The sequence below is a fragment of the Variovorax sp. OK212 genome, assembly GCF_900112425.1.
Classification (GTDB): Bacteria; Pseudomonadota; Gammaproteobacteria; order Burkholderiales; family Burkholderiaceae_C; genus Variovorax.
Genome location: NZ_FOLP01000003.1, coordinates 333,839 through 446,323, shown reverse-complemented (window position 1 = coordinate 446,323; position 112,485 = coordinate 333,839). Strand labels below are relative to the sequence as shown.

Sequence of the window (112,485 nt, the reverse complement as noted above, 5' to 3'; positions counted from 1 at the left end):
CCCCGCTGAAGGGCACCGTCGGCGTGCCGCTGGACGCGGCCGTGCCCGGCGGCACCCTGCACCTGCTGGTGGGCTCGTTCGACGCCGCGCCCGGCGGCGCCTTCGAGCTGGTGCGCTACTCCAAGCAGCTCACCCTGCTGGGCCTGCAGAAGGACCTGCGCGTGGTCGAGAAAGGCAAGCAGTCGGGCGTGATCGACGTCAGCCTGCAGGCCGAGAACCGCGGCCAGCTGGCCGACATGCTCAACGAGATCTCGCGCCTGTACGTGCGCCAGAACATCGACCAGAAGACGGTACAGGCCGAGCGCGCGCTGGCCTTCCTGGGCACCGAGCTGCCCAAGTTCAAGGCGCAGCTGGAGCAGTCGGAAGACAGCTACAACCAGTACCGCAACCAGAACGGCACCATCAGCCTGGACGACGAGGCCCGCAACGCCCTCTCGCAGAACGTCGACCTGCAGGCCAAGCTGCTCGACGCCAAGCAGAAGCGCCTGGACCTGGTGGGCCGCTTCACCGCGGCGCACCCGATGGTGCAGACGCTGGACACGCAGATTGCCTCGCTCAAGAAGGAGCTGGGCTCGGTCGACGGGCGCATCCGCCGCATGCCCATGCTGCAGCAGAACTCGCTGCGCATGCAGCGCGACATCAAGGTCAACACCGACCTGTATGCGACGCTCCTGAACAGCTCGCTGCAGATGCGCCTGGCCAAGGAAGGCAAGGTGGCCAACGTGCGCGTGCTCGACCAGGCCCTGGTGGCCGAGAAGCCCGTGCGGCCCAAGCCGCTGATCGTGGTCGCGCTGGCGCTGGCCGGCGGCCTGTTCCTCGGCGGCGCCGCGGCAATGGCGCGCAAGAACCTCAAGCGCTCCATCGGCAACCCCGACGACATCGAGGCCGTCACCGGCATGAGCGTGTACAGCACCATTCCGCTGAGCACCCAGCAGCGCGTGCTCGACCGCGCCGTGCGCAACGGCAAGCCCGGCGTCAAGGTGCTGGCGGCGCTGCACGTGGAAGACCCCGCGCTCGAAGGCCTGCGCCGCCTGCGCACCGCGCTGAAGTTCGTCATGCTGGGCGCGCCCAACAACCGCGTGATGATCTCCAGCGCCACCGCCGGCGCGGGCAAGACCTTCGTCTCGTCGAACTTCGCCACGCTGCTCGCCACCTCGGGCAAGCGCGTGCTGCTGATCGACGCCGACCTGCGCCGCGGCAGCCTCACCGAGGAGTTCGGCCTGCAGCGCAAGGACGGGCTGTCGGACGTCATTGCCGGCGGCGTGCCGCTGGAGCAAGGCATCCACCACAACGTGCTGCTGAACCTGGACGTGATGAGCGCCGGCACGCTGCACCCCGACCCCGGCGGCCTGATGACCAGCGACGCCTTCGCCCACACGCTGGCCACGCTGTCCGCGCGCTACGACGTGGTGGTGGTCGACGCGCCGCCCACCCTGCTGGCCTCGGAGACCGCCGCCATGGCGCCGTGCATGGGCACGCTGCTGCTGGTGGCCCGCGCCGACACCAGCGAGATGGGCGAGCTGGTGGAAAGCGCCAAGCGCATGGCCCACGTGGGCACCGCCTTCCACGGCGTGGTGTTCAACGCGGTCGACACCTCTCAGCGCCACAACCGCAGCTACAGCTACGGCTACTACGGCTACGGCGGCGCGGCCCCCGCGCGCCGCGACCCGGCCTACACGCTGGACACCACCCACGCCGACACCGTGATGCCCAAGCGCATCGAACCGGAGCACGCCGGATCATGAGCACCCTTCAATCGACCTCCTCCACGCAGCGCAACGCCGGCGCCGCGGGCGTCGGCAACGCCGCCAACACGCCCGTGTACGGGCCGCTGGGCGGCGCGCTCTGGCTGCGCTGCGCCAAGCGCGCGGCCGACATCCTGATGGCCGGCTCGTTCTTCCTGTTCTTCGGCTGGGCCTATGCGCTCATCTGGTTCGGCGTGCTCTACACCTCGGGCGGGCCGGCCATCTACATGCAGCCGCGCTACGGCAAGGACGGCAAGGTCTTCAAGTTCTACAAGTTCCGCTCGATGGTGGCCGACTCCGAGGCGGTGCTGGCGCGCCACCTGCGCGAGAACGAGGCCGCGCGGCGCGAGTGGGCGATCTACCAGAAGCTGGAGCACGACCCGCGCATCACCCGCTTCGGCGCCATCCTGCGCAAGTACAGCATCGACGAGTTCCCGCAGTTCTGGAACGTGCTCAAGGGCGACATGAGCATGGTCGGCCCGCGCCCCTGCATGTTCACGCAGAAGGACCTGTACGGCGACTACTGGGACCACTACTGCGCGGTGCGCCCGGGCATCACGGGCCTGTGGCAGATCAGCGGGCGCAACGAGATCAGCTACCGCCGCCGCGCCGCCATGGACGCCGAGTACGTGGCGCACCTGTCGCTGTGGCGCGACCTCGGGATCCTGCTGAAGACCTTCGGCGTGGTGACCGGGGCGCGCGGGTCGCGCTAGGCATCGCCAAGCAGCGGCACCCGGACCTTGCAACCCACCTCCCACGAAAGAACTTATGCGCATCTTTGTCGCGGGTCATCACGGAATGGTCGGCCAGGCGCTCACCAGGCGCCTGGGCGAAATGGGGCACGAGGTCGTCACCCGGCGCCGCGCCGAGCTCGACCTGCTCGACCAGCCCGCCGTTGCGCGCTTCTTCGCCGCGCAGGCCATCGACCAGGTCTACCTGGCCGCGGCCAAGGTCGGCGGCATCCATGCCAACGCGACCTACCCGGCCCAGTTCATCTACGAGAACCTGATGGTGGCGGCCAACGTGACGCACCAGGCCTTCCTGGCCGGCGTGAAGCGGATGCTGTTCCTCGGTTCGAGCTGCATCTATCCCCGGCTGGCCGACCAGCCCATGCGCGAGGAAGCCCTGCTCGGCGGTGCGCTGGAGCCCACCAACGAGCCCTACGCCGTTGCGAAGATCGCCGGCCTCAAGCTGTGCGAAAGCTACAACCGGCAGTACGGCGAGAGCCACGGCATCGACTACCGCAGCGTGATGCCGACCAACCTGTACGGCCCCGGGGACAACTACCACCCCGAGAACAGCCACGTCGTGCCGGCGCTGATCCAGCGCTTCCACCAGGCCCGGACGGCCGGCGCGCCCGGCGTGTCGATCTGGGGCAGCGGCCACGCGCGCCGCGAGTTCCTGTACGTCGACGACATGGCCCAGGGCTGCATCGACGTCATGAGCCTGCCGCAGGCCGGCTACGCCGCGCAGACCGACCCGATGCGCGGCCACATCAACCTCGGCACGGGCGAAGACGTCGCCATCGCCGAACTGGCGTCGTTGATCCGCGGCGTGGTCGGCTACACGGGCGAGATCCGCTACGACACCACCAAGCCCGACGGCACGCCGCGCAAGTTGCTGGACGTGTCGCGCGCCAACGCCATCGGCTGGCGGGCTCGCGTCTCTCTGGCCGAAGGCCTGCGCCGCACCTACGCCGCCTACCTCGCCGCCCACGGCCACACACCCACCCACACCCAAGAGGTCGAACATGTCTAAGCGCGCACTGATCACCGGCATCACTGGCCAGGATGGCTCCTACCTGGCCGAACTGCTGATCGAGAAGGGCTACGAGGTGCACGGCATCAAGCGCCGCACCTCGCAGTTCAACACCGGCCGCATCGACCACCTCTACTCCGACGTGCACTCCAAGGAGCAGCGCCACCTGCACCTGCACCACGGCGACCTGGCGGACGGCAGCGCGCTCACGCGGATCATGCAGGAGGTGCAGCCCGACGAGGTCTACAACCTGGGCGCGCAAAGCCACGTGGCCGTCAGCTTCGACAGCCCCGAGTACACCGCCGACATCAATGCCCTAGGCACGCTGCGGCTGCTCGAAGCCATCAGGCTGCTGGGCCTGCAGTCGAAGACGCGCTTCTACCAGGCCAGTACCAGCGAGCTCTACGGCCAGGTGCAGGAGCCGCGCCAGAGCGAGACGACGCCTTTCTATCCGCGCAGCCCCTACGGCGTGGCCAAGCTCTACGCGTACTGGATCACCAAGAACTACCGCGAGGCCTACGGCTTCTACGCCTGCAACGGCATCCTGTTCAACCACGAGAGCCCCCGCCGCGGCGAGACCTTCGTCACCCGCAAGGTCACGCGCGGCCTGGCCAACGTGGCGCAGGGCCTGGAGCAATGCCTGTTCCTGGGCAACATGAACGCGTTGCGCGACTGGGGCCATGCCAAGGACTACGTGCGCATGCAATGGCTCATGCTGCAGCAACCCACGGCCGTCGACTACGTGATTGCCACCGGCGTGCAATACAGCATCCGCGATTTCGTCGTGCGCGCGGCCCGGCAGCTCGGCATCTCGCTGGTCTTCGAGGGCAGCGGCGTCGACGAAGTGGCGATCGTCACCGAAGTCACCGGCGACGACGCGCCCGCCGTCTGCCGGGGCGACGTGCTGGTTCGCGTGGATCCGCGCTACTTCCGCCCTTCCGAGGTCGAGACGCTGTGCGGCAACCCCGCGAAGGCGGCCGACAACCTGGGCTGGGTGCCCGAGATCACCCTCGACCAGATGGTTGCCGAGATGGTTGCGGGCGACCTCGAGCTCGCCAAGCGCTGCGCGCTGCTGCAGCGCCACGGCTACCACACCCCGCAAAGCATCGAGGCCTGAACGCGGGCCGCGCAGCACCAAGACCCACCGGTTCCACCCACCCCACAGGCCCACCATGCGAACCCTTTCCTTCTGGTCCGGCATCGTCTGCGCGCTGCTGTGCGGCCTGGTCGACCCGGTGTGGGGCTATGTGGCGGTGTTCGCGCTGTCGCTGGTCCAGCTCTCGCTGCTGGGCTCGTCCGGCGGCAGCGTGTTCCTGCTGATCCACTACGCGACCATCCTCACCTACTTCTCGCTGGCACCGGCCATGCAGATCTCGCACGAGGTCGACTTCTGGGAAGCAGGCCTCATGAGCACGTCGGCGCACACGCAGGCGCTGGTGCTGCTGATCCTGTACATGGCCGGCGTGGAGGCCGCGCGGCTGGGCGTGCCCGACGCGCCCGCGCACCAGCCGGGGCGCCACGACCAGCGGCTGCTCGGCGTGGCCCATCCGCTGCTGCTGCTGCTGAGCTGCTCGCTGGCCGCCTTCGCCGCGCTGTTCATCCGGCCCGACCTCAACTTCGTGGCGCGCGGCCTCTCGGGCGACGAAGAAAGCGTGCCGCTGGACTTCATCTTCTATTCCACGCTGCCCAAGCTGGTGGTGCTGCTGTGCTTCGTGGCGCTCGCCATCCATGCGGTGCGCCGGCGCACGTTGTGGTCCTGGTGCGCGGCGGCGCTGGCCTTCGCGCTGGCGATGGTCGCGGCCAACCCCGTCAACACCGCGCGCCAGGTGCTGCTGACCGGCCTGCTGCCGCTGCTCATCCACGCGCTGGGGCGCGGGCGCCGCAGGCTGCTGGGCGCCGTGATCTTCGGTGCCATCGCCGGCCTGGGCCCGGTGCTCAACCTCATCTCGCGCGGCAGCATGTGGGGCGAGGAACTCACGACCTTTCCCTTCAGCCCCGACTTCGACGCGATGTTCGTGGTGGCCGGCATCCTGGAGCGCGCGCCCATTCCCGACCTGGGCTGGGGCCGCTACCTGCTCTCGGCCTTCTCGTTCTTCCTGCCGCGCGACCTGAAGATGTTCCCGGACTTCGACCCGCTCGGCTGGTCGGCCATCCTGGGCAACTTCTCGCAGAGCAACCTGTCGCTGCCGCCCTTCACCACGGCGTACTTCGACTTCGGCCTGGCCGGGCCGGCGCTGCTGGGCATCGCGATCTCGGCGGGATTTCGCATCGTCGACCGCGCCATCGACCCGAACCGCGCGCTGTCGGGCGCCTACCTGTCGGCGCTGGTGCTGCTGGCCGCCTACGTGCCGTTCATGCGCGGCCCGATCCTGGGCTGGGGACCGTTCGCGGCCTCCGGCGTGATCGCCGCGCTGATCGCCGGCGCCCTGAGTTCCCGCGCCCGCCGCCCGCAGCCGCGGACCGTGCGGCGCAGCCTTCCGAGTGCGTGAGGACCGCCATGGCCACCTACCTCTACTACGACACCATCCGCCTCAACAAGGGGACGGGCGGCGTGCTCAACATGTCCGAAGTGCTGCTGCGCCACATGCAGCTGTCGCGCGACGACCGGGTCGAGGCGGTCAGCGAACGCCATCCGAAGCTCTACGCGCTGGCCGAGCGCCTGAAGATCAGCCGCTTCATCTTCGACACCCTGCTCTACAACTTCCACCGCCTGCGCATGCTGCTCACGGGCGAGCAGCTGTTCTCGGTGTTCCCCAACTACTTCCTGCCGTTCACGCTGCTGGGCCGGCACCGCGACGCCATCGTGGTGGTGCACGACCTGCAGTACAAGACCTTTCCCCAGTACTTCAAGCGCAGCAAGCGCCTCTTCCTGAGCTGGAACCTGTGGCGCGCGGCGCGCAGCGAGGCCGACGTGGTCTTCATCAGCCGCAGCAGCCAGCAGGACTTCGAGCGCCACTTCGGCCGCTGCGAGCATTCGGCGGTCATCTTCAATCCGGTGGACGCGCCGCGGCCTGCCGCCATGGCGCAGGCAACGCCCGGCGCGGCACAGCATGAGCGCTACCTGATCGCGGCCTACCACTACTACCCGCACAAGAACTTCGGCGGCATCCTCGCGTTGTTCGAACGCATGCGGCGCGCGGGCCTGGTCGACTTTCTCGACATCACCGGCAACGGCGCGGCCGAGGTCGAGCGCATGGTCTCGGCGCTGGCGCCCGAGGTGCGCGGCTTCGTGCGGCACCGGGGGCTGGTGCCGCGCGCGGAACTGCTGCGGCTGTACGTGGGCGCCACCGCGTTCATTTCGCTGTCGACTTCCGAGGGTTTCAACCTCTCGGCGGCCGAGGCGGCCACGCTGGGCGTGCCGCTGCTGCTGTCCGACATTCCGGTGCACCGCGAGCTGTTCGCGGGCTACGGCTTCTTCGTGGGCAGCGCAGGCAGCGACCCCTACCGGCTCGCCAGGTACCTCGCGCGGCATGAACGCACGCCGCCGGTGTGGGTGCATGCCGCCGCCTGCACACCCGCTGCGATCGCCGGGCGCTACCTGATGCTCAAGCGCGGCGCACTGTCATTCACACAGGTGACGCCATGAAAAGACAGCCCATGCGATTGCTCTCGGCGCTGCTGCTCGCGGCGGTGTCGCTGGCCGCCCGCGCGCAGCCGGCGGACGTGCCGCCGATGCCCGGCTTCGGCGTGATGGTGCATTACCTGCCCGACAAGCAGACCATCAACGAGATCAAGCGCTTCGACGTCGAGTCCTTCGCCGCGTCGCTGGCCGAGATGCGCGCGTCGCACCTGATCCTCACGCTCGGGCAGAACAACGGCCAGTACATCGCGCCCAATTCCGCGCTCGAGGTGCTGTGCCCCGGCAGCGCGAAGAACCGCCCGCCGCGCGACCTGCCGCTGGAAATCGGCCAGGCGCTGCGCAGCCGCGGCATCGCGCTGATCCTGTACCTGCCGTTCCGCGCGCCGCAGGAAGACCCCGCGCTCATGACCTGCCTGGGCGACGTGAACGAGCAGCAACCGCCGCCCGCGCGCTTCATCGCGGCCTGGTCGAGCGTGGTGCGCGACTGGTCGGAGCGCTACGGCTCGCTCGTGAGCGGCTGGTGGTTCGACGGCACCTACAACACCAAGGGCATGACGCCCGCCGGCTGGGACATGCTGTGCAGCGCCTCGCGCGCCGGCGGCGGCAACCGCTGGCTGGCCTTCAACGCGGGCGAAGGCCCGCAGCGCTTCAGCCTCAAGTCGGCGCCCTGCCAGAACCTGATGGCCGGCGAGTACATGGACCCGCCCGCGCACCTGAGCGCCGCGCCATCGGACCTGACGCTGCACGTGCTCACGCCGCTGGCCGCCTCCTGGGGCAGCCCGACGCCGGCGCGTTTCTCGGCCTCGCAGCTGCGCACCTGGTTCTCCGAAGCGGCCACCGCGCGCGGCCTCTTCACGCTGGACATGCCCATCGATGCCGCCGGCCGCTTCGTTCCCGCGCATGTGGCGCTGGTGAAGAGCGTCACCGCGCGCAAGCCCTGAGCAAGCCCACTGCCGCCACATTTCTTCAACCCTAGCCAAACGTCATGAACCCCACCCTGCCCTTCATCGTCGTGGAAGATCGCCAGAACAAGACCCTCGCGTCGTGCCGCGAATCGGCGGCACTGGCGCAAGAGCCGCTCTTCGTGCTGGCCGAGACCGACGCCGGTCCGGCCTACGAAAGGTTCTGCCGCTCGTACGTGCACCTGTCGAGCAACACCCCGGAGTTCGAGAAGATCTGCTTTCGGCGCTACTTTCTCCTGGCGCAGTTTCTGGAATCCAACCCCGATGTCGGCGCTTTCGTGCTGATCGACAGCGACGTGCTGCTGTTCGACGGCGCCGGGCCGCACATCGGCAGGCTCGTGGGCAAGGCGGACTTCTCGGGCTCGTGCATGCAGAGCGCCGACGGCTGGAACCCCTGCCAGATCTCGCCGCACGTGAGCTACTGGACCGCCAACGGCCTGCGCCGCTTCGTGGCCTACGTGCTCGACAGCTACGCCACGCCGTCGGGCCGGCGCAAGCTGCGCGAGATCGCCGCGCGCTTTGCCGCGCGCGGCGTGCGCGGCGGCGTGTCCGACATGACGCTGCTGTACCTGTGGGCGCGCACCACCGGCAACGACGCGCCCATCAACCGCGTGTTCGACGGCATGGTCATCGACCACAACATCAACGGCACGCACAACAACCAGCTGCGCGAGTTCAAGGTGCTCGGCGGCGCCAAGCGCGTCACCTACCGCGACGGCAAGGCCTGGCTCAGCAACACCGCCGACGACGGCATGACCCGCGTGGTGGCGCTGCACTTCCAGGGCAGCGCCAAGATGGCCATGCCCTACGCGCTGCGCGGCCACATGCGCACCGTGGCGGCCGTGACCTACGGGCTGCAGATGGCGCGCCGCGCCAAGAACAACGCGTTTCGCGCCGGCAACTTCGTGCGCCGCCTGTTCGACGCGCGCCGCGTGCCGCACGCGTCGGCAAGCAAGTAAGCGCCAGACAGCAGAACAGCCATACAGCCGCCGACGCCATGAAACCCTTCAGCCCGTCCCTCACCCTGCCCGGCGCGCGCATGGCCTGGCTCTCCGGCCTGGGTGCGCTCGCGTCGCGGCTGTACGTGTACCTGTCGGGTTTCCTGGCCATCTTCCTGATGGCGGCGAGCATCTCGCCGGCGCGCTTCGGCGAGTACTCCATCTACCAGTCGGTGATGGAGGTGGCGCTGGTGGTGGGCACGCTGGGCAGCTCGCTGCTGTTCTCGCGCAACGCCGCCGCCGCGCAACCGGGCATGCCGCCCGGCGTGACGCGCGGCGACGTGGTGCGCACGCTGTCCATCGGGCTGCCGCTGGCCACCGTGCTGGTGACCGTGATCCTCGCGGTGCAGCGCCTGCCGGTGGGCGACGCGCCCTTCCTGCTGGTGGTGGCCACGCTGGCGGTGTTCGCCTTCAACAGCCTGCGCCTGTCGTTCAGCCGCGGCCTCGGGCACGCGGGGCTGCTCAACCTCGAAGCGGGCATCCGCTCGACCATCCTGGTGGTGGGCGTGGGCCTGTGCGCGGTGCTGCACTTCGAGCTGGGCGTGGCGCACCTGCTGCTCATCAACCTGTTCGCGGTGGTGGTGGTGTGCGCGGCCATCGGCCTGCCGGGCAACGGCGCGGCACCGCCCGCCGGCCCGCATGCGCTGGGCCTGGCGTCGCAGGCCAGCGCCACGGTGTATTCGCTGCTCACGTTCCTGCTGCGCAAGTCGGACCTGCTCATCGTCGCTTACTTCATGCCGCTGAGCTACGTGGGCGCCTTCAAGCTGGCCTTCCTGCTGGCCGAGGCGCCTTCGCAGTTCGTGCAGGCCTACCTCGTCACCAAGACGCCGGCCATGCTGGAGACCACCCCGGAGAACTTCACCGCGGCCAGGCTGCGGCTGGCCAGGCAGTCGTTCCTGCTGGGCTGCGGGCTCTTCGTGGGCCTGGGCGCCGTCATCTCGGTGGCCGCGCCGCTGCTCAAGCTGGGCAACGAGGCGCGTGCCATCTTCCTGTGCATTGCGCCGTACTTCCTGCTGCGCACCTACACGATCCACCACGAGATGGTGCTGTCGCTGAAGACCTCCATGGGCTCGCTCGGCCGCTGGGCGCTGCTGGAGGTGGCGCTGCGGCTCGCGTCGTACGGCGCCGTGGTGGCGGTGTTCCCCGACAAGCCGCACTACGTGTTCTTCCTTGCCTGCCTGAGCGACTTCGTGCTGTACGAGACGCGCATGCGGCTGCACTTCGGCTTCTTCCCCATCGTGCGCCTGCTCTCGCGCAAGGCCGCGCCATGAAGATCCTCGTCTACTCGATGAATTTCATGCCCGAGCTCACGGGCATCGGCAAGTACTCGGGCGAAATGGCCGAGTGGCTGCACGCGCGCGGCCACGAGGTGCGGGTGATCGCATCACCGCCCTTCTTTCCGCAGTGGTCGGTCTACAAGGGCCATTCGGCCTGGGCCTACCGCAAGACCGACTGGAACGGCGTGACCATCTACCGCGCGCCCACCTGGGTTCCCGCCAAGCCGCGCGCGCTCGGCCGCATCGGGCACCTGCTGTCGTTCACGCTGTCGAGCATTCCGGTGCTGCTGGCGCAGCTGCGCTGGAAGCCCGACGTGGTGTTCGTGGTGGAGCCGCCCGTTTCCTGCGCGCCGGCCGCGCTGTGCTTCGCGAAGCTGCTGGGCGCGCGCTCGTGGCTGCACATCCAGGACTACGAGGTCGACGCCGCTTTCGACCTGGGCTGGCTGCGCGGCGAACGCGTGCGGCGCTTCGCCCAGGCCACCGAGCGCTGGCTCATGCGCCAGTTCGACCGGGTGTCGACCATCTCCTCGACCATGTGCGCCAAGGCGCGCGACAAGGGCGTGGACGACGCGCGCATGGTGCTGTTCCCGAACTGGGTGGACATCGACAGCATCCGGCCCGTGGTGCGCCCGCCCGTGGCCGAAGGCGTGGCGGCACCGGGTTATCGGGCCGAGCTGAACATTCCCGCCAACGCGGTGGTGGTGCTCTATTCGGGCAGCCTCGGCACCAAGCAGGGCATCGAACTGCTGGCCGAGGCAGCGCGCCTGCTGGTGTGCTCGCACGACATCCACTTCGTGTTCTGCGGCAACGGCCCGAGCCGCGCCGCGCTCATGAATGCCTGCGAGCGGCTGGACAACGTGCACTTTCTCGACCTGCAGCCCGCCGAGCGGCTCAACGAACTGCTGGGCATGGCCGACATCCACGTGCTGCCGCAGCGCGCCGACGCGGCGGACCTGGTCATGCCCTCCAAGCTGGGCGGCATGCTGGCCAGCGGCCGCTGCGTGGTCGTCACGGCCCATGCCGGCACCGCGCTCGGCGAGGCCGTGTCGGGCCGCGGCGTGCTGGTCGAGCCCGGTGACGCGGCCGCGCTGGCCGATGCCATCGAACAGCTCTCGGTGTCGCCCACCACGCGCGAGCTGCTGGGCGCGGCCGGCCGCCGCTTCGCCGAGGCCGAACTGGACCGCAACGTGATCCTGCAGCGCCTCGAAGAGGAACTGCAGCGCTGCATCGCCCGCACGCCGCAACCCCAACGGAGCCGCACATGAAGCCGAACGCCAGGACCGCCGCCCTGCCCGCACCGCGGATTCTCGTGACCGGCGGCGCGGGCTTCATCGGCAGCCACACCTGCGTGGCGCTGATCGCGGCGGGCTACCAGCCGGTGGTGCTCGACACGCTCGTCAACAGCGACGCGCGCTCGCTGCACCGCGTGGCGTGCATCACGGGCGTGGAGCCCGTGCTGGTTCGCGGCGACGTGCGCGACGCCGCCGCGCTCGACCGCGTGTTCGCCGAGCACGCCATCGGCGCGGTGGTTCACCTCGCGGGCCTGAAGGCCGTGGGCGAGTCGGTGGCCGACCCGGTGAGCTACTACGACGTCAACCTCGCCGGCACGCTGGCGCTGGTGCAGGCGATGGCGCGCGCCGGCGTGCGCGCGCTGGTCTTCTCGTCGTCGGCCACGGTGTACGGCGACGCGCAGCTTTCCCCCATTCCAGAGAGCGCGCCTTGCGCTGCCGTCAATCCGTACGGGCGCACCAAGTCGATGGTCGAGACCGTGCTGGCGGACCTGGCCCATGCCGATCCGCGCTGGGGCATCGCCTGCCTGCGCTACTTCAACCCGGTGGGCGCGCACGAGAGCGGCCTGCTCGGCGAGCGCCCGCACGGCCCGCCCAACAACCTGATGCCCTACATCTCGCAGGTGGCCGTGGGCGAGCGCGACCACCTCGTGGTGCACGGCACCGACTACGACACCGTCGACGGCACCGGCGTGCGCGACTACGTGCACGTGATGGACGTGGCCGAGGGCCACGTGGCCGCGCTGCGCCACGCCGCGCGCAGCCCCGGCATCCTGATGACCAACCTGGGCACCGGCCGCGGCGCGTCGGTGCTGGAAGTCGTTGCCGCGTTCGAGCGCGCGAGCGGCCGCCACATTGCGGTGCACGTGGGCCCGCGCCGCCCCGGCGACGTGCCCGCGTACTGGGCCGACGCCCGTGGCGCGCGCGACGTGCTCGGATGGCGCGCGCGGCGCGACCTCGACCAGATGTGCGCCGACAGCTGGCGCTGGCAGTCGACCAACCCGCACGGCTTCGACGACCCGGTGCCCCCGCACCTCGACCCCGCATGGTCTCCCGACGCAGGAGCGCTTCCGGTTTTCGCCGCGGACATGCCGCGTTTTCACACATCCAACCTGGGACACACCAATGGCTGACAACGCACCCCGCTCCTTCGGCGACCAGGCCGACAGCCGCTCGGGCTATCCGCCGGGCATCCTGCCGCCGACCGCGCCGCTGTGGCCCGGCTTCCTGACCGGGCAGGAAGACGCACCCGTTCGCGTGCTGCTGGTGGACGACGACGAGTTCATGCGCCGCGTGATCGCGCAGGAGCTGCTGTCGGACATGCGCATCCAGCTCGAGGGCCAGGCCGGCAGCCTGCGCGACGGGCGCCGGCTGGTGGCCACGCAGCCCTTCGACGTGCTCATGGTCGACCTGCGCCTGGGCGACGGCAACGGCTTCGACCTGATCCGCGAGGCACGCAAGATGAACACGGCCTGCGAAATCATCGTCATCACCGCGCTGGAGGACGAAGCCCACGTGCTGCAGGCCTTCGAGCTCGGCGCCACCGGCTACCTGCTGAAAGACGCCTGGCTGCAGAGCTTTGCGCAGGCGGTGCTGCAGGTGGTGAACGGCGGCGCGGCCATCACGCCGCGGCTCGCGCGCCGGCTACTGGCGCGGCTGAGCCACCGCCCCGCCGGTGCGCCGCCCTCGGTGGAGCCGCCGCAGCGCGAGGCCACGCTGACCGCGCGCGAATGCGAAATTTTGCGCTTCGTGGCGAACGGCCATGTCACCGAGGAAATTGGCGTGAAGCTGGGCATCTCGGGGCAGACCGTCAACGCCCACATCAAGAACATCTACAAGAAATTGCACGTGCATTCGCGCGCGCAGGCCGTGAGCTACGCGGCGTATTCCGGCCTGATCTGAGAGAACCCTCCACCCCGCGTCACACACCACACCCTTCAACGCTAGGCAGGCGATCATGAACACCACCCCCATCCATCCCGTGATTCTTTGCGGCGGCAGCGGCACCCGCCTGTGGCCGCTCTCGCGCAAGGCGCTGCCCAAGCAGTTCGCGCCGCTGGTCGGCGGCAAGAGCCTGCTGCACCTCACGCTGGAGCGGCTGTCGGGGCTGAACCGCAACATCACCTGCATCGCGTCGGAAGACCACCGCTTCCTGGTGAAGGAAACGACCGATGCCGCAAAGACCACTGGCCGCCAGATCCTGGAGCCGGTGCCGCGCAACACCGCCGCCGCCATGGCCGCGGCCGCGCTGCTGGCCGAGCCCGACGACCTGCTGCTGTTCGCGCCGTCGGACCACCACATTCCCGATGCGGCGCTGTTCGAGCGCACCGTGCGCAGCGGCGTCGACGCGGCGCTGGCCGGCAAGATCGTCACCTTCGGCGTGGTGCCGAGCTTTCCGAGTACGGCCTACGGCTACATCGAGGCCGGCGAGCCGTCGGCCGATGGGCGCAGCCAGGCCGTGGTTCGCTTCGTGGAGAAGCCGACCGCCGCCGTGGCCGAGACGCTGCTGCTGCACGGCGGCTACAGCTGGAACGCCGGCATCTTCCTGGTGCGCGCGCGCACGCTCATCGCGGCGCTGCGCGGGCATGCGCCCGACATCCTGCTGGCCTGCGAGCGCGCCACCGCGGCGGCCACGGCCGACGGCAGCTTCCTGCGGCTGGACCAGGCCGCCTTCAGCGCCTGCCGCAGCGACAGCGTCGACTACGCCGTGCTCGAGAAGCACAAGGACATCGCGGTGGTGAAGTTCGAGGGCATGTGGAGCGACGTCGGCAGCTGGAACGCCGTGGCCACCCTGCACCCCGCCGACGACGCCGGCAACCGCCTGAGCGGCAAGGCCAGCGCGCTGAACGCGCGCAACACCTTCATCCACGCGCCGCACCGCCAGGTGGTGGCGCTGGGCACCGACGGCCTGATCATCGTGGACACGCCCGACGCCGTGCTGGTGGCCGGCGCGGGCTGTGCCGAGCAGGTGGCCGACGTGGTGCGCAAGCTCTCGCTGCAGGGCTGCGCCGAGGCCACCGAACACCGCCGCGTGGTGCGGCCCTGGGGTGCGTACGACAGCGTGGACAACGGCGAGCGCTTCCAGGTCAAGCGCCTGACCGTCAAGCCCGGCGCCAAGCTCTCGCTGCAGATGCACCACCACCGCGCCGAACACTGGATCGTGGTGAAGGGCATCGCCAAGGCCACTTGCGACGGCGTGGTGACGCTGGTGCGGGAGAACGAGTCGATCTACCTGCCTTCGGGCGCGATCCACCGGCTGGAGAACCCGGGCAAGACCGAGCTCGAGGTCATCGAGGTGCAGACCGGCAGCTACCTGGGCGAGGACGACATCGTGCGCTTCGACGACACGTATGGGCGGTGTGCGCCGATGGCGCCTGCGCTGGCGGACGGCGTCGCGCCGCAGCCGGCGACATCTGCGGGGTCGGGGTCGACGGCGGTGTTGCATGCGCCTGTGGCGCATTGAATGCGAGCCATGTGAATAGAACCTTCAGCGCACGATCGAGTGCCCCATGCCAAAACCTGCAGAGCAAGCCGCCCGGCTTTACAACGGTCTTGTGAAGATCCTGTCGACTTGGTTTGTATGGATTGGATGGACGAAAGCCAGAGAAACAATCATCGAGTTGATCGCCGACTTCTTCGTGTCGGTTGGCCTTTGGGCGTTGTACAAGGCGTTCTCCTTGATTGCTCACCATTTGATTGAGACCCCCGTCATTCTCCAACTCGCGGAGCGCATTCATTCAGCCTCTGCCATCGCGAGCTTCTCCTTGTTGGCAGGCTTCGGCCTCCTTCGGATCCTGCGGCAATTCTTGGCGGAATAAAAACGCAAGCGCGGAGCTACCAATGAGCGTCATAGAGGTCAAAGTGCCGCAACTCTCGGAGTCGGTTGCCGAGGCCACCATGCTCAGGTGGAAGAAAAAGGCCGGGGAAGCCGTCGCGGTCGACGAAATACTCATTGAGATCGAGACGGACAAAGTTGTGCTCGAAGTGCCAGCTCCTTCGGCTGGAGTCTTGTCAGAGATTCTCCAGGCCGATGGCGCATCCGTGATCTCGAATCAGGTTATCGCGCGCATCGACACCGACGCTGTTGAGGCGCTGGGGAGTGGAACCGCGGGCACTGAACCTGAGCTTTCCGCAGCAGCGAGGATCCTGGCCGGCATCTCCAGCAGATCCGTCGACACGACAAAGCCGTCAGGGATCACGGCTGCAGATACGCCGCGAAGCGATCCACCAGCGACCGAGGACACGCCAGGACTCGCAGCGGCGCAGACGACCTCGGACGGAGCCAGCGCTCTTTCCTCGGCGGCCGCCTCTGGCCATACCAGAGGCGGTGAACCCTCCGACGACGAGTTGTACGAGGGCGCGGCCGCCCCGGTGCAGGATCAGAACTATGAGGAGGGGTTTGCAAGCTATGCCGCTGCTGTGAATCAGCCAGAAGTGCCTGGGGCCTCGCCCGATGCCCAAGCGGAAAACCACAAGTCCGCCAAATCTGTGCATTCCACTTCGCCGACAGATGCAGCATTGGCTGGTCGAGATGTTCGACTCTTGGGCGTATCCGCTGCGACAGTCGCGACGGTGGTCGCTGGGGTCCTGGCTGGTGTGGGCAACTTCAGCATCGAAAGTGCGACACCTTATCTCGCCGCCTTCTGTCTCATTGCGCCGAGCCTTCTCTACGTGATGAAGATCGCTTGGAAGTACCTGCGAGAGCGGCGCAGGCGATTGGACGCATCGAAGTGAACGCCGTGTGCCTGGCAACGGGGCCGACATCGACACACCAGCGGCCTATTGGATCGGGGTCGAATGCCGTGCTGCACGGGCCTGTGGCGCATTCAGCGGCGCCTGTCGTTCCTGTCGGGCCGCGTCGTTTAAGCTGCGGCGCTCCCTCCGCGCGCCCTGATGACAGCATGTGACGCGCAGCCACTTCCTGTTGACGGACCGATGAACAAGATAGACGAGAGCCGCGCGCTGGTCGAAGAGATATGGGCCCGGCCCGAGGCCTGGGACGCGAACCTGCGTTCGGCCGAGGCATTGCTGGCCAGCGCCCTTGCCGCGCATCCCGACGACATTCGGGCGCTGACCTGCATGGGCGCGGTTCTGAGCGACCAGGCGCGGCACGAAGAGGCGGTGCCCATGCTCCAGCGCGCCGCAAGCCTGGGTTCGACGGACCGCAACACCTACTTCAACCTGGGCGTTGCGCTGCTCGGCTGCGCGACCAAGGCCGAGGCGATGGCCGCCTTCGACACCGCGCGCAAGTTCGATGCAACCGACGGTTCGTGGGAGGCCTACTTCGACCCGCAGGCGCAGTAGCATTCGCCCCCGCCAACGACGGCCATGGCCTCCGCGCGCAAAATAGACCCCTTTTTCGCGATCTTGACGGCGGCTCCATGAACATCCAGCAGCGCAACAACATCCAGGTCCTCGGCGGCGGGGACCGGACGATGGTCTTCGCACACGGCTTCGGCTGCGACCAGAACATGTGGCGCTTCATGGCGCCCCGGTTTGCCGAACGCCACCGCGTGGTCACCTTCGACCTCGTCGGCTCGGGCCAGTCCGACCTGGGCGCCTACGACAAGACGAAGTACGCGAGCCTCCAGGGCTACGCCGACGACCTGCTGGAGATTGCCCACGCGTTCGGCCGCGGCCCCGTGCTGTTCGTCGGCCACTCGGTGAGCGCGATGATCGGCATGCTCGCCGACCTCAAGGCCCCGGGCACCTTTGCGGCGCACATGATGATCGGCCCGTCGCCCTGCTACATCAACGACGGCGACTACACCGGCGGCTTCACGCGCGAGGACATCGACTCGCTGCTCGACACGCTCGAAAGCAACTACCTCGGCTGGGCCAGCAGCATGGCGCCCGCGATCATGGGCGTGCCGGAGCGGCCCGAGCTCGGCGCCGAGCTCACGGCCAGCTTCTGCCGCACCGACCCCGAGATTGCCAAGCAGTTCGCCAAGGCGACCTTTCTTTCGGACAACCGCGAGGATGTGGCCAAGCTGCAGACGCCCACGCTGGTGATCCAGTCGTCGGAGGACCTGATCGCGCCCGTGGCCGTGGGCGAGTACATGCAGCGCACGCTGCCGCGCGGCACCCTGCGCGTGGTGGCGAACACCGGCCATTGCCCGCACCTGAGTGCGCCGGGCGCGAGCTGCGACGCGATCGAGGAGTTTCTCGACGCGCTCGACCTGCCGGTCGGCGGCGCCCTCGAACCCACCCGGGGCCAATGACCGGCGCCCTGCCCGAGCCCGGCGACCTCCTGGACGAGGCGCCCTGCGGTCTGCTGGTGACCGCGCTGGACGGCACCATCCTCAAGGTCAACGCGACCTTCTGCGAGTGGATCGGCGTGGCGCGCGAAGCGCTCGTCGGCCAGAAGCGCATTCAAGACCTGTTCACCATGGGCGGGCGCATCTTCCACCAGACACACTGGGCGCCGGCCCTGCAGATGCAGGGCTCGCTGGCCGAGGTGAAGTTCGACGTGCGCCACCGCGACGGCAAGAACATTCCGATGATCCTGAACGCGCGCCGGCGCAAGCGCGCGGAAGGCGAGTTCGACGAGATCGCCGCCTTCGTGGCCGAAGACCGCAACCGCTACGAGCGCGAGCTCATGAGCGCGCGCAAGAAGGCCGACGCGCTGCTGGAGGCCGAGCGCGAAGCGCAGCGCCTGCTGATGGACCGCGCGCTGTTCGCCGAGCAGATGGTGGGCATCGTGAGCCACGACCTGCGCAACCCGCTGTCCGCCATCCTCATGGGGCTGCAGCTGCTCGGGCGCACCGAGAACGAGCGGCGCGTGCGCGTGCTGGGCCACGTGCGCAACTCGGCCGAGCGCGCGCAGCGCCTCATCGAGGAACTGCTGGACTTCACGCAGGCGCGCGTGGGCAAGGGCCTGAACGTGAAGCTGGGCGCCGTCGACCTGCACGAGGTCACGGCGCATGCGATCGACGAGCTGATGCTGGCCTTTCCGGACCGGGAGATCACGCACCTTTCGCACGGGCCGGGCGAGTGCGTGGCCGACACGGACCGGCTGGCGCAGCTCATCGGCAACCTCGTGAGCAATGCGGCCGCTTATGGCCGCGGCGGCACGCCCATCGTCGTGCGCTCGGAAATCGACGGGCCGGCCGCGATGGTGTCGGTGCGCAACGAGGGCGAACCGATTCCGCCCCATATGCTGGCCACGGTGTTCGAGCCGATGGTGCGCGGGGCGGCCGAAGGCAGCTCGGCGCGCAGCGTGGGGCTGGGTCTTTTCATCGTGAACGAGATTGCGAAGGCGCACGGCGGAACGATGGAAGTGACCTCGGCTTCGGACACCGGGACGGTGTTCACGCTGCGGTTTCCTGCGCACGGCGTTTCGGTGTAGCGGCGTCTTCGTCGCACGGGCTGTTGCCTGGCGAAGGCGCGGTGCTGGGGAAGGACTGGCGCAACGTGTTGCGCCAGTCCTTCGATCAAGCTCTTTCCAACGGGGTTTCAGCGCGGCTTCAGTTCGGCTTCAGTGCCTCCAGGCGCGCCTGCCATTCGGCCGTGCACTGCTGGAACAGCGCCTCGATCTCATCGGCCATCTGCCACGAGAGCCAGAAGACGCGGTCGATGTACCGCAGTGCTTCGGTCTCGCCCCATCGGGTGCCGTCGCCGTGGCTGGACCACAGCAGCGCGGTGAGCTGGGTGATCTTGTCCTCCAGGCGATCGGAGAGGTCGGAAACGCCATCGGCGTTGGTGTGGGAGGGGCCCCCTGCGTTCGGGGGTACCGGCGTGCGACGCCGGGCTATAGTCTTGGCAGCCATGCGGTGTGCTCTCTTCCAAGGTTTGGCACGTCAAGTGGTTAGACGGCTGGGGTGTTCTTGCGCCCCGGCCGTCGCCTTTTGTGCCTGCGTTCGCACCGGTGCACGTGGGCACGTGGCACCGGCGACCCGCCGCAAGCGAAGCGGGATCGGTCGTTCAGGGGGTGCTTGGGTGCGATGCCTTCCTTGCCCGCTGGGTGGGGCTTTGGGTGTCAGGGGCATCCACTTTAGAGAAGAGAGCGCGCGGCGCGTGAACTGAAAACGCAAGAAAGTCGCGGTTCGCGCGACTAACTTCGGTTCACGGCAGAAGAAAAAAAGGCGGTGTGTTACCAACCGTGAAAACGGGCCCAGGTCTGCACCTCGCCCGCTTCGGACACGGCGTGGTACTCCGGAAATTGCGCGCCCGTGGCACACGCATGGTTCGGCAGGATGCGCAGGCGCGTGCCGATCGGGAAGCGCGCCGCAATGCCGGTGTCGTCCTCGCCCCTGCCCTCACCCTCATCCTCATCCTGGCCCTCGCGCGACACGATGCCGTGCTCCTGGTTCGCGCCGCTCAGCACATAGCCGTCGAGCACGGTGCCGTCCACCGTGCAGACCTGCCCGTAGCCGAAGTCGCGCTTCTGCTTCTGGGTGCCGCGGTCGCGGCTCATCGCCATCCAGCCCGCATCGACGATGGCCCAGCCCTTCTCGGCCTGGTGGCCGATCACGGTGGTGAGCACGCTCAGGGCAATGTCGCCCTCGGTGCACACCCCCACGTTGCGTATCACCAGGTCGAAGAACACGTACACGCCGGCGCGCACCTCGGTCACGCCGTCGAGTGCCTCGGCCATCAGCGCGGTGGGCGTGGAGCCCACGCTGACCACCTCGCACGGCAAGCCCGCGTCGCGCAAGCGCTGCGCGGCCAGCACGCAACCCGACCGTTCCTGCTCGGCCATGGCGCGCAGGGCTTCGGGCGTGTCGAGCTCGTAGCTGGAGCCCGCGTGCGTCATCACGCCGCGCAGGTGCATGCCGCCTTCATGCAGCACGCGCGCCACGTCGAGCAGCGCGCCCTCCTCCGGGCGAATGCCGGAGCGGTGGCCGTCGGTGTCGACCTCGATCAGCACGTCGAACGCCTCGCCGTTGGCCTTGCCGAACGCCGCGATGGCGCGCGCCGACTCGACACCGTCGGTGATGATGCCCAGCGCACAGCCGCGCCGGCGCAGTTCCAGCGCGTGCTGCAGCCGGTGCGGCGCCATGCCGACGGCGTACAGGATGTCGGTGAAGCCCTGCGCGAAGAACTGCTCGGCCTCCTTCAGCGTGGACACGGTGATGCCTTGCGCGCCGGCGTCGCGCTGCGCCCTGGCGACGTCGATGCACTTGGTGGTCTTCACATGCGGGCGAAAGCGCACGCCCAATGCGTTCATGTGCTGCTGCATGCGCGCGATGTTGTGCTGCATGCGCGAGCGGTCGATCAGGGCCGCCGGGGTGTCAAGGGTATGGAGAGCGTCCAGGTTTTGGTTGTTCATGTCGTGGTCGTTCAATCGAGGTACTCGCCCTTGGCCTTGAGCGCGGGCACATCGTCGCGCAAGCCGCGGGCGATGAGTGCGGACACGGCCGCGGGCTGCAGCGCATCGGCGGCGGGCAGGTCGACGCCCACGGCCTGCATCTGCCTGCGGAATTCGGGGTCGGCCGCGGCGTCGGCCAGCGCGGCGCGCAGGCGCGCCATGGCGGGCTCGGGCGTGCCGCGCGGCGCGAAGATGGCGTTCCAGGCGCGCACGTCGAGCGCCAGGCCCGCCTCGGCGGCCGTGCCTGTGTTCGGCAGCTGCGGCAGCCGCGTGGAAGACAGCACGGCCAGCGCCTTGATCTTGCCGCCCGCCACCTGCGGCAGCGCGGTGGTGGTCTGGTCGCACATGAAGTCGGTCTGCCCGCCCATCAGGTCGTTCATGGCCGGCGCCACGCCCTTGTAGGGAATGTGCGCCACGTTCTGCTTCAGCGCCGACAGCAGCAGCACGCAGCCGTAGTGCGAGATCGACCCCACGCCCGCGCTGCCGAAGGAGGCCTTGGCCTTGGCCTTGTTCGTGCCCAGCCATGCGACGAACTCCTTGAGGTTGCTGGCCGGCAGGTCGGCGCGCGCCAGCAGCAGCATGGGCGCGGACCCCGCGAGGCCCACGGGCAGGAAGTCTTTCTCGGGGTCGTAGGGCAGCTTCTTGTACAGCGCCACGTTGGCCACGTGCGTGCCGATGGTGCCGAAGCCGAGCGTGTAGCCGTCGGGCGCGGCCTTCGCGACCTTGGTGAGGCCGATGGTGCCGCCCGCCCCCGCCACGTTCTCGATGATCACGCTCTGGCCCAGCTTTTTGCCCATGTGCAGCGCGAAGCCGCGCGCCAGCGCGTCGCTGGGGCCGCCGGGCGGGAACGGCACGATCAGCGTCACGGGGCGTTGCGGAAAGGCGTTCGCCGTTTGCGACATGGCCGGCGCATGCAGCGCGAATGCCGCCGCCAGTGCGAACACGCCGCGCAAAAGCACGGCCCGCTTCATGCCTTGCTCCCGAAGGCCTGCAGCCACTGCAGCGCCGGCGCGAGCGTGGCACCTTGCAGCTCGGGCGACGGCGCGCCCTGCGGCAACGACAGGCCCACGCGGTTGTGCCAATAGGTGCGCAGGCCCACTGCCGACGTGCCGAACATGTCGTAGCCCGAGCCGGCCACGAAGGCGGCGTCTTGCGCCTGCACGCCCAGGCGCTGGAGCGCCAGCTGGTACGGGCGCGGGTCGGGCTTGTAGAAGCCGGCCTCTTCCGAGGTGACGACCACGTCCCAGTCGATGCCCAGCCGCGCCGCCGCGCGGTGACCGAGCCGGGCCGAACAGTTGGTGACCACGGCCAGCCTGCAGTGCGGCTTGAGCGCCAGCAGCAGCTCGCGCGCGCCGTCCCACACGGGCAGCGTGTCCCACTGCGCGTCGAGCGCGTCTGGGGCCGATGCGGCCATGCCGGTGTTGCGCGCGGCGTCTTTCACCAGTTGCTCGTAGGGCACGTACGCGCCGCAGCCGTAGGTGAGCCGCAGGTACTCGGCGCGCCAGGTGCGGCCCTTGTCCTCGGAGCCGGCGGCGGCGTTCCAGACGGTCCAGGAATCGAGCAGCGCGGTGAGCAGGTCGAACAGCACGGCGCGCGGGTAGCTCGGCGGGCCGCTCGGCATCTGGCTCGGCGGTTGGCTCGGCAAGTGGGGCATGGCGGTGGGTGTGTGCATGGCCGTGGACTCTACGTTCGCAGACCCTGTTTGTGCTTCAATGCGCGCTCATCAATCGTTAAGCGCAAGTTAATGATCCAGATCGAAGACATGCAGCTCGCCGCCGCCCTTCTGCGCGAGCCCTCGCTGAGCGCCGCGGCCCGCGCGCTGGACGTGACGCCGCCCGCGCTGTCGATGCGCCTGCGCAAGCTGGAGGCCGCGCTGGGCCTCTCGCTGGCCACCCGCACCGCGCGGCGCCTGAGCCTCACGCCCGAGGGCGAACGCTTCGCGCGCGAGGCCGCCGCGCTGCTCGGCCAGATCGAAGGCCTGCGCGAATCGATGCAGCGCGACGACCAGCGGCTCACGGGCACGCTGCGCATCGCGGCGCCGTTCGGCTACGGGAGGCAATACATCGCGCCGATGCTGGTGCGCTTCGCGCGGCTGCACCCGGGCCTGCACATGCAGCTCGACCTGCGCGAAACGCCCTGGCCCGACCGGCACGACGCCGACGCGGTGATCCACATCGGCGCGGTGCGCGACTCTTCGTGGGTGGCGCGCACGCTGAGCGCCAACGAGCGCTGGCTGTGCGCCAGCCCCGACTACCTGCGGCAGCGCGGCACGCCCCGCGTGCCGCGCGACGTGATGGCGCACGACTGCATCTGCATCCGCGAGAACGACGAAGACGTGACGCTGTGGCACCTGCGCCCCGCGAAGGCCGGTGCCGGCAAGCGCGCCGCCGCCCGCGAAACCCTGCGCATCTCGCCCGCCTACGTGACCAACGACGGCGCCGTGGCGCGCCAGTGGGCCGAGCAGGGCATGGGGCTGGTGCTGCGCTCCGAGTGGGACGCGGCCGAGGCCGTGGCGCGCGGCACGCTGGTGCGGGTGCTGGCCGACTGGCAGTTCGACAGCGCCCCGGTCACGCTGCTGGTGCCCAACCGCAAGGGTCGCACGGCGCGCGTGCAGGCCATCGTCGGGTTCCTGGTGGAGAGCTTCGGCGCGGCAAGAAAGTAGCTGCGCGCATATCCATAGCCGCATTCATTCGTTGGCCGCGCGTGCAGCGCGCGCCAACACTCGGTGCTTCCAATATTCCGGTGGAGAAGCCCCGATGACCGTTCCCTTCGATCACTTGCCACCCTCGCGCCGCAGCGTGCTGCAGGCCGGCGCCGCCGCCGCGGTGGTCGGCTCGGCCGCGCTGCTGGGCGCGTCGGCCTGGTCGCAGCCGCGCAAGCTCACCTTCGCCTGGAGCCAGGCGGGCTTCTGCCTGGCGCCCGTGCCGGTGGCGCTGGAGCGCGGCTTCTTCGAGAAGAACGGGCTCGACGTGGAGCTGCTGAACTGGGCCGGCTCGTCCGACCAGTTGCTGGAGGCGCTGGCCACCGGCAAGGCCGACGTGGGCGTGGGGCTCATCCACCGCTGGGTGAAGCCGCTGGAGGCGGGTTTCGACGTGAAGGTGGTGGGCAGCGTGCACGGCGGCTGCCTGCGCCTGATCGGCGCCAAGGCCGCGGGCGTGACCACCGACGTGGCCAGCCTCAAGGGCAAGACCATCGGCGTGGCCGACCTGAACAGCCCGGCCCGGCAGTTCTATGCCATTCACCTTGCGAAGCGCGGCATCGACATCGACAAGGACGTCGACTGGCGCGTGTACCCCGCCGACCTGCTCGACGTGGCCGTGAAGAAGGGCGAGGTCCACGCCATTGCCGACGGCGACCCGAACGTGTTCCTCATCGAGAAGCGCAACCCGGGCGTGTTCACCGAGCTGGCCAACAGCGCCAAGGGCGAGTACGCCGAGCGGCTGTGCTGCATCGTCGGCGCGCGCGGCGAACTGGCGCGCAACGACAAGCCGCGCGCCGCCGCCGTGGTGCGCGCGCTGGCGCAGGCGTCGGACTACGTGTCGGAAAACCCGAACGAGGCCGCGAAGATCTATTCGAAGTACGCGCCCAAGGTGCCGCTCGACGACCTGCAGAAGCTGCTGGCCGAGCTCACCTACAAGCACCACCCGGCTGGCAAGGCGCTGCGCAACGAGGTCGAGGCCTTCGCCACCGACTTCCGCAACGCGGGCATCCTGAAGAAGAGCACCGACGTGGCCCGCTTCGCCAACCACGTGTCGCTGGACGTGCTGGCATGACGACCGCAGAACAAGTGCTCGACGCGCCCCTGGGGCGCCACGGTGACGCGCCCTTGGGGCGCCATAACGAAGCGCCCGCGCCCCGGCCGCGTGCGCCTGCGAAGGTCTCCGGGACCGTCACGCTGCGGCCCGCAGCGCCCTCCGGCGTCACGGGCATCTGGCCCACGGGCCTGCTCGCGTCCGCCGCGTGGCTGGCGCTGGGCCTGCTCACGCTGCTGTGGCCGAACAAGGCGGTCGGCTTCAGCGACTGGGCCTTCACCGAAGAATTCGGCATTGCCACGCTGGTGGTCGCCGCCCTGCTGCTGGCCGTTGCGCTGCTCGGCGCGCGCGCCGGCAAGGTGTCGCACACGCTGCGGCCCGCCGGGCAATGGCTGGTGGCGCTGGCCGCCGTGTTCGCGGTGTGGGAAGTCGCGACCGCCAAGCTCGGCGTGCTGCCCTCGCCCTTCTTCGCGCCGCCGCAAAGCCTGATCGACGTGCTTCACGAAGACTGGCGGCGCCTGGGCCTGTCGACCGCGTACTCGCTGCGGCTGCTGGCCAACGGCTTCGTGCTGGGCGCGCTGGTGGGTTTCTTCACGGGCGTGTCGATCGGCTGGTCGCGCATCGCGGGGTACTGGGTGCATCCGCTGCTGCGCTTTCTCGGGCCGGTGCCCGCGTCGGCGCTGCTGCCGCTGGCCTTCTTCTTCGCGCCTTCGAGCTACGTGGCGGCGGTGTTCCTCGTGGGGCTGGCCACCTTCTTTCCGGTGGCGGTGCTGACGTGGTCGGGCGTGGCCTCGGTCCACAAGAGCTACTACGACGTGGCGCGCACGCTGGGGGCGTCGGAGCGCTTCCTGGTGCTGCGCGTGGCGATTCCGGCGGCCTTGCCGCAGGTGTTCGTCGGCCTGTTCATGGGCCTGGGTGCGTCGTTCTCGGTGCTGATCACGGCCGAGATGATGGGCGTGAAGGCCGGGCTGGGCTGGTACCTGCAGTGGGCGCAGGGCTGGGCCGCCTACGCCAACATGTACGCGGCGCTGTTCGTCATGGCGGCGCTGTGCTCGGGCCTCATCACGCTGCTGTTCAAGGTGCGCGACCGCGTGCTGTCGTGGCAGAAGGGAACCGTGAAATGGTGAACGCCGTGCATTCTTCTTCGCCTGCACCCGAGGTCACGCGCGGCGCGCAGATCGACATCAAGGGTGTCAGCCACTGGTTCGAGGTGTCCGGCGGCGTGCTGCAGGTGCTCGACGGCATCGACCTGCAGGTGCGCCCCGGCGAGTTCGTCGCGCTGCTGGGGCCCAGCGGCTGCGGCAAGTCGACGCTGCTGCGCCTGGTGGCCGGGCTGGAGCCCGCCACCACCGGCACGATCACGCAGAACGGCGAGCCCATCACGCGGCCCGACCCGTCGCGCATCGTCGTCTTCCAGGACCCGACGCTCTACCCCTGGCGCAGCGTGTGGGACAACGTGGCGCTGGGCCTGCAGGCGCGCGGCGTGCTCAAGGAACAACGTGCCCGCGTCGACGAGGCGCTCAAGCTCGTGGGCCTGAGCGACTTCGCCAAGGCTTTTCCGCATCACCTCTCGGGCGGCATGGCGCAGCGCGTGGCGCTGGCGCGCGCGCTGGTGAACGACCCGCAGCTGCTGGTGCTCGACGAACCGCTGGGCAAGCTCGACTCGCTCACGCGCATCGCCATGCAGAGCGAGCTGGTCAACCTGTGGCAGCGCGCGGGCTTCTCGGCGCTGCTGGTCACGCACGACGTGGAAGAAGCGCTGTTCCTCGCCAACCGCGTGATCGTGCTGAGCGACCGGCCGGCGCGCATTGCGGCGGAGATCGTGGTCGACCTGCCCTACCCGCGCCACCGCGGCGACGCGCGGCTGGCCGCGCTGCGGCATGAAGCGTTGAAGCACCTGGGACTCGACGCCACGTGGTGACGATGGCGCAGCGCACGGCGCGGACGGCGCGGACGCCATGAACGGCGCCCCCGAGGCCGATTGGCTCAACCTGCTGATCGGCCTGCTGCAAGGCGCCCAGCTGCAACTGCTTCGCCTGCTCGACGCGCTGAGGCTGGTTGCGCACGCGCATGGCCAGCCCGCCTGGCCGTGGGCGCAGCGCCTGTCGGGCGAGAACCTGCTGATCGACCTCGGCCAGGCGCGCCGGCTCGGGCTCACGGTGCTGCTGGTCGCGGCGGCGGTGCTGGTGTTGCTGCTTGCGCTGGCGTGGCGCCGCGGCCGCATCGGGCTGGTGGGGCTGGTGGGGCTGGCCACCTTGCTGGCCGTGGCCGCGCCCTGGCCCGAGGCCCACGTGGTGCTGGTGCCCGCGTACCCCACGAGCTTCCAGAAGTCGCCCACGGGCTTCACCGCCGACAGCATCGAGCGCGGGCGCGTGCTCTACGCCGCACAGTGCGTGGCCTGCCACGGCACCGACGGGCGCGGCCAGGGCCCGCTGGCCGCGTCGCAACCCGTGTGGCCGCCCAATCTCTCGGGGCCGCTGCTGTGGCGGCGCGCCGATGGCGACGTGCTCTGGCACGTGCTGAACGGCATGCGCGACCGGCGCGGCGCGCCCACCATGCCGGGCTTCGGCGCCGCGCTGCGCGACGAAGACGCCTGGGCGCTGATCGATTTCATGAAGGCCCAAGGCGCCGGCGAAAGTCTGCGCGCGGCCGGCCTGTGGACCCAGCCCATCGCGCCGCCCGACGTGACGGTGCAATGCAAGGGCCGGCCGCCGCGCCTGCTGAGCAGCTGGCGCGGGCAGCGCCTGCGCATCGTCGCGGCCGGCGGCGAGCGCCCGCTCGAAGACCCGCGCATGGTCACCGTGTTCCTGCAGGCGGCAACCGCACCGGCCGCGGGCGACTGCGTGGCCGGCTCCGCCGCGGCCTGGTCTGCGTTCTCGCTCATCGCCGCGACCGACCGGCTCGCGGGCACGCAGCTGATCGTCGACCGCGACGGCTGGCTGCGCGCGCGCGGCGAGCCCGGCAAGGGTGCGTGGAGCGACGACGACCTGCTGTGCCGCACCGACCCGCCCGCCCGGGCCGATGCCCGCGCCCTGCCGGCGGACGGCCTGGGCGCGCTCATCGCCCGCATGGACGCCGAACCCGTGCGTTTCGTCAAAGGCGGCTTCGTGCATTGAGCCAACAGGACTACGATGTTTTCCGGGGCCCCGGCCCCTTTCGTCCATCCATGCCAAGGAGACCCACCCCATGTCCAACCACGTCTACAAATCGCTGGAGCTGACGGGCTCCTCCCCCACCAGCATCGAGGACGCCGTGCAGACCGCCATCGCCAAGGCGCACGAGACGGTGCGCAACATCCAGTGGTTCACGGTGACCGAAACGCGCGGGCACGTGGTCGACGGCAAGATCGCGCACTGGCAGGTGTCGCTGAAGATCGGGTTCACGCTGGAGTGAGCCCCACGCCGCTGCGGCAGCGACGCGAAGTCACAGCGCGCACACGCGCCGCGTGATGTCGGCGCAGACCTTCGCATTGCCCGGCATGAGCCGATGCAGCCACGCGCGCGCATCGAGGCTGCCGGCCCCGAGCCGCCAGTTGCTGCTTGCGGCCGGCACGATGGTGACGTCCAGCGAAGTCCAGTACACGAAGAGCTCCAGGCCGTCCAGACGGTCTTCTGTGCGCTTCAGGTTCTCGAGCAACGAGCTCCCCGGCCGCATGTCCCGCGCGCCCTGGCCGGGGTAGGCGTAGGCCAGCACGGTGCCGTCGTGCGGCCCGGCAATGGCGAAGAGCGCGGCCGTGCGCGCCATGCCGCCCAGCACCTGGATGTACTGGCGCGCAACGATGCAGCCCATGCTGAAGCCGACGATCGCCACCGGTACGTCGGGCGCCAGATGCGCGTCGATGTACGCCTTCAGCTTGCAGGCCAGGTCATGGATGCCGGTGCGGCCGTCGGCCGGCCGCAGCGACGGCGTCCAGCATCGATGTCCGGCCGCTTCGAGCGCCCGCACCATGCGCTTGAAGACCGAGCCGTTGTTGAAGATGCCGTGTACGAGGACCACGTTCATGGGGTTGGCCTGTGTGGATTTTTCGGGAATGTCGGGAACGTCGGGAGTGTCGGAATTCTCGGGAGACGCCCGAGCATCCTTCATTTCCGCGGCATGCCGGTGGCCGAAGACGGGCGGTATCGGCATGCGCTACCGCAGGTCGCACCGCCAGCCCGTTACTGGCCAACGGCGCCGGCCTGCGGCTCGCCCAGCGACAGCATCAAGCGGTTGGCCCAGTTGAAGAAGGCCGCGCCGTGGATCACGTCCGCAATGGCGAGGTCGTCGAGTCCCTGCGCGCGCAGGCTGTCGATGTGCGACACGCCGAAGGCCGGCGGCGTGGCCGACAGCGCGACCGACGCGGCAACGATGGCGTTCCAGCGCTCGCCCAGGTCGGCGCTCACGCCCTCGTCGAGCAGGCGCTGCACGTCTTGCGTGCGGTGAGAGAAGTGCGAGGCGAAACGCGCATGCACCGACGCGCAATAGATGCAACCGTTGAAACGCGAAGCCGCCGCGGCCGACAGTTCGCGCTCGGCGCGCGGCAGGCCGGCCTCGGGGTTGTAGAAGATGTCCTTGTCGGTGAGCGTGCGTGTGCGCAGGATGTCGGGGTCGCGCGCCAGCAGGCGGAAGTACGGCGACTTGGCACGCGATGCGTCCACCAGCCCGGCGAGATGGCGTTCGGTCAGTTCGGCCTCGGGCAGCGGCGCCAGCCAGGGCAGCCATTCGAGCTGGGCTTGCGTGAAGGCGTTCGGGTGCGCGTTGTCGGGGTGCGTCAGGGTCGATTCGGTCGTCATGGCGTTCAGGCGATGGAGGTTGCGGGGCGTTGCGCCAGTGCCTTCAGGCCGGTGACGACACGGATCTGGAAGGCCAGGAAAGACACGAGCTGCGACAGCGTCACGACTTCGGTGCTCGTCCAGCCCGCGGCCAGCAGCGCCTGCAGCGCGGCCGGGCTCGCATCGCGCGGGTGAAACACGAGCAGGTGCGCATGCGCCAGGGCGGCGGCAAGCCGGCCTCCCAACGCTTCGCGTTGCGCGTCGCCCACCGCATACGAAGGGCCCGCGGTGTCCTCGGCGCTCAGCGGGCCCGACGGATAGCGCCCGTACGGGCCTTGCGTGATGCCGCGCTTCACCTCGGCCGCAATGGCATCGGCCACGCTGGCGCGTGCGCCCTGCCCGGCCAGCCGCTCTGCATGGCGCTCTGCATAGAAGTGCGCCACGTCGGCCTGGCCGTGCAGCCCGGCGACGAACACGGCCAGGGCGAACCGGTCGGCGATCTCGAAATGTCCGAACACCGGTGGCGCGGGCGCGAAGAGCGACAGGTAGCTGTGCTGCGCATTCGTGCGTGCCTGCCCGCGCTGGGCGCGAATGGCGTCGAGGGAATCGCCGGGCGCGATGCCGACCAGCTGGTCGATCATGTCCGGAACAGGAGAAGAAGCAACGGCGTTCATGCGGCCTTGAGAAGTGGTGGAGGTGAAAGGTCGGCCGCCGCGTCGCGCACCCAGCCCAGGGCCGGCGCAACGACGGTGGCAGTCAGTTCGATGGAGCGCAGGATCGCCTCGTGCGGCGGGTCGACCGAGTGCACCTGGCACACCAGGTCGGTCACGCGCGCGAGCGTGCTGTCGGCGCGCAGCGAGGCAATGACGTCGTCGGGCGCGCCGACGTGCACGTCGTACGCGGCAATGAGCTGTTCGAGCGAGGCGTGCGGCCCCGCGCGGTCGGCGAGGCCGGCCTGCCCCGATGCGGCGAAGCGCGCGGCCGAGCGGCGCAGGCCGATGTCCGCCAGGCGCAGTGCCTCCTGGCGGGTGTCGGCCACGAACACGCTGCGCGAGCCCACGATGCGCGGCGCGCGGCCGGGCGGCAACGCGGCCAGGTAGGCATCGACGATCGGGTTCTGGATGTCCGCGAGCGTGGCGCCGAGCGCATCGACGGGGCGCGGCTGCGTGCGCGACAGCATCAGCCCGTCGCCCGCCTGCCCTGCCCGCGTACCGCCGCTCACCGAGAACGTGGCTTGCCAGATGCGGCCGAGCAACTGCGAAGCCGCCGGGTACAGCGTGTCGCCGCCGGCCAGCGGCTGGCCGGCCCATGCGGCGCGCACCGCGTCGAGCTGCCGCGCGAACAGTGCCGGGCGGTCGTTGCCGTCGAGCCCGAAGGCCGCGAACGATTCGGGCGTGCCGCCCGTGCCCACGCCCACCTCGAGCCGGCCGCCCGAGAGCAGGTCGAGCACGGCGGCGTCTTCGGCCGCGCGCACCGCGTTCTCCAGCGGCAAGGTGACGATGCCCGTGCCCAGGCGGATGCGCCGCGTGCGCGAGGCCACGTAGGCCAGGAAGACGAAGGGCGACGGCAGGCCGCCCTCGTGTTCATGGAAATGATGCTGCGCGACCCACGCGGAATCGAAGCCGTGTGCTTCGGCATGGGCGATCTGCTCGGCCACGAGGCGGTAGCGTTCGCCGGCGGTGGTGTCGTCGAGCAGGCGGCTGAAGAAGCCGAGGCGCTTGGGGGAGATAGGGGCGGACAAGGTGCGGCGCGGGAAGCAAGGGAACCCGTGATTGGGCCCGCAACACCGCGCGCGCGGAACGCCGGATTTCGCGTTTGCTTATCCGTTTTTCGTCGATGCGTTCTTCCGGTGTCAGCGCAGCGTGTAGCCGCCGTCGACATAGATCGTCGAGCCGTTCATGTTGGCGTTGTCCAGCAGGAACAGCGCCGCGCCCGCGGCCTCGTGCACGGTACCCAGGCGGCGGTTGAGCGTGAGCTTCTCCCAGGTCTTGCCCACCGCGTCGTACACCTCGGCGGGCTTGTGGCGCCACAGCTCGCTGTCGATGGTGCCGGGCGACACGCAGTTCACGCGAATGGGGGCGAGCTCCAGCGCCAGCGCGCGGGCCAGGCCTTCGACGGCGGCGTTGCAGGCCGCATAGGCCGGCGCGCCGATGGGCCTCACCGAGGCCGCGCCAGACATCAGCACCACCGCCGCATCGGGCGCCAGGTGCGGCAACGCGGCATGCACCGCCCAGTACTGGCCCCAGAACTTGGCCTGGAACACGGCCTCGGCCTGCGCCTGCGTGTCTTCGCGGAACGACACCGAGTGATTGACCGAGCCCGGTGTGAAGAGACCGGCGAGCGGGCCGGCACCCTCGAAGAACGCGGCGATGGAGGCGCGCTCCCTGGCGTCCACCGTGCGCGCCGTGGCGAGCGGGCCGAGCGGGCCGAGCTTTTGCACGGCCGCGTCGGCCTTCTCGCGCGACCGCCCGCCAAGCAGCACGCGGTCGCCGCGCGCGACCAGTTGCTGCGCAAGTGCGAATCCCATGCCCGATGTGCCGCCGATGATGGCGTAGCTTCTGTTGCCGACGGTGGTGCCCACGAGGTGCCTTCTGTGTGTGTTATGGATGAAGGCTTCGATGCTAGGAACGCGTGGCGCACAGGTAAAACGATAAGATTTCCGGACACCCGCGCGCCGGGTTCCGCAATCGCGCCTCCCCGCCTCTCCTCTTTCCCGCATGTCCCATCTCGAGCCGAACGGCCCCATCCGCGTCTTCCTGGCCGTCTGCGAGGCGGGCAGCTTCGCGAAGGCGGCCGGCGCGGTGGCGCTGTCGGCCTCGGCCATCGCCAAGACGGTGGCGCGGCTCGAGGCGCGGCTGAAGGTGCGGCTGTTCGACCGCACCACGCGCAGCCTGTCGCTCACGCCCGAAGGCCGCATCTACGCAGACGCCTGCCGCCGCGCGATGGGCGACATCGCCCGTGTCGAGGCCTCGCTGGCGCAGGCCGCTGCCACGCCCAGCGGCACGCTGCGCGTGAGCCTGCCGCCGCTGTTCGGCACCGAGGTCATCGCACCGGCGCTGCACGCGCTGTGCGACAGCCATCCGGCACTGGGCATCGACATCTCGCTGGACACCGAGCGCGTCGACCTGCTGGCGCGCGGCATCGACCTGGCGGTGCGCATCGGCGAGCTGCCCGACGTGTCGGGCCTCACGGCGCGCCGCCTCGGCACGCAGGAGGTGGTGCTGTGCGGCGCGCCGGCATACATCGAGCGGCATGGCGAGCCGCTCGGCCCGCAAGACCTGGCCGCCCACGCGCTGATCGCGACCACGCACCGCGGCCAGCCGGTGCCCTGGCCCTTGACGGACGAAGACGGGCGCGTGATGCACCTGGCGCCGGCTTCGCGCATCGGCACCGACAGCACCCTGCTCACCCTGGCGTCGGTGCGCGCGGGCCGCGGGCTCGGGCTGCTGCCGCGCTGGCTGGTGGCCGACGACCTGGCCGCGGGCCGCCTGCGGGTGCTGCTGGCGGGCCGGGTCGCCGCGGACATGCCGATCCATGCGCTGTGGCTCACCGCGCCGTTGATGCTGCCGCGGCTGCGCGTGGCGATCGATGCGGTGGTGGTGGCTGTGGCCGCGGCCACGGCCGTGGCTGCGGTGCAGCGCTGAGGCTGGTACATTTCCCCGGCCTCGCAAACCAAAGGGATATCGGTGTCACTCGCAGCGGCCATGGCCGGTCTTTCCATCCTCGTCATCGGGGACAGCCACCTCGCACAGTCCAATTACCTGATCTCGTCGTTGCACGACGACCTGACGCGCCAGGGCGCGCAGGTGCACTCGATCGGCGTGTGCGGCGTGCTGCCGTACGACTGGACGGTGTCGAAGGTCGGCAGCTGCGGCGGCGCCGAACGCGTCGGCACCCGCCCCACGGTGGAGAGCAGCACCGGCAAGACCACGGCCGTGGCCCAGCTCATCCAGGCGGAGCGCCCCGACCTCGTGCTGGTGGTGCTCGGCGACACCATGGCCGCCTACAAGCAGCCCGATTTCCCGATGAACTGGGTGTGGCAGCAGGTGGGCGCGCTCACCGGCGCCATTGCGGCGACCGGCACGCGCTGCGCCTGGGTCGGCCCGGCCTGGGGACAGGAAGGCGGCAAGTACGGCAAGACCTATGCGCGCGTCGAGCTCGTGAGCCGCTTCCTGGCCACCAACGTGGAGCCCTGCACCTATATAGATTCGCTGGAGATGTCCCGGCGCGGCCAGTGGCCGACCATCGACGGGCAGCATTTCAGCTCGAACGGCTACCGCGCCTGGGGCGACGGCATTGCCAAGGCAGTGATGCGGCTGCCCCTGCCCCGCGCGGGCGCGGCCGGCCCGGCCGGCGCCGCACGCCAATGAACCGCGTGAGCCGCGTGAATCGCGTGAACCGCGCGAACCGCGCCAGCTGTGCGAGCCGCCTGCCCCTGCTGGCGGCGCTGTGCGCGCTCGGGCCCTTCTCTTCCACCGGCGCGGCGCCCCGCCTGTACGACACGGGCCCCGCGCAAGACCTGGCGCTGGTGCGTTTCGTCAATGCCGGTGCGCAGCCGCTGGTCGTCCAAAGCGCTGGCGGCAGCGCCAGCCTCACGGTGCCGCCCACCGCACCGGTCACCGACTACCAGGCCGCGCGCTCCGACGCGCCCGTCACCGGCCAGTGGCAGCTCGCCAACCAGAAGCTGGCGATTTCGCTGCGCGTGAAGGCCGGCGGCTCGGCTTCCACGGTGGCGTGGACCGACGAAAGCGGCAAGCTCGCCGGCACCAGCTTCACCGAGGCGCCCGCCACCTTCGACCCGGTGCGCGCCTCGCTCGCGTTCTACAACGCCGACCCTCGCTGCACCGCCGCGGCGCTCGCGTCCAGCCCGGCCAACGTGCCCATCTTCGACCACCAGGCCGCATCGGCCAGCGCGCGCCGCGCCGTCAACCCGGTGAAGCTGGTGGTGCAGGCCTCGTGCAACGGCCAGCCGGTCGACGCCACGGTGGACCTCGGTTCGCTGCAGGCCGGCCAGCGCTACAGCGTCTTCCTCGTACCCGCCGGCAAGAACGCCAGCCGGCTCATCGGCCTGCAGGACCGCGTCGCACGCTGACGGCCCGTGGTCTTCGCCTCGCTCGAATTCCTCGCGGTCTTTCTGCCGGCGTTCCTGCTGCTGTACGCGCTGACGCCCGCGCGCGCGAAGAACACGCTGCTGCTGCTGTCGAGCTGGCTGTTCTACGGCTGGTGGAGCCCGCTGTTCCTGCTGCTGTTCATTGCGCTCACGGCGCTGGCCTGGGTCGGCGGGCTGCTGGTGGAGCGTGCGCAGCAGCGGCGCAAGGCCGTGCTGGTGGCGCTGATTGCGCTGAACCTCGGCGTGCTCGCGTGGTTCAAGTACGCCAACATCGTGGTCGAAACCTTCAGCGCGGCCATCGTGCATGCGGGCGCGATGCCGCTCGCGTGGCAGCGCATCGCCTTGCCCATCGGCCTGTCGTTCACGGTGCTGCAGGCGATCTCGTATTTCGTCGACATCTACCGCGGCCGGTTTCCGGCGGAGCGCCGCCCGATCGACTTCGCGACCTACCTCGCGATGTTCGGCCACCTGGTGGCGGGGCCGATCATTCGCTACGACTGGATCCGCCAGCGCCTGGCGCACCGGTCGATGCGGTGGTCGGGCTTTGCGCGGGGCGCGCGGCGCTTCATGATCGGCATGGCCATGAAGGTGCTGGTGGCCGACACGCTCGCTCCGGTGGTCGACCAGGTGTTTGCCTCGGCCGAGCCGAGCTTCATCGACGCGTGGCTCGGTTGCCTGGCCTACACGCTGCAGCTGTTCTTCGACTTCGCGGGCTACAGCGCGATGGCGATCGGCATCGGCGCGATGCTGGGCTTTCGCTTTCCCGAGAACTTCAATGCGCCCTACCTGGCGCGCAACGTGGCGGAGTTCTGGCGGCGCTGGCACATCTCGCTGTCGTCGTGGCTGCGTGACTACCTCTATGTGCCGCTGGGCGGCAGCCGGCAAGGCAACGGCCGCACGGTGACGAACCTGATGCTGACCATGGGCATCGGCGGGCTCTGGCACGGCGCGGACAGCTGGAACTTCCTGTACTGGGGGCTGGCGCACGGCGCGGCGCTGAGCGTGGTGCACCTGTGGCGCCAGCGCGGCCCTTATTTGCCTTCGCTGCCTTCGCCGGTCGCCCACGCCGCCACGCTGCTGTTCGTGATGCTCGGCTGGACGCTGTTCCGCTCGCCCGACCTCGCGACGGCGGGCCGCATGCTGGGCGGGCAGTTCGGCCTTCAAGGGCTGGGCCTGGGCGCGGCGCTGTCGAACATGCTGCGCGTGCCGGTGCTGCTGGCGTATGCGCTGGGCATTGCCTGGGTGATCGCGCCGGCCGTGGTGGCCCGCCGGCGGCATGCCGGTGCCGCATTCGCCCTGGCGGCCAGCCTGCTGCCCATTGCCGGCTTCGTGCTGGCAATGGCGCTGGTGGCGAGCCGCGGCACGGTGCCGTTCCTCTACTTCCAGTTCTGACGATGCCGCGCGCCACCCGCCGCCTTCGAGCACGCCTGCGCTGGGTCACCACGGCCGTGTTGCTGGCCGCCATCGGCAGCGCCTTCGTCGCGACGTTCGCGAACATGGGCGAAGTGCTGCACCGTGCGGACGCCTCGCTGCTGCACGACGCGCAAGCACGGCGCGAGTTGACGAAATCGCTTGTCACCACGCCAGTCACCGAGGCCCTGGCACGCTGGCAGCGCGAGGCCAGCTGGCTGGCGCTGCGCGACCTGGGGCCGGAGGTGAAACGCGGCGACGGCAACTGGCTCTTTCTCGACGAAGAGCTTCGCGTGCCTGCGGAGCGCAACGCGCATGCGGCGGCACGCGCCGCGGCGGTCGAACAGATCGCGCACGGGCTCGCGGCAAGGCACATCGCGCTGCTCGTGGTCGTCGTGCCGGACAAGAGCCGCATCGAAAGCGCGCACCTCGGCCACCTGCAACGCCCGCCGGCGCTCGAACCGCGGGCGCGCGACTGGGCCGCGAGGCTCGAAGCGGCCGGCGTTTCCGTGCTCGACCTGGCGCCGGTGCTGGCCGGGGCCTCGCCCTCACCCACGCCCGCGCCCTCGCCTTTCCTTCGCACCGACACCCACTGGAGCGAGCACGGCAGCTGGCTCGCCGCGCAGGCCGTTGCCCGCCGCCTCAAAGACATGCATGCGTTCGACGGCGAGCCGGTGCCTTCGGTCGTCGTCTCGCGCAAGGACCATGTGGCCTGGGGCGACCTCGTGCGCCTGGCCGGCATCGACGGCCTGCCACCGTCGCTCAAGCCCGCGCCCGACACCGACACGCAATCGGTGGTCGAAACACGCAGCGAGAGCACCGACCTGTTCGGCAACACGGCCCTGCCTTCGACCGTGCTGCTCGGCACCTCGTTTTCGCGGCGCAGTAATTTCCAGCCCTTCCTGCAACTGGCGAGCAGCGCATCGGTGGCCGATTTCGCGCTGGACGGCGGCGACTTCTGGGGCGCCGCGCGCAGCTATTTCGCGGGTGATTCGTTCGCGAAGAACCCGCCGCGCACCATCGTGTGGGAAGTGCCTGAACGTGCCCTGACGCTGCCCGTGGGCGAGGCCGAACAGGCCTGGCTGCGCGCGCCGCTGCCGGCCCGCTGAACCTGCTGAATCCGGGCTAACGCAGGTACCCGAGGTCCCGCACGTCGGAGCGCACCGCGGCGCGGTCCACGCCCTGCAGCGGCAGGCTCACCAGCAGTTCCAGCCGGCGCCGCAGCGAGAACAGCAGCTGGATCGCGTCGTGCGCGACCTTTTCGGCATCGTCGCCGCCGGCCACGTCGGGGTAGGCCCACAGCGCCGCATCGGGCTGCCCGGGCCATGACGGCTGGCGCGATTCGGTGGCCGCGTCGAGCGTGATGACGAACTCGGCCGGCGTGCCGGGCGAGCGCGCCACGTCGTCCCAGCTGCGGGGCGCGTGGGTCGGCACGGGAATGCTCGCGCTCATCAGGGCGCCGATGGCGGCGGGATGGAATTCGCGGTCGACCTGTCCAGGTTGACCGCAGGAAGAGGCCGCGAACCGCTTGGGGTCCAGGTGCGCGAGGCACGCTTCGGCAAGGATGCTGCGCAATGAATTTCGCCGGGAGACGAAGATCACGCCGATACGTTTTTGCATGAAGCTTGCACTATAGCCATGCGCGCTGAATCCGTCATGACACACGCGACAGCACCCGACCCCACAAGATGCGCGCCACCCTGCACAGCGGCCCGCGATCAGGGCAGACTTGGGGGATGATGGACAAGCACTTCCTCAATCCGCTCTTCGCGCCCTCTTCCGTGGTGGCTTTCGTCGGCCACGCGGACGACCCGGGCGGCCAGCCGCCGGCAGGCCGCACGCTGCGCGAAGCCTTTCGCGCCGACCGCTTCGACGGCACGCTGCGCTTTCTGGACGTTCGCACCAAGGGCACGCTCGAAGAACTCTCGCAGACCCATGCCGACCTCGCGCTGATTGCCCTGGCGCCGCGCGACGTGGCCGCGGCGCTGGAGATTGCGGGGCGCATCGGCTGCACGGCGGCGGTGGTCATCTCCAGCGGCATCGGTGCCGACCAGGCCGCGCAGTGGCGCAAGATCGCCAGGCGCGAAGGCGTGCACCTGCTCGGGCCGAATTCACTGGGCTTCCAGCGTCCGCTGCTGCACCTGAACGCCAGCGTGGCCGGCCCGCTGGCCAAGGCCGGGCCGCTGGCGCTGGTGTCGCAGTCGGGTGCGCTCACAGCCTCGATGCTCGACTGGGCGCGCCAGAACGGCGTGGGCTTTTCGAGCGTGGTGTCGCTCGGCCCGCACACCTCGGTCGACATTCCGCAGGTGCTCGACTTCCTGGCCAACGACCAGGCCACGCACAGCATCATCGTGTACCTCGAAGGCATCGACGACGCGCGCCGCTTCATGAGCGCGCTGCGTTCGGCCTCGCATGCCAAGCCGGTGGTGGTGCTCAAGGCCGGGCGCAAGCCGGCGGGCAACGAGGCCGCGCAGACGCACAGCGCCGCCATCGTGGGCAGCGACGACGTGTTCGACTCGGCCCTGCGCCGCGCGGGCGCGGTGCGCGTGCGCTCCTTCGTCGAGCTGTTCTCGGCCGCCAAGTGCCTGGCCTCGCGCTACCGGCCGGTGGGCAAGCGGCTGGCCGTGGTCACCAACGGCGGCGGGCCCGGCGTGCTGGCGGCCGACTGGATCAACGAGATCGGGCTCGACCTGGGCAAGCTCTCCGCGCCGTCGCAGAAGCTGCTGCTGCCCACGCTGCCGCCACTGGCCTCGCTCACCGACCTGATCGACCTGTCGGAAGAGGCCCTGCCCGCGCACTACCGCGCGGCCATCGACGCCGCCTCGGCCGACAGCCAGGTCGACGGCGTGCTGGCCATCTTCTCGCCCAAGCCCGGCGCCGACGCGGCGGCCACCGCCAAGGCGCTGGCCGACATTCCGCGCCCCATGAACAAGCCGCTGCTGGCCTGCTGGATGGGCGATTCGTCGGTAGGCAAGGCGCGCGCCGTGCTGGCCGACGCCACCATCCCGAGCTTTCGCACGCCCGAGGCGGCCGTGGGCGCCTTCGGCAACATCGCGGCCTTCTACCAGAACCAGCAGCTGCTGCAGCAGACGCCGCCGCCGCTCTCGGCATTGGCCAAGCCCGACATCGAGGGCGCGCGCCTGCTGATCGAAAGCGTGCTGGCCGAGCGGCGCAAGGTGCTGACGGAAATGGAGTCGAAGACGCTGCTGTCGTCGTTCCACATTCCCATCACGCGCACGCTGCTGGCGCGCAGCGCCAACGAGGCCATGATGATCGCCACGCAGCTGGGTTTTCCGGTGGCGCTGAAGATCGATTCGCCCGACATCCCGCACAAGTCCGACGTGGAAGGCGTGGCGCTCAACGTGTTGAACGGCACCGGCGCGCGCGACACCTACGTCGAGATGATGGAGCGCGTGGCGCGGCTGGCGCCCGAGGCGCGCATCAACGGCATCACGGTGCAGAAGATGGTGCGCGCGCGGCGCGGGCGCGAGATCTACGTGGGCATGGTGACCGACGAGCCCTTCGGCCCGGTCATCGTGTTCGGCGCGGGCGGCACCATGATCGAGCTGCTGAACGACCGCGCCATGGAGCTGCCGCCGCTCAACCAATTCCTGGCGCGCCGGCTCATCGAGCGCTCGCGCGTGGCCGAGACGCTGGGCGAATGGCGCGGCGCCAACGCGGTGGACATGGAGGCGCTGGAAGACGTGCTGCTGCGCGTGTCGGAAATGGTGTGCGAGCTGCCCGAACTGCGCGAGATGGACATCAACCCCATCATCGTGGACGAGTCGGGTGCGATCTCGGTCGATGCGCGCATCGTGGTGGAGAGCAGCTCGCAGGGCGCCGCCGGCAGCTCGGGCCACGCGGGCAACGGCTATTCGCACCTGGCCATCATGCCGTACCCCGCGCGCTACCGGCGCGAGTGGCCTTTGCCGGGCACCGGTGGCGGCACGTACATCGTGCGGCCGGTGCATCCGAACGACGCGCAAATGCTGCAGGCGCTGGTGCAGGGGCTGTCGCCCGAGAGCCGGTGGTTTCGCTTCGTCTCGCGCTTCCACGAGCTGCCGCCGTCGATGCTGTCGCGCTTCACGCTGATCGACTACGACCGCGAGATGGCGCTGGTGGCCGTGATGCTGGAGCGCAGCGTGTCGCCCGACGGCACCATCCTGGAGAGCGAGCGCATCGTGGGCGTGTCGCGCTACATCACCAACCCCGACCAGACCAGCTGCGAGTTCTCGCTGGTGGTGGCCGACGAGTTCAGCGGCAAGGGCATCGGCTCGCGGCTGATGGAAAGCATCATCGACGTGGCGCGCGACAAGGGCCTGGCCGAGATGGACGGGCTGGTGCTCGCCAACAACCCCGACATGCTGAAGCTGGTGCGCCGGCTCGGGTTCACGGTGAAGTCGTTCCCCGAGGACCACGACTTCAAGCTCGTGACCTACATGCTTTAGCTGCGGCAGCTTCAGTTGAAAGAGGCACCCGTCGTAAGCTCGGCGGGTTCCAGCTTCCAGTTTCTTTTTCCCATGATCCGAACGCTCCTGCGTCACCTCGGCCGCTTCCTGCTGTCGCTCGCCGTGCTGCTGACCTCGCTGTGGGCCTGCCTGGCGCTCTGGTACCAGCTGCCCGGCCCCGCCGCGGTGAAGATCGGCGCCGGCGTGCTGTGGGCCGGCTTCGGCCTGGCGGCCCTCGTGTTGCTGTGGCGCGGCCGGGCCGGGCGCGCCCTGCTCTCCTACGCGGCCGGCTTCGCGCTGCTGCTGGGCTGGTGGGGCACCATTCTTCCGGCACAGGACCGCGTGTGGGCCGACGACGTGGCCCGGCAGGTCAGGTCGCGCGTCGAGGGCAGCGTGGTCACCATGGACAACGTGCGCAACTTCGACTGGCGCAGCGACACCGACTACACCCCGCGCTGGGAAACCCGGCGCTACGACCTCGACCGCCTGCGCACGGTGGACGTGGCGCTGTCGTACTGGACCGGCCCCGCCATCGCGCACACGCTGGTGTCCTTCGGCTTCGACGACGGCCGCTTCCTGACCTTCTCGATCGAGATCCGCAAGGAGCGCGGCGAGAGCTTCTCGTCCGTCGGCGGCTTCTTCAAGCAGTTCGAGACCAGCCTCATTGCGGCCGACGAGCACGACATCGTTCGCGTACGCACCAACGTGCGCGGCGAAGACGTCTACATGTACCGCGTGCAGCTGCCGCAGGCCGAGATGCGCTCGCTGTTCCTCGCCTACCTGGGCGAAGGCGACTCGCTGGTGCGCGAGGCCAGCTTCTACAACACGCTGACCGCCAACTGCACCACCATCGTGTACGCCCTGGCCAAGCGCATCGTGCCGGGGCTGCCGATGGACTACCGGCTGCTGGCCTCGGGCTACCTGCCCGACTACCTCTTCGACGTGGGCGGGCTCGTGCCGGGCTACAGCATGGAGGCGCTGCGCGCGGCCGGCCGCATCACCGACCGGGCCATTGCGACCGACAGCACGCCGGGCGCCGGCTTCTCGCAGGCGATCCGCCAGGGCATGCCCGGCGTTGCGGGCATTGTGGGCGCGAAGGCGACGCCGTGATGCGCGCGCGCCTCGCCTCGCTGCCTGTGCTGCTGTGCGCGGCCCTGCTGCTCGCGGGCTGCGCCGGCGTGAAGGTCGGCTCCATCTCGCCGGCCGACTACCTCGCGCAGCGCCGCGGCGACGTGCTCACCACCGGCAAGCTCAGCACCTCCGCGCAGGAGGTGCTGCGCGTGATCGGCTCCGACGCCGACCTGTGCCGCAAGAACGGCCCGGCCTGCCGCAATGCGTTGGCCGACTCGCCGGGCCTGAGCGACGAGCAGCGCCTGTCGGCGCTGTCGGAGGTCTGGCTGCAGGTGGCGCTCGCCGCGGACAAGGGCGGCAGCGCCGCCGAGCCCGCGTCGGCCGCCACCGCCATCGACGCCTGGCTCGAAACCGCGCGCCATGCCTACGCCTACCTGTTCTTCACGGCCCGCAAGCCGCGCGACCGCGCCTTCGAAGACCGGCAGACGCAGGTGCGCGACTACTACAACTACGCCGTGCAGCAGGCGCTCACCGGGCTGTACCGCACCTACCAGCGCGCCGGCGCGGCCGACCGGGCGCAGCCGCAGGAGTCGCAGGCAGCGCCAGCGCCTCAGGTTCCGCAAGTCCCTCAGGTCCCTCAGGTCCCTCAAGTCCCGCAGATTGGCGACTGGCACATCGGCTCCGACGTGACGGCCCTGCGCCTGCCCGCCAACGCGGCGCTGCCCGACGAGCTGATTCCCGCCGCCTCGCTCACCTTCTCGGGCCTGCGCAACACCTACCGGCGCGACGGCTTCGGCGCCGAGCTGGTCGCCTCGGCGAGCAAGCGGGCCTACGACGCGTCGCAAGAGCCCACGCTGGCGTACCGCGAGACGCCGTTCCCCGCCATCACCGCGCTGCTGCTGTTCGACGGCCAGACGCTCGACGAGATCCTGAAGACCCGGTCGCTGCGCATCGCCGCCTACGATCCGTACCGCACCGCCACCGTGCAACTGGCCGGGCAGGAGGTGCCGCTGGCCGCCAACTTCACCTCCGGCTACGGCCTGTGGCTCGCGCGTTCCGACTTCGCGCTGCAGGCGCTGCGCAGCCTGTTCGGCAGCCCCGACGGCCTCACGCAGCCACGCATCTACCTGATGCAGCCCTACGACCCCGACCGCCGCACCATCGTCATGCTGCACGGCCTGGCCAGCAGCCCCGAGGCGTGGATCAACGTGGCCAACGAAGTGCTGGGCGACGAGACGCTGCGCCGCCGCTACCAGATCTGGCAGGTCTACTACCCGACCAACGCGCCGCTGCCGCTGAACAACCAGGCCATTCGCCAGGCGCTCGGCCAGACGCTGGCGCACTTCGATCCCACGGGCAAGGCCACGGCCTCGAACAACATCACGCTGATCGGCCACAGCATGGGCGGCGTGCTCGCGCGGCTCATGGTGTCGTCGTCGGAAGACAAGCTCTGGGAAGCCTTGCTGGACAGCTACCCGATGCAGGGCGCGCAGCAGCAGCGCGTGGAGGCGCAGCTGTCGCCATACCTGCGCTTCGAGCCGCTGCCGCAGGTGAGCGACGCCATCTTCATCGCCTCGCCGCACCGGGGCACCTCGTTCGCCAACAACCGCGTCTCGCGCTGGGTGGCCAACCTGATCACGCTGCCGGTGACCATGCTGGGGCAGTTGAACGACATCTCGCGCGAGCTCATTCGCGTTGCACCGGGCAAGCAGGACCTGGGCGCCTTCCGCATTCCCAACAGCATCGACAACCTGAGCGACCGCGACCCCTTCGTGCGGCTGTCTTCCGGCCTGCCGATGAACCCGCGCGTGCACTTTCACTCGATCATCGGCAACGACACGCCGGGCGTGGCGCAGGCGCTGTCGAGCGACGGCATCGTGCCCTATGCCAGCGCGCACCTGGACGGCGCGGCGTCGGAGCTGGTGATTCCGTCGGCGCACAGCGTGCAGGAGAACCCGCTGGCGATCCTGGAGATCCGGCGCATCCTCAAGGAACAACTGGGGGCGCCGGCGAAGCGCTGATGCGCCGGCGGCTGCAGGCTCAGTCCGCAACCACCGTATTGCGCGTCGCCTTGGCGGCGTAGAGCCGGCGGTCGGCGCGCGCCAGCAGCGCATCGATGTCGGTGGCCGCGCCGTCGGTCGTGCTGGCAATGCCGACGCTGAAGGTCACGCCACCCGAGGCTTGCGCTTCCACCGCCATGCGCCCCTGCATGCGCTCGAGCGCCGCCTTCGCGTGCGCGGCGTCCGTGTCGGGCAGCACCAGCAGGAACTCCTCGCCGCCCCAGCGCGCCACCAGGTCGCTCGCGCGCACGTGGCGCAGCAGCGCACCGGAGAACGCCCGCAGCGCGCTGTCGCCGGCCGCGTGGCCCTGCGTGTCGTTGATGTTCTTGAAGTGGTCGATGTCGCACAGCGCCACCGACAACGGCGTGCCCTGCCGCGCCGTGCGCGCCAGCTCGCGGCGCAGCTGCGGCAGCACGCCGTAGCGGTTGAGCACGCCGGTCAGCAGGTCGGTGTGCGCGGCGCGGCGCAGGGTTTCGCGCAGCTCTTCCTGCAGCCACAACACGAAGGCCGAGGTGGTCAGCATGGTCATCACCATGTTGATCAGCAGGCCCGGCATGGCGCCCTTGAGCACATCCCCGGGCCGCACCGCCGCGCCGATCAGCAGCAGCACATTGGCAACCACCGCGAAGCCCATCGCCGCCATGAGGATGCGCACGCCGAAGAAGCGGCGCACCGGCACCAGCTCGCGCGCGATCGTCACCACCAGCATCGCGACCAGCACCACGTGCAGCAGCATGACCCGGTACGCCGGCTCGGCCGTCAGCAGGCTGCCGACCGCGACGAACAGGCCCAGCCCGAAGGCGACGGCGTAAGGCAGCACGCGCCTGAGCGCGGAGCCCGCGGGCCGCACGTGCCGGTGGATGCCCACCAGGTGCAGCGCAATGCCCGCCGTGACCAGCCCGCTCGACAGCGTGAGCGGCGGAATGGCCAGCAGCCGCCCGAAGTCGACCGCGTCGATCGCGATCACCGCCTGCCCCGTCAGCAGCACCACGTCGCCCGCCAGCCAGGAGCGCATGCCGCGCGCCCCGCTGCCCAGGCCCACGCGGGTGCTCATGACGACCAGCACAAGGGTCAGGCCGACCAGCAGGTTGGCGAGCAGCAGTGTCGGGGGATCGAGTTGGAGCATGCGGTCGGTGTCGGGGAGTTCGCTGAACGCTGTTGCGTGGGTAGCGGCAATTGATGCGTTTCCGGGCGTGATTTTGCGACAGCGCCGGGGGTGCCCGCGGGCCGTGCGTCGACCCGGGTTTGTCCCAGTCTCAAAAACTTTACCAGTATTAAAAAAGATACTAATATCGAAACTTGAACAGATCCCAAGGTTGCGCGGCCTCTTCGTTTTCGCGCACCTTCCCAGCCAGAGATCCCGCGCGGCAGGCCGCGCAAAGCCAGGAGTCGACGACGTGGAAGCAAGAGTCAATTCATCCGCCGCACCCGGGGCCGGCGCCCCGGCGGCCGGTCACGACAAGGTGAGCGGCTACGGCTGGAAAGCCCTCGCGGGCTCGGCCATCGGTTACGCCATGGACGGCTTCGACCTGCTGATCCTGGGCTTCATGCTCACGGCCATCTCGGCCGACCTGCACCTCACGCCGGGCCAGGCCGGCTCGCTCGTCACCTGGACGCTGGTGGGCGCCGTGGCCGGCGGCATCGTGTTCGGCTCGCTGTCCGATCACTACGGCCGCATCCGCGTGTTGACCTGGACCATCGTGATGTTCGCGCTGTTCACCGGCCTGTGCGCCTTCGCCCAGGGCTACTGGGACCTGCTGGCCTACCGCACGCTCGCGGGCATCGGCCTGGGCGGCGAGTTCGGCATCGGCATGGCGCTGGCCGCCGAGGCCTGGCCCGCGAAGCACCGGGCGCGCGTGTCGTCGTACGTGGCGCTGGGCTGGCAGACGGGCGTGCTCGGCGCCGCGCTGCTCACGCCGCTGCTGCTGCCGCACATCGGCTGGCGCGGCATGTTCCTCATCGGCGTGATCCCGGCCGTGGTGGCCTGGGTCATCCGCAACAAGCTGCACGAGCCCGAGGTGTTCGTGCGCCGCCCGGCGCAAAAAGGCTCGAAGACCAAGGCGTTCCGCCTGCTCGTGAAAGACGGCCGCACGGCGCGCACCAGCCTGGGCATCGTCACGCTGTGCGCGGTCCAGAACTTCGGCTACTACGGCATCATGATCTGGATGCCCAGCTTCCTGGCGAACAAGCTGGGCTTCAACCTCACCAAGTCCGCGCTGTGGACCTCGGTGACCATCCTCGGAATGATGGCCGGCATCTTCGTCTTCGGCCAGCTCGCGGACCGCATCGGCCGCAAGCCCAGCTTCCTGCTGTTCCAGACCGGCGCCGTGGCCATGGTGCTCACCTACTCGCAGCTGTCCGACCCGGTGTCGATGCTGTGGGCCGGCGCGCTCATGGGCATGTTCGTGAACGGCATGCTCGGCGGCTACGGCGCGCTGATGTCCGAGGCCTACCCGACCGAGGCGCGCGCCACCGCGCAGAACGTGCTGTTCAACATCGGCCGCGGCGTGGGCGGCTTCGGCCCGGTGGTGGTCGGCGCGCTGGCCACGGCGTACTCGTTCCAGGTGGCGATCGCCCTGCTGGCGGCCATCTACCTGCTGGACATGCTCGCCACGCTGTTCCTGATTCCCGAGCTCAAGGGCAAGGAGCTCGAATGAACGCCGCCGCAACTGCGAATGCGACCGCAGCCCCGGCCGTTGCCCCTCCCATGGACCGCACCGCCTGCTTCCAGCGCAACGCGCAGGCCGTGGCCTCGCACCGCTGCGAGGTGGTCGAGCACCGCTGGGTGAACGACCGCTACCGCTACCTGCGCCTCTGGGCCGATGCCGACCTGGCCGGCAGCACCCGGCCCGGCCAGTTCTACCAGCTCAAGTGCCCGCCGGCCGCCGGGCTGCAGCCCTTCCTGCTTCGCCCCATGAGCGTGTACGGCGTGGGCCCCGAGGCCGGCACCATCGAGTTTCTCTACAACGTCACCGGCACGGGCACCCGCGCGCTCGCGAGCCTGGAAGCCGGCGGCCACATGGACATCGTCGGTCCGCTGGGCAACACCTTCGGGCTCGCACCCGACGCCCGGCGCATCCTGGTGGTGGCGCGCGGCGTGGGCCTGGCCACCATGGCGCCGCTGGTGCAGCAAGCCGCACGCGCGGGCGTGAAGGTCGGTGCCGTGATGTCGGCGCGCGCGCCCAAGGACCTGATGCGCGACGAGTTCCTGCGCGGCGCGGACGCCGACGTGCACTGCGTGTACGACAGCGACGGCTCCTCGTCGGTCGAGGCCATGGAGACGCTCGTGCGCCGCCTGCTCGGCGAGGCGCACCACGACGTGGTCTACACCTGCGGCTCGCACCGCATCCTGATGCTGCTGCAGCGCGTGCTCCAAGACCATCCGCTCACCCGCGGCGAGGTCGCCATGGAACAGCGCATGGCCTGCGGCATGGGCGTGTGCCTGTCGTGCGTGCGCCTGTTCGACCGTGACGGCGACAAGCAATTCCTTCGCGTGTGCCGCGAAGGCCCCGTGTTTCCCATTCGCGACGTCGTCGGGGAGGTGGAGTTTGGCTGATCTCACTGTGCGCATCGGCGAGCTCGAGCTGCGCAACCCGGTGATGCCCGCCTCGGGCTGCTTCGCCATCGAGTACAGCGAGGCGCTCGACCTGGGCCGCCTGGGCGCGCTGGTCGTCAAGAGCGTGTCGCCCGCCTGCCGCGCCGGCAACCCCACGCCGCGCGTGAGCGAGGCCCACGGCGGCATGCTGAATTCCATCGGCATTCCCAGCAAGGGCCTGGACCACTACCGGCGCGAAGTGCTGCCCGCCTACACGCACCACGGCACGCCGGTGATCGTCTCGATCTCGGCCGACACCGTCGACGAATTCGCCGACGCCGTGGCCGCGATGTCGCTGCCCGAGGTGGCCGCCATCGAGGCCAACATCTCCTGCCCGAACCTCGAGGCCGACGGCATGGCCTTCGCGATGACGCCCGAGACCACCTACAAGGTGGTGAGCGCCATTCGCCGCAAGACCCGCCATCCGTTCTGGGCCAAGCTCACGCCCAATGCCTCGCACATCGCCGCGGTGGCCAAGGCCGCCGAGGAAGCCGGCGCCGACGCGCTGGTCATGGGCAACACCGTGCTGGGCATGTCGATCGACGTGCGCACCCGCAAGCCCAGCCTGGGCAACGTGATGGGCGGCCTGTCGGGCCCGGCCATCAAGCCGATCGCGCTGCGCATGGTGCACCAGTGCTACCGCAGCGTGCGCATTCCCATCATCGGCTGCGGCGGCATCGCCAGCGCCGAGGACGCGGCCGAGTTCATGCTGGCGGGCGCCAGCGCCGTGCAGGTCGGCACCGCGTCGTTCCTCGACCCGGGCGTGATGCAGAAGATCATCGACGGGCTGGACGCGCACTGTCGCGAGACCGGGGTGGCGCATGTGCGCGACCTCACCGGACAGGTCAGGCTCGACCGGCAGCTGTCCGACCGCTGGCTGCGCTTCGCGCAGCAGTCGGGCTGAGGACGCGGCCATGGACCTGATGACACTGCGCCCGCTGGCCGAGAAGCTGTTCGACGACGTGCGCGCCCTGTCGTTCGACGGCGTGGGCGTCACCCGCGAAAGCTATGGCCGGGGCGAGTCGGCCACGGCCGAGTACCTGCGCGACTTCGCGCGCGCCGAGGGCCTGGAGGCCGCGCCCGACAAGGCGGCCAACCTCGTGTTCAGGCTGCAGGACGATCTGCCCCGTGCGCCTGACGCGCCCGCGGCCTGGACCGGCTCGCACATCGACTCGGTGCCGCAGGGCGGCAACTTCGACGGGCTGGCAGGCGTGGTGGCGGGGCTGTTGTGCCTGGTGGCGCGCCAGCGCGAGGGCCATGCCACGGGCCTGCCGCTCGAAGTGCTCGCCTTCCGCGGCGAGGAAAGCGCCTGGTTCGGCAAGGCCTACATGGGTTCGGGCGCGCTCTTCGGCAAGATCGGCGAGGCCGACCTGGCGCTGCGCCAGCGCACGACGGGCGAGACCATGGCCGAATGCATGCGCAAGGCCGGCGCCGACGTCGAGGCGATCCGCGCGCAGCAACCGCTTTTCGACGCATCGCGCGTCAAGGCCTACATCGAGCTGCACATCGAGCAAGGCCCGGTGATGGTCGCACGCGAGCTGCCGCTGGCCGTGGTCTCGGGCATCCGCGGCAACGTGCGGCACAACCGCATCGTGTGCACCGGCGACGCCCAGCATTCGGGCGTGGTGCCGCGCTGGCTGCGCCACGACGCGATGTTCGCGGTGGCCGACCTGGTGATGCGCATCGACGAGCACTGGCGCGTGCTGCTGGAGCGCGGCACCGACCTGGTCGTGACCACCGGCATCGTGCAGACCGACGCCGCCGAGCATGCGATCTCGCGCATTCCGGGCCGCGTGAGCTTCAGCCTCGAGGCGCGCAGCAAGAGCACCGACACGCTGGAGGCCTTCTACCAGCTGGTGCGCGCCGAATGCGCGGCCATCGGCCGCGAGCGGGGCGTGGGCTTCGAGTTCGACCGGCGCCTGCTGAGCGAGCCGGCCACCATGGACGCGCGCCTGTGCGGCGTGCTCGCCACCGCCTGCGGCAAGCTCGACGTGCCGTTCGATGTCATTCCCAGCGGCGCGGGCCACGACGCCTCGCTGTTCGCCAACGCCGGCATTCCGAGCGGCATGCTGTTCGTGCGCAACCAGAACGGCTCGCACAACCCGCACGAGGCGATGGACATGGCCGACTTCATGCTCGGCGCGCAAGCCCTGAGCGACGCCTTCGAGCAACTGGAATGACCCGGACCGCCATGAGCCAGCGCCCCGCACAGACCCTCACGATCCGGCGCCCGGACGACTGGCACCTGCACCTGCGCGACGGCGACATGCTGCGCGCCGTGCTCGGCCACACCACCGCCTCGTTCGCGCGCGCCATCGTCATGCCGAACCTCAGGCCCCCGGTGACGACCACCGCGCAGGCGCGCGCCTACCGCGGGCGCATCCTCGCGGCCCTGCCGGGCGGTGCGCGCTTCACGCCGCTCATGACGGCCTACCTCTGCGACAGCACGCCGCCCGCCGAATTGAGGCAAGGCTTCGAAGAAGGCGTGTTCACCGCCGCCAAGCTGTACCCCGCGGGCGCGACCACGCATTCGGAGTTCGGCGTGACGTCCATCGCCAAGATCGCACGGGCGCTGGAAACCATGCAGGCCCTGGGCATGCCGCTGCTGGTGCACGGCGAAAGCACCGACCCGGGCGTCGACATCTTCGACCGCGAGGCGGTGTTCATCGACGCCACGCTGCGCCCGCTGCTCGCGGACTTCCCGGCACTGAAGGTGGTGATGGAGCACATCACCACCGAGCACGCGGTCGACTTCGTGCAGGCCGACCGCAGCCAGCGCCTGGGCGCCACGCTCACGCCGCAGCACCTCATGTTCAACCGCAACGCGCTCTTCACCGGCGGCATCCGGCCGCACCACTACTGCCTGCCGGTGCTCAAGCGCGAGCACCATCGGCTGGCGCTGCGCCGTGCCGCCACCTCGGGCGATGCGCGCTTCTTCCTGGGCACCGATTCCGCGCCGCACCTGCGCACGCTGAAGGAAGCCGCCTGCGGCTGCGCCGGCATCTTCAATGCGCCGACCGCGCTGCAGGGCTACCTCCAGGTGTTCGAGGAGGAAGGCGCCCTCGCCCGCTTCGAGGCCTTCGCCAGCGAGAACGGCGCGCGCTTCTACGGCCTGCCGCTCAACGAAGGCACGCTCACGCTGCGCCGGCAGCCGGTGCAGGTGCCCGACGACATCGCGCTGCCCGATGGCACGGCCCTGCATCCTTTCCTGGGCGGCGGCACGCTGGCGTGGTCGCTGCCGCAGCAACCCCACGAGCTGGAGTCCCTATAGTGACTTTTTCGATCCCCGAGCAGGAAAAAGAGATGGCAGCAGCACCTTCACCCGCATTCAAGTCCTCGATCGACTACGCGGCGCTCGGCGACCGCCTGCGGGCCTACCGCGTCGGCGCGTCGCTGCTGGCGGAGGACGTGGCCGAGCAGCTCGGCATTTCGCGCGCCGTGGTCTACCGCATGGAGAAAGGCGAGATCGTCAAGATCGAGACGCTGGAGCGGCTGGCCGCCCTGCTGGACACCTCGCTCGCCTCGCTGCTGGGCGTGGAGGTGGAGTACTACGCCACCGCGCTCGGCCTGTTCGAGCGCATGCGCCAGCTCGAGGAAGGCGCCGACCGCATCCTGGCGCACTTCGAGCCCATTTCGCTGCTGCTGACCTCCGACGACTACCTGCCGCACCTGCGCGAGATGCTGCTGGAAGCCTCGCCGCGCTCGCCCGGCAAGGGCCCCAAGGTGTCGGACATCGACAAGATGCTGGAGATCATGGCCGAGCGCAAGGCCTTCTTCGAGAAGCGCAAGCCGCAGATCGTGAGCCTGATCGGACTGCGCGAGCTCGAGCGTTTCGTGCACACCGGCCTGGTCGGGCGCGTCGACCTGCCGGCCAAGATGCGTGCCGAGCGCGTGCTGGCCGCGCGCCGCGAAGTGACCCGCATCGCCGAGCTGATGGAAAGCGAGCCGTACCACGTGCAGATCGGCCTGATCGACGACGCCATGCCGGCCTCCACCTTCCAGCTGTTCACCAGCGCCAGGCACGCGGTGCTGGCGGTCAGCCCGTTCCGGCTCGGCGAGCTGCCCAACGTGCGCAACGGCATCGCCACCGTCACGGCCTCGCCCGAGGCGGTGCGCATGCACGAGGACATGATCGAGCGGCTCTGGAAGAGCGCCTACAAGGGCCGCACCGGCGCGCAGCACCTGCGCAAGCTGTTGGAGCGCATTCAATGACACGCGCCGACGCCACCGGGACCGCTCACGCTCCCTCCGCCTCCCCCGACGCCATGGCCGTGGCCGCCGGCCTGATCGACGCCGGCTGCGTCTCGGTGCGCACCGACGAGCCCTACCGCCTGCCCTCTGGCTGGGCCAGCCCGGTCTACATGGACTGCAGGCGGCTCATCTCGTTTCCGGCGCTGCGGCGCGACCTGGTGGCGCGCGGCATCGCGCTGCTGCACGCGCGCGGCTGCACCGAGGGCCTGGCGGGCGTGGCGGGCGGCGAAGCCAGCGGCATCGCGCTGGCCGCGTGGATGGCCGAGGCACTCGGCCTGCCGCTGCAGTACGTGCGCAAGCGCGCGGCGGGGCAAAGCCAGGTCGAGGGCGTGGTGCAGGCCGGCGGCCGCGTGCTGCTGGTCGACGACCTGATGGCCGCGGGCCACTCCAAGGAGCGCTTCTGCCGCGCGCTGGCCGACGCCGGCGCGCGGGTGGCCGACCTGTTCGTGGTGTTCGACTACGCCACCTTTCCCACCGCCCGGCTGCTGGCCCCGCTCGGCCTGCGCGTGCATGCGCTGGCCACCTGGCACGACGTGCTGGCCGTCGCGCGGCAGCGCGGCGACTTCACCCCCGCCGCCCGCGCCGAGTGGGCCGACTTCCTGGCCGACCCCGCGGCCTGGTCGCAGGCGCACGGCGGACTCGGGCCCACCGCCCATTCATAGAGGAGATCGAGAAAGATGGAATTCCAGGACATCGCCCAACGCTTCGACAGCGCCACCTCGGGCACCGACGCCTTCAAGTCGTTCTACAAGGACGCCTTCGAGCTCATGAAGGCCGACCCCGGCAACGCCAGCCTGTACTTCGTGGTCGGCATCGCGGCGCAGTCGTATGTGCGCACCTACGAAGACCAGGGCATCAGCGGCGAATTCGCCGACAGCGCCAAGGCCACGCTCGTGGGCTTCAACACGAAGCTGGTCGCGGCACTGGCCGCCGCGCCGCAGGAGCGGCTGCGCCTGCTGGGCGAGGTGGCCATCGACTACGAGTGGAACGTGCACAGCTTCTGAGCCGGGCTTCGACCAAAGCGCTGCGCTAAGATCCGGGCCGCGGTTGCAAGCCGCGCCCGGGCCCGCGGGAAGGGTTGAACCCACTTGCCTTCATTTGCCGCTGGTCGAACAGCCTTTTGTGCAGCCGGAGTTGCGGGTCGTCGGCGTTCGATGCACGGAGGTTTTCATGAAGCGCATTCCCGCCCGGCCCGATCTCGGCCACCTGAAGAAGCAAGCCAAGGAGCTGCTCGCTCTCTACCGGCGCAACGATCCCGAAGCCACCACCCGGTTCCGCGAGGCCCTGCCGGCCGCCGCGGGCAAGACCGATACCGCCATCGCGGCCCTGGGCCTGCGCCTGCACGACGCGCAGTCGTGCGTGGCGCGCGAATACGGCTTCGCGTCGTGGGCCGACCTGCAGGGTTTCGTGCTCGCGCGCAGGGCGCAGGTGGACGACCCGGCCAAGGCCTTGCTCCACTGGCTGCGGCTCGTGTACGCGGGCGACATCGCCGGCGGGACGAACGGCGCGCGGCCCACGGTGGCCGCCCGCCTGCTCGACGACAACCCCGCCCTGCCCGGCAACGACCCCTGGCTGGCCTGCGCCATCGGCAACGAGGCCGCGCTGCGCCAGGCCATCGCGCAAGACCCGGCCTGGGTGCACCGGTCCGGTGGCCCGCTGGCCTTGCCGCCGCTCGTGGCCGTCACGCACTCCGGGCTGATGCGCCTGCCGGCCTTTCGCCAAGGCCTGCGCGCCTGCGCGAAGTTGCTGCTCGACGCCGGCGCCTCGCCCGGCCAGTCGGCCGGCAACCGCTGGCCGCCGGCCTCGCTCGAAGCGCCCTCCGAAACCGAACGCCTCTCCGCGCTCTACGGCGCCGCCGGCCAGAACCACGACGCGCCGCTCACGCAAATGCTGCTCGACGCAGGCGCAGACCCGAACGACGGCGAGTCGCTCTATCACGCGCTGGACAACCCGCCATGCACCCGGCTGCTGCTGGAAGCCGGCGCGCGCATCGCCGGCTCGAACGCGCTGTACCGCGTGCTCGACCTCGACGCCGTCGACACGCTGCGGCTCCTGCTCGCGCACGGCGGCGACGCGAACGAAAAACCGCGGGGCGAGCCCACGGCCGAATGGGGTTCGCTGCTGCTGTGGGCCATTCGCCGCCGCCGCTCGCCCGCGCACATCGAGGCGCTGCTGGCCGCGGGCGCCGACCCGAAGGCCACCACGCGCGACGGCACGCCCGCGCACACCGTCGCGCTGCGCTTCGGGCTGAGCGAGGTCGCGCGGCTGCTGCAAGCCGCGGGCGGCGGCGATGCGCCGCTTCCGGCCGACGAAGCCTTCATCGCCGCCTGCGCGCGCGGCGACGAAGCGGCGGCGCGGCAGGTGCTGGCGCAGCACCCCGGCCTCATCGGCACCTTGAGCGACACACAGCTGCGCCTGCTGCCCGAACTCGCGGCCCAGGGCTGCAACGACGCGGTGCAAGCCATGGTCACGCTCGGCTGGCCCATCGAGGTGCGCGGCGGCGACTGGGACGGCTCGGCACTGAACCAGGCCGTGTTCAACGGCAACGCCGCGCTCACCCGCTTTCTGCTGGCGCACGGCGCCGACTGGCGCGCGATGCACGGCTTCGGCGACAACGTGATCGGCACGCTGTCATGGGCATCGCTCAACGAGCCGGTCGCGGGCGGCGACTGGGTCGGCTGCGCGCAGGCCCTGTTCGCCCATGACATGCCCACCGTGCGCCCCGATCCGGAGAACGCCGACGGCGTGCTCGTCGGCGCGCACCACGGCAGGTTCTCCGACGAGGTGACGGACTGCCTGCTCGGCGCGTTCGCTCAGCGGTAAACGCTCTTGATCAGCGCCTGGTCCTTCGGCGCCTCGTCGCCGTGCGCGGCCCTGTTGCGGGCCAGGTGTTCGGCCAGCCCGCCGGGCAGCGGCCCCTCCACGATCAGCCGGCCAAGCTGCCGGCTGCGCAACGCGGCCTCGGCCAGCACCGCCATGCCGCCGGCGGTGATGCCGGTGCGCGCGAGGTCGAGCATGCGCAAGGGCGGCGAGGCATCGAGCAGTTGCGCCGCGCAGGCCGCGCCCTGGTCGCCCATGTCGTTGCCTCGCGTACCGAGGGCCTTGGTCGACGGCGCGTAGCCCAGGTTGAGGGTGTGCAGGCCGGAATGCCGCACGGCCTCCAGCAGCACCTTCGCGCCTGCGGGCCCGATGCCGTTGCTCGCGAGTTCCAGCGTGCGCAACGTGCGGTTGGCCGCCAGGGCTTCCGCCAGCACGGCCGCGCCTTCGTCGCCGAGATGGTTCACGCTGGCGTACAGGCTCTCGACGTGCGGCGCTTCGCGCAGCAGCCGGGCCAGGTCGCCGGCGGCGGCGGGCCCCAGGCCGTTGCCGCTCAGGTAGAGGGACTGCAGGCTGCGGTTGTCCGTGCACAGCGCATCGACCACCGCGCGCACGCCCGCGCTGCGCAGCTCGGTGTTGACCAGGTCGAGCACGCGCAGATGCCGGTTGCCGCGCAGCATGCGCGCAATGCTCCCGGCGCCCGCCGGCCCCAGCGGGTTCCGCTTGAGCCAGAGCCCGCTGACATGCGGGGCCTGCACCAGCGCGGCGCCCAATTCGCGCGCGCCCTCGGGGCCGATGTTGTTGCAGCCCAGGTAGAGCACCTCGAGGTGCGCGTTGCGCGTTGCCAGCCGGGCCACCGCGCCCGCGCCGGCGTCGCCGATGGCGTCGGTGCCCAGCATCAGGCTGCGCACCTGGGTGTTGTGCTGCAGCGCCTCGGCGAGCCGCACGCAGTTGTCGGTGCCCAGGCTCTGCTTGCACAGGTCCAGCCGCCCGTCTTCCACCAGGGTGCCGCGCGGGAAGCGCTGGCTGCCCTGCACGGGCCGGTCGGCGCACAGGTGGTCGAGCAGCGGCGCGAGTTCGTCCGCGGCGCAGGGCGTGATGCTCACGCGGTGGACCGGGCAGTGCACCGTGCTGTCGCCGGCCGCGGCATCCATCGGCGGATCGGTGCGCTCACCAGGCATAGGGTTCGTAGTCCTTGAGGAAATGGCCGAACAGCGGCGTGCCGGGCTCGTTGATGCCGCGCGCGATCGGGTCGATCAGCCGGGCCATGCCGTCGACCACGTCCAGCGGCGTGTAGAAGTTCTGTGCTTCGCGCGCGTGCATGGCGCGGGGGTACGGCTTCTCGTCGGTCACCCAGCCCGTGTCGACCGCGTTCATGTAGATGCCGTCGCGCGCCCACTCCTGCGCGCTGGTGCGCACCATCATGTTGAGCGCGGCCTTGGCCATGTTGGTGTGCGGATGGAACTCGGTCTTGGCGTCGCGGTTGAACTGCCCTTCCATGGCCGAGGCCTGCACCACGAAGCGGCGCGCATGCGGCGAGCGCAGCATCGCGGGCTTGAGCCGGGCCGTGAGCAGGAACGGGCTCATGGCGTTCACGAGCTGCACCTCGAGCAGCTCCAGCGCCGACACCTCGTGCAGCCGCTGCGACCATGAGTTGTCGGGGCGCCTGTCGAGTGCCTGGCCGTAGAGGTCGACTTCGTTCGGCACGAAGTAGTCCTCGCAGCCCGGCACGCTCGGCAGTCGGCCCTGGTATTCGCTCCTGGCTTCCAGCAGCCACGGCGTCGGCTCGGCGGCCATCAGCGCGGCATAGAACTCGCGCGGACGCTTGATGGTCTGCGCCGCGTTGTTGATGAGGATGTCCAGGTGCGGCAGCTTGCGCGACAGGTTCTCGGCAAACGCTTCCACCGAGGGCACGTTGCGCAGGTCCAGCGCCTCGAGCGTCAGGCGCTCGCACCACGACGCGGCGTCGGGCATGGCAAGGAAGCGATGTTCGGCGTCTTTCGGAAAACGGGTGGTCACGATGACCTCGGCACCGTCGCGCAGCAGCCGCAGCGCGGTCTCGAACCCGATCTTGATGCGCCCGCCCGTCACCAGCGCCACGTAGCCGCGCAGGTCGGTACGCTGCTCGCGCCGGGCCCAGTTCTTCTGCGCGCAGGCGGGACACAGCAGGTGATAGAAATGGTGCAGTTCCTGGTAGGACTGCTTGCAGACATAGCAGCGCTGGGGCCGCAGCGGCGCATCGGACGGCGCGGCAAGCCCGGTCATCGACGGCAACACAGGCAACACAGGCAACCCGGGCAGCGGCTGCTGCGCGCGAACCAGGCCGGTCTGCATCACGGCGCTGTGCAATTGCGCGGTGGCTTCGGCGTGGCGCGCCAGGCGGTGGCCGCGCTTGGCCTCCTTCTGGATCTTCGCCACCAGCGACTTGAAGCGCGGATGGTCGTCCATGCTGGAGGGGTCGTCCGAGATGGCTTGGAGCACCCGCAAGGCGGTGCCCAACTCTTCGTCCGTGAAGCTCAACGCAGGCACCCCGTCGATCAAGAAAAAACACGCATGTGGGGGAGAACGGGCTGGACTCGAACCAGCGCTGCGCCCCTGGGAGGGGAACGTGCTTCCACTACACCACCGTTCTCCGGCGGGGATTCTAGTAGGGGAAATTCTGGTCCGAGGAACCCATCGACAGGCACTTCGCCGATCGAGCGAGCATGCGTATTCGAGGGAGAACGAGCTGGACTCGAACCAGCGCTGCTCCCCTGGCAGGGGGACGTGCTTCCACTACACCACCGTTCTCCGGCGGGGATTCTAGAAGGCGAAAAAAAGCGGGCCCGAAGGCCCGCTGAAGGTCGCCCTCGGCGTTGCGCAGGCGCAACCCGATTCCGACTCACCTCGAACTCAACCTCAGGTCCCCTCTTTCCTCTCTTCTTCCTCCAGATCAGTTCGCACGCCATCCCAGTTCCGGCGCAATGCGCCCGGCCAGGTCGGTCAATATCTGTTCGTACTCGTCGGTGCTGAAGTTGTAGGGCAGCTCCACGCGCAGTTCCTCCACCTGCGGCAGCACCGGGTCTTGCCGCAGCCTTTCGAGAATCTCGTCGGACGTGCCCACCAGGTCGTTCGCGAACAGCGTGCGCCGCTCGCCCTGCGGCGCCAGCGTGCGTTCGACGCGGCCGGCCGCGAACGCGCGGTAGCGCTTGCGCGTGGCGGCGTCGGCACTGTCGAGCGGCACGATCACGCGGCCCAGCGCGATGCGGCCGCGGCGCACGTCGGTCTCGCTCAGCCGGTAGCGCTCGACCAGGCCCAGTTGCGCGTTCAGGAAATCGTCGGTGGTCTCGCCCGACAGCACGTTGCCCAGCAGCAGGTTGAAGCCGTTGCGCCCCGCCCATTCGGCCGAACGCAGCGAGCCGCCGCCGTACCAGAGCCGCTCGACCAGCCCCGGCGCATGCGGCTGCACGCGCGCACGCACGCGCCCGCCGGCCGACTCGACAAAGGTCTGCGCGTCGCCGAGCAGCGTGTCCTCCAGGTTGGCCTTGAGCCGCCCCACCCGCTTGTGCGTGTAGTCGACGGTGTGGGGCGCCGCGTCGTGAAAGCGGTTGCCCAGCAACGCGCCATGCAGCGGCGCACCCGCGCTCAGGCCCACCTGCAGCCGGCCGCGCGAGAGCACGTCGACCGTGGCCAGGTCTTCGGCGAGCCTGAACGGGTTTTCGTAGCCCATCTGGATCACCGCCGCACCCAGCTCGATGCGCCGCGTGCGCTGCGTGGCCGCGGCCAGGAAGGTGGCGGCCGACGACACACCGCGCTCCAGGTGGCGCTGGCGCACCCATGCGCCGTCGAAGCCGAGCTTCTCGCCGAACGCGAAGAGCTTCAGCGCCGCCTCGAGGCCGGCCAGCGGGTCTTCTTCGGCGTAGTTGCCGGGCGTGAGGAACGCGAGACGACGGATGCTCACGGCGCGAACTTCGGCAGGCCGGGCGGGTTGGTTTCCGACTTCGGCAGCGCCTCTTCGGCCAGGCTCCAGCGTGCGAGCGCCCTGGCATAGGTGCCGTTGCGAATCAGGCCGTTGGCCGCGGTGGTGAGCGCCACGGCCAGGCCGCTGCCCTTGCGCGTGGCAATGGCCACGTCGGACTTCAGCGGCCAGCCCGCGTTCACGGTGCCGGCCAGCCGGATCTGCCCGTTCTTCGCGGCCTCGTAGGCCTGCGGCGCGTTGGGATTGAAGTTGGCGTCGACGCGCCTGGTGACCACCGCCAGCGTGCGCGTCACATCGTCGTCGTAGTACTGCAGGGTGGCGGGCTTCAGGCCGGCCGCGGCGTTCTGGCGGTTCCACTCGAGCAGGATGCGCTCCTGGTTCGTGCCCGCGCCGGTCGTGAGCTTCAGGCCCGCGATGTCCTTCGGCTCCCTGATCGATCGGATCGGGCTGTCGGCCTTCACGTAGAAGCCGTGCAGGCCCAGGCGGTAGGTCGAGAAGTCGAACTTCTCCTTGCGCTGCTCGGTCACGCCCACGTTGGAGATCACCGCGTCGTACTTGCCCGAGCTCAGGCCCAGCGGCCAGTCGGCCCAGGCGATGGGCTGCAGCTCGAGCTTCAGCCCCAGCGCATCGGCCACCAGCAGCGCAAAGTCGGCGTCGAAACCGACCACGGTCTTCGCGTCGGTGGCGTAGGTCGAGATCGGCGGCGCGAACGGTGCGACGGCAATGGTCAGCACGCCTTGCTTCACGAACTTGAAGCTCGGCGCAATGGCGTTCACCGCCTCGGCGTCCTTGCCGGCGCGCTGGCGGCCCTGCTGCCCGGGCGTGAAGTCGAACTTGTCGGCGGCCTGCGCCGCACCCGCAAGGAGCGTCAGCGCGACAAGGCCGCGGGCCATCCACGCGCCCGGTGTGTGCTTGAAAAGAGCCATGGTCATCAGTTCTTCGGCAGGCCGGGCGGGTTGGTGCGCGAGCTTTGAATGGCTTCGGACTCCAGGTTCCAGCGCGACAGCGCCTTGGCGTAGTTGCCGTTCCTGATCTGCGCGTTGAGCGCCAGCGTGACCGCGTCGGCAACGCCCGAGCCCTTGCGCGAGGTGACCGCAATCTCGGCATCGAGCGGCCAGCCGCCGGAGAACACGCCCGCGAGCTTCGTCTTGCCGTCGCGTGCCTCGTAGGCCGCAATGGCGTTCGGGCCCACGTACACATCGGCGCGGCCCGACTGGATGGCCAGGCGCTGCACCACGTCATCGTCGTAGTACTGGAACTCGACCGGCTTCAGCCCGGCGGCCAGGTTCTGCTTGTTCCAGCGCAGCACGATCTGCTCCTGGTTGGTGCTGGCCTGCACGATGAGCTTGAGCCCCGCGATGTCCTTCGGCTCCTTGATGGCGCCGAGCTTGCTGCCGGTCTTCACGTAGATGCCGATCTGGTCGTTGCGGTAGGTGGAAAAGTCGAACTTCTCCTTGCGCTCTTCCGTCACCGTCACGTTGGAAACCACCACGTCGAACTTGCCCGACTGCAGGCCCAGCGGCCAGTCGGCCCAGCTGGTGGACACCAGCTCCAGCTTGCGCCCGAGGCTGTCGGCCACCAGCTGCGCGATGTCCGGTGCGTTGCCCACGGGCGTCCTGGTGTCGGTGGCGTAGGCCGCGAACGGCAGGCGGCCGGTGGTCGTGCCGACGACCAGCACGCCCTCCTTCTGGAACTTGAAGTCCTTGGCGAGGCGGATGGCCTCGTCGATCTTCTGCGCGCGCGGGCGGCCGGCCTGCTCGGGGCTCAGGTCGGGCGCGGGCTGGGCCGAAGCCGCCAGCGGCACCAGCAACGCGGCAAGCAGGACGCACAGGATGTTTCGTCGATGGTTCATGAAGGACAGTGCAGTAAGGAAATGGGAGTCAAAGAACCTTGGCCAGGAACTCGGCCGTGCGCGGGTGCGCCGGCGCGTTGAACACCTTGTCGGGCGAGCCGGTCTCCAGGATGCGGCCGCGCTCCATGAAGACGACGGTGTCGGCCACCTCGCGGGCAAAGCCGATTTCGTGCGTCACGATGACCAGCGTGGTGCCCGAGCGCGCCAGCTGCTTGATGACGGCCAGCACCTCGCCCACCAGTTCGGGGTCGAGCGCGGAGGTGGGCTCGTCGAACAGCAGCACCTTGGGCTTGAGCGCCAGCGCACGCGCAATGGCCACGCGCTGCTGCTGGCCGCCGGAGAGCTGCCGCGGGTAGGCATGCGTCTTGTCGCCCAGGCCCACGCGCGCCAGCAGCTCCGAAGCCAGCGCCTCGGCCTCCGTGCGCGGCAGGCCGCGCACCGAGACCGGCGCCTCGACGATGTTCTCGAGCACCGTGAGGTGCGGGAACAGGTTGAAGTTCTGGAACACCATGCCCACGTCGACGCGGCGCTTGAGAATCTCCTTCTCGTGCAGCTCGTAGAGCGTGTCGGCGTCGCGCCGGTAGCCGACGAGTTCACCGTCGATGGCAATGAAGCCGTCGTCCACGCGCTCCAGGTGGTTGATGGTGCGCAGCAGTGTCGACTTGCCCGAGCCCGATTGCCCCAGGATCACCGTCACGCTGCCCTGCGCCACGGTGAGCGTCACGTCGTCGAGCACCTTGAGCGCGCCGAAGCTCTTCGACACGCCGTGGATGGTGACCTCGCCGCCCTGCGTGAGCGGATCGGTCCAGCGCGGCACCTGCGCGGGTGCATCGGCAGAGGCGTCGGCAGCGGGCAACCCGGCCACCGGCGCCACCGCCGGCACCTTCGAACGCCACAACCTGTGCACCATGCCGCCAACCCAGGAATTCGGCGGATTGCGCAGCGCACCGCGCGAGAAGCGCCGCTCCACATGGTGCTGCACCACCGACAGCACCGTGAGGATGACGAGGTACCACACGGTCGCCACCATCAGCAGCGGAATCACTTCCAGGTTGCGCCGGTAGATGATCTGGATCGTGTAGAACAGCTCGGGCAGCGCCAGGATGTAGAGGTTCGACGTGCCCTTGGCCAGCCCGATGATGTCGTTGAACGCGGTCGGCAGGATGGTGCGCATGGCCTGCGGCAACACGATGCGAAACGACTGCCGCCTGCGCGACAGGCCCAGTGCGGCCGCGGCTTCGAGCTGCCCCTGCTCCACCGACAGGATGCCGCCACGCACGATCTCCGAGGCAAAGGCCGCCTGGTTCAGCGTGAGGCCCAGCAGCGCCGCCACGAACGGGCTGATCAGCTGCGTGGTCGGGTACGAGAAGAAGGTGACGTCGGTGCCCGGAATGCCCAGCGACACCGTCTCGTACAGGTAGCCCAGGTTGTTGATGATCAGCAGCAGCACGATCACCGGGATCGAACGGAAGATCCAGGTGAACACCCACGACAGCCGCGCCAGCAGCGGCGAGCGCGACACCCGCGCCAAGGCCAGCCCGGTGCCGAAGAAGAAGCCCAGCACCGCGCCCAGCGCCGTCAGCAGCAGCGTGCGGCCCAGGCCTTCGAGCACGGGCTCGGCGAAGAACCATTCGGCGAACACGCCCCAGCCCCAGCGCGGGTTGGTCAGCGTCGAATACAGCACCAGCGCAATGACCAGCACCGCGAAGACGGTGCCCGCCGTGCGTGCCGGGTACCTGGCGGGGACGATGCGCAAGTGCGAGTAGTCGCCTTTCACCGGTGCGCCAGGTGCCGTGGGCGTCGGGCGCTGCGGTGCTGGCATGTGAACCGGCGCGGGGTCGCGCGACTCGGCGCCAGCGTCGAGCACGGCCGTGTTCATCGCTGCACCGCCTCGGCCAAGCTGGCCGTGTGGGCGACTTCCTCGCCCTGCTGCCGCGTCACGCGCAGCGCCTTCTCGAACGGCAGCTTGCGCGGCGTTTCCGGGTCGGCGGCGGGCCCGAACAGCGCCGTGTAGCCATGGCCCAGGTACAGGCCCACGGCCTCGGGCTGGCGAAAGCCGGTGGTCAGGCAGATGCGCTCGTAGCCCTGGCGCAGCACCTGCGCCTCGAGTTCGAGCAGCACCTTGCTCGCCAGGCCCTGGCGCCGCAGGTCGGCGTGCGTCCACACGCGCTTGAGCTCCGCGGTGCGCTCGTCGCGGCGCATGAACGCGCCGCCGCCCACCGCCACGCCGTCGCGCAGCAGCAGCACGAAGTTGCCGTGCGGCGGGGCGAACAGGTGCGCCGGATAGCGGTCGATTTCCTTCGGCTCGCCGGGCTCGCGCAGCACGTCGCCGTAGCGGGTGGCGTATTCCAGGGCCAGCCCTTCGAGCAGCGGCTGGGCGCGCGGGTCGAGCGGCGTGGTGTAGACGAACCGGTCGCTCATCAGGCAGCCCTCCGTGGCTGGACGAGGCCGGCTGGGTCGGCCGCCGTTTCATACCGGCTCGCCTTGCGCGGCAGGCCCAGGTGGTCGCGCAGCGTCTGGCCCGGCAGCTCGCGGCTGTAGCGCCCGCGCGCCTCCAGCACCGGAATGACGAACTCGATGAAGTCGTCCAGCCCCTGCCCCAACACTGGAAAACCCAGGATGAAACCGTCGGCGGCGCCCTCGTCCACCCAGCGGATGATCTCGTCGGCAATGCGCTCGCCCGTGCCCACGAACTGCGTGCGCGGCGTGGCCACCTCGAGCGCCACTTCGCGCAGCGTCAGGCCCTTGGCCTTCGCGTTCGCCTTGATGCGGTCGGTGGTCGAGCGGAAGCTGTTGCGGCCCAGCTCGCCCAGCTCGGGGAACGGCGCGTCCAGCGCGTACTGGCCGAAGTCGTGGTGGTCGAAGAAGCGGCCCAGGTAGGCCAGCGCCTCCTCGACCGTGAGCAGCTCGCGGATCAGCCGGTACTTGGCCTCGGCCTCTTCCTCGGTGGCCGCGACCACGGGGCCGATGCCCGGAAAGATCTTCACGTCGCCGGCCTGCCGGCCCTGCGCCACCGCGCTGGCCTTCACCTGCCGCAGGAAGCTGCGCGTGTCCTCCAGCGAGGGGGAATGCGTGAACACCGCGTCGGCGTACTTGCCCGCCAGGCCGATGCCCGCGTCCGAGGAGCCCGCCTGGAAGATCACCGGCTGCCCCTGCGCGGAGCGCTGGATGTTCAGCGGCCCCGACACCTCGAAGAAGCGCCCCTTGTGGTCGAGCGTGTGCAGCCGGTCGCGCTCGAAGAAGTGGCCGCTCTCGCGGTTGCGCACGAAGGCGTCGTCGTCCCAGCTGTCCCACAGGCCCTGCGTCACGGCCAGGTACTCGTCGGCGATCTCGTAGCGCAGCGCGTGCTCCGGGTGCGTGCGGCTGTAGTTCTTCGCGCTGCCTTCGAGCGGCGTGGTCACCACGTTCCAGCCCGCGCGCCCGCCGCTGATGAGGTCGAGCGAGGCGAACTGGCGCGCCACCGTGAACGGGTCGCTGTACGAACTCGACACGGTGCCCGCCAGGCCGATCTTCGAGGTGACCGCCGCAAGCGCCGACAGGATCGAGATCGGCTCGAAGCGGTTGAGAAAGTGCGGAATCGATTTCTCGTTGATGTAGAGCCCGTCCGCCACGAACGCAAAGGCGATGCCGGCCGCCTCGGCCTTCTGCGCGCTGCGCACGAAGAAGCCGAGGTTGACGCTCGCGTCGGCCGGCCCGCCCGGATGCTTCCAGGAATTCATGTGGCTGCCGGCACCTTGCAGCATGACGCCGAACTTGATGTTGCTCATGACGATCGCTCTTGTCTCTTGGGGGAAGGAAGGAAGACGGAAAGCTCAGGCCGGCACGGTCTCGCGCGCCTTGGCCAGCAACTCGACGCACGCATGGCGCGCCGCGAAATCCGCGACCGGAATGTCGATGACGAACTCCTCGATGCCATGGCGCTCGCTGAGTGCATCGAGCGCGTCGCGCACCTGCTCGCCCGTGCCCGAGATCACATGCGGGCGGCGCTCTTCGGTGCGGTAGTCGCTCACGCCCGCCTGCCGCGCGAACTCGGCGGCGGCCTCCAGGCTCGGCAGGTTCACGCTCTGCCCGGTCGGCAGATGCACCCGGAAGCTGCGCAGCGCGCCGACCCGCGCGGCCGCGTCCTCTGGCGTCTCGGCGGCGAAGGCGAACAGCGCGAGCAGCGGCGCGCGGCCGGTCTCGGCGCGGTAGGCCTCGACCGATTGCGCGAGGTTCACCGGGTCGCCGTTGAAGTGCCCGGCATAAGCGAACTGCCAGCCGAGCCGCGCCGCGAGCACCGCGCTTTCGGGGCTGCCGCCGAGCACCACGCGTTGCGGCGGTTGCGGCGGGTTGGGCGTGGCGACCGCGCCGGCCAGTGCATGGCCCGAAGCGATGCCGTCGTGCAGGAAGGCATCGAGCTCGGCCAAGCGCACACCGAAGTCTTCACTGCGCTGCTTCAGCGGGTCGTGCAGCCACTGCAGCGCCTTGCTGGTCAATGGCAGGCCGCCGGGCGCCTTGCCGATGCCCAGGTCCACGCGGCCCGGCGCGAGCGATGCGAGCACGCGAAAGGTCTCGGCCACCTTGAAGGGGCTGTAGTGCTGCAGCATCACGCCGCCCGTGCCCACGCGGATGCGCGAGGTCTTCGCCAGCACGTGCGATGCGAGCACTTCGGGCGCGGAGCCCGCGTAGTTGCGGTTGCCGTGATGCTCGGCCAGCCAGTAGCGCCGGTAGCCCAGCCGCTCCGCGCTTTGCGCGAGCGCAACGGTGTGCTGGAACGCCTGGGCGGCGTCGGCGCCTTCGGGAATCAGGCTCTTGTCGAGCAGGGACAGCGAGTAGGACACGGTGTGCGGCGGGACACGCCCTTGGAAGAATTGCTGCAAATTCTCCGGGGCATCGCGCGCACCGTTTGCGCTGAATTCCTCTATCGATATCTGTTGAGTGCGGGTTGGGTTGCGGGGTCTGTTGCGAAACCTGTTGCGAGCGCGATGCCTCAGCCGCGCAGATGCGACAGGATCGCTTGCGCGGCTTCGCGCGCATCGACGGTCGCGGTGTCGATCACCAGGCGCGGCGTGGTCCACGGCTGGTAGTCGTGCTCGCGCACGCAAGCCCAGGTCGGGCGCACGAGGCCGGGGACATCGATGCTTCGCTGCTCGATGCGCCGCCGGTGTTCGGCGGCATCCGAGCACACGATCTCGACCTCGACGATGGGCACCGCGGCGTCCGCCGCCACGGTGCGCCAGGCCTCGCGCGTCACGGGCAACGGGTTGACGCCATCGGCCACCACCATCTGCCCCCAGGCGAGGTTGGAGCGCGCCAGGGCATACGCTGCGATGTAGCCCGCCGGCCCCACGTCACCGACCATCTTGCCGGCCAGCGCGCTGGCCGAGCGCAGTGCCTGCTCGATGGTGTCGATGCGAAGGTACGCGGCCGGAGCGAGCGCCACGATCTCGCGCGCGATGGTGGTCTTGCCGGTACCGGGCAAGCCACCGAGAACAATCAGCATCCGCGGTCTCCAGGTTCAGGCTTCAGCCGCCCGGAGAACAGTTCACCACGAATGCGGCAGCAAGGCCAGCACCGCCGCTGCGTGAAGCCGGCGCATGGCGCGCAACGGCACGTGGCCGTGCGGCGCGCGCCGCGCCAGCGCATGCGCCGAGCTCGGCGGAATCCGCCAGGCCCTGGCCGTCAGGTCCAGCACATGGCGCGCCTGGGCGGCCGGGGAAAGGTAGTGGGTGCGCAGTGGCATGGCAATGATCGAATGAACGCTTCGACCGATTCTGCGCAGTGCCGCCGCTTTCCCAAAGACGCATTCCAAGTTACCTGATGCGGTTCGCGATGGCGCGATGGCGCAATGGCGCAATGGCGCAATGGCGCGATGCCGCGATGCCGCGATGCCCCAGGTTCAGGCGAAGTCCGTCGAGGGCTTCTCCCACAGGTTCACTCCGCCCTCCACCGCGTGCTTGTCGATCTCGGCCAGTTCCTCGGCGCTCAGCGGCGCGTGCGACAGCGCCGCCACGTTGTCGACGATCTGCTCGGGCCGGCTCGCACCGATCAGCGCCGAGCTCACGCGCGGGTCGCGCAGCGTCCACGTCAGCGCCAGCTGCGCAAGAGTCTGTCCTCGGCGCTTTGCAATTTCGTTGAGCGCGCGGGCGCGTTCCACGTTCGCGTCCGACAGATGCTCCTGCTTGAGCGAACCGCCGCCGGGCCGGTTGATGCGCGCATCGGCCGGAATGCCTTTCAGGTACTTGTCGGTGAGCAAGCCTTGCGCGAGCGGCGTGAAGGCGATGACGCCCGCGCCAAGCTCGTCGGTGGCGTTCAACAGGTCCTTCTCGATCCAGCGGTTGAACAGGTTGTAGGCCGGTTGATGAATCAGCAGGGGCACCTTCCACTCCTGCAGCAGCGCGGCCATCTCGCGCGTCTTGCCGGCCGAGTACGACGAGATGCCGATGTACAGCGCCTTGCCCTGCTGCACGGCCTGGGCCAGTGCGGAGGCGGTTTCCTCCAGCGGGGTCTCGGGGTCGAAGCGGTGCGAATAGAAGATGTCGACGTAGTCCAGGCCCAGGCGCTGCAGGCTCTGGTCGAGACTGGCCAGCACGTACTTGCGCGAGCCGCCGCCCTTGCCGTAGGGGCCGGGCCACATGTCCCAGCCGGCCTTGCTCGAGATGATGAGCTCGTCGCGGTAGGCCTTGAAGTCTTCGCGCAGCAGGCGCCCGAAGTTGGTCTCGGCGCTGCCGTACGGCGGGCCGTAGTTGTTGGCCAGGTCGAAGTGGTTGATGCCCAGGTCGAAGGCCGTGCGCAGCAGCTGGCGCTGCGTGGCGATGGAGGTGGTGTCGCCGAAGTTGTGCCACAGCCCGAGCGAGATCGCGGGCAGCACGAGGCCGCTGCGGCCGACGCGGCGGTAGGGAATGGCGTCGTAGCGCTTGGAGTCTGCGTGGTAGGTCATGGGTGTCTCTGGTCCTGACGGGAATTGAATGAAAAAGGCCGCACGGTGAACCGGCGGCACGCAGTCGAGGATGCCCGCGCCGGCGCGCGGGCGCAAGCATCTCCACGCGGAGAGCGCGTGCTTGCGGCGCGGGCTGGTTGCGGCTGTGCGCGGAGGTTCAGGCTTGCGGCGCGCGCCACTGCGCAAGCGCGAAGTCGCGGCCCACGAGGTTCTCGGCCAGCAGGAACTTCTTGACCTCTTCGAGCAGAGCCATTCCTTCGGCCGGATAGGCCTCGTCGGAAAACTGCGAGAGCGGGTGCGAGAGCTTCACCACGTCCAGCCCGAAGCCGCTGACCTCCGAGTGAAAGGCGTAGTACGCGGCGCTGTCGCGGCGGATCTCCTGCAGCGCCGTGCGGCGGGCGCGTGTCCACGCGGCAGGCAAGCCGGGCGCAGCCGCAAGCAGCTTGCTCGACGCCACGATCACCGAGGTGCCGCGCAGCGTCGGGTGCCGCTCGGCCTGGTCGATCACCGGATAGCCGCGCGACGCCAGCAGCGGGCCCACGTCGATCTGCGCCGCAAAGGCCGCGATGGAGCCCTGGTCGAGCGCGGCTTCGCCGTCGCGCGGGAACATGTGGATCACCTTCACCGACTTCTGCAGGCCGTGTTCCTTCAGCAGCCCCAGCACGTAGCGGTGCATGTAAGAGCCGCGCGCCACGCCGATCGACTGGCCCTCGAGCGCCTTCACGCCGCGCACGCCGTTGCGCGGCGTGAGCAGCCACACGTTCATGCCCACGGCGTCGAAGCCGATGAGCTGGCTCTCGAGGCCGCGCGAGCGCGCGACGATGGCGGGCGTGTCGCCGTAGATGCCGACGTCGAGCACGCCCGAGAGAAAGGCCTCGTTGAGGTCGGGCCCGTTCGGAAAGTTGCGCGTGCTCACGTCCTTGAAGCCGAGCGAAGCGAGCTCGCGCTGCAGGTGGCCTTGGCGCAAGGCCCAGCCGGTGGCGTTCGCGGGCTTCTTGCCGGGGCCGATGTAGCCCAGGCGAAGTACCTGGCCGCTGCCCTGGGCGATGGAGAAAGCGGGCAATGCGCTGGCGGCGGCCGCGGCCACGGCGCCGCGCAGCAAGCGGCGGCGGCCGGAAATATCTGGCATCGAAAAACTCACAGGAAAGAAGTTGGAAAAGAAACTTGGAAGGGATCAGTGCGCGCGGCGCAGCAGTTCGAAGCTCGCGTCGGCGGACGCGGTCGATTGGCGCCCCCTGCCCCAGCCCACCGCGCTGCGGTAGCTGCCCATCAATGCTTCGGCGGCGGCGTCGCGCTCTTCGGGCGTGGCACCGCGGTCGGCGATCGGTGCCACGTAGAGCGCGTCTTCCGGGCAATACAGCTCGCACATGAAGCAGGTCTGGCAGTCGTCCTGCCGCGCGATGCGTGGCGGGCCGCCGGGCACCGCCTCGAACACGTTGGTCGGGCAGGCGTTCACGCAGATGTTGCAGCCCGTGCAGCGTTCGGTGCTGACGACTTCGATCATGCGGACTCCTTCACCTGCTGGCGTTGCACCCACACCTCGTCGAGCCCGCCGCTGAGCAGGCGGTGGCGTTGCGCCGGGTCGAGCGCGCCATGCTCGCGGCGGCGGTGCATGCCGCGGGTCTCGGTGCGCTGCAGCGCGCTGCGGTACATCCAGCGCGAGGTGGCCAGCATGGCCGCCGCCTCGCGCGCGCGCACCGCCTCGGTGGCCGTGGCGGCGGGCGCGCTGGTGCGCAGCCGCGCCCAGAGCGCGTCGAGGCGCGCGAGCGAATCGCGCAGTGCGTCGCCTTCGCGGAACCAGTTGCGCTCGTACGGAAACACTTCGGCCTGCACCGCGCGCACGACTTGCTGTGCGTCGAAAGGCGCCATGCCGCGCGTGGCCAGCGCCACGCCGCCGGCGCGCAGCACGGTGCGGCTGGCCTTGGCGCGCGCATCGCGCCCGAAGGCCGCCGCACCCGCGCCGGCCCAGAACCCCGAGGACAGCGCCCACGCCGCGTTGTGGCTGCCGCCGCCGGTGAAGCCGCCGCAGATCAGCTCGCGCGTGGCCGCGTCGCCCGCCGCGTACAGGCCGGGCACCGAGGTCGCGCACGCGTCGTCGACCAGGTGCAAGCCGCCCGTGCCGCGCACCGTGCCCTCGAGCCGCAGCGTCACCGGGAAATGCTGCGTGAACGGGTCGATGCCCTGCCGGTCGAAGGACACGAAGAAGTTGGGCTGCGCGGTGCGCATCCACGCGCGGATCTGCGCGTCGGCGCGGTCGAGGCAGGCGAACACCGGCTGCGACTGCAGCGTCTGCGCGATCACGCCGCGGCCCTTCGATGAACCCGCCCCTTCGATCGCCACGCCGTCGGCCGTGTAGAACGTGGCCCAGTTGTAGAACAGCGACTTGGTGACCGACGAGAACGCCGGCCCGAGCCCGTAGGCGTTGGAGAACTCCATGCCCGACAGCGCCGCGCCCACCTCGGCCGCCATCAACTGGCCGTCGCCCGTGAGCACGTTGCAGCCCAGCGCGCGGCTCAGGAAGGCGCAACCGCCGGTCGCGATGACCACCGCGCCGGCGCGCGCCACCCAGGTGTCGCCGGTCTGCCGGTTCACCCCGGTGGCGCCGCAGACCGTGCCGTGTTCGTCCACCAGCAGTTCGAGCGCGGGGCAGTGGTCGAGGATGCGCGCGCCCGATGCCTTCACCCGCTTGCGCATCAGCCGCATGTACTCAGGGCCCTGCAGCGAGGTGCAGCGCAGCGCGCCCTGGTCGTCGGCCGGAAACGGGTAGCCCCAGTCCTTGAGCCGCTCGACGTTGTCCCAGGTCTGCGCGAGCACGCGGTCCATCCAGGCGTGCTCGGCCAATTGACCGCCCATGGCGAAGCGGCTGGCCTTGGCCTCCTCGCGCGCGGTGCCTTCGGGCGGCACGTGCCACAGGCCGGTGCCTGAAGGCGCGGTGGCGCCCGAGGTGCCGCAGAAGCCCTTGTCGGCCAGCAGCACGCGCGCACCCTGCGCCGCCGCGCTCACCCCGGCCCAGGCACCGGCCGGGCCGCCGCCGATGACCAGCACGTCCACCTGGTGTCGAGCCGCGCCGTCGGCGCCCGACAGCACTTGCCCCTCGAAATCTCTCGCGCCCATGGTCGCTCGCCTTGAAATGCAAAGAGAGCGACCGTATCAACGCACCGCGCGGCGCACAAAGAAGGAAAGCGCGGATCGATATGCAGCGCGCGCCCTAGACCTCGGCGAGCCGGTACAGTGGCGCGCTGGAGAAGAACGGGGAACCATGGACGACCTCATCGGATTGCTCGCCGCATTGCTCTTCTGGCGCGTGGTGCTCGCCACCGTCGCCGGCTTGTCGGCCGCCTTGCTGCTGGCCCTGGTCATCCCCGCGTTCGGCGGCGGCCCGGTGGCGCTGGTCACGCTGCTGTCGTTCGCCGCGGGCATGGTCTGGCATGCGGCGGTGGTCTCGCCCGGCCCGCCGGCCGGCACGAAGGCACCCGAAGAGAAACCCGTCGCCAGGCCCATCGCATGCGTCGGCATCGCGGTGATGGGGATGGCCTGGGGCAGTGTGTCGCACTACCTCACGGGCTCGACGCTGATCGCGGTGCTGCTGCTGGTCGCCATGCCGCTCGTGCTCGGGCCTGCGGCCGGGGCGGTGACACGAAAGCCCGTCTATCTGGGCGAACTGCTGTTCGTGTCGGCGGCACTGGTCGCCGGCTTCTTCACACCCATGCTCATCGCACTGGCCTTCGCCTGAATGAACGACATCACCATCGCTCCCGCCACCGACGAGGAACTTCGCTCCGGTGAACTCGGCCGCAAGCAGCGCCACTACAACTACGGTTTCGTCGGCGAGTACCCGGAGCAGCAGTACATCCGCCTGAACGCCAAAGACGAGAGCGGCCGGCTGCTCGGCGGCTTGCGCGGCTTCGTGTTTCTCTACTGGCTCAACATCGAAGTGCTGTTCGTCGAAGAAGACATGCGCGGCACCGGCTTGGGCAGCCGCCTGCTCGCCGGGGCCGAGCGGCAGGCCATCGCGCTCGGCGCGCAGAACGCCAGGCTCGACACCTTCGAGTGGCAGGCGCGCGGGTTCTACCTGAAGCACGGCTACGAGGAGTACGCCCGCATCGACGACTGCGCGCCCGGCTACTACCTGGCGCACATGAAGAAATCGCTGGTGCCCTGAAGGCGCAGCGCCCTGCGCCCTGCCTCTTATTTCGCGGCAGGCTTCCCCGCCCCGACCGCGTGGCTCTCCAGCCCCTCCTTGGGCAGCAGCAACGCCAGCGCGACCACGCCGATGCTCACGACCAGCATGGTCACGAAGGTCAGATGCAGCGAGCCGCCCAGCGCCATGCGGATGCCCGCGTCGGTGGCGGCCGAGCCGTGCGAGCCCTGCAGCAGCAGGCGCAGCTGGTCGTCGGTGAAGGCCATGGCGCCGTCGCCGCGCGTCAGCCCGAAGTTGAAGACCGCGCCGAAGAAGGTCGCGCCCAGCGCGCTGCCGAGGTTGCGCGAGAACACGTTCGACGCGGTGGCCACGCCGCGCTGCGCGACGTCCACCGCTTCCTGGATGAGGATGAGCGACGCCAGGCTCATCACGCCCATGCCCAGCCCGATGACGAACGAACCCACCGCCGCCAGCAGCGGCGTGCTGGCCGACGACAGCAGCGCGAAGGCCGCGGTGCCCACCGGGATCAGCGCCGCGCCCACCACCACCATGCGCCACAGGCCGATGCGGTGGAAAGTGCGCGAGGTCAGCGTCGCGCCGATGGGCCAGCCCAGCATCACCATGGTGAGCGTGAGCCCGGCCGTGACCGACGAGCGCTGCAGCACCACCTGCACGTACATCGGCAGGAAGGTGGTGATGCCGATGAGCACCATGCCGGCCAGCATGGCCGCGCCGTTCACGGTGGCGATGATGCGCGCGCCCCACAGCCGCAGCGACACCATCGGGTCGGCGGCGCGGCGCTCCTGCATCACGAACAGCACCAGCGTGACGGCGAACACCGCCGCCCACATGGCCGCGCTGCCCATGTCGCCGATGCCGAAGTCGGTCAGCGCGATCATCAGCGCCGCGATGCCGACGGTGAACAGCACCGCGCCCACGATGTCGATGGACGAGCGCCGCACGGTGGGCGCCTCGTGCAGGTACAGCCAGAAGCCCGCGGCGGCGGCCAGGCCGATGGGCACGTTCATCCAGAAGATCCAGCCCCACTCCAGCTTCTGCACGATGAGCGCGCCGATCATCGGCCCCACCACCGCCGAGATGGCCCACACGCTGGCCAGGTAGCCCTGCACCTTGCCGCGTTCGCGCGCCGGGTACAGGTCGCCCACGATGGTGAGCGACACGGGCTGGATGGCGCCCGCGCCGATGCCCTGGATCAGCCGGAAGCAGATCATGGCCGGCATCGACCACGAGAAGCCCGCCAGCACCGAGCCGATGAGGAAGATGGCGATGCCCACGAACATGACGGGCTTGCGGCCGTACAGGTCGGAGAGCTTGCCGAACACCACCGTCATCGCGGTCTGCGCCAGCAGGAACGAGGCGAACACCCAGCTGTACAGGTGCAGCCCGCCCAGCTCGGAGGCGATCTGCGGCATCACGGTGGAGACGATGGTCGCTTCGATGGCCACCATGGCCATGGAGGCCATGATCGAGGCGATGACCAGCGGGCGGCTTGTTGTTTTGGTCGTGGTGTTCATGTGCGCGCGATGCTATCGGGGGTGGTGAGCCCTTGTCCCGGGCTCAAGCTCTCGGCGGCGCACATGGCCCGGGTGCACCCCGAGTTCAGGCGCTCGGAGCCTCAAGCGCTCAGCGCCGAGGTCCCGTCGTAGACGTACCGCCGCGACCACGGCAGCGTCTTCGCCGCCCTGCCCGCCTTGCGCCCGACGATCTGGTAGATCGCCACGTCGTCGTTCTCGAAGGCATAGGCGCAGCCGGCCAGGTACACGCGCCAGATGCGGAACTTCTCCTCGTCGACCAGCGCGTGCAGCTTGTCGCTGTTGGCTTCGTAGGCGTCGCTCCAGCAGCGCAGCGTCTGCGCGTAGTGGCGGCGCAGGTTCTCCACGTCGAAGGCCTCCAGGCCGCCCTGCTGCATGGCCTGCAGCGCCAGGCTGATGTGCGGCAGTTCGCCGTTGGGGAACACGTAGCGGTCGATGAAGTCGCCGCCGCCATACGACACGCCGCCGCCCTCGGGGTCGGACGAGGTGATGCCGTGGTTCATGACCACGCCGTCGTCGGCCAGCAGCTGCTGCACGCGCTTGAAGTAGTCGGGCAGGTTCTTGCGGCCCACGTGCTCGAACATGCCGACGCTGGTGATGCGGTCGAACTGGCCGCTCACGTCGCGGTAGTCCTGCAGGCGGATCTCGATGCGCTCCTGCAGGCCCGCGGCGCGCACGCGCTCGCTGGCCAGGTCGAACTGGGCCTGCGACAGCGTCACGCCCACGCAGCGCGCACCGAACTTCTGCGCCGCGCGGATCACCAGCGCGCCCCAGCCGCAGCCGATGTCCAGCAGGGTCTGGCCCGGCCTGAGTTCGATCTTGGTGAGGATGTGGTCGATCTTCTTGAGCTGCGCGGTGGCCAGGTCTTCGTCGCCGTTCTCGAAGTAGGCGCACGAATACACCATGTTCGTGTCGAGCCAGAGCTGGTAGAACGCGTTCGACACGTCGTAGTGGTACTGGATGGACTTGCGGTCCGACGACCTGGTGTGCGTGAAGTAGCGCGCCATGTTCTGCAGCGCGCCGCCGGGCTTGTCCATGGAGGCCTTCGCCAGGCCGTAGGCGATGTCGATGACGTCGCTGAGCTTGCCCTCGATGTCGATCTTGCTCTTGACATAGGCCTCGCCGAGGTTGTCGAGCGTGGGCTGCAGCATCAGCGACAGCGCCGCGGGCGACTTCACGTGCAGCGTGACGGACGGGGCCGAGGGCCCGCTGAATTCGCCGAAGTCATAGGACTTGCCGTCCCACAACGTGAGCCGTGCGGGCAGGTTCGCACGTGCGCGCACACCGGCACTCCATTGCGCCAGCTTGTTTTCCCAAAGCATGCTTACTCCGTATGTTTTCCGTGTTGTTCGGGTTCCGCCTCTCGCGAGGCGGGCGTGCTGCAGCGGGGAAAACAATAGCGAGATTTTGTAAAACCTGCATGGTCGTGTCGACGCAAGAAATCGCCGAAAGTGCTAAGCGCCGAGGCTGAGGCTTGTGTCTAACGCGTCGCGCCGTGCGCCGCCACGTCGATGGCGGGTGCGTCGCTGGCCTCGATGAACAGCCGCTTGATCATCGGGAAACGCGCGCGCACCTGCTTCTCGATGGCGGCGATGGCCTCGGCCGCTTCGCCGGTGTCGGTGTCGTCGTGGAAGTTGACGTCGACCACCACCAGCACGTTGTCGGGCCCGACGTACATCGACAGCACATGGCCGACCTCTTCCACGCTGGGCTGCGCCATGGCCATCTCGCGGATCGCGCGTGCCGTCTCGGGGCGGATGCCTTCGCCGATCAGCAGGCCGCGCGCCTGGCGGATCAGCAGCACGGCCACGCCGGCGAGCAGCAGCCCGATGACCACCGACGCCGCGCCGTCGAGCTCCGGCATGTTCAACCGGTGGCTGAAATAGATGCCCAGCCCGGCCACCACCAGGCCCGCCAGCGCCGCCGAGTCTTCGGCCAGCACGGTGTAGGTGGTGGGGTCCTTGCTGCGGTCCAGCGCCTCCCAGAACGGCGTGTCGCCGGCCTGCTCGAGGAACTGCCGCAGCGCGATGACGAAGCTCGCGCCCTCGAACACGGCGGCGGCCGCGAGCACCACGTAGTTCCATGTGGGATCGCGCATCGGCTCGGGCTGGCGGATGTGCTGCACGCCCTCGAAGAACGACACGCCGCCGCCCAGCCCGAAGATCAGCACCGCGACGATCAGGCTCCAGAAGTACAGCTCCTTGCCGTGCCCGAACGGGTGTTCCGCGCTGGGCGGCCGCTTGCTCAGGCGAATGCCCACCAAGAGCAGCACGCCGTTGAAGGTGTCGACCGCCGAGTGGATGCCTTCGGACAGCATCGCGGAGCTGCCGGTGATGCCGGCCACGGTGAACTTGGTGACGGCAATGGCAACGTTGGCGCCGATTGCGCCGTAGATGGCGACTTTGGATTCGGCCATGGACAGTGAGGGCTGCGAGATTGGGGAAACCTGCAGTCTCTCCACGCCGGGGCGGCCCGCCGCCGGACGCCCGCGCGACCCCTTGCAGGACGCGCGCGCACTTCGAAAGGCCTAAACGGCGATCAAGAGGCGGTTGAGCGGCTGGCTGTCACGCGGCTTCCATCGAGGCCGCGCCCAGCGCGTCGTTGCCCGCCTCGCTGAGCCAGCGCTGCTTGTCGCGCAGCGGCGGCGCGCCGAACATGCGGCCGTACTCGCGCGCGAACTGCGAGGGGCTTTCGTAGCCCACGCTGTGCGCCGCGCTCGCCACGTCGATGCCCGTCACCAGCATCTGGCGGCGCGCCTCCTGCAGGCGCAGCTGCTTCTGGTACTGCAGCGGGCTCATCGCGGTCACCGCCTTGAAGTGGTGGTGGAACGACGACACGCTCATGTGCACGGCGCGCGCCATGTCTTCCACCCGCAGCGACTGCGCATAGTTGACGCGCAGCGCGCTGATGGCCTTGGCGATGCGCTGGGTGTGGCTGTCCTGCAGCGCGATCTGGCGCAGCCGCGCGCCCTCGCCGTTCACCAGCAGGCGGTACATGATCTCGCGCTTGATCATCGGCGCCATGATGGGCACGTCCTCCGGCGTCTCGAGCAGCCGCAGCAGCCGCAGCACCGGGTCGAGCACCGGCATCGCGATGCGGTTGACGTACATGCCGCGCGACGCGGGCGCGTTGGCCTTGGCCGGCAGCTTCTCGTCGCCGATGAGTTCGCCGATCTCGTCCAGCGCCAGTTCCAGCCGCAGGCCCAGGTAGGGCTCGTTCTCGCTGGTCACGCGGATCTGGCCGCACACGGGCAGGTCGACCGAGGTCACCAGGTAGTGCATCGGGTCGTACACGTAGATGTCGTCGCCCACGATGATCCGCTTGGAGCCCTGTGCGATCAGCCCGAGCGCCGGGCTTGCGAAGGCGTGCTTGGGGCCGTCGGGCTTGCTGATGCAGAACAGCTGCAGGCCGGCCACCGGCGTTTCGACCGTGCCGTCCTGCCCGCGCGTGATGCGGTTGATCAACTGCACCAGTTCCTTCCTGGCTTCGTCGAGTTCGGGTTCCAGCGGCATGGGCTGGGCAATGATGGCGGCGATTTCGGGTGTTTCGTCGGACATGTTCATGGCCTTGTCACGATAAAGGGGCAGCCACGCAACGGCCACCCTGGAGGAATGAGCGGTTTGCAGCTTAGCGCCGCTCCCGCGAATCTGCACGGCCCCGGCCGGAGGTCTGGAGAATTAGGCAAGACCTTTGCAGGAACGCGCTCGCCACCCACGGGGCGCCGGCGGGATACTTTTTGCAGCCGCCGGGGCTTTTCGGCCCGCACAGGCGCCTCCAAGCAAAGGAACTCCTCCATGCAGTACCGCAAATTCGGCCGCACCGGCCTCCTGGTTTCCGAACTGTGCCTCGGCACCATGACCTTCGGCGGCGCCTCCGGCATCTGGGGCCAGATCGGCAACCTGCAGCAGTCCGAGGCCGAAGGGCTGATCGGCAAGGCGATGGACGCCGGCATCAACTTCATCGACACGGCCGACGTGTACTCCGAAGGCCAGTCCGAGGTCATCACCGGCCAGGCGCTGAAGAACCTCAAGGCGCCGCGCGACAGCTTCGTGCTGGCCACCAAGGTGCTGGGCGAAACCGGCAGCAAGGGCGTGAACTCGGCCGGCGCCTCGCGCTTTCACATCATGGACGGCGTGAAGGCCAGCCTGAAGCGGCTGCAGCTGGACCACATCGACCTGTACCAGATCCACGGCTTCGACCCGCTCACGCCCATCGAGGAAACCGTGCACGCGCTCGACACGCTGGTGCGCCACGGCCATGTGCGCTACGTGGGCGTGTCGAACTGGGCGGCCTGGCAGATCGCCAAGGCGCTGGGCATTGCCGAGCGCGACCGGCTGGCGCGCTTCGAGTCGCTGCAGGCGTACTACACCATTGCCGGGCGCGACCTGGAGCGCGAACTCGCGCCCATGCTGCGCAGCGAGAACGTCGGCCTGATGGTGTGGAGCCCGCTGGCCGGTGGCCTGCTGAGCGGCAAGTACGGCCGCAACGTGGAAGCCGAAAAAGGCAGCCGCCGCACCAGCTTCGACTTTCCGCCGGTGAACGTGGAGCGTGCCTACGACTGCATCGACGTGATGCGCCAGCTCGCCGACGCACGCAAGGTGTCGGTCGCGCAGGTCGCGCTGGCCTGGCTGCTGCACCAGCCGGTGGTGACCAGCGTGATCATCGGCGCCAAGCGCGTCGAGCAGCTCGACGACAACATCGCGGCCACCGCCATCAAGCTCACGGCCGACGAACTGGCCACGCTCGACAAGGTGAGCGCGATGCCGGCCGAATACCCCGGCTGGATGCTGGAGCGCCAGGGCGGCGCGCGCGCCAAGCGGCTGGCGGAATCAGGCCAGCGCGCCTGAGCCGGCCGAGGCTGCTTCTTCTTGCGGCAGCGCGCGGCGCGCGGCATGGGCCGCCGTGGCGCGCAAGGCCCGCAGGTCGAGGTGGCGGGCGGCCTGAGCAGCCCGCGCGGCCTCCGGGTGCGCGAGGTGCTCCAGGTGCTCCAGGTGCGGCACGATGCCCAGCAACGGCGCCCCCAGCCGCGCGCGCAGCGTCTGCAGGTTGGCCTGCGGCGCCAGCATCGACGGATCGACCATGCTGGCCACCCAGCCCGCGAGCACCAGGCCGCGCGCGCGAATGGCCTCGGCGGTCAGCAGCGCGTGGCTGAGGCAGCCCAGCCGCAGCCCGACCACCAGCACCACGGGCAGGCCCAGCGCCACCGCCAGGTCGGCGCTGTCGAGGTCGTCGCCGAAGGGCACGCAGAAGCCGCCCACGCCTTCGACCACCACCGCGTCGGCCCGCGCCGAAAGCTCGGCGAAGGCCGAGAGCATCGGCTGCAGCGCGATGCGCACGCCCTCTTCCTTGGCTGCCAGGTGCGGCGACATCGGCGCGCGCAGCAGGTAGGGGCAGCGCAGCGCAAGCGGCGCGTCGACATTGCCGGCGGCGTGCAGCCGCTCGACGTCGTCGTTGCGCCATTCGCCGTGCACTTCGTCCAGCCCCGCGGCCACCGGCTTCATGCCGACCGCGCGCAGGCCAGAGCCGGCCAGCAGGCTCAGCATGGCGCTGCTGACCAGCGTCTTGCCGATGCCGGTGTCGGTACCCGTCACGAACCACTGCCGGCGCGTCATGCGGCCTCCCGCACGGGTTGCGCCAGCGCCTCGCCCACCGCGTCGATCAGCCGCGCCACATCGGCCTCGCTGTGGCTGGCCGACAGCGCAATGCGCAGCCGCGCCGTGCCCGCGGGCACCGTCGGCGGCCGGATCGCGCCGACGCGCAGGCCGTGCGCGTCCAGCTGCGCCATCGCGCGCATGGCGCGTGCGTTGCTGCCGACGATGAGCGGCTGGATCGCGGTGGGCGACGGCGGCAGCCATGCGCTGCCGTCCGCCGGCAGCACGGCCTGCAGGCCGCGGCGCAGTTGCGCGATGCGGGCCGTGAGCCGCGCGCGGCGTGCGGCGCCCTCCTCGCCTTCGATGAGCGCCAGGCTCGCGAGCAGCGCATGCGCCACGGCCGGCGGCGCGGCCGTGGTGAAGATGTAGGGCCGCGCGCGCTGCACCAGGTAGTCGATGACGGTGCGGTGCGCCGCCACGAAAGCGCCCGACACGCCCGCCGCCTTGCCCAGCGTGCCGACCAGCACCAGCCGTTCGGAGCGCAGGCCCAGCGCCTGCAGCGTGCCGCGCCCCGTGGCGCCCAGCGTGCCGAAGCCGTGCGCGTCGTCGATCACCAGCCAGGCGTCGTGCCGCTCGGCCAGCGCGAGCAGCTCGGCCACCGGCGCGATGTGGCCGTCCATGCTGAAGACCGCGTCGCTCACGATGAGCTTCACCGGCGCGTCGCAGGCGGCGAGCTGTGCGTCGAGCGCGGCGATGCCGCAGTGCGGATAGCGCTCGACCCGCGCCTTGGCCAGCCGCGCGCCGTCGATCAGCGAGGCGTGGTTGAGCGCCTCCGAGAAGATGACGGCCTCCGCCCCGCCGAGCGCCGACAGCACCGCCAGGTTGGCCATGTAGCCGGTGCAGACGAACAGGCTCTGCGCCTCGGGGATGAAGGGCGACATCCAGTGCGCGAGCATTTCTTCGAGCCGGGCGTGCGCGCGCGAATGGCCGAGGATCAGGTGCGAGCCGCCGCTGCCCGTGCCGTACAGCGCAGCGCCCTCGGCCCAGGCCGCGGCCAGCGCGGGGTGCGCGGCCAGGCCCAGGTAGTCGTTGCTGCTGAAGCCGAGCATGGTGCGCGGCGTCGCGGCGCCCGAGAGCGTCAAGGTCTGTTCGGGCGCGCAGGCGGTCTCGGCGATCTGCCGGCGGCGGCGCAGCGACTGCGCGTCTAGCGTGGCGATCTCGCCCTGCAGGCGGTCAAGCAAGCGCGACATCGCGGGCTCCTTCGTTCGAACGGGTGGCCATCGTGGCCTTGAGGGTGGCGAGCGTGCCGTCGACGAGCTGGTCGATCTCGTCGTCGGCGATCGCATAGGGCGGCATCAGGTAGACGGTGTGGCCGATGGGCCGCATCAGCAGGCCCTGCGCCCGCGCGGCCATGTGGAAGCGCTCGGCGAAACGCGCGCCGGGGTCGCGCACGTCGAAGGCGGTGATCATTCCGCGCTGCCTGAGATGCGCGATGTCCTGGCCTACCTGGCCGTCGAGTCCATCCTGCAGCCGTGTCAGCAGCCTTTGCGCGCGGCCGCGGTTGCGCTGCAGCGCGTCTTCGCTGTCGAACAGGTCCAGCGTGGCCAGCGCCGCGCGGCAGGCCAGCGCATTGCCGGTGTACGAATGCGAGTGCAGGAAGCTGCGCGCCACGTCGTCGTCGACGAAGGCGTCATGGATGGCGTCGCGCGTCATCACCAGCGCCAGCGGCAGGTAGCCGCCGCTGATGCCTTTGGACAGGCACAGGAAGTCCGGCCAGCTGCCCGCCTGCTCGCACGCGAAGAAGCTGCCGGTGCGCCCGCAGCCCACCGCGATCTCGTCGGCGATGAGGTGCACGCCGTGCCGGTCGCACGAGGCGCGCACGCGGCGCAGGTAGCCGGGGTCGTGCATGGCCATGCCGGTGGCGCACTGCACCAGCGGCTCGACGATCACGGCGGCAATGGTGTCGTGCTGCGCGGCCAGCAGTGCGTCGAGTTCGTCGGCCGCGCGCTGCGCGACCGCGGCTGCGTCTTCGCCGGGCCGCGCACGCCGCGCGTCGGGCGAAGCCACGAGGTGCGCGTTCGCAAGCAGCGGCGCGTAGGCGTCGCGGAACACCGGCACGTCGCTCACGTGCAGCGCGCCCAGCGTCTCGCCGTGGTAGCCCTGGCGCAACGCAACGAAGCGCCGCTTGCGGCCGCGGCCGGCGTTGCACCAGGCGTGGAAGCTCATCTTCAGCGCGATCTCCACGGCCGAGGCGCCGTCGGAGGCGTAGAAGCAATGCCCCAGCGCGTGCCCCGTGAGCGCGGACAGTCGCTCCGCCAGTTCCACGGCGGGCGCGTGCGTGCAGCCCGCGAGCATCACGTGGGAGAACCTGTCGAGCTGGTCTTTCAGCGCGGCGTTGAGCGCGGGGTGCGCATGGCCGAACAGGTTGACCCACCACGAGCTGGTGGCGTCCATGTAGCGGCGGCCCTCGGCGTCGAAGAGCCACACGCCCTCGCCGCGCGCAATGGGCAGCGGCGGCACGGCCTCCAGGCGGATGCTCTGCGTGCAGGGGTGCCAGACATGGCGCCGGCTGCGCTGCTGCCAGGCGGCGTTGGTCGACGCTACGGACGTCGAGGGAGAAGCAATCGTGGGCGGCATCCGCGCATTTCCTTTGGGGGCAAGGCGCGGGATCGTATAGACGCCGATTCGGCGCGGCAAACCGCCCATCCGGGCGCGGGATGAGCGGCACTTGGACGACGTTGGCCGTCGTAGGCCTCTCGTTCGGATCAAGCGCGCGCAACACGGCGGCAACATGCGCAGGGGCCACGGCGGCGGCACATGCAAGTTGTCTTGCCAGCGCCAAAAATAATTGCGAAGTGTCGATAGCCCGCCGATCCGGGGCGCTTTCCGTGGTGATCGGACGCCCTCTTGGCCGATCTCGGCTATGCGACGATCAGAGGCTCATGACCGCTCCGAAAGCCGGAGGCGCCTGGGTGCTGGACGGCGAGACCTGCTGCGTGCACGAGGTGGCCCGGCGCCAGGCCTGAGGCCAGCGCGCCGGACCTCGTCAACTCTTCTTCACCAGCGCGGTGATGTACTCGCCCAGCGAGATGGCACCGCGCTCCGGTTTCTCGGGCTCGTACTTGTCTTCGAGCGTGATGCGCGTCATTTCCGCGTACGACCTGGCCGCCGCATCCGAGAAGCCCAGCGCCTTGAACGCCGGCACCCATTGCGCCTGCGGTGTCACGGCCACTTCCACCGGCCGGCCCAGCGCTTGCGAGAAAGCCCGCGCCACGTCGCCTGGCGAATACCGCTGCGGCCCCTCGACATAGTGCGGGCCCGACGGTGCCGGCGAGCCCAGCATCAGCTTGGCGGCGAACTGGCCGAGGTCGTGCGGCGCCACCATCGGCAGCTTGAAGTCGGGCGGGTACATGCTGTGCACCTTGCCTTCTTCGCGCGCCGTCTTCAGCGAGGCGTCCCAGTTGCTCATGTAGTAGGCCGCGCGGATGGCGCTGAACGGCACCTGGCCCGCGCCCAGCGCCTGCTCCATCTCGTGGAGCACGCCCAGGTCGCCGATGCCGTCGCCGGCCTGCGCGCCGTAGGTCGACTCGGCAACGATCTTCTCGAGCTTGCAGCCTTCGAGCGCGGAAAGAATGGCGCGCAGGCTCTTGCGCTCTTGGGCGACCGTGTCGGTCGACGGCGGCGCCGGCGGGTTCAGCACGAAGACGCGCGTGCCGCCCATGAACACGCGGTGCAGCGCGGGCGTGTCGAACACGTCGACCACGGCCACGCGCGCGCCCTTGGTCTGCAGCGCCTGAGTCTTGTGCGCGTCGCGCGTGACCACCGTCACCGGCTCGTTGTGCGCAAGCAAGGCTTGCGCGAGCGCCGAGCCGACATGGCCCGTCGCACCCAGGATGATGTGCATCGTGTGCCCCTTGTCAGCCGCGCTTCTCGGCGTTGCGCTTGCGCGTGGCGGCGCCCTTCTTGGCGGAGGCCGAGCGTTCGGCCGCGCTGCGGTTCGAAGCGGCCGCGCCACCCAGGCGACCGCCCTTGCGCGACGGGCCGTGGTTCTCGGCCTTGCCGCGCCCCGAGCCCGACTTCTTGCCGCCGCCGGTCTCGGCGTTCACCGTGGCCCAGGCGCGGCGCTCGGCCTCGCCCTTGCCCACGCCGCGGTGCTCGTAGCCCTCTTCGATGTGCTCGGCCTGTCGCTTCTGCTTGTCCGTGTAGGACGACTTGTCGCCTGTTGGCATGGCATGGCTCCTTTGCTTGTCGTGCACCGTGCGTGCAGGTTGTGAAGCAGCCATGCTGGGCGCGCGCTGCGTGCCGCGGGTAAGAAGACGCACGCGCTGCGCGTCAGCGGTGTCTGTCTTCTGTCAAGGGCGTGTCAGGAGCCCGGCTTCATGCGGCGCAGGTGCGCCAGCATCTCCTCGCGGACCACGGCGGTGATGTGGCTGCGCCGCCCGTTCTCCAGCATGCCCAGCCGGCGCGCCACCGGGCGGCCCGGCAGTTGCAGCACGCACAGCGCGGGGTCGCTTTCCCAGTCGAAGTTCTTCAGCAGCGGCGCCATGGTGAAACCCACGTTCTTGCGCACCAGCTCGGCAATGGCCAGCAGCGAATTGAGTTCGAGGAACTCCTTGGGCACCAGCTGCAGCCGCCGCAGGATGCGGTCGATGCGCGCACCGGTCGGCGTGCGGCGGTCGAAGCGGATGAAGGGGTGCGTGGCGAACAGGCTCGCAATGGAGGTGTCGGGCGAGGCAATGCCCGAATTCGCGATGACGGTCAGCGCCTCGTCGTAGCACGGCGTCCACAGCAGGCCCGGCACGTCGGGCCACTGGCGCTCGACGACCACGGCCGCGTCGAGTTCGCCGCTCACCACGTCCTGCATGAGCTGCGTCTGCTCGCGCACGCGCAGCTCGACCTCGAGGTTCGGGTGCAGCGACTTGAGCTGCGCCAGCGTGCTCGACAGCAGGCCCATGGCCGAGATGAGCGAGCCGAGCTTGATGGTGCCGGCGATCTGGCGCTGGTCCTGCAGGTCGCGCCGCATCGACTCGTAGCGGGCCAGCAGCTCCTCGGCCCGCGGCAGCAGCAGGTGGCCGGCCGGGCTCAGCACCATGGTGCGGCCGGTCTTGTCGAACAGCGTCTTCTTCATTTCCGCCTCGAGCGCGCGCATCTGCTGGCCCACGGCGGGCTGCGTCAGGGCCACCTGGTCGGCGGCGGCGGCAAAGGAGCCGCCACGGGCCGCGGCGACGAAGGTGCGAAGAAAGCGGATGGTGCTCATGCGGAAACGAGGAAGCAGGAACCGGGAACGGAGAACCGGCCGGCGGCGACCGAAAGGAAAAGAAATTCTTTATCAATTCTAAATAATTTTTAAATTTATTTTTTCCTGTGCTTGCAAAACAATGCGGCCATGGTCACCGCCCCGACGCCCCTCTACCGCCTCCAGACGGCAGGGCGATGACACCCACAGACCAGGCCTCCTCCACCATGACCACCCCCCAGTACTTTCCCCTCGTCGACGTTTCCGGAACGCCCCATGCACGCGGTGTGCAGCACGGCCGCGCCGTGCCCGAGCGCGTGGCCGGCGGCGTGGCGCTCTACCGCGCCCAGCTCGGCCGCCGCGGCCTGGACGACGCCACCATCCGCCGGCTGGCGCAGTCGATGCTGCCGCTGATCGAGGCCTACGACGCGAGCTACCTCGAGGAGATGCGCGGCATCGCCGAAGGCGCGGGCGTGCCGCTCGAGGACATCGTGATGATCAATTGCCGCACCGAGATGCTCTTCGGCTACGCCGACATGAAGCGCGCCGCGGAACCCGCGGCGGACTCGCCCTCTTCCGAGGACGGCGACTGCACCGGCCTGCTGGTGCTGCCCGCGCGCTCGGCCACCGGCCGCCTCATGCACGCCCACAACTGGGACTGGCGCCAGGAGTGCGTGGACACCGGCATCGTGCTGCGCATCCGCAACGCGGACGGCCCCGACATGCTCACCTTCACCGAGGCCGGCGCGCTGGCGCGCCACGGCTTCAACAGCAACGGCGTGTCGCTCACCGGCAATTCGCTGACCTGCCATGAAGACTTCCAGCAAGGCGCCGGCGTGCCGCTGGTGCTGCTGCGCCGCCGCGTGCTCGAGGCCGCCAACCTGGCGCAGGCCATGAAGACCATCTGGGCCTCCAAGCGCTACTGCGCCAACAACATGATCCTGGCGCAGGCCAGCGGCAACGACGGCTCGGGCATCAGCCTGGAAACCTCGCCCGGCGAGATTTTCTGGACGCTGCCCGAGAACGACCTGCTGGTGCACGCCAACCACTGGATGTCGCCCGCCGCCGTCGTCAAGCTGCGCGACCCCGGCCTGCCGCAGCGCCCCGACAGCATCTACCGCCAGCACCGCGTGGAAAACGCGCTGCGCCGCATCACCCACGGCGCCGAAGGACGCGTCGGCTGGAGCGACGTGAAGGCTGCGCTGGCCGACGAGTTCGGCAAGCCCGACGGCGTGCTGCGCACCCCCAAGCCGGCGGACTTCAGCAGCATCTCGGCCACCGTGGCCACCACCCTGATGGACGCCGCCAACCGCGTGATGTGGGTGGCGCGCAAGCCCTACGAGGCGCGCAATTTCCAGGAATACACGCTCTGAGCCGCCGGCCTCCCACGCCCATCGCCTTCCCACCGCAGCCCCTCTCTTCATGACCTCCAACGCTCCCCCCCAAGCCCCCACGGCCTTCGCCGAGCAGCGCGCCCGCGCCATCTACGACCTGGGCGCCAGCACCATCTACGCCTCGCGCAGCGACCCGCGTTTTTCGTACTGCACCTACGTGCCGCACCACATCGGCAAGCCCGGCGCGCGCCCCATGCAGCTGGTGGTGGTGATGCACGGCACCGGCCGCGCCTTCGTCAACTACCGCGAGGCCTTCAGCGGCTTCGCCAAGTGGAACGACTGCATCGTGCTGTGCCCGCTGTTCCCGGCCGGCGTGCGCGGCGACGGCAACCGCGACGGCTTCAAGCACCTGGTGGAGGCCGACATCCACTACGACCGCATCCTGCTCGACATGGTGGCCGAGGTGGCCGAGAAGTTCGGCTGCGACTTCAGCCGCTTCGCCCTCTTCGGCTATTCGGGCGGCGGCCAGTTCGTCAACCGCTTCGCCATGCTGCACCCCGAGCACCTGTGGGCCGCGTCGATCGGCGCACCGGGCTCGGTGACGCAGCTCGACCCCACGCAGGGCTGGTGGGTCGGCACCAAGGACTTCGAGACGCGCTTCGGCAAGCCCATCGACCTGGACGCGCTGCGCCAGGTGCCGGTGCAGATGATTGCCGGCAAGGCCGACATCGAGACCTGGGAGATCACGCACCGCGAAGGCGGCAAGTACTACATGCCCGGCGCCAACGAATCCGGGCGCACCCGGCCCGAGCGGCTGGACACGCTGCGCCGCTCGTTCGAGGCGGCCGGCGTGAAGGTCACCTTCGACCTGCTGGACAACGTGCCGCACAACGGCCTGGCCTGCGTGGGCCGCGTGCAAGACTTCCTGGCCGACGCGCTGTATGCGCTGCGCGAGCCGCGCGCCGTGTCATCGTCGGCCTGACGACCTGAGCTCCCGACGCTCCCGCGCCCCCGACACTTCATTCGACAAGGAAGAAGGCCCATGTTCCGTTTCGCAGCGGCCCGTATCGCGATGGCGATTCCCACACTGCTCATCGTGGCGGTGTCGGTGTTCGTGCTGATACGGCTGATTCCCGGCGACCCCGCGCAGCTGCTGCTGGGCGACCTCGCCACGCCGGCCAGCCTGGCCGAGCTGCGCGCCCGCCTCGGGCTCGACCGCTCGCTGCCGGCGCAGTTCGGCATCTGGTTCGGCCACGTGCTGCAGGGCGACCTGGGCACCTCGATCAACAGCGGGCAGGACGTGCTCTCGCTGGTGACCGACCGCTTCCTGATCAGCGGGCGCATCGTGCTGGTGGCCGTGGCGCTGGCCGCGATGGTGGCGGTGCCCGCGGGCATGGTCGCCGCGTGGAAGCAGAACCGCGCGCCCGACCTGCTGCTGGTCGGCTCGGCCACGCTGCTGGTGTCGGTTCCGACCTTCTGGCTCGGCCTGCTGTTGCTGCTGCTGTTCGGCCTGAAGCTGGGCTGGCTGCCGGTGGTGGGCTACGTGGGCATCGCCGAAGACTGGAAGAACGGCCTGCTGTACCTGGTGCTGCCGGTGCTCACGCTGTTCCTGCACGAGATCGGCGTGCTCATGCGCATGGCGCGCGCCAGCACGCTGGAGGTGCTGCGGCTGGACTACATCACGCATGCGCGCGCCAAGGGCCTGTCGGAGCGCGCGGTGCTGATGCGCCATGCCTTCAAGAACGCCTTCGGCCCGACCTGGACGCTCATCGGCCTGGTGCTGGGCAACCTGCTCGGCGGCATCGCGGTGGTGGAGACGGTGTTCACCATTCCCGGCCTGGGCCGCCTGCTGGTCGACGCGATCTTCGCGCGCGACTACCCGGTGATCCAGGGCTGCCTGCTGTTCGTGGCGGTGATCTACGTGGTGGTGAACCTGGTGATCGACCTCTGCTACCCCCTCTTCGACCCCCGCGTCGCCGTCGAATGAGCCCGATGAAACACAAGAAACGAATGCCGCTGAACGCCCTGGTGGGCATCGCCGTGGTCGCGCTGATCGTGGGCGCGGCGCTGCTGAGCCTGCTGTGGACGCCGCACGACCCGCTGCGCATCAACTTCGGCTCGCGCCTGAAGCTGCCGGGCGGCGCCTACCTGCTGGGCACCGACGAGTTCGGCCGCGACGAGCTCTCGCGCCTCATGGCTGGCGCCGCCACCAGCGTGTGGATCAGCGTGCTGACGGTGAGCTTCTCGATCGTGGTGGGCAGCATCGTGGGCGTGCTCACGGGCTTCCTGCGCGGCTGGACCGACCGCATCGTGATGGCCTTCAACAACGCGCTGCTGGCCTTCCCCGGCCTGCTGCTGGCGCTGGGCCTGCTCGCGGTGGTGGGCGCGAACCAGTACGGCATCGTGCTGGCGCTGGGGCTGGCCTACACGCCCTCGGTGACGCGCATCGTGCGCGGCACGGTGCTGTCGCTGCGCGAGAAGGAGTTCATCGAGTCGTCGCGCGTGCTGGGCAACTCCGAGCTCTACACCATGGTGCGCCACGTGCTGCCCAACTGCACGGGCCCGCTCACGGTGCTGGCCACCTCGATGTTCGGCTGGGTCATATTGGCCGAGAGCGCGCTGTCGTTCCTGGGCCTGGGCGTGCCGCCGCCGGCGCCCACCTGGGGCAACATGCTCGCGTCGGCCCGCCCGTTCATGGCGCAGGCCAGCCACCTCTCGATTCTTCCGGGCCTGTGCATCGCGCTCACGCTGCTGGGCATCAACCTGCTGGGCGACGCGGTGCGCGACTGGCTCGATCCGCGCATGAAGGGCGTGCAATGACGACGACAGGCACAACAACAGCTACAGCCACAGCAACGCCATTGGTCAGCGTGGAAGGCCTGACGCTGGCCGTCGGCCTGGGCGGGCGCGAGATCGTGCGCAACGTGTCCTTCGACATCGCGCCGGGCGAGATGGTCGGCATCGTCGGCGAGTCGGGCAGCGGCAAGACGCAGGCCGCCCGCGCGCTCATGGGCCTCACCCCGCCGCCGCTGGTGCGCACGGCCGGGCGCATCCTGTTCGAGGGCGAAGACCTGGCGCAGGCCCGGCCGGCGCGGCTGCGCGAACTGCGCGGCGCGCGCGTGGGCATGGTGTTCCAGGAGCCCATGACTTCGCTCAACCCGTCGATGACCATCGGCAAGCAGCTCGGCGAGGCGCTGGCGCTGCACCGGCGCGACCTGTCGGCCGCGGCGCGGCAGGCGCGCATTCTCGACATGCTGGCGCGCGTGGGCATCCGCGACCCCAAGGGCGCGCTCGACGCCTGGCCGCACGAGTTCTCGGGCGGCATGCGCCAGCGGATGATGCTGGCCTCGGTGATGCTGCTGGAGCCCGCGCTGCTGATTGCCGACGAGCCGACCACCGCGCTCGACGCCGTGGTGCAGCGCGACGTGCTGGCGCTCATGGTGGGCCTCACGCGCGAGCACCGGACCGCCGTGCTCATGATCAGCCACGACCTGCCGATGGTCGCGCGCTTCACGCAGCGCATGGTCGTGATGCGGCACGGCGAGGTGAAGGAAACCGGCCGCACCGACGAGATGCTCGAGCGGCCGAAGCACGAATACACGCGCGAGTTGCTGCAGGCCATGCCGAGGCGCCTGCCCGCGCGGCAGGTGCCCGACGAGGCGCCCGTGGTCGAGGTGCGCAACCTGGTGGTCGACTACCCGGGCCATCGCCGCCTGTTCGCCAAGGCGGTGCCCAAGCGCGCGCTGCACGGCATCGACCTGGTGGTGCGGCCGCGCGAGGTGGTGGCGGTGGTGGGCGGCTCGGGTTCGGGCAAGACCACGCTGGGCCGCGCCATTGCCGGCCTGCTCAAGCCCAGCGGCGGCGAGATTTTGTTCCGCGGCCGGCCCATCCTGCGTTCCGATGCCGGCTGGTCCGACTACCGGCTGCAGTGCCAGATGGTGTTCCAGGACCCGTACGCCTCGCTCGACCCGCGCATGACCATCGGCCAGCTGGTGGGCGAAGGGCTTCGGCTCGTCAACGGCATGTCGGCCGCCGACAAGGGCCGGCGCGTCGCCGAGGTGCTCGACGAGGTCGGCCTTGGCACCGCCTTCGCGCCGCGCTACGCGCACGAGCTTTCGGGCGGCCAGCGCCAGCGCGTGGCCATTGCGCGCGCCATCGTGCGCCGCCCGGCCTTCGTGATTGCCGACGAGCCGGTGTCCGCGCTCGACGTGACGGTGCGCGCGCAGGTGCTGGAGCTGTTCGCGCAGCTGCAGAAGCGCCACGGCTTTTCCTGCCTGTTCATCAGCCACGACCTTGGCGTGGTCGAGCAGGTGGCCGACCGCGTGATCGTGATGCAGGACGGCCGCATCGTCGAGCAAGGCCCGCGCGACGCGGTGTTCGATGCGCCGCGCCAGGACTACACGCGCCAGCTGCTGTCGGCCATTCCGGCGCTGGAGCCGACCGCCGGCGGCGGCGTGCGGCTGCGCTGGCGCTTCGGTGCCGAAGCCCCAGCGAACGCCCGCGCCGAAACCCCGGCACCCGCCCTCGCCTGATCTTTCTTTCGTATCTGCCCGCAGGAGTCACTTCATGCCCCGTCTTCTCTTTCGCCACGCCGCCATCGCCACCGCCTGCCTGGGTGCTTTCGCGGCCTCGGGCGCCTTGTCCCAAAGCACGGTCACGGTGGCCCAGCCCGCAGACATCCGCTCCACCAACCCCGGCGTGAACCGCGACAACACCACCGACGGCGTGCTGCTCAACGTTGTCGAGGGGCTGGTCGGCTACCGCATGGACGGCAGCGTGGGCCCGCTGCTGGCGCAGTCGGTCGACGTGTCGGCCGACGGCCTGACCTACACCTTCAAGCTGCGCAAGGGCGTGAAGTTCCACAACGACGCGCCGCTGACGGCGGCCGACGTGGCCTGGAACTGGAAGCGCTACATGGACCCGAAGACCGACTGGCGCTGCACCGGCGAGTACGACGGGCGCAACGGCCTGAAGGTGGTGGAGACCGCCACGCCCGACGACGCCACCTTCGTGATGAAGATCAACAAGCCCTCGGCCGTGTTCCTGGACACGCTCGCGCGCACCGACTGCGGCATGACGGCCATCCTGCACAGGAGCTCGGTGAAGGCCGACGGCAGCTGGGACAAGCCCGTGGGCACCGGCCCCTTCAAGTTCGGCGAGTGGAAGCGCGGCGAGTACGTGACGCTCGCGGCCTTCAAGGGCTACACCTCGCCCGCCGGCGCCACCAAGCCGGACGGCTACGTGGGCCTGAAGGCGCCGCTGGTGGACACGGTGAAGTTTCTCGTGGTGCCCGACGCGGCCACGGCGGCGGCCGGCTTGAAGTCGGGCGCCATCGACGCGGGGCAGATCACCTCGAGCGACGCGCAGGAGCTCAGGACCGACCGCAACCTCACGGTGCAGGCGCCACCCGAAGCCATCAAGAACGTGCTGCTGATCCAGACGCGCGACCCGCTGCTGAAGAACCAGAAGCTGCGCCAGGCCATTGCGGCCTCGCTGGACATCGAGCAGATCGTGGCGGCCGCCTCCGAAGGGCTGGGCTCGGTGAACAACTCGGCCATCCACAAGGGCTCGGCCTTCTACAGCGCCGCGCAGAAGAAGGGCTGGCACTACGACCCGGCGCAGGCCGCCAGGCTGCTGCGCGAGGCCGGCTACAAGGGCGAGAAGATCACCATCCAGACCAACAAGCGCGCCCACGTGCCCAGCTACACGGTGGCCGTGCTGGCGCAGGCCATGATGCAGTCGGTGGGCATCAATGCGCAGATCGAGGTGCTCGAATGGGCCACGCAGCTCGACCGCTACAACAGCGGCAACTACCAGATGAGCTCGTTCAGCTACTCGTCGCGGCTGGACCCCGCGCTGAGCTACGAGCAGTTCTCGGGCCCGAAGGACAAGCAGTCGCGCAAGGTGTGGGAAGACCCGCAGGCGCTCAAGCTGATCGACGACAGCTTCACCGAGTCGGACCCGAAGAAGCGCCAGGCGCTGTTCGACCAGATCCACGCGCAGATGATCCAGCAGGTGCCCATGGTGATGCTGTTCAACGGCATCGACGCCTGGGCCGTGCGCAAGCGCGTGAGCGGCTTCGCGGTGTGGGAAGGCAAGCCCCGCCTGTGGGGCGTGTCGGTCACGGCAGCGCGGGGGTGAATCCAAGCAGCGGCGTCGGCATGGGCGCCGTCACCGGTGCCAGCGAGGCCACCATGGCGAGCAGCGTGTCGCCGAAGCCGCCCCTGGCGCGCGCGTCGGTGCGCGCGCTGGTGGTGACGCGCGGGCCCGCGCTCCAGGCGATGCGCGCGCCGGCGGCCGCGAGCGCGTCGACCAGCGCCACGTCTTCGCTGCACGCCAGCGGCGCGAAGCCGCCGGCGCGGCGGTAGGCCTCGGTGGCCACGCCGAGGTTGGCGCCATGCACATGGCGGTGGCCGTCGGCGTGCGTGTAGCGGCTGTCGAACAGCGCCCTCGCCCGCTCGCCGCGTTCGCCGTCGGCGCCGTGGGTGTGCCAGTCGCCGACCACGACGCAGCCGCACACCGCGTCGGCCTGCTCGGCCAGCTGCATCACGAGCCAGTCGGGCGAGACCACGGTGTCGGCATCGGTGAAGGCGAGCCAGCGCGCGCCGGCTTCGATGCAGCACTCGGCGCCACGGGCGCGTGCCACGCCGACGTTGCGCGCGTCCAGCACCAGGCACACGGCGCCGAGCCGTGCGGCGACCGCCTCGGTGCCGTCGCTGCAGCTGTCGAGCACGACCACCACCTGCACCGCTTCGCCGCACAGCGCCGGATGCGCGGCCGCCAGTTGCACCGCAGCCAGCGCGGCGCCGATGCGCTCGCACTCGTTGTGCGCGGGAATGACGACGCCGATCACCGGATGCCCTCCCGCTGCGCCACCGAGCGGCCGTCGCGCGCCCAGACCTGCAGCACGAAGTCGTCTTCCTCGTGCAGCGCGAGGCGTGCGAGGCCGAGCCCGGAAAGAATGCCGTGCACCTCGCGCGTGGAGAGGCTGCGCTGCGCGAAGTCGGGCGTCCAGTCGCAGGCGACCAGCGTGCCGTCGGCCTCCAGCGAGGCCTTGCAGCATTCGGCCACGCGCTGCATGTCGTGGCGCGCGAGAAAGTAGCCGAGTTCGCTGAGCACGATCAGGTCGAAGCGGCCGGCGTCGCAGGGCCAGTCCATCGGCAGCGCGTGCTGCGCGACCTGCACATGCGCCCGACCGGCGGTGCGCTTGCGCGCGAGCTCGACCGCATGGGCCGAGAAGTCGCTGGCCAGCAGCTCGTCGCAGCGGTGCGACAGCGCCAGCGTGAGTTCGCCGATGCCGCAGCCCGGCTCGTAGACGCGCCGGTAGTGCGCCTGCGGCAAGGCGGCCAGCAGCACGGCGCGCTTGCGCGCCTCGTACCAGCGCTCGCGCGAGGCATAGGGGTCGTCGCTGGCCGCGTAGAGCGCGTCGAAATAAGGGCGTTGCCCGGTGCTCACAGGAACACCACCTCGTAGGGCCGCGCGGCGCGCTCGACGGTGGTGGCGCGCAGCACCGGACCGGAACCGGTCGATGTGTCGCTCTTCAACTGGCTCGTGAAGGCCTTCACGGCCGCGCGCTTGCGGCGCACGGCCTCCTCGCTCAGCGGCAGGCGGAAGGCGTGCGCCCACGGCATGCGGGCATCGCCGGGGCGCGACCAGTGCCAGCCCCACACGGGCACTTCGACCAGCCGCGCGCCGGCACTTGCCGCGGCCAGCGCGCAGGCCTGGCCCGTGACCTCGTGGTCGGGGTGGCCGTCTTGGCGCCAGGTGGTGAACACCACGTCGCGCGGACGCAGCAGCGACACCAGCCGCGCGGCGAGCAAGGCGCGGACATTCTTCAGCCCACCGTCGGGCATGCCCAGGCGCGCGGGCTCGATCGACAGGCCCAGGCGCCGCAACGCCCGCAGGCTCTCGCGCGGGCGGGCCTGCGCGAGCCGCTCGGCGGTCCATTCGGTCGAGCCGCGGTGGCTGGCGGTGCCGTCGGTCACGGCAATCACCTCGACCGGCGTGCCGCTGTCGGCCAACTGGGCCAGCAGGCCGCCGACCGCGAGCACCTCGTCGTCGGGGTGCGGCGCGACGACCACCGCACGCGAGCCTTCGGGCACCAATGCGCGCAGGTCGATGGCGGGCAGGCTCGCCAGGCCGGGCCAGCGGTGCCATTCGGCTTCGGTGGTGCCTTCGCCGCGGATGGCGCGGCGCGCTACAGCGTCCATGGTGATGTGTCCTCTTTGTGCTCGTTGTCGTCTGGGGTGGGCTGTTTGCCGAGCAACTGGCCGAGCGCCGCCAGGTCGCGCTCGGCATGGCTCTGGCGCAGGAACACCGGCAGATCGGCCATCGCCTGCGCGAAATGCGGATCGCGGCACAGCGGGCCCGCGCCGACCGCGCGGCCGGCGTGGTGCATGACATCGTTGGCCGCCTGCTCGACGGCCAGGCGGGCGCGCATCGCGACGCGCTGGGCGTCGGCTTGCGGATGGCGGTCGATCCACGCGGCGGATTCGCGCAGCAGCGCGGCGGCCGCGCCCAGCGCGACCTCGATGGCGCCGAGGTGCGCGAAGCGGTGGGCGTCCGACTTCGGCCCGGTGGGTTCGCGCACCCGGCGTGCAATGCCCAGGGCGCCGCCGAACCAGCAGGCGGCGATGCCCGCGCCGCCCTGCCAGAAGCCGGGCCGGCGCACATAGTCGCCGGGCGCGCCGATCTGCACCGCGCGTGCGCCGTCGAAGCGCACATCGACGCTGGCGCTCGCGGCCATGCCCACGGCGTGCCAGCCGTCGCCGGTCACGCGCACGCCGGGCTGGTCCATCGCGACCGCCGCCAGGCAGGGCTCGCCGGTGGCGTTCCAGCCGCTGAGCACGGCATGCGTGACGCTGGCCGCGCCGGAGCACCAGGCCTTGGTGCCGGTCAGGCGGATGCCGCCCTTGCTCTCGGCTTCGAACACCACGCGCGCATCGGGCGGCTCGGCGCACCAGGTGGCCCAGCGCGCACCTGCGGGCGTGGCCGGTGCGCCACCGAGCTCGGCCAGGATGGCGAGCGCGTCGGTGTGGCCTTCGAACAGCTTGACGAGCGAGAGATCGTGCGCGGCCACGTTCGCCAGCACGCGCCACCGCGCCAACGTGTGGCCCGAACCCGAACCCGAACCCGAGCCCGAGCCCGGAAGAGGCAGCAGGTCGATGCCCGCGTCGACCAGGTGCCGGAGCGCCAGGTCGCGGCCATGCCGGAGCATCAAGGAATCAAGGGCATCGGCGGGCGCGGGGTCGAACATGGACCCAAGTTAGGAAGGCCCCGCCTGCGCATTCGTCGGCGCGCGGCGTCGCCCCTTGTAGGAGCGTGGCTGCCGCGCGGCCTGGACGATGGGCAGGATCAACCCGTTCTCGCGGGCTGCAGGTCCCTCGAAGCAGTGGCGGCGCGGCGCGCAGCTAGGCGGCCAAGACCTTTTCCAGATCCGCCTTCAGCGAAGTCGCGCGTTCGGGCGCGCTCGCCAGGCCCGCATCGACCAGCGCCCGCGCGCGCTCCCGGTCGCCCGGGTGCGCGGCGATGCGCGCCAGGTGCAGCGCCGTGCGTGCATGGATCCGGCTCGGCTCGGTCTCGCGCAGCATCTGCTCGAAGCTCCGCGGATAGCTGGCGTGCCGGGCGAAGAAAGCGCGGCCCGGCCCCGCCCATTCGCTCACGATGAAGTCCACGTTTTCCTCGGCCTGCGCCTTCGACGTGCCGTAGGCCCAGCCGAAGGCCGCACCGGGCGGCGGCTCCATGCGGTCGCGGAAGACGCAGCCCGCTTCTTCCATCTCTTGCGGCGCCACCGGCCCGCCGCCCTCGCCCGGCAGGAACGCGAGGTGCGCGCCCAGGTTCAGGTAGCAGGCCTTGCCGCCGCTCGCGCCCTGCACGTTGAACACGTGGATCAACGGCCCCTCGATGCGCCGCAGCGTCTGGCCGGTGCCCTGGAAGCCTTCGGCCTTCAACACGGGATAGAGCTTTTGCGTGAGCAGCTTGAGGAAGGTGGTGCGGTTCATGGGCTCTTCCGTCTGCGGGTGCGCAAGGTGATCGAGTATCGCAAGGCCTCGGTCGGCGCGATGGCGTGCTGCCACGCCCAGCGTGCCGGCCCGCGAAGCACGTAGATGGAGCGCGGCTCGACCAGGAACTCGAGTGTGCCGGGCCCCGATGCCGGTGCGCCCGGTGCGCCCGTTGGTCCCGGCCGTTCCGGCACGTACGGGCGGAACTGCATCACCGCATCGTTGTGCAGCGACACGCCGACGATCTCCTCGAAGTCCGGCACATCGCGGTGCCAGCCCAGCGGCGTGCCGGGCCGGTATTCGGCGATGAGCGCATGGCCGAGGTCTTCCGGTGCGATGCCGGCCCAGGCCGCCGCCTTCGCGCGCAGCGGGTGCAGCATCTCGGGCAGCGGCGCGCCGGGCTTCAGGCGGTTGGTGTCGAAGTCGTAGCTGCCGCCGAAGCCGATGCCGCGGCGGCGCGCCGTGTATTCCTTGTAGCGCATCTCCTTGAGCGGCAGGCCCTGCACGATGCGCAGCAGCTCGGCCTCTTCGCCGCGCGAGAGAAAGCCGTTCTCGTAGCGCAGCCCTTCGATGGCCGCGGCCGGCGCCTCGCCGAACAGGTCGGGCTGGCCGGCATGTTCCAGGCGTCTAGCGGCTCGCATCGGGCTCCGGCCTTCCCGCCGGCCTTTCGGCGAGCTGCACATGCCACCAGCGCGGCAGCAGCTCGCGGATCTCGGCGCGCGCGAAGCGGTCGTCCAGCAGGTGCAGCACGCCGCGGTCTTCCTCGGTGCGAATGACCCGCCCGGCGGCCTGCACCACCTTCTGCAGGCCCGGGTAGAGGTAGGTGTACTCGTAGCCCTTGCCGAAGCGCGTCTGCATGCGCTCGCGCGTGATCTCGTTGAGCTCGTTGTACTGCGGCAGCCCCAGGCTGGCCACGAAGGCGCCGATGAGCCGGCTGCCCGGCAGGTCGATGCCCTCGCCGAACGCGCCGCCGAGCACCGCGAAGCCGATGCCCTGCCCGCCCTCACGGAAGCGCGCGATGAAGTCGTGCCGGTCGGCCTCGCGCATGCCGCGCGTCTGCGTCCACACCGGCACGCCGGGGTGGCGCAGGGAGAACGCCGCGCAGGCCTTGTCGAGGTAGTCGAAGCTGCTGAAGAAGGCCAGGTAGTTGCCCGGCATGCGCTCGAACTGGGCGCCGATGATGTCCGCCACGTTGCGCAGCGAACCCGCGCGATCGCGAAAGCGCGTCGACACGTGCGTGGCCACCTCCACGCGCAGCTGCTGGCTGGTGAACGGCGAAGCCACGTCGAGCAGGGCCGTGTTCTGCGGCAGGCCGAGCGCATCGCGGTAGAACTCGAACGGCGACAGCGTGCCCGAGAAGCAGGTGACCGACACCGCGTCGCCGAAGCGCGATTCCAGGAACGGCGCGGGCACCAGGTTGCGGATGGCCAGCGTGCGCTCGGCCTGGGTCTCGCCCAGCGTGCGCTCGAACACCGAGTGGTCGCCGAAGGCTTCGGCCAGCCGGGCGAAGTGCAGCGCGTCGAAGAAGAAGCGCTGCAACGGGCCTTGCGACGCATCGGGCGTGGCCGCGAAGTACTCGGCCATGGCGGTGTTGGCGGCCTGCAGCGTGCGCAGGAAGCGCTCGGGCACTTCGTCGCTGGTCTCGTAGGCGGCCTGCTGCGGCTGCTGCACGGTGTCCCACTCGCGGAACAGGCGCGCCAGCGGGCCGCGCAGCGCGGCGGGCGCCACGCGGTGCGCCTCCTCGAGCGCGGCGCCTTCCAGCGGCGCGGTGTACATGCCGCGCGCGCGCTCCAGCAGGTTGTGCGCCTCGTCGACCAGCACGGCCACGCGCCAGTCGGCGTCGCGCATGGTGGCGTACAGGAAGGCGCTGCTGTCGAAGTAGTAGTTGTAGTCGCCCACCACGGCGTCGGCCCAGCGGGTCATTTCCTGCGCGAGGAAATAGGGGCAGACCTCGTGCGCCAGCGCAATGTCGCGCAGCGCCGCGCGGTCGAGCCAGGCGGCCTGCGCGGCCTGTTCGCGCGCGGCCGGCAGCCGGTCGTAGAAACCGCGGGCCAGCGGGCAGGCGTCGCCGTGGCAGGCGCGGTCGGGGTATTCGCAGACCTTTTCGCGCGCCGCGAGCTCGAGCACGCGCAGCCGGCCCGGCCCCCGGCCCTTGTCGAGCACGCGCAGCGCGTCGAGCGCCACCGGCCGGCCCGAGGTCTTGGCGGTGAGGAAGAAGACCTTGTCGATGCCCTGCGCGTTCTTCGCGGCCCGCGCCTTGAGCAGCGGGAAGATGGTGGCCAGCGTCTTGCCGATGCCGGTGGGCGCCTGCGTCATCAGGCAGCGCCCGCCCATGGCCGCGCGGTAGACGGCCTCGGCCAGTTCGCGCTGGCCGGCGCGGAAGTCGCTGTGCGGAAATTCGAGCCCGGCCAGCGCGGCGTCGAGCGCGCCGCGGTGCGCCGCCTCGCTGGCGGCCCACGCGCTGTAGCGCGCGCACAGCAGCTCGAAATGTTCGCGCAGCGCCTCGCGGGTGTGGTGTTCCTCGAGCACGGTTTCGTCGCCGGTGGCAAGGTCGAGGTAGACCAGCGCCACCGTCATCCGGTCGTGGCCGTTCTGCTCGCAGAGCATCCAGCCATAGGTGCGGGCCTGGGCCCAGTGCAGCGCGCGGTGGTTGCCGCGGATGGCGTCGAAGTCGCCGCGGAAGGTCTTGATTTCTTCCACGCGGTGCCTGCGCGGCTCGTAACCGTCGGCCCGGCCGCGCACCCGCAGCGCGCCGCAGGTGGTGTCGAGGCCGACTTCGCTCTCGTAGCCCTCGCCGCGCCGGTGCTGCACCAGCGCATGGCCGGCCATGCCCTCGAGCGCGCTGGGCGCGGGCACGAAGCGCAGGTCGAGGTCGCCCGCCTTCGCGCCGAAGGCGCACAGGGCCTTGACGGAAACGACGTGCGCAACGACGCAGGCGGCGTCTGGCGGGGTGGAGGGTTCGGGGCCCATCTGGCTTGGACTGTATGAAATTACAGTATAACGAGGCCTGCCGGAAGCCTGACTAAGGCTTGCCTGGGCCTGTCTTTCGGACCCGTCGGGCCTAATACGCCTCTCTCTGCCGGAACGGGGCCTTCTCCGACAGGTCCGCCGGCATTTATCGGCAAAACTTGACAAGTTTTGCTTACAAATGCGACCGATGAACACTCCCACCGCGATCGACCCCGATGACTTCGAGCGTCTGCTCAGCCGCAACATCAAGCTGCCCCTGATCGGCGGCGTGTTCGGCGCAGTGGTGTTCGTCGGGTTGATCCTCTTCCTGCTCAACACCGTCCAGTGGGTCGAGCACACCGACCGCGTCACCCGCGCCGCCAGCGAGCTGCAGCGCCAGAGCATCGACATGGAAACCGGCATGCGCGGCTTCCTGATCACCGGCGACGAGAGCTTCCTGGAGCCGTACCAGAGCGCCGTGCCCCGCCTGAAGGGCGACACCGAGGCCCTGCGCGCGCTGGTGGCCGACAACCGGCAGCAGGTGGAGCGCGTCGACCGCATCGCCGGCATCCAGGCCACCTGGCTGGAGTTCGCGCGCAGCCTGATCGCCGCGCGCCGTACCGGCGAGGACGCCCAGGCCCAGGTGCGCCTGGGCCGCGGCAAGCGCCTCACCGACGACATGCGCGCCGAGTTCACCGCGCTCATGGACACCGAGCAGACGCTGCGCTTCCAGCGCAACAACGCCGCCAACAGCACCGCGTGGTGGGTGGTGGGGCTGTTCCTGCTGTTCACGCTGAGCTTCACCGGGCTGGTGGCCTACTTCGGCCGGCGGCAGCTGGTGCGGCTGTCCGAAAGCTACGACGTGGTGCTGCAAGAGCAGGCGGCGCATGCCGAGCGGCTGGCCCACGAGGCGTGGCTGCGCAGCGCGCAGACCGAGCTGGTGGGCGAACTGGTCGGCGAACTCAGCGCACCCGACATGGGCCGCAAGATCCTGGCCTTCTTCTCCCGCCACCTGGGCACCGCCGTGGGCGCCATGTACGTGCGCGAGCGCCACGGCCCGCTGCGCCGGGCCGCGAGCTACGGTTTTTCGAGTGCGGCCGAGGCCTCGCCGCAGGTGTTTTCGCCCACCGAAAGCCTGATCGGCCAGGCCGCGGCCGAGCGCCGCCGCATGGTGATCGACCCGATCGACGCCGACTACCTCAAGGTGAATTCGGGCCTGGGCCAGATGTCGCCCAAGGCGGTGCTGCTGCTGCCGGTGAGCAGCAGCGGCATGGTCAACGGCGTGGTCGAGCTCGGCCTGGCGGGCCCGCTGGACGATCGCGGCAACCAGTTGCTCGACGTGGTGACCGACGACATCGGCACCTCGCTGGCGGCGGCGCGCTACCGCGAGCAGCTGCAGGACGTGCTGGCCGAGACGCAGCAGCTCAACGAAGAGCTGCAGGTGCAGCAGGAAGAACTGCGCACCGCCAACGAAGAGCTCGAAGAACAGTCACGCGCCCTGCGCGCCTCGCAGGCCATGCTGGAGAACCAGCAGGCCGAGCTGGAGCAGACCAACAGCCAGCTGTCGGAACGCACCGAGGCGCTCGACCAGCGCAACACCGCGCTGCGCCGCGTGCAGCGCGACCTGGAAGACCGCGCCGACGAGCTGCAGCGCGCGAGCCGCTACAAGTCGGAGTTCCTGGCGAACATGTCGCACGAGCTGCGCACGCCGCTGAACAGCGCGCTCATCCTGGCCAAGCTGCTGGGCGACAACCCGCAGGGCAACCTGACGGCCGAGCAGGTGAAGTTCGCCGACTCGATCTACTCGTCGGGCAACGACCTGCTGGTGCTGATCAACGACATCCTGGACATCGCCAAGGTCGAGGCCGGCAAGCTCGAGGTGGTGCCCGAAGACGTGCGCCTGGCCAAGCTGGCGCAGAGCCTGGAGAGCACCTTCAGCCCGCTGGCCATGCAGAAGAACCTGAGCTTCAGGCTCGAAGTGCGGCCCGACGCGCCGCTCACGCTGCTCACCGACCGCCAGCGCGTGGAGCAGATCCTGAAGAACCTGCTGTCGAACGCGCTGAAGTTCACCGACCGCGGCGAAGTGGCGCTGGTGGTGTCGGCGGCGCCGGACGGCGGCGCGGTGTTCGCGGTGTCCGACTCGGGCATCGGCATCGACCCCAAGCAGCACGAGCTGATCTTCGAGGCCTTCCGCCAGGCCGACGGCACCACCAGCCGCCGCTACGGCGGCACCGGGCTGGGCCTGTCGATCTCGCGCGACCTCACGCAGCTGCTGGGCGGCGCGCTCACCGTCGAAAGCACGCCGGGCCAGGGCAGCACCTTCCTGCTGGAACTGCCCGCGCGCGCGCCGCAGGCGGCGCAGGGGTCTCAGGCATCGCACGGCTTGCAGGGTTCGGCATTCGCCGCCGCGCAGCAGTCGACCGTCTATGCGCCCAGGGCCGTGGCTCCTCCCGCCCCGCTGGCGCCGCAGCCGCCCTCCCCCGTGCCCGCGCCGCAGTTCGCCGACGACCGCGGCATTCCGCGCGACCAGGTGCGCCGCGTGCTGGTGATCGAGGACGAGCCGCAGTTCGCGCACATCCTCTACGACCTGGCGCACGAGCTGGGCTACCGCTGCCTGGTGGCGCACGGCGCGGCCGACGGTTTCGAGCTGGCCACGCAGTTCCTGCCCGACGCCATCCTGCTGGACATGCGACTGCCCGACAGCACCGGCCTGGACGTGCTGCAGCGCCTGAAGGACTCGCCGCACACGCGCCACATTCCGATTCACGTGGTGTCGGCCGCCGAGAACGCGCAGAACGCGGCGCTGCAGATGGGCGCCGTCGGTTATGCGCTGAAGCCCGCCACGCGCGACGAGCTCATGAAGGTGTTCGGCCGGCTGGAAGACAAGCTCACGCAGAAGGTCAAGGTCGTGCTGCTGGTGGAAGACGACGAACTGCAGCGCGAAAGCGTGATCCGCCTGATCGGCGACGACGACATCGAGATCGTGGCCGTGGGCTCGGGCGAGGAAGCGCTGGAGCTGCTGCGCACGCGCGTGTTCGACTGCATGATCACCGACCTGAAGCTGCCCGACATGCAGGGCAGCGAGCTGCTCAAGGCCATGGCGGCCGAAGAGATCGTGTCGTTCCCGCCGGTCATCGTGTACACCGGTCGCAACCTCACGCGCGACGAGGAGACCGAGCTGCAGCGCTACTCGCGCTCCATCATCATCAAGGGCGCGCGCTCGCCCGAGCGCCTGCTCGACGAGGTGACGCTGTTCCTGCACAAGGTGGAGGCCGAGCTGTCGAGCGAGCGCCAGGGCATGCTGAAGACCGCGCGCGGGCGCGACCGCATCTTCGAGGGCCGCACCATCCTGCTGGTGGACGACGACGTGCGCAACATCTTCGCGCTGACCAGCGCGCTGGAGCAGCGCGGCGCCATGGTCGAGATCGGCCGCAACGGCCGCGAGGCACTCGAGCGGCTCGACCAGGTGAGCGACATCGACCTGGTGCTGATGGACGTGATGATGCCGGAGATGGACGGCCTGGAAGCCACGCGCCGCCTGCGCTCCGACCCGCGCTTCGAGAAGATGCCGGTGATCGCCATCACCGCCAAGGCCACCAAGGACGACCGCGAGCAGTGCCTGGCCGCCGGCGCCAACGACTACCTGGCCAAGCCGGTCGACCTGGAGCGGCTGTTCTCGCTGCTGCGCGTGTGGATGCCGAAAATGGAGCGCCTGTGACACGAACGCCAGCGACACCGACGCCTTCTTCGCCCCTCACGGGCGCGTCCCCGCCGCCGCTGCACCCGCTCAGCGACACCGAGATCGAGCTGCGCCTGCTGATGGAGGCCATCTACCTCAAGTACAGCTACGACTTTCGCAACTACACCGTGGCCTCGCAGAAGCGCCGCGTGCTGCACGCGCTCGACCAGCTCGGCCTGCCGAGCATCTCGGCGCTGCAGGAGCGCGTGCTGCGCGAGCCGGCGCTGTTCGGCCGGCTGCTGCAGTTCCTCACCATCCCGGTGAGCGAGATGTTCCGCGACCCGTCGTACTTCCTGGCGTTGCGCCAGCACGTGGTGCCGATCCTGCACACCTACGCGTCGGTGAAGGTGTGGGTGGCGGGCTGCAGCACCGGCGAAGAGGTGTTCTCGCTGGCCATCCTGCTGCGCGAAGAAGGCCTGCTGGAGCGCACGCAGATCTACGCCACCGACATCAACCCCGCTTCGCTCGAGAAGGCGCGCCAGGGCATCTTTCCGCTCGATGCGATCCGCGGCTACACCACCAACTACCAGCGCGCGGGCGGGCGCAGCGCGTTCTCCGACTACTACACGGCCGCCTACGACGCCGCGCGCTTCGACCCCTCGCTGTGCGCCGACGTGATCTTCGCCGACCACAGCCTGGCCACCGACAGCGTGTTCGCGGAAACGCAGCTGGTGTCGTGCCGCAACGTGCTCATCTACTTCAACCGGCAGCTGCAGGACCGCGCGCTCGGCCTTTTCCACGAGTCGCTGTCGCACCGCGGCTTCCTGGGGCTGGGTTCGAAGGAAAGCATCGACTTCTCGGGTTATTCCGACCGCTTCGCGCCGCATGCGCGCGCCGAGCGCATCTACCGGAAGGCCACATGAAGCGGCAGTTGCGTTCTTCCGTGAACAAGCACGTCGACGCGGTGGTGCTCGGCGCGTCGGCCGGCGGCATCGACGCGCTGACCGTGCTGCTGAACGACCTGCCCGCCACCTGGCAACTGCCGATGGCGGTGGTGCTGCACCTGCCCGAGGACCACGAGAGCCACCTGGCCGAGATCTTCGCGCAGCGCATGCCGATTCCCGTGCACGAGGCCGCCGACAAGATGCCGCTGGCCGCGGGCAGCCTGTATTTCGCGCCGCCGGGCTACCACCTGTCGATCGAGCGCGAGCGCAGGTTCTCGCTGAGCTGCGAGCCGCCGGTGCTGTTCTCGCGCCCGTCGATCGACGTGCTGATGGGCTCGGCCGCCGACGCCTACGGCCCCGCCGTGGCCGGCTTTCTGCTGACCGGCGCCAACGACGACGGTGCCGAAGGCCTGAACCGCATCCATCTGGCCGGCGGCCTCACCGCCGTCCAGGAACCGAAGGAAGCCCAGATTCCCACCATGCCCCAAGCCGCCATTGCGCGCCACGTGCCCGACTACGTGCTCCCCCTGCGCGACCTGCGCGCCCTGCTGCTTCAACTGGAGGCCGCCCATGCACATTGACGTCGAAAGCAAGCTGCTGATCGTCGATGACCTCCCGGAAAACCTGCTGGCGCTGGAAGCGCTCATCCGCGCGCCGGGCCGCGTGGTGTTCCGCGCCGCCTCGGCCGAGGCAGCCCTGGCGCTGCTGCTGGAAAACGAATTCGCGCTGGCCATCGTCGACGTTCAGATGCCGGGCATGAACGGCTTCGAGCTGGCCGAGCTGATGCGCGGCACCGAGCGCACGCGGCACATTCCCATCATCTTCGTGAGCGCCGCCGGCCGCGAGCTGAACTACGCGTTCCAGGGCTACGAGAGCGGCGCGGTCGACTTCCTGCACAAGCCGCTGGACCCGCACGCGGTGGTCAGCAAGGTGAACGTGTTCGTCGACCTGCACCGCCACCGCAAGGCGCTGCGCCACGAGATGGACCAGCTCGCCGCCGCCCACCACAAGCAGGAAGAACTGGTGCAGCAGCTGCAGCACACGCAGCGCGAACTGGAGCGCGCGGTGCGCATGCGCGACGACTTCATGTCGATGGTGTCGCACGAGCTGCGCACGCCGCTGAACACGCTGTACCTGGAGGCGCAGCTGCGGCAGTTGCACCTGTCCAAGGGCAACCTCGCCAACTTCGCGCCCGACCGGCTGCCCGCGATGATCGAGCGCGACCAGCGGCAGATCCGCAACATGGTGCGCCTCATCGACGACATGCTCGACGTGACGCGCATGCGCCGCGACGCGCTGTCGATCCAGACCAAGCCGGTGGACCTGTCCGTGCTGGCGCGTGCCGTGGTCGAGAACCTGCGGCACCAGGCCGAGGCGGCGGGCTCGACCATCACGCTGGAGACGCCGGCCGAGCTGCGCGGCGTGTGGGACGAGTTCCGCATCGAGCAGGTGCTGACCAACCTGCTGACCAATGCGCTGCGCTACGGCGGCGGCAAGCCGGTGGAGATGATGGTGATCGAGGCCGGCGGCCTGGCACAGGTGGCGGTGCGCGACCAGGGCATCGGCATCGCGCCCGAAGACCAGGCACGCATCTTCGAGCAGTTCGAGCGCACCGACGACAGCCGCAAGCACGCGGCCGGCCTGGGCCTGGGGCTGTACATCACGCGCAAGATCGTGAGCCTGCATGGTGGGCGCATCGGCGTGGAGAGCGCGCCCGGCGCGGGCTCGCGCTTCGTGGTCGAGCTGCCGCTGCACGCCAGCGATGCCAGCACGGACACGGACACCCACACCGGCGACGGCGCCTCGAAATCGTAGGTGCGCTCCTACTGCGCGGCTCGTAGCGGGCCGCGATACTGCTCCATTCGACTTACTTGAAAAGAGAGCTTTACGTGAACGTGCTGATCGTCGACGACAACGAAGCCGCGGCCGACCTGTTGCAAGAACTGCTGACCTTGCAGGACCACACGGCACGCTGCACCTACACGGCGCAGCAGGCGCTGGACGCGGCGGCCGCGGAGCACTTCGACGCCGCGCTGATCGACCTCACGCTGCCCGACTTCCCCGGCACCGAGGTGGCACGCCGGCTGCGCGAGAACCCGGCCGAGGGCACGCCGAAACTGCTGGTCGCCATCTCGGGCTTCTCGGCGCAGGACACGGGCGGCCAGTCGGCCGAAGGCCTGTTCGACCACCACCTGCAGAAGCCGATCGACATCGACAAGCTGGAACGCATCCTGGCGCAAGCCGCTTCCTGACGGCTCACCGGGGCCGGAACAGGCGCCGGTACACCACTTCTTCGTTTCCCTTCTGTTGGCGCCCCTCCCCGGCGCGGCGCGAGCGTGCGCGCGTCCCTTCCAGCCTCTCCGGGCTACTGGTAAACCACGAGGCCTTAATTGGTGAACCACTTTTAAACTGGCTCACCACATCATGGCCACGCTCACCGAATCCCCCCTTGTCCAGGCTGCCGAGCCGGAATCCGATCGCTCGTACCAGAAGCTCGCGGCACGCATCGCCGAGCTGATTCGCGGCGGTGAATTCAAGGTGGGCGACCGCCTGCCGTCGGAGCGCGCGCTGGCCGAGCGCTTCAACGTGAGCCGCACGCTGGTGCGCGAGGCGATCATCGTGCTGGAGATCCAGGGCGCGGTCGAAGTGCGCGGCGGCTCGGGCATCTACATCTGCGCGCCGGCGGCCGGCGTCATGGCACCCGCTGCCGCCTACACCCTCTCGCCCGGGCCCGGCCCCTTCGAGCTGCTGCGCGCGCGCAGCCTGATCGAGGCCGAGATCGCCTCGGTGGCGGCGGAGAACCGCAAGGACAGCGACATCGACCGCATCTACGCCGCGCTGGCCGCGATGCGCGAGCACATGCAGGACAAGGCGGCCAACGAGGCGGCCGACCGGCTCTTTCACCTGCGCATTGCCGAGTCGACCGGCAACAGCGTGCTGCTGCAGATGGTCACCGGGCTGTGGGACCACACCAAGGCGCCGATCTGGTCCCAGATGGAGGCGCACTTCCACACGCCCGAGCTGCGCCGCGCCTCGCAGGACGACCACCAGCGCGTGTTCAACGCGCTGCTCGAACGCAACCCCGCCGAGGCCCGCGCCGCGATGCGCGCGCACATCGACCGCGTGATCGCGGAGTTCGCCCAGGCCTGGCGCTGAGGGCGCGTGCCCGCCAGGTGCCGTCATGTGCCCGCGCGGGCACCGCCGTTCCCTTTTTCGTTGTTCCCGCCGCCCGACTTGGGCCTTACCCAAAACCACAGAACTGGAGACAGAAGATGACGACTACGAAGACCCTGCTCGCCGCCTTGATGGCCGCGGCATTCGTCGGCCAGGCCGCCGCGCAGACCGTGCCGCTGCCGGCCCCCGGCACCAGCGCGCGCATCGACGCCATCAAGAAGGCCGGCGTGCTGCGCGCGGGCGTGCTGTCGAACCCGCCGTGGCTGATCGAGAACACCACCGGTTCGGGCGATGCCTGGGCCGGCCCCGCATGGCTGCTGGCGAACGAGGTAGCCAAGCAGTTGGGCGTGAAGCTGCAGGCCGTGCCCGTCTCGCACGAGACCAAGGTGCCGGTGCTGGCGTCGAACCAGGCCGACATGACGATCTCGCCGCTGTCGGTGACGCCCGAGCGCCTGAAGGTGGTCGACTTCGTGACCTACTCGCGCACCGCGCTGTGCGTGTTCGGCCGCGCCGACAACCCGAAGGTGGCCAACGCCAAGTCGATCGACGAGTTCAACAACCCGAACATCACGGTGGCCTACTTCACCGGCGGCGGCGAAGAAAACTGGGTGAAGAAGCGCTTCCCCAACGCCAAGCTGCGCGGGGTGTCCACCGCGGGCACCGCGGCGCCGGTGGAAGAAATCATGGCCAAGCGCGCCGACGTGACGCCCATCAACCGCGTGCCATGGCAAGCGCTCAACCGCAAGGTCAAGGGCCTGAAGGTGCTGCCCGACGGCAACAACTGCCAGGACTCCACCGAGATGGCCACCCCCATCGGCCTGGCCATCGACAAGAACCAGCCCGAGTACCTGAACTGGCTCAAGGCGGTGAACGACCAGATGAAGCCCAAGCTCGACGCGGACGAAGCGCGAATCATCAACGCGATGTGAGCCGCGGCCCCGGCCGCAACGCTTTGATTCGCTGATTTCACGGACCCCATGGAGCTCGACTTCTCCCCCCTGCTCGACAGCTGGCAGTACCTGCTCGGCGGGCTGGGCATCACGCTGCTGCTGTCGGTGCTCACCGCCGTCGGCGCGCTGGTGCTCGGCACCGCGCTGGGCCTGGGCCGCGTCTATGGCGCGGCCTGGCTGCGCATTCCCATCGTGTTCTACATCGACACCCAGCGCGCCATTCCGGTGCTGGTGATATTGGTGTGGTTCTATTTCGCGGTGCCCATCCTCACGGGCATCAGCTTCCACCCGTTCTGGGCCGCGCTGATGGCGCTCACGCTGCACATTGCCGCCTATGTGGCGGAGATCGTGCGCGCGGGCATCGAGTCGATCCGTCCGGGGCAGATCCGCGCGGCGCTGGCGCTGGGCATGTCGCGCGCGCAGATCGTGCGCAAGGTGGTGCTGCCGCAGGCGCTGGTGCGCATGCTGCCGGCCTTCGGCTCGGTGCTGTCGATCACCATCAAGGACACGGCCATTGCCACGGTGATCGCCGTGCCTGAACTCATGAAGCGCGCCGAGACCATCGCGGGCCAGAGCTACCGGCCGATCGAGGTGTTCACGGTGGTGATGGTCATCTACTTCATCATCCTGTTCCCCGGAACACGGCTGATCGATGCGCTGTACAAGCGCGTTGCGCACCTGGGGAGGTCGTGATGAATCTGGACTGGAACATTGTCTGGGTCCACCGCTACGACCTGCTGCACGGCGCCGGGCTGACCGTGCTGCTGACCGTGCTGACCATGGTGGTGGCGGTGCCCGCGGGCATCCTGCTGGCGCTGATGCGGCTGTCGAAATCGAAGGTGCTGTCGGGCGCCAGCCAGGTGTTCGTGGAGTTCTTCCGCAACCTGCCGCTGATCCTGGTCGTGTACTGGGCGTTCTACGTGATGCCGGTGTTTCTGCACATCGAGTTCTCGGCCTTCACCACGGGGCTGGTGGCGCTGTGCCTGAACGTGTCGGCCTACAACGCCGAGACCTTCCGCGCCGGCATCAACTCGATCCGCAAGGGCCAGATGGAAGCCGCCATCGCGGTGGGCATGAGCCGCTGGCAGGCCATGAAGAAGGTGGTGATCCCGCAGGCCTGGCGGCGCGTGCTGCCGGTGCTGGCGAGCACCTGGGTGTCGCTGTTCAAGGACACCTCGCTGGTGTCGGTGATCGCGGTGGGCGAGCTGGCGCACGTGGCGCTGCAGATCCGCTCGTCGAGCTTCCGCGTGCTGGAGATGCTCACGGCCATGGCCGTCATCTACTGGCTCATGGGCTACCCGCAGGCCAAGCTGGTCGACTGGATACAGAAGAAATTCGAGGTCAAGGAATGATGAACGGCGAACGTAAATCGGCGGGCCAGGCGCCGGTCGTGGTGTACGACAACGTGCGCAAGCTGTACGGCAGCTTCGTGGCGCTGGACGGCGTGACGGTGCAGGTCAACAAGGGCGAGGTGATGTGCCTGATCGGGCCTTCGGGCTCGGGCAAGTCGACGCTGCTTCGCTGCACCAATGCGCTGGAGACCATCGACGGCGGGCGCGTGCTGATCGACGGCGTGCCGCTGCCCACCGAAGAGCGCGAGGCCCGCAAGGTGCGCCAGCGCATGGGCATGGTGTTCCAGAACTTCGAGCTGTTCCCGCACAAGAACGCGCTGGACAACGTGGCCATCGGCCCCGTCACGGTGCTGGGCATGAGCGAGGCGAAGGCGCGCGAGCGGGCGATGAAGCTGCTCGAGAAGGTGGGCCTGGCCGCCAAGGCGCACAACTTTCCCAGCGGCCTGTCGGGCGGCCAGCAGCAGCGCGTGGCCATTGCGCGCGCGCTGGCGATGGAGCCCGAGGTGATGCTGTTCGACGAGCCCACCTCCGCGCTCGACCCCGAGACCATCGGCGAAGTGCTCAACGTGATGAAGAAGCTGGCCGACGAAGGCATGACCATGGTCGTGGTCACGCACGAGATGGCCTTTGCCCGCAGCGTGGCCGACTGGGTGGTGGTGTTCGACCACGGCAAGGTGGTCGAGCAGGGCCCGCCCAGCCAGATCTTCGAGGCCCCCACGGCCGAGCGCACGCGCGACTTCCTGGGCCACCTCGGCTGGCACGGCTGAGCCACGCGCCCTCCTCCCCCCAACGACACGCACAGACACACACCATGAAAATCACCAACGCCCGCGTCATCGTCTGCAGCCCGGGCCGCAACTTCGTCACGCTGAAGATCGAGACCGACGAGGGCCTCACCGGCATCGGCGACGCCACGCTCAACGGGCGCGAACTGGCCGTGGCGGCCTACCTCACCGAGCACGTCATTCCCTGCCTGATCGGGCGCGACGCCCACCAGATCGAGGACATCTGGCAGTACCTGTACAAGGGCGCCTACTGGCGCCGCGGCCCGGTCACCATGACCGCCATCGCGGCCGTGGACACCGCGCTGTGGGACATCAAGGCCAAGGCCGCCAACATGCCGCTGTACCAGCTGCTGGGCGGCAAGAGCCGCACCGGCGTGATGGTGTACGGCCATGCCAACGGCCGCGACATCGAGCAGACGGTGGAAGAAGTGCTGCGCTACAAGGAAGAAGGCTACCTGGCCATTCGCGCGCAGAGCGGCGTGCCGGGCCTGGAGAAGGTGTACGGCGTGGGCCGCGGCACCATGTTCTATGAACCGGCCGACGCCGACCTGCCGAGCGAGCACGACTGGTCGACCGCCAAGTACCTGGAGCACACGCCCAAGCTGTTCGACGCGGTGCGCAGCGCGGTGGGTCCCGACATCCACCTGCTGCACGACGTGCACCACCGCCTCACGCCCATCGAGGCCGGCCGGCTGGGCAAGTCGCTGGAGCCCTTCAACCTGTTCTGGATGGAAGACGCCACGCCGGCGGAGAACCAGGAGGCCTTCAAGCTCATTCGCCAGCACACGACCACGCCGCTGGCGGTGGGCGAGATCTTCAACAGCATCTGGGACTGCAAGGACCTGATCGAGAACCAGCTGATCGACTTCATCCGCACCACGGTGGTCCACGCGGGCGGCATCACGCAGCTGCGCCGCATTGCCGACCTGGCCTCGCTCTACCAGGTGCGCACCGGTTGCCACGGCGCCACCGACCTGTCGCCGGCCTGCATGGGTGCCGCGTTGCACTTCGACATGTGGGTGCCGAACTTCGGCATCCAGGAGTACATGCGCCACACGGAGGAAACCGACGCGGTGTTCCCGCATTCGTATTCCTTCGCCAACGGCATGCTGCATCCGGGCGAGGCGCCGGGCCATGGCGTGGACATCGACGAGACGCTGGCCGCCAAGTACCCGTACCAGCGCGCCTACCTGCCGGTGAACCGCCTGCAGCACGACGGCACGCTCTGGAACTGGTGAGCGGGCGAACCATGCAGCGCCTGCATCCAGCCACCCTGCCCCGTCTTCCCGCCGACATTGCGCGGCCGCTCTATGCGCGTGACGCGCTGCGGGCCGGCATCGTCCACCTGGGCGTGGGCGCATTCCATCGCGCGCACATCGCGGTCGTCAACGAGGCCGCGCTGCATGCCAGCGGCGACCTGCGCTGGGGCACCGTGGGCGTCTCGCTGCGCGCGGCCGACACGCGCGACGCACTGCAGCCGCAAGGCGGGCTCTACACGCTGGCCCTGCGCGACGGGGCCGGCGACGGCAGCCCGCGCGAGCTACTGCAGGTGGTGGGCAACCTGCTCGACGTGCTCGTCGCGCCGGAAGACCCGGCGGCCGTGCTCGAGCGCATCGCGCACCCGGACACCCGCATCGTGAGCCTCACGATCACCGAGAAGGGCTATCACCACGATCCGGCCACCGGCGCGCTGCGCCTCGACGCCGCAGACATCGTGCACGACCTCGCCCACCCCGAAGCGCCGCGCACCATGCCCGGCTTCGTGGTGCATGCGCTGGCGCTGCGCCGCGCGCGCGGCCTGGCGCCGCTCACGCTCATGTCGTGCGACAACCTGCCCGCGAACGGCGACACGACGCGCGGCATCGTGCTGGCCTTCGCGCAGCAGGTCGACGCCGGCCTGCGCGAGTGGATGGAGGCGCACTGCACCTTTCCGAATTCGATGGTCGACCGCATCGTGCCGCGCACCACCGACGCCGACCGCGAACGCATTTCCGCGCGCCTGGGCGCCGGCGATGCGTGGCCGGTGATCGGCGAACCCTTTCTGGAGTGGGTGGTGGAAGACCGCTTCGCGAACGGCCGGCCCGACTGGACGGCGGGCGGCGCGCGCTTCGTCGATCACGCGGAACCGTTCGAGAAGCTCAAGCTGCGCATGGTCAACGGCGCCCACTCGGCGCTGGCCTATCTGGGTGCGATGGCCGGGCTGCGCACGGTGGACCGCGCCATGGCCGAACCGGCGCTGCGCGGCTACATCGACGCGCTGATGCGCGAAGAGATCGCGCCCACGCTGCCGGCCATGCAAGGCCTCGACCTCGACGGCTACCGCGCGCGGCTGCTGCAGCGCTTCTCGAACCCCGCGCTGCAGCACCAGACGAAGCAGATCGCCATGGACGGCTCGCAGAAGCTGCCGCAGCGCCTGCTCGGCACGGTGCGCGACCGGCTGGCGCAAGGCCTGCCGATCGACCGGCTGGCACTGGCGGTCGCAGGCTGGATCTACTACCTGCGCGGCACGGACGAGACCGGCGCCACGCACGACATCCAGGACCCGCTGGCCGCCGCGTTGGCCCAGCGGCTGGCGCAAGCCGGCGCGGCAACATCGATGCAGGACCGCGTGGCGTTCTTCACCGGCTTCGCGCCGGTGTTCGGTGAACTGGGGAGCGAGCCGCGCTTCGTGGCGGCGGTGGCGCGCCACCTGGGCACGCTGGAGGCCGATGGCGTGCGCGGCGCGCTTGCCGCGGTCGGGGCGGACGCGCCGGCCTGAAGTGCCGATCTGAAGCGCCGGCTGCGTGCGCTGTGCGATACGCCCGCGCCTCAGCGCTTCTTGCTGCGCTTCGAGTAGCTGCGCATGGTCTCGTAGCGGTACAGCCGGAAGCCGTCCTTCTGCACGAAGCTCACCGGCTCCCAGCCGCGCGCCAGTGCGCAGTCGGTGATCTGCGCCATCTGCACGCCCAGGTAGTCCTGCAGGCTGTCGGCCACCGCGAGTTCGAACTTCCTGAGTTCGCGGTCCAGCGATTCGATGGCGCCGATGGCGGCTTCGACGGTGCCGAACGGACGCACGTTCGTCACTTCGCTGCTGCGCATCAGCGGGCGCGTCTCGCGATGCGCGTCACCGCCGAAGTTGACGCTGGCGCCCCCCTCCATGCCGTTGAGACTGCCCATGTCGGTCATGCCGCTCATGTTGACCATCATGCTCATTTCGTTCATGCCATGAACCCCATGTCGCGCAGGTAGCTGATGCCGCTCGGCGCTGTGACGTTGTTGAAATTCTTCAGGTTCGGCAGGATGCCGTCGAGCTCCGCGTCGGGCACTCCGAACCACCTGGCCAGCGTGGCGGCGTACTGGTCGACCGAGGTGGTCGGCAGCAGCCGGCCCTGGCCCACGTGCCACTGGTCGTCGTCGGCCGCGGTGTTGCCCACGCTCACCGGCGGCGCCGTGCCGTACAGCGCCTTGCCCTTCACCGCGCCGCCCACCACGAAGTGGTGGCTGCCCCAGCCGTGGTCGGAACCGTTGCCGTTGCTCGAGAGCGTGCGGCCGAAGTCGGAGGCGGTGAAGCTCGTCACCTTGTCGTCGAGGTTGAGGAGCCTCATCTGCTCCTGGAACGCGGCCATGGCATCGGACACCCGCTCCATCAGGCCGCCCTGCTTGGTGTCGAGGTCGTCGTGCAGGTCGAAGCCGCCCATCGACACGAAGAACACCTGGCGCTTCACGCCCAGCGCGTCGTGCCCGCGGATCAGCCGCGCGACCATCTTGAGCTGGTCGGCCAGGTTGTTGCCGGCCGGGAAGTTGGCGTTCAGGTCGTCGGGCTGGATGGCGGCGGTGACGGTGCCTTCGGCCGACGTTGCGCGTGCCGTGACCTTGTTGTATTCCTTCTCCAGCGTGTGGCCGC

General features: G+C 69.8%; 106 protein-coding genes, 2 tRNA genes and 1 pseudogene (2 of these 109 only partly in view). 62 read left to right on the top strand and 47 right to left on the bottom strand.

Features of this window, described 5'->3' with window-relative positions; all coding sequences use genetic code 11:
• From BM004_RS12615 to BM004_RS12530, 18 genes and pseudogenes are all read left to right on the top strand, one after another.
• Positions 1 to 1,745: the 3' portion of a polysaccharide biosynthesis tyrosine autokinase gene (locus tag BM004_RS12615; RefSeq protein ID WP_093121918.1), read on the top strand. The gene continues 595 nt to the left of window position 1, outside the view; 1,745 of the gene's 2,340 nt are visible here — the last part of the coding sequence; the start codon falls outside the window, past its left edge; the stop codon is at positions 1,743 to 1,745.
• The gene (locus BM004_RS12610; RefSeq protein ID WP_093213649.1) at positions 1,742 to 2,458 is read left to right on the top strand and encodes a sugar transferase; all 717 of its coding nucleotides are present in this window, start codon (positions 1,742 to 1,744) and stop codon (positions 2,456 to 2,458) included. Before BM004_RS12615 ends, BM004_RS12610 begins: the two co-directional genes overlap by 4 nt.
• A 55-nt stretch (positions 2,459 to 2,513) precedes the next feature.
• On the top strand, positions 2,514 to 3,503 hold the full coding sequence (locus BM004_RS12605) for a GDP-L-fucose synthase family protein (RefSeq protein ID WP_093213646.1): 990 nt from the start codon (positions 2,514 to 2,516) through the stop codon (positions 3,501 to 3,503).
• Entirely contained in the window at positions 3,496 to 4,620 is a 1,125-nt protein-coding gene (gene gmd, locus BM004_RS12600) for a GDP-mannose 4,6-dehydratase (protein WP_093213642.1), read from the top strand. Before BM004_RS12605 ends, gmd begins: the two co-directional genes overlap by 8 nt.
• A gap of 55 nt (positions 4,621 to 4,675) precedes the next feature.
• Positions 4,676 to 5,992 (top strand): hypothetical protein, encoded by a 1,317-nt coding sequence (locus BM004_RS12595; protein ID WP_093121925.1) that lies wholly within the window; start codon positions 4,676 to 4,678, stop codon positions 5,990 to 5,992.
• An 8-nt stretch (positions 5,993 to 6,000) separates the two neighbouring features.
• A complete protein-coding gene (locus tag BM004_RS12590) occupies positions 6,001 to 7,089 on the top strand; it encodes a glycosyltransferase (protein WP_093213639.1) in 1,089 nt (362 codons plus the stop codon).
• Positions 7,086 to 8,024, top strand: coding sequence for a hypothetical protein (locus tag BM004_RS12585; RefSeq protein ID WP_093213637.1), 939 nt, complete (start codon positions 7,086 to 7,088; stop codon positions 8,022 to 8,024). Before BM004_RS12590 ends, BM004_RS12585 begins: the two co-directional genes overlap by 4 nt.
• Positions 8,025 to 8,068: 44 nt before the next feature.
• Positions 8,069 to 9,004: a hypothetical protein gene (locus tag BM004_RS12580; protein WP_093121932.1), complete on the top strand. Its 936-nt coding sequence runs from the start codon at positions 8,069 to 8,071 to the stop codon at positions 9,002 to 9,004.
• A 38-nt stretch (positions 9,005 to 9,042) separates the two neighbouring features.
• Positions 9,043 to 10,314, top strand: a complete 1,272-nt coding sequence (locus tag BM004_RS12575; protein WP_093213634.1) for a lipopolysaccharide biosynthesis protein — start codon at positions 9,043 to 9,045, stop codon at positions 10,312 to 10,314.
• On the top strand, positions 10,311 to 11,585 hold the full coding sequence (locus BM004_RS12570) for a glycosyltransferase WbuB (RefSeq protein WP_093213632.1): 1,275 nt from the start codon (positions 10,311 to 10,313) through the stop codon (positions 11,583 to 11,585). Before BM004_RS12575 ends, BM004_RS12570 begins: the two co-directional genes overlap by 4 nt.
• The gene (galE, locus tag BM004_RS12565; protein WP_177206493.1) at positions 11,582 to 12,742 is read left to right on the top strand and encodes a UDP-glucose 4-epimerase GalE; all 1,161 of its coding nucleotides are present in this window, start codon (positions 11,582 to 11,584) and stop codon (positions 12,740 to 12,742) included. The genes BM004_RS12570 and galE overlap by 4 nt, the downstream gene beginning before the upstream one ends.
• Complete coding sequence (locus BM004_RS12560) at positions 12,735 to 13,511, top strand: LuxR C-terminal-related transcriptional regulator (protein ID WP_093121938.1); 777 nt, start codon at positions 12,735 to 12,737, stop codon at positions 13,509 to 13,511. Before galE ends, BM004_RS12560 begins: the two co-directional genes overlap by 8 nt.
• A gap of 55 nt (positions 13,512 to 13,566) precedes the next feature.
• The gene (locus BM004_RS12555; RefSeq protein ID WP_093213629.1) at positions 13,567 to 15,072 is read left to right on the top strand and encodes a mannose-1-phosphate guanylyltransferase/mannose-6-phosphate isomerase; all 1,506 of its coding nucleotides are present in this window, start codon (positions 13,567 to 13,569) and stop codon (positions 15,070 to 15,072) included.
• A 46-nt stretch (positions 15,073 to 15,118) separates the two neighbouring features.
• The gene (locus tag BM004_RS12550) at positions 15,119 to 15,427 is read left to right on the top strand and encodes a hypothetical protein (RefSeq protein WP_093213627.1); all 309 of its coding nucleotides are present in this window, start codon (positions 15,119 to 15,121) and stop codon (positions 15,425 to 15,427) included.
• Positions 15,428 to 15,449: 22 nt separating this feature from the next.
• Positions 15,450 to 15,693 (top strand): annotated as a pseudogene (locus tag BM004_RS12545) (biotin/lipoyl-containing protein); the annotation flags it as partial.
• Positions 15,694 to 16,544: 851 nt separating this feature from the next.
• Positions 16,545 to 16,913 carry a hypothetical protein gene (locus BM004_RS12540; protein WP_093213624.1) on the top strand — a complete coding sequence of 123 codons (369 nt, stop codon included), beginning with the start codon at positions 16,545 to 16,547 and terminating at the stop codon, positions 16,911 to 16,913.
• Positions 16,914 to 16,990: 77 nt separating this feature from the next.
• Positions 16,991 to 17,830 (top strand): alpha/beta fold hydrolase, encoded by an 840-nt coding sequence (locus BM004_RS12535; RefSeq protein WP_093121946.1) that lies wholly within the window; start codon positions 16,991 to 16,993, stop codon positions 17,828 to 17,830.
• Positions 17,827 to 18,957: a PAS domain-containing sensor histidine kinase gene (locus tag BM004_RS12530; protein WP_093213621.1), complete on the top strand. Its 1,131-nt coding sequence runs from the start codon at positions 17,827 to 17,829 to the stop codon at positions 18,955 to 18,957. The genes BM004_RS12535 and BM004_RS12530 overlap by 4 nt, the downstream gene beginning before the upstream one ends.
• A gap of 118 nt (positions 18,958 to 19,075) precedes the next feature.
• Here the strand turns inward: BM004_RS12530 and BM004_RS12525 are convergent, their stop codons facing one another.
• The 4 genes from BM004_RS12525 to BM004_RS12510 all read right to left on the bottom strand — a co-directional run bounded on the left by BM004_RS12525 (position 19,076) and on the right by BM004_RS12510 (position 22,540).
• Positions 19,076 to 19,378 (bottom strand): hypothetical protein, encoded by a 303-nt coding sequence (locus tag BM004_RS12525; RefSeq protein WP_093213619.1) that lies wholly within the window; start codon positions 19,376 to 19,378, stop codon positions 19,076 to 19,078.
• Between the two features lie 323 nt (positions 19,379 to 19,701).
• On the bottom strand, positions 19,702 to 20,880 hold the full coding sequence (locus tag BM004_RS12520; RefSeq protein ID WP_093214099.1) for a DSD1 family PLP-dependent enzyme: 1,179 nt from the start codon (positions 20,878 to 20,880) through the stop codon (positions 19,702 to 19,704).
• Between the two features lie 11 nt (positions 20,881 to 20,891).
• Positions 20,892 to 21,890 (bottom strand): tripartite tricarboxylate transporter substrate-binding protein, encoded by a 999-nt coding sequence (locus BM004_RS12515; RefSeq protein ID WP_093213616.1) that lies wholly within the window; start codon positions 21,888 to 21,890, stop codon positions 20,892 to 20,894.
• Entirely contained in the window at positions 21,887 to 22,540 is a 654-nt protein-coding gene (locus BM004_RS12510; RefSeq protein WP_093213614.1) for an HAD family hydrolase, read from the bottom strand. The genes BM004_RS12515 and BM004_RS12510 overlap by 4 nt, the downstream gene beginning before the upstream one ends.
• Positions 22,541 to 22,663: 123 nt before the next feature.
• Here BM004_RS12510 and BM004_RS12505 point away from each other — a divergent pair, with 123 nt between their 5' ends.
• The 6 genes from BM004_RS12505 (at position 22,664) to BM004_RS12480 (ending at position 28,064) form a co-directional block, all read left to right on the top strand.
• Entirely contained in the window at positions 22,664 to 23,581 is a 918-nt protein-coding gene (locus BM004_RS12505) for a LysR family transcriptional regulator (RefSeq protein WP_093213611.1), read from the top strand.
• A gap of 94 nt (positions 23,582 to 23,675) precedes the next feature.
• Entirely contained in the window at positions 23,676 to 24,692 is a 1,017-nt protein-coding gene (locus BM004_RS12500; RefSeq protein ID WP_093213609.1) for an ABC transporter substrate-binding protein, read from the top strand.
• Entirely contained in the window at positions 24,689 to 25,798 is a 1,110-nt protein-coding gene (locus BM004_RS12495) for an ABC transporter permease (RefSeq protein WP_093213606.1), read from the top strand. Before BM004_RS12500 ends, BM004_RS12495 begins: the two co-directional genes overlap by 4 nt.
• Positions 25,792 to 26,592 (top strand): ABC transporter ATP-binding protein, encoded by an 801-nt coding sequence (locus tag BM004_RS12490; RefSeq protein ID WP_093213603.1) that lies wholly within the window; start codon positions 25,792 to 25,794, stop codon positions 26,590 to 26,592. The genes BM004_RS12495 and BM004_RS12490 overlap by 7 nt, the downstream gene beginning before the upstream one ends.
• A gap of 37 nt (positions 26,593 to 26,629) precedes the next feature.
• On the top strand, positions 26,630 to 27,787 hold the full coding sequence (locus BM004_RS12485) for a c-type cytochrome (protein WP_093213600.1): 1,158 nt from the start codon (positions 26,630 to 26,632) through the stop codon (positions 27,785 to 27,787).
• Between the two features lie 70 nt (positions 27,788 to 27,857).
• Positions 27,858 to 28,064 carry a dodecin gene (locus tag BM004_RS12480; RefSeq protein ID WP_093121970.1) on the top strand — a complete coding sequence of 69 codons (207 nt, stop codon included), beginning with the start codon at positions 27,858 to 27,860 and terminating at the stop codon, positions 28,062 to 28,064.
• Between the two features lie 30 nt (positions 28,065 to 28,094).
• Here BM004_RS12480 and BM004_RS12475 read toward each other — a convergent pair whose 3' ends face one another.
• The 5 genes from BM004_RS12475 to BM004_RS12455 form a co-directional block, all read right to left on the bottom strand.
• Positions 28,095 to 28,673 carry an esterase/lipase family protein gene (locus BM004_RS12475; protein ID WP_177206492.1) on the bottom strand — a complete coding sequence of 193 codons (579 nt, stop codon included), beginning with the start codon at positions 28,671 to 28,673 and terminating at the stop codon, positions 28,095 to 28,097.
• Positions 28,674 to 28,828: 155 nt separating this feature from the next.
• Positions 28,829 to 29,443, bottom strand: coding sequence for an alkylhydroperoxidase domain protein (locus BM004_RS12470; RefSeq protein WP_177206491.1), 615 nt, complete (start codon positions 29,441 to 29,443; stop codon positions 28,829 to 28,831).
• 5 nt (positions 29,444 to 29,448) lie between these two features.
• Positions 29,449 to 30,096: a CMD domain protein gene (locus tag BM004_RS12465; RefSeq protein ID WP_093213596.1), complete on the bottom strand. Its 648-nt coding sequence runs from the start codon at positions 30,094 to 30,096 to the stop codon at positions 29,449 to 29,451.
• The gene (locus BM004_RS12460; RefSeq protein ID WP_093213594.1) at positions 30,093 to 31,163 is read right to left on the bottom strand and encodes a putative FMN-dependent luciferase-like monooxygenase; all 1,071 of its coding nucleotides are present in this window, start codon (positions 31,161 to 31,163) and stop codon (positions 30,093 to 30,095) included. The genes BM004_RS12465 and BM004_RS12460 overlap by 4 nt, the downstream gene beginning before the upstream one ends.
• Positions 31,164 to 31,274: 111 nt before the next feature.
• Positions 31,275 to 32,003 carry an SDR family NAD(P)-dependent oxidoreductase gene (locus BM004_RS12455; RefSeq protein ID WP_218152690.1) on the bottom strand — a complete coding sequence of 243 codons (729 nt, stop codon included), beginning with the start codon at positions 32,001 to 32,003 and terminating at the stop codon, positions 31,275 to 31,277.
• 136 nt (positions 32,004 to 32,139) lie between these two features.
• On the opposite strand from BM004_RS12455, the gene BM004_RS12450 reads away from it, so the two are divergent.
• From BM004_RS12450 to BM004_RS12430, 5 genes are read left to right on the top strand one after another with little or no spacing between them, the layout of a single operon-like run.
• Positions 32,140 to 33,066, top strand: coding sequence for a LysR family transcriptional regulator (locus tag BM004_RS12450; protein ID WP_093213591.1), 927 nt, complete (start codon positions 32,140 to 32,142; stop codon positions 33,064 to 33,066).
• Positions 33,067 to 33,108: 42 nt separating this feature from the next.
• On the top strand, positions 33,109 to 33,792 hold the full coding sequence (locus BM004_RS12445) for an SGNH/GDSL hydrolase family protein (RefSeq protein ID WP_218152689.1): 684 nt from the start codon (positions 33,109 to 33,111) through the stop codon (positions 33,790 to 33,792).
• A gap of 5 nt (positions 33,793 to 33,797) precedes the next feature.
• Positions 33,798 to 34,514: a cell division protein FtsQ gene (locus BM004_RS12440; protein ID WP_143072429.1), complete on the top strand. Its 717-nt coding sequence runs from the start codon at positions 33,798 to 33,800 to the stop codon at positions 34,512 to 34,514.
• 6 nt (positions 34,515 to 34,520) lie between these two features.
• Positions 34,521 to 35,924 carry an MBOAT family O-acyltransferase gene (locus BM004_RS12435; protein ID WP_093213586.1) on the top strand — a complete coding sequence of 468 codons (1,404 nt, stop codon included), beginning with the start codon at positions 34,521 to 34,523 and terminating at the stop codon, positions 35,922 to 35,924.
• A gap of 2 nt (positions 35,925 to 35,926) precedes the next feature.
• The gene (locus BM004_RS12430; RefSeq protein WP_093213583.1) at positions 35,927 to 37,051 is read left to right on the top strand and encodes an alginate O-acetyltransferase AlgX-related protein; all 1,125 of its coding nucleotides are present in this window, start codon (positions 35,927 to 35,929) and stop codon (positions 37,049 to 37,051) included.
• Between the two features lie 16 nt (positions 37,052 to 37,067).
• Here BM004_RS12430 and BM004_RS12425 read toward each other — a convergent pair whose 3' ends face one another.
• Positions 37,068 to 37,562, bottom strand: a complete 495-nt coding sequence (locus tag BM004_RS12425; RefSeq protein WP_093121991.1) for an arsenate-mycothiol transferase ArsC — start codon at positions 37,560 to 37,562, stop codon at positions 37,068 to 37,070.
• A gap of 119 nt (positions 37,563 to 37,681) precedes the next feature.
• Between BM004_RS12425 and BM004_RS12420 the strand changes: the two genes are divergently transcribed.
• The 3 genes from BM004_RS12420 (at position 37,682) to BM004_RS12410 (ending at position 43,482) form a co-directional block, all read left to right on the top strand.
• A complete protein-coding gene (locus tag BM004_RS12420; RefSeq protein ID WP_093214092.1) occupies positions 37,682 to 40,390 on the top strand; it encodes a bifunctional acetate--CoA ligase family protein/GNAT family N-acetyltransferase in 2,709 nt (902 codons plus the stop codon).
• 72 nt (positions 40,391 to 40,462) lie between these two features.
• Complete coding sequence (locus BM004_RS12415) at positions 40,463 to 41,500, top strand: Lnb N-terminal periplasmic domain-containing protein (protein WP_093213581.1); 1,038 nt, start codon at positions 40,463 to 40,465, stop codon at positions 41,498 to 41,500.
• Positions 41,500 to 43,482 carry an esterase/lipase family protein gene (locus tag BM004_RS12410; protein WP_093213578.1) on the top strand — a complete coding sequence of 661 codons (1,983 nt, stop codon included), beginning with the start codon at positions 41,500 to 41,502 and terminating at the stop codon, positions 43,480 to 43,482. Before BM004_RS12415 ends, BM004_RS12410 begins: the two co-directional genes overlap by 1 nt.
• Positions 43,483 to 43,501: 19 nt before the next feature.
• Here BM004_RS12410 and BM004_RS12405 read toward each other — a convergent pair whose 3' ends face one another.
• Positions 43,502 to 44,647 carry a GGDEF domain-containing protein gene (locus BM004_RS12405; protein ID WP_093213576.1) on the bottom strand — a complete coding sequence of 382 codons (1,146 nt, stop codon included), beginning with the start codon at positions 44,645 to 44,647 and terminating at the stop codon, positions 43,502 to 43,504.
• A 271-nt stretch (positions 44,648 to 44,918) separates the two neighbouring features.
• Here BM004_RS12405 and BM004_RS12400 point away from each other — a divergent pair, with 271 nt between their 5' ends.
• The 9 genes from BM004_RS12400 to BM004_RS12360 all read left to right on the top strand — a co-directional run bounded on the left by BM004_RS12400 (position 44,919) and on the right by BM004_RS12360 (position 54,190).
• On the top strand, positions 44,919 to 46,178 hold the full coding sequence (locus BM004_RS12400; protein WP_177206490.1) for an MFS transporter: 1,260 nt from the start codon (positions 44,919 to 44,921) through the stop codon (positions 46,176 to 46,178).
• Positions 46,179 to 46,228: 50 nt separating this feature from the next.
• Positions 46,229 to 47,077, top strand: a complete 849-nt coding sequence (locus BM004_RS12395) for a dihydroorotate dehydrogenase electron transfer subunit (protein WP_093122004.1) — start codon at positions 46,229 to 46,231, stop codon at positions 47,075 to 47,077.
• Complete coding sequence (locus tag BM004_RS12390; protein WP_093213574.1) at positions 47,070 to 48,020, top strand: dihydroorotate dehydrogenase; 951 nt, start codon at positions 47,070 to 47,072, stop codon at positions 48,018 to 48,020. The genes BM004_RS12395 and BM004_RS12390 overlap by 8 nt, the downstream gene beginning before the upstream one ends.
• A gap of 10 nt (positions 48,021 to 48,030) precedes the next feature.
• On the top strand, positions 48,031 to 49,296 hold the full coding sequence (locus BM004_RS12385; RefSeq protein WP_093213572.1) for a hydantoinase/carbamoylase family amidase: 1,266 nt from the start codon (positions 48,031 to 48,033) through the stop codon (positions 49,294 to 49,296).
• Positions 49,293 to 50,387 (top strand): dihydroorotase, encoded by a 1,095-nt coding sequence (gene pyrC / locus BM004_RS12380; RefSeq protein WP_256219873.1) that lies wholly within the window; start codon positions 49,293 to 49,295, stop codon positions 50,385 to 50,387. The genes BM004_RS12385 and pyrC overlap by 4 nt, the downstream gene beginning before the upstream one ends.
• Positions 50,387 to 51,328 carry a helix-turn-helix domain-containing protein gene (locus BM004_RS12375; protein ID WP_371269315.1) on the top strand — a complete coding sequence of 314 codons (942 nt, stop codon included), beginning with the start codon at positions 50,387 to 50,389 and terminating at the stop codon, positions 51,326 to 51,328. Before pyrC ends, BM004_RS12375 begins: the two co-directional genes overlap by 1 nt.
• Positions 51,325 to 52,029: an orotate phosphoribosyltransferase gene (locus BM004_RS12370; protein WP_093213564.1), complete on the top strand. Its 705-nt coding sequence runs from the start codon at positions 51,325 to 51,327 to the stop codon at positions 52,027 to 52,029. Before BM004_RS12375 ends, BM004_RS12370 begins: the two co-directional genes overlap by 4 nt.
• 15 nt (positions 52,030 to 52,044) lie before the next feature.
• Positions 52,045 to 52,371, top strand: coding sequence for a hypothetical protein (locus BM004_RS12365; RefSeq protein ID WP_093122019.1), 327 nt, complete (start codon positions 52,045 to 52,047; stop codon positions 52,369 to 52,371).
• Between the two features lie 166 nt (positions 52,372 to 52,537).
• Entirely contained in the window at positions 52,538 to 54,190 is a 1,653-nt protein-coding gene (locus BM004_RS12360) for an ankyrin repeat domain-containing protein (protein ID WP_093213562.1), read from the top strand.
• Here the strand turns inward: BM004_RS12360 and BM004_RS12355 are convergent.
• From BM004_RS12355 to BM004_RS12275, 17 genes are all read right to left on the bottom strand, one after another.
• Positions 54,181 to 55,365, bottom strand: coding sequence for a leucine-rich repeat domain-containing protein (locus BM004_RS12355; protein WP_093213560.1), 1,185 nt, complete (start codon positions 55,363 to 55,365; stop codon positions 54,181 to 54,183). The genes BM004_RS12360 and BM004_RS12355 overlap by 10 nt on opposite strands.
• Positions 55,355 to 56,704: an SDR family NAD(P)-dependent oxidoreductase gene (locus tag BM004_RS12350; protein ID WP_218152688.1), complete on the bottom strand. Its 1,350-nt coding sequence runs from the start codon at positions 56,702 to 56,704 to the stop codon at positions 55,355 to 55,357. The genes BM004_RS12355 and BM004_RS12350 overlap by 11 nt, the downstream gene beginning before the upstream one ends.
• A 41-nt stretch (positions 56,705 to 56,745) precedes the next feature.
• Positions 56,746 to 56,816 (bottom strand) — tRNA-Gly (locus BM004_RS12345).
• 87 nt (positions 56,817 to 56,903) lie between these two features.
• Positions 56,904 to 56,974: transfer RNA gene (locus BM004_RS12340), tRNA-Gly, on the bottom strand.
• 142 nt (positions 56,975 to 57,116) lie between these two features.
• Positions 57,117 to 58,124 carry an LLM class flavin-dependent oxidoreductase gene (locus BM004_RS12335; protein WP_093213558.1) on the bottom strand — a complete coding sequence of 336 codons (1,008 nt, stop codon included), beginning with the start codon at positions 58,122 to 58,124 and terminating at the stop codon, positions 57,117 to 57,119.
• Positions 58,121 to 59,035 carry an ABC transporter substrate-binding protein gene (locus BM004_RS12330; RefSeq protein ID WP_256219893.1) on the bottom strand — a complete coding sequence of 305 codons (915 nt, stop codon included), beginning with the start codon at positions 59,033 to 59,035 and terminating at the stop codon, positions 58,121 to 58,123. Before BM004_RS12330 ends, BM004_RS12335 begins: the two co-directional genes overlap by 4 nt.
• 38 nt (positions 59,036 to 59,073) lie before the next feature.
• Complete coding sequence (locus tag BM004_RS12325; RefSeq protein ID WP_093122031.1) at positions 59,074 to 59,994, bottom strand: ABC transporter substrate-binding protein; 921 nt, start codon at positions 59,992 to 59,994, stop codon at positions 59,074 to 59,076.
• A gap of 28 nt (positions 59,995 to 60,022) precedes the next feature.
• Entirely contained in the window at positions 60,023 to 61,816 is a 1,794-nt protein-coding gene (locus BM004_RS42420; protein ID WP_093214084.1) for an amino acid ABC transporter permease/ATP-binding protein, read from the bottom strand.
• Positions 61,817 to 61,869: 53 nt separating this feature from the next.
• On the bottom strand, positions 61,870 to 62,415 hold the full coding sequence (locus BM004_RS12315) for a GNAT family N-acetyltransferase (protein ID WP_093213556.1): 546 nt from the start codon (positions 62,413 to 62,415) through the stop codon (positions 61,870 to 61,872).
• The gene (locus BM004_RS12310; protein WP_093213554.1) at positions 62,415 to 63,761 is read right to left on the bottom strand and encodes an LLM class flavin-dependent oxidoreductase; all 1,347 of its coding nucleotides are present in this window, start codon (positions 63,759 to 63,761) and stop codon (positions 62,415 to 62,417) included. The genes BM004_RS12315 and BM004_RS12310 overlap by 1 nt, the downstream gene beginning before the upstream one ends.
• Positions 63,762 to 63,806: 45 nt before the next feature.
• Positions 63,807 to 64,814: an LLM class flavin-dependent oxidoreductase gene (locus BM004_RS12305; RefSeq protein ID WP_093214080.1), complete on the bottom strand. Its 1,008-nt coding sequence runs from the start codon at positions 64,812 to 64,814 to the stop codon at positions 63,807 to 63,809.
• A 149-nt stretch (positions 64,815 to 64,963) separates the two neighbouring features.
• Positions 64,964 to 65,476 carry a P-loop nucleotide/nucleoside kinase family protein gene (locus BM004_RS12300; RefSeq protein ID WP_093213552.1) on the bottom strand — a complete coding sequence of 171 codons (513 nt, stop codon included), beginning with the start codon at positions 65,474 to 65,476 and terminating at the stop codon, positions 64,964 to 64,966.
• A gap of 42 nt (positions 65,477 to 65,518) precedes the next feature.
• Positions 65,519 to 65,716, bottom strand: a complete 198-nt coding sequence (locus BM004_RS12295) for a hypothetical protein (protein ID WP_093213549.1) — start codon at positions 65,714 to 65,716, stop codon at positions 65,519 to 65,521.
• Between the two features lie 156 nt (positions 65,717 to 65,872).
• Positions 65,873 to 66,913: an L-glyceraldehyde 3-phosphate reductase gene (gene mgrA, locus BM004_RS12290; protein ID WP_093122046.1), complete on the bottom strand. Its 1,041-nt coding sequence runs from the start codon at positions 66,911 to 66,913 to the stop codon at positions 65,873 to 65,875.
• Positions 66,914 to 67,070: 157 nt separating this feature from the next.
• A complete protein-coding gene (locus tag BM004_RS12285) occupies positions 67,071 to 68,042 on the bottom strand; it encodes an ABC transporter substrate-binding protein (RefSeq protein WP_093213547.1) in 972 nt (323 codons plus the stop codon).
• Positions 68,043 to 68,087: 45 nt separating this feature from the next.
• Positions 68,088 to 68,417: a 4Fe-4S dicluster domain-containing protein gene (locus tag BM004_RS12280; protein WP_093213545.1), complete on the bottom strand. Its 330-nt coding sequence runs from the start codon at positions 68,415 to 68,417 to the stop codon at positions 68,088 to 68,090.
• A complete protein-coding gene (locus BM004_RS12275; protein ID WP_093213543.1) occupies positions 68,414 to 70,027 on the bottom strand; it encodes an FAD-dependent oxidoreductase in 1,614 nt (537 codons plus the stop codon). Before BM004_RS12275 ends, BM004_RS12280 begins: the two co-directional genes overlap by 4 nt.
• 145 nt (positions 70,028 to 70,172) lie before the next feature.
• On the opposite strand from BM004_RS12275, the gene BM004_RS12270 reads away from it, so the two are divergent.
• Entirely contained in the window at positions 70,173 to 70,646 is a 474-nt protein-coding gene (locus tag BM004_RS12270; protein ID WP_093122049.1) for a hypothetical protein, read from the top strand.
• Complete coding sequence (locus tag BM004_RS12265; protein ID WP_093213541.1) at positions 70,647 to 71,075, top strand: GNAT family N-acetyltransferase; 429 nt, start codon at positions 70,647 to 70,649, stop codon at positions 71,073 to 71,075.
• 26 nt (positions 71,076 to 71,101) lie between these two features.
• Here the strand turns inward: BM004_RS12265 and BM004_RS12260 are convergent, their stop codons facing one another.
• From BM004_RS12260 to BM004_RS12245, 4 genes are all read right to left on the bottom strand, one after another.
• Positions 71,102 to 72,589, bottom strand: coding sequence for an MFS transporter (locus BM004_RS12260; protein ID WP_093213539.1), 1,488 nt, complete (start codon positions 72,587 to 72,589; stop codon positions 71,102 to 71,104).
• A gap of 101 nt (positions 72,590 to 72,690) precedes the next feature.
• Positions 72,691 to 73,929 (bottom strand): SAM-dependent methyltransferase, encoded by a 1,239-nt coding sequence (locus BM004_RS12255; RefSeq protein ID WP_093122056.1) that lies wholly within the window; start codon positions 73,927 to 73,929, stop codon positions 72,691 to 72,693.
• A 158-nt stretch (positions 73,930 to 74,087) separates the two neighbouring features.
• On the bottom strand, positions 74,088 to 75,023 hold the full coding sequence (locus BM004_RS12250; RefSeq protein ID WP_093213537.1) for a cation diffusion facilitator family transporter: 936 nt from the start codon (positions 75,021 to 75,023) through the stop codon (positions 74,088 to 74,090).
• 148 nt (positions 75,024 to 75,171) lie between these two features.
• Positions 75,172 to 76,164, bottom strand: a complete 993-nt coding sequence (locus BM004_RS12245) for an AraC family transcriptional regulator (RefSeq protein WP_093122061.1) — start codon at positions 76,162 to 76,164, stop codon at positions 75,172 to 75,174.
• A gap of 237 nt (positions 76,165 to 76,401) precedes the next feature.
• Between BM004_RS12245 and BM004_RS12240 the strand changes: the two genes are divergently transcribed.
• Positions 76,402 to 77,454: an aldo/keto reductase gene (locus tag BM004_RS12240; RefSeq protein WP_093213535.1), complete on the top strand. Its 1,053-nt coding sequence runs from the start codon at positions 76,402 to 76,404 to the stop codon at positions 77,452 to 77,454.
• Here the strand turns inward: BM004_RS12240 and bioD are convergent.
• From bioD to BM004_RS12210, 6 genes are all read right to left on the bottom strand, one after another.
• Positions 77,437 to 78,219, bottom strand: a complete 783-nt coding sequence (gene bioD, locus BM004_RS12235) for a dethiobiotin synthase (protein WP_093213533.1) — start codon at positions 78,217 to 78,219, stop codon at positions 77,437 to 77,439. The two genes, BM004_RS12240 and bioD, sit on opposite strands and share 18 nt — an antisense overlap.
• Entirely contained in the window at positions 78,216 to 79,448 is a 1,233-nt protein-coding gene (locus BM004_RS12230) for an 8-amino-7-oxononanoate synthase (RefSeq protein ID WP_093213531.1), read from the bottom strand. The genes bioD and BM004_RS12230 overlap by 4 nt, the downstream gene beginning before the upstream one ends.
• Positions 79,432 to 80,835, bottom strand: coding sequence for an adenosylmethionine--8-amino-7-oxononanoate transaminase (gene bioA / locus BM004_RS12225; protein WP_093213529.1), 1,404 nt, complete (start codon positions 80,833 to 80,835; stop codon positions 79,432 to 79,434). The genes BM004_RS12230 and bioA overlap by 17 nt, the downstream gene beginning before the upstream one ends.
• Before the next feature lie 409 nt (positions 80,836 to 81,244).
• Positions 81,245 to 82,102, bottom strand: a complete 858-nt coding sequence (locus BM004_RS12220) for an NmrA family NAD(P)-binding protein (RefSeq protein WP_093213527.1) — start codon at positions 82,100 to 82,102, stop codon at positions 81,245 to 81,247.
• A 13-nt stretch (positions 82,103 to 82,115) separates the two neighbouring features.
• Entirely contained in the window at positions 82,116 to 82,427 is a 312-nt protein-coding gene (locus BM004_RS12215) for a plasmid stabilization protein (protein WP_093122079.1), read from the bottom strand.
• A gap of 134 nt (positions 82,428 to 82,561) precedes the next feature.
• The gene (locus tag BM004_RS12210) at positions 82,562 to 83,455 is read right to left on the bottom strand and encodes a LysR substrate-binding domain-containing protein (RefSeq protein ID WP_093213525.1); all 894 of its coding nucleotides are present in this window, start codon (positions 83,453 to 83,455) and stop codon (positions 82,562 to 82,564) included.
• 206 nt (positions 83,456 to 83,661) lie between these two features.
• On the opposite strand from BM004_RS12210, the gene BM004_RS12205 reads away from it, so the two are divergent.
• Genes BM004_RS12205 through BM004_RS12180 form a run of 6 tightly spaced genes read left to right on the top strand, consistent with a single transcriptional unit; the run spans position 83,662 to position 90,909 of the window.
• Positions 83,662 to 84,807, top strand: a complete 1,146-nt coding sequence (locus tag BM004_RS12205; protein ID WP_093122084.1) for a C45 family autoproteolytic acyltransferase/hydrolase — start codon at positions 83,662 to 83,664, stop codon at positions 84,805 to 84,807.
• Between the two features lie 49 nt (positions 84,808 to 84,856).
• Entirely contained in the window at positions 84,857 to 85,750 is an 894-nt protein-coding gene (locus BM004_RS12200; protein WP_093122087.1) for an alpha/beta hydrolase family protein, read from the top strand.
• A 60-nt stretch (positions 85,751 to 85,810) separates the two neighbouring features.
• Complete coding sequence (locus BM004_RS12195) at positions 85,811 to 86,755, top strand: ABC transporter permease (RefSeq protein ID WP_093122089.1); 945 nt, start codon at positions 85,811 to 85,813, stop codon at positions 86,753 to 86,755.
• A gap of 5 nt (positions 86,756 to 86,760) precedes the next feature.
• Positions 86,761 to 87,588, top strand: a complete 828-nt coding sequence (locus BM004_RS12190; RefSeq protein ID WP_093213523.1) for an ABC transporter permease — start codon at positions 86,761 to 86,763, stop codon at positions 87,586 to 87,588.
• Positions 87,585 to 89,300 (top strand): ABC transporter ATP-binding protein, encoded by a 1,716-nt coding sequence (locus BM004_RS12185; RefSeq protein ID WP_093213521.1) that lies wholly within the window; start codon positions 87,585 to 87,587, stop codon positions 89,298 to 89,300. Before BM004_RS12190 ends, BM004_RS12185 begins: the two co-directional genes overlap by 4 nt.
• 34 nt (positions 89,301 to 89,334) lie before the next feature.
• Entirely contained in the window at positions 89,335 to 90,909 is a 1,575-nt protein-coding gene (locus tag BM004_RS12180; protein ID WP_093213519.1) for an ABC transporter substrate-binding protein, read from the top strand.
• On the opposite strand, the gene BM004_RS12175 is transcribed toward BM004_RS12180, so the two are convergent.
• The 7 genes from BM004_RS12175 to BM004_RS12145 all read right to left on the bottom strand — a co-directional run bounded on the left by BM004_RS12175 (position 90,890) and on the right by BM004_RS12145 (position 97,739).
• The gene (locus BM004_RS12175) at positions 90,890 to 91,621 is read right to left on the bottom strand and encodes a glycosyltransferase family 2 protein (protein WP_093122099.1); all 732 of its coding nucleotides are present in this window, start codon (positions 91,619 to 91,621) and stop codon (positions 90,890 to 90,892) included. The genes BM004_RS12180 and BM004_RS12175 overlap by 20 nt on opposite strands.
• Complete coding sequence (locus tag BM004_RS12170) at positions 91,618 to 92,223, bottom strand: class I SAM-dependent DNA methyltransferase (RefSeq protein ID WP_093213517.1); 606 nt, start codon at positions 92,221 to 92,223, stop codon at positions 91,618 to 91,620. The genes BM004_RS12175 and BM004_RS12170 overlap by 4 nt, the downstream gene beginning before the upstream one ends.
• Entirely contained in the window at positions 92,220 to 92,978 is a 759-nt protein-coding gene (locus BM004_RS12165; RefSeq protein WP_093213515.1) for a PIG-L deacetylase family protein, read from the bottom strand. The genes BM004_RS12170 and BM004_RS12165 overlap by 4 nt, the downstream gene beginning before the upstream one ends.
• Entirely contained in the window at positions 92,966 to 94,024 is a 1,059-nt protein-coding gene (locus tag BM004_RS12160) for an acyl-CoA dehydrogenase family protein (RefSeq protein WP_371269297.1), read from the bottom strand. The genes BM004_RS12165 and BM004_RS12160 overlap by 13 nt, the downstream gene beginning before the upstream one ends.
• A 154-nt stretch (positions 94,025 to 94,178) precedes the next feature.
• A complete protein-coding gene (locus BM004_RS12155; RefSeq protein ID WP_093213514.1) occupies positions 94,179 to 94,769 on the bottom strand; it encodes a DUF4304 domain-containing protein in 591 nt (196 codons plus the stop codon).
• Positions 94,766 to 95,410 (bottom strand): alpha-ketoglutarate-dependent dioxygenase AlkB, encoded by a 645-nt coding sequence (locus BM004_RS12150; RefSeq protein WP_093213512.1) that lies wholly within the window; start codon positions 95,408 to 95,410, stop codon positions 94,766 to 94,768. The genes BM004_RS12155 and BM004_RS12150 overlap by 4 nt, the downstream gene beginning before the upstream one ends.
• Entirely contained in the window at positions 95,397 to 97,739 is a 2,343-nt protein-coding gene (locus BM004_RS12145; protein WP_093213510.1) for an ATP-dependent DNA helicase, read from the bottom strand. Before BM004_RS12145 ends, BM004_RS12150 begins: the two co-directional genes overlap by 14 nt.
• A 187-nt stretch (positions 97,740 to 97,926) precedes the next feature.
• Between BM004_RS12145 and BM004_RS12140 the strand changes: the two genes are divergently transcribed.
• From BM004_RS12140 to BM004_RS12085, 12 genes are all read left to right on the top strand, one after another.
• The gene (locus tag BM004_RS12140) at positions 97,927 to 101,436 is read left to right on the top strand and encodes a response regulator (protein WP_093213508.1); all 3,510 of its coding nucleotides are present in this window, start codon (positions 97,927 to 97,929) and stop codon (positions 101,434 to 101,436) included.
• Positions 101,437 to 101,537: 101 nt separating this feature from the next.
• Positions 101,538 to 102,320: a CheR family methyltransferase gene (locus BM004_RS12135; protein ID WP_093123304.1), complete on the top strand. Its 783-nt coding sequence runs from the start codon at positions 101,538 to 101,540 to the stop codon at positions 102,318 to 102,320.
• Complete coding sequence (locus BM004_RS12130) at positions 102,317 to 102,922, top strand: chemotaxis protein CheB (protein WP_093122117.1); 606 nt, start codon at positions 102,317 to 102,319, stop codon at positions 102,920 to 102,922. Before BM004_RS12135 ends, BM004_RS12130 begins: the two co-directional genes overlap by 4 nt.
• Positions 102,912 to 104,156: a hybrid sensor histidine kinase/response regulator gene (locus tag BM004_RS12125; RefSeq protein ID WP_093122119.1), complete on the top strand. Its 1,245-nt coding sequence runs from the start codon at positions 102,912 to 102,914 to the stop codon at positions 104,154 to 104,156. Before BM004_RS12130 ends, BM004_RS12125 begins: the two co-directional genes overlap by 11 nt.
• A 56-nt stretch (positions 104,157 to 104,212) precedes the next feature.
• Complete coding sequence (locus BM004_RS12120; protein ID WP_256219871.1) at positions 104,213 to 104,593, top strand: response regulator; 381 nt, start codon at positions 104,213 to 104,215, stop codon at positions 104,591 to 104,593.
• Positions 104,594 to 104,765: 172 nt separating this feature from the next.
• Positions 104,766 to 105,497 (top strand): FadR/GntR family transcriptional regulator, encoded by a 732-nt coding sequence (locus BM004_RS12115; protein ID WP_093213506.1) that lies wholly within the window; start codon positions 104,766 to 104,768, stop codon positions 105,495 to 105,497.
• A 116-nt stretch (positions 105,498 to 105,613) separates the two neighbouring features.
• Positions 105,614 to 106,444 carry a substrate-binding periplasmic protein gene (locus BM004_RS12110; RefSeq protein WP_177206489.1) on the top strand — a complete coding sequence of 277 codons (831 nt, stop codon included), beginning with the start codon at positions 105,614 to 105,616 and terminating at the stop codon, positions 106,442 to 106,444.
• 48 nt (positions 106,445 to 106,492) lie between these two features.
• The gene (locus tag BM004_RS12105; RefSeq protein ID WP_093122126.1) at positions 106,493 to 107,158 is read left to right on the top strand and encodes an amino acid ABC transporter permease; all 666 of its coding nucleotides are present in this window, start codon (positions 106,493 to 106,495) and stop codon (positions 107,156 to 107,158) included.
• Positions 107,158 to 107,817: an amino acid ABC transporter permease gene (locus tag BM004_RS12100; protein WP_093213505.1), complete on the top strand. Its 660-nt coding sequence runs from the start codon at positions 107,158 to 107,160 to the stop codon at positions 107,815 to 107,817. The genes BM004_RS12105 and BM004_RS12100 overlap by 1 nt, the downstream gene beginning before the upstream one ends.
• The gene (locus tag BM004_RS12095) at positions 107,817 to 108,584 is read left to right on the top strand and encodes an amino acid ABC transporter ATP-binding protein (RefSeq protein WP_093213504.1); all 768 of its coding nucleotides are present in this window, start codon (positions 107,817 to 107,819) and stop codon (positions 108,582 to 108,584) included. The genes BM004_RS12100 and BM004_RS12095 overlap by 1 nt, the downstream gene beginning before the upstream one ends.
• A gap of 44 nt (positions 108,585 to 108,628) precedes the next feature.
• The gene (gene manD / locus BM004_RS12090) at positions 108,629 to 109,840 is read left to right on the top strand and encodes a D-mannonate dehydratase ManD (protein ID WP_093122134.1); all 1,212 of its coding nucleotides are present in this window, start codon (positions 108,629 to 108,631) and stop codon (positions 109,838 to 109,840) included.
• An 11-nt stretch (positions 109,841 to 109,851) separates the two neighbouring features.
• Positions 109,852 to 111,360: a mannitol dehydrogenase family protein gene (locus BM004_RS12085; RefSeq protein ID WP_093214077.1), complete on the top strand. Its 1,509-nt coding sequence runs from the start codon at positions 109,852 to 109,854 to the stop codon at positions 111,358 to 111,360.
• 50 nt (positions 111,361 to 111,410) lie between these two features.
• On the opposite strand, the gene BM004_RS12080 is transcribed toward BM004_RS12085, so the two are convergent.
• Both BM004_RS12080 and BM004_RS12075 read right to left on the bottom strand, forming a co-directional pair.
• The gene (locus BM004_RS12080; protein ID WP_256219870.1) at positions 111,411 to 111,803 is read right to left on the bottom strand and encodes a hypothetical protein; all 393 of its coding nucleotides are present in this window, start codon (positions 111,801 to 111,803) and stop codon (positions 111,411 to 111,413) included.
• Positions 111,800 to 112,485, bottom strand: partial view of a DUF1501 domain-containing protein gene (locus BM004_RS12075; RefSeq protein WP_093213502.1) — the 3' portion only. Its footprint extends 775 nt past the window's final position; only the last 686 of its 1,461 coding nucleotides appear in the window; its start codon lies beyond the right edge, outside the window; its stop codon occupies positions 111,800 to 111,802. Before BM004_RS12075 ends, BM004_RS12080 begins: the two co-directional genes overlap by 4 nt.

Coding starts and splice junctions, on each gene's coding strand:
- BM004_RS12610 (WP_093213649.1), top strand. CDS start 1,742: ATGAGCACCCTTCAATCGACCTCCTCCACGCAGCGCAACGCCGGCGCC.
- BM004_RS12605 (WP_093213646.1), top strand. CDS start 2,514: ATGCGCATCTTTGTCGCGGGTCATCACGGAATGGTCGGCCAGGCGCTC.
- gmd (WP_093213642.1), top strand. CDS start 3,496: ATGTCTAAGCGCGCACTGATCACCGGCATCACTGGCCAGGATGGCTCC.
- BM004_RS12595 (WP_093121925.1), top strand. CDS start 4,676: ATGCGAACCCTTTCCTTCTGGTCCGGCATCGTCTGCGCGCTGCTGTGC.
- BM004_RS12590 (WP_093213639.1), top strand. CDS start 6,001: ATGGCCACCTACCTCTACTACGACACCATCCGCCTCAACAAGGGGACG.
- BM004_RS12585 (WP_093213637.1), top strand. CDS start 7,086: ATGAAAAGACAGCCCATGCGATTGCTCTCGGCGCTGCTGCTCGCGGCG.
- BM004_RS12580 (WP_093121932.1), top strand. CDS start 8,069: ATGAACCCCACCCTGCCCTTCATCGTCGTGGAAGATCGCCAGAACAAG.
- BM004_RS12575 (WP_093213634.1), top strand. CDS start 9,043: ATGAAACCCTTCAGCCCGTCCCTCACCCTGCCCGGCGCGCGCATGGCC.
- BM004_RS12570 (WP_093213632.1), top strand. CDS start 10,311: ATGAAGATCCTCGTCTACTCGATGAATTTCATGCCCGAGCTCACGGGC.
- galE (WP_177206493.1), top strand. CDS start 11,582: ATGAAGCCGAACGCCAGGACCGCCGCCCTGCCCGCACCGCGGATTCTC.
- BM004_RS12560 (WP_093121938.1), top strand. CDS start 12,735: ATGGCTGACAACGCACCCCGCTCCTTCGGCGACCAGGCCGACAGCCGC.
- BM004_RS12555 (WP_093213629.1), top strand. CDS start 13,567: ATGAACACCACCCCCATCCATCCCGTGATTCTTTGCGGCGGCAGCGGC.
- BM004_RS12550 (WP_093213627.1), top strand. CDS start 15,119: ATGCCAAAACCTGCAGAGCAAGCCGCCCGGCTTTACAACGGTCTTGTG.
- BM004_RS12540 (WP_093213624.1), top strand. CDS start 16,545: ATGAACAAGATAGACGAGAGCCGCGCGCTGGTCGAAGAGATATGGGCC.
- BM004_RS12535 (WP_093121946.1), top strand. CDS start 16,991: ATGAACATCCAGCAGCGCAACAACATCCAGGTCCTCGGCGGCGGGGAC.
- BM004_RS12530 (WP_093213621.1), top strand. CDS start 17,827: ATGACCGGCGCCCTGCCCGAGCCCGGCGACCTCCTGGACGAGGCGCCC.
- BM004_RS12525 (WP_093213619.1), bottom strand. CDS start 19,378: ATGGCTGCCAAGACTATAGCCCGGCGTCGCACGCCGGTACCCCCGAAC.
- BM004_RS12520 (WP_093214099.1), bottom strand. CDS start 20,880: ATGAACAACCAAAACCTGGACGCTCTCCATACCCTTGACACCCCGGCG.
- BM004_RS12515 (WP_093213616.1), bottom strand. CDS start 21,890: ATGAAGCGGGCCGTGCTTTTGCGCGGCGTGTTCGCACTGGCGGCGGCA.
- BM004_RS12510 (WP_093213614.1), bottom strand. CDS start 22,540: ATGCCGAGCGGCCCGCCGAGCTACCCGCGCGCCGTGCTGTTCGACCTG.
- BM004_RS12505 (WP_093213611.1), top strand. CDS start 22,664: ATGATCCAGATCGAAGACATGCAGCTCGCCGCCGCCCTTCTGCGCGAG.
- BM004_RS12500 (WP_093213609.1), top strand. CDS start 23,676: ATGACCGTTCCCTTCGATCACTTGCCACCCTCGCGCCGCAGCGTGCTG.
- BM004_RS12495 (WP_093213606.1), top strand. CDS start 24,689: ATGACGACCGCAGAACAAGTGCTCGACGCGCCCCTGGGGCGCCACGGT.
- BM004_RS12490 (WP_093213603.1), top strand. CDS start 25,792: ATGGTGAACGCCGTGCATTCTTCTTCGCCTGCACCCGAGGTCACGCGC.
- BM004_RS12485 (WP_093213600.1), top strand. CDS start 26,630: ATGAACGGCGCCCCCGAGGCCGATTGGCTCAACCTGCTGATCGGCCTG.
- BM004_RS12480 (WP_093121970.1), top strand. CDS start 27,858: ATGTCCAACCACGTCTACAAATCGCTGGAGCTGACGGGCTCCTCCCCC.
- BM004_RS12475 (WP_177206492.1), bottom strand. CDS start 28,673: ATGAACGTGGTCCTCGTACACGGCATCTTCAACAACGGCTCGGTCTTC.
- BM004_RS12470 (WP_177206491.1), bottom strand. CDS start 29,443: ATGACGACCGAATCGACCCTGACGCACCCCGACAACGCGCACCCGAAC.
- BM004_RS12465 (WP_093213596.1), bottom strand. CDS start 30,096: ATGAACGCCGTTGCTTCTTCTCCTGTTCCGGACATGATCGACCAGCTG.
- BM004_RS12450 (WP_093213591.1), top strand. CDS start 32,140: ATGTCCCATCTCGAGCCGAACGGCCCCATCCGCGTCTTCCTGGCCGTC.
- BM004_RS12430 (WP_093213583.1), top strand. CDS start 35,927: ATGCCGCGCGCCACCCGCCGCCTTCGAGCACGCCTGCGCTGGGTCACC.
- BM004_RS12425 (WP_093121991.1), bottom strand. CDS start 37,562: ATGCAAAAACGTATCGGCGTGATCTTCGTCTCCCGGCGAAATTCATTG.
- BM004_RS12420 (WP_093214092.1), top strand. CDS start 37,682: ATGGACAAGCACTTCCTCAATCCGCTCTTCGCGCCCTCTTCCGTGGTG.
- BM004_RS12415 (WP_093213581.1), top strand. CDS start 40,463: ATGATCCGAACGCTCCTGCGTCACCTCGGCCGCTTCCTGCTGTCGCTC.
- BM004_RS12410 (WP_093213578.1), top strand. CDS start 41,500: ATGCGCGCGCGCCTCGCCTCGCTGCCTGTGCTGCTGTGCGCGGCCCTG.
- BM004_RS12405 (WP_093213576.1), bottom strand. CDS start 44,647: ATGCTCCAACTCGATCCCCCGACACTGCTGCTCGCCAACCTGCTGGTC.
- BM004_RS12395 (WP_093122004.1), top strand. CDS start 46,229: ATGGACCGCACCGCCTGCTTCCAGCGCAACGCGCAGGCCGTGGCCTCG.
- BM004_RS12385 (WP_093213572.1), top strand. CDS start 48,031: ATGGACCTGATGACACTGCGCCCGCTGGCCGAGAAGCTGTTCGACGAC.
- pyrC (WP_256219873.1), top strand. CDS start 49,293: ATGACCCGGACCGCCATGAGCCAGCGCCCCGCACAGACCCTCACGATC.
- BM004_RS12370 (WP_093213564.1), top strand. CDS start 51,325: ATGACACGCGCCGACGCCACCGGGACCGCTCACGCTCCCTCCGCCTCC.
- BM004_RS12365 (WP_093122019.1), top strand. CDS start 52,045: ATGGAATTCCAGGACATCGCCCAACGCTTCGACAGCGCCACCTCGGGC.
- BM004_RS12360 (WP_093213562.1), top strand. CDS start 52,538: ATGAAGCGCATTCCCGCCCGGCCCGATCTCGGCCACCTGAAGAAGCAA.
- BM004_RS12355 (WP_093213560.1), bottom strand. CDS start 55,365: ATGCCTGGTGAGCGCACCGATCCGCCGATGGATGCCGCGGCCGGCGAC.
- BM004_RS12330 (WP_256219893.1), bottom strand. CDS start 59,035: ATGGCCCGCGGCCTTGTCGCGCTGACGCTCCTTGCGGGTGCGGCGCAG.
- BM004_RS12325 (WP_093122031.1), bottom strand. CDS start 59,994: ATGAACCATCGACGAAACATCCTGTGCGTCCTGCTTGCCGCGTTGCTG.
- BM004_RS42420 (WP_093214084.1), bottom strand. CDS start 61,816: ATGCCAGCACCGCAGCGCCCGACGCCCACGGCACCTGGCGCACCGGTG.
- BM004_RS12315 (WP_093213556.1), bottom strand. CDS start 62,415: ATGAGCGACCGGTTCGTCTACACCACGCCGCTCGACCCGCGCGCCCAG.
- BM004_RS12310 (WP_093213554.1), bottom strand. CDS start 63,761: ATGAGCAACATCAAGTTCGGCGTCATGCTGCAAGGTGCCGGCAGCCAC.
- BM004_RS12300 (WP_093213552.1), bottom strand. CDS start 65,476: ATGCTGATTGTTCTCGGTGGCTTGCCCGGTACCGGCAAGACCACCATC.
- BM004_RS12295 (WP_093213549.1), bottom strand. CDS start 65,716: ATGCCACTGCGCACCCACTACCTTTCCCCGGCCGCCCAGGCGCGCCAT.
- mgrA (WP_093122046.1), bottom strand. CDS start 66,913: ATGACCTACCACGCAGACTCCAAGCGCTACGACGCCATTCCCTACCGC.
- BM004_RS12285 (WP_093213547.1), bottom strand. CDS start 68,042: ATGCCAGATATTTCCGGCCGCCGCCGCTTGCTGCGCGGCGCCGTGGCC.
- BM004_RS12280 (WP_093213545.1), bottom strand. CDS start 68,417: ATGATCGAAGTCGTCAGCACCGAACGCTGCACGGGCTGCAACATCTGC.
- BM004_RS12275 (WP_093213543.1), bottom strand. CDS start 70,027: ATGGGCGCGAGAGATTTCGAGGGGCAAGTGCTGTCGGGCGCCGACGGC.
- BM004_RS12270 (WP_093122049.1), top strand. CDS start 70,173: ATGGACGACCTCATCGGATTGCTCGCCGCATTGCTCTTCTGGCGCGTG.
- BM004_RS12265 (WP_093213541.1), top strand. CDS start 70,647: ATGAACGACATCACCATCGCTCCCGCCACCGACGAGGAACTTCGCTCC.
- BM004_RS12260 (WP_093213539.1), bottom strand. CDS start 72,589: ATGAACACCACGACCAAAACAACAAGCCGCCCGCTGGTCATCGCCTCG.
- BM004_RS12255 (WP_093122056.1), bottom strand. CDS start 73,929: ATGCTTTGGGAAAACAAGCTGGCGCAATGGAGTGCCGGTGTGCGCGCA.
- BM004_RS12250 (WP_093213537.1), bottom strand. CDS start 75,023: ATGGCCGAATCCAAAGTCGCCATCTACGGCGCAATCGGCGCCAACGTT.
- BM004_RS12245 (WP_093122061.1), bottom strand. CDS start 76,164: ATGTCCGACGAAACACCCGAAATCGCCGCCATCATTGCCCAGCCCATG.
- BM004_RS12240 (WP_093213535.1), top strand. CDS start 76,402: ATGCAGTACCGCAAATTCGGCCGCACCGGCCTCCTGGTTTCCGAACTG.
- bioD (WP_093213533.1), bottom strand. CDS start 78,219: ATGACGCGCCGGCAGTGGTTCGTGACGGGTACCGACACCGGCATCGGC.
- BM004_RS12230 (WP_093213531.1), bottom strand. CDS start 79,448: ATGTCGCGCTTGCTTGACCGCCTGCAGGGCGAGATCGCCACGCTAGAC.
- bioA (WP_093213529.1), bottom strand. CDS start 80,835: ATGCCGCCCACGATTGCTTCTCCCTCGACGTCCGTAGCGTCGACCAAC.
- BM004_RS12220 (WP_093213527.1), bottom strand. CDS start 82,102: ATGCACATCATCCTGGGTGCGACGGGCCATGTCGGCTCGGCGCTCGCG.
- BM004_RS12215 (WP_093122079.1), bottom strand. CDS start 82,427: ATGCCAACAGGCGACAAGTCGTCCTACACGGACAAGCAGAAGCGACAG.
- BM004_RS12210 (WP_093213525.1), bottom strand. CDS start 83,455: ATGAGCACCATCCGCTTTCTTCGCACCTTCGTCGCCGCGGCCCGTGGC.
- BM004_RS12205 (WP_093122084.1), top strand. CDS start 83,662: ATGACCACCCCCCAGTACTTTCCCCTCGTCGACGTTTCCGGAACGCCC.
- BM004_RS12200 (WP_093122087.1), top strand. CDS start 84,857: ATGACCTCCAACGCTCCCCCCCAAGCCCCCACGGCCTTCGCCGAGCAG.
- BM004_RS12195 (WP_093122089.1), top strand. CDS start 85,811: ATGTTCCGTTTCGCAGCGGCCCGTATCGCGATGGCGATTCCCACACTG.
- BM004_RS12190 (WP_093213523.1), top strand. CDS start 86,761: ATGAAACACAAGAAACGAATGCCGCTGAACGCCCTGGTGGGCATCGCC.
- BM004_RS12185 (WP_093213521.1), top strand. CDS start 87,585: ATGACGACGACAGGCACAACAACAGCTACAGCCACAGCAACGCCATTG.
- BM004_RS12180 (WP_093213519.1), top strand. CDS start 89,335: ATGCCCCGTCTTCTCTTTCGCCACGCCGCCATCGCCACCGCCTGCCTG.
- BM004_RS12165 (WP_093213515.1), bottom strand. CDS start 92,978: ATGGACGCTGTAGCGCGCCGCGCCATCCGCGGCGAAGGCACCACCGAA.
- BM004_RS12160 (WP_371269297.1), bottom strand. CDS start 94,024: ATGTTCGACCCCGCGCCCGCCGATGCCCTTGATTCCTTGATGCTCCGG.
- BM004_RS12155 (WP_093213514.1), bottom strand. CDS start 94,769: ATGAACCGCACCACCTTCCTCAAGCTGCTCACGCAAAAGCTCTATCCC.
- BM004_RS12150 (WP_093213512.1), bottom strand. CDS start 95,410: ATGCGAGCCGCTAGACGCCTGGAACATGCCGGCCAGCCCGACCTGTTC.
- BM004_RS12145 (WP_093213510.1), bottom strand. CDS start 97,739: ATGGGCCCCGAACCCTCCACCCCGCCAGACGCCGCCTGCGTCGTTGCG.
- BM004_RS12140 (WP_093213508.1), top strand. CDS start 97,927: ATGAACACTCCCACCGCGATCGACCCCGATGACTTCGAGCGTCTGCTC.
- BM004_RS12135 (WP_093123304.1), top strand. CDS start 101,538: ATGGAGGCCATCTACCTCAAGTACAGCTACGACTTTCGCAACTACACC.
- BM004_RS12130 (WP_093122117.1), top strand. CDS start 102,317: ATGAAGCGGCAGTTGCGTTCTTCCGTGAACAAGCACGTCGACGCGGTG.
- BM004_RS12125 (WP_093122119.1), top strand. CDS start 102,912: ATGCACATTGACGTCGAAAGCAAGCTGCTGATCGTCGATGACCTCCCG.
- BM004_RS12115 (WP_093213506.1), top strand. CDS start 104,766: ATGGCCACGCTCACCGAATCCCCCCTTGTCCAGGCTGCCGAGCCGGAA.
- BM004_RS12110 (WP_177206489.1), top strand. CDS start 105,614: ATGACGACTACGAAGACCCTGCTCGCCGCCTTGATGGCCGCGGCATTC.
- BM004_RS12105 (WP_093122126.1), top strand. CDS start 106,493: ATGGAGCTCGACTTCTCCCCCCTGCTCGACAGCTGGCAGTACCTGCTC.
- BM004_RS12100 (WP_093213505.1), top strand. CDS start 107,158: ATGAATCTGGACTGGAACATTGTCTGGGTCCACCGCTACGACCTGCTG.
- BM004_RS12095 (WP_093213504.1), top strand. CDS start 107,817: ATGAACGGCGAACGTAAATCGGCGGGCCAGGCGCCGGTCGTGGTGTAC.
- manD (WP_093122134.1), top strand. CDS start 108,629: ATGAAAATCACCAACGCCCGCGTCATCGTCTGCAGCCCGGGCCGCAAC.
- BM004_RS12085 (WP_093214077.1), top strand. CDS start 109,852: ATGCAGCGCCTGCATCCAGCCACCCTGCCCCGTCTTCCCGCCGACATT.
- BM004_RS12080 (WP_256219870.1), bottom strand. CDS start 111,803: ATGAACGAAATGAGCATGATGGTCAACATGAGCGGCATGACCGACATG.